General features: G+C 69.9%; 99 protein-coding genes and 1 riboswitch (2 of these 100 only partly in view). Of the genes, 39 read left to right on the forward strand and 60 right to left on the reverse strand.

All coding sequences use genetic code 11. From position 1 onward, the window contains the following. The 3 genes in view from AC57B8_RS19195 to AC57B8_RS19205 are tightly spaced (at most 29 nt apart) and all read right to left on the reverse strand, a layout consistent with a single transcriptional unit that may run on beyond the window. A protein-coding gene (locus AC57B8_RS19195; RefSeq protein WP_095746846.1) for an acyl-CoA thioesterase crosses the window boundary here: on the reverse strand, positions 1-145 show its beginning. 683 nt of this gene lie to the left of the window's left edge; only the first 145 of its 828 coding nucleotides appear in the window; its start codon is at positions 143-145; its stop codon lies off the left edge, out of view. Beyond that, entirely contained in the window at positions 142-1,554 is a 1,413-nt protein-coding gene (locus AC57B8_RS19200; RefSeq protein ID WP_496480441.1) for an enoyl-CoA hydratase-related protein, read from the reverse strand. The genes AC57B8_RS19195 and AC57B8_RS19200 overlap by 4 nt, the downstream gene beginning before the upstream one ends. A 29-nt stretch (positions 1,555-1,583) precedes the next feature. Further along, positions 1,584-2,792 carry an acetyl-CoA C-acetyltransferase gene (locus tag AC57B8_RS19205; protein WP_496480442.1) on the reverse strand — a complete coding sequence of 403 codons (1,209 nt, stop codon included), beginning with the start codon at positions 2,790-2,792 and terminating at the stop codon, positions 1,584-1,586. Between the two features lie 138 nt (positions 2,793-2,930). Here AC57B8_RS19205 and AC57B8_RS19210 point away from each other — a divergent pair, with 138 nt between their 5' ends. Further along, a complete protein-coding gene (locus tag AC57B8_RS19210) occupies positions 2,931-5,669 on the forward strand; it encodes a winged helix-turn-helix domain-containing protein (protein ID WP_496480443.1) in 2,739 nt (912 codons plus the stop codon). Between the two features lie 60 nt (positions 5,670-5,729). Here AC57B8_RS19210 and AC57B8_RS19215 read toward each other — a convergent pair whose 3' ends face one another. The 13 genes from AC57B8_RS19215 to AC57B8_RS19275 all read right to left on the reverse strand — a co-directional run bounded on the left by AC57B8_RS19215 (position 5,730) and on the right by AC57B8_RS19275 (position 23,669). Beyond that, the gene (locus tag AC57B8_RS19215) at positions 5,730-9,569 is read right to left on the reverse strand and encodes an autotransporter domain-containing protein (protein WP_496480444.1); all 3,840 of its coding nucleotides are present in this window, start codon (positions 9,567-9,569) and stop codon (positions 5,730-5,732) included. 202 nt (positions 9,570-9,771) lie between these two features. Continuing rightward, entirely contained in the window at positions 9,772-10,665 is an 894-nt protein-coding gene (locus tag AC57B8_RS19220; RefSeq protein WP_496480445.1) for an SDR family oxidoreductase, read from the reverse strand. 41 nt (positions 10,666-10,706) lie between these two features. Continuing rightward, positions 10,707-11,498: an enoyl-CoA hydratase/isomerase family protein gene (locus AC57B8_RS19225; protein ID WP_496480446.1), complete on the reverse strand. Its 792-nt coding sequence runs from the start codon at positions 11,496-11,498 to the stop codon at positions 10,707-10,709. A 5-nt stretch (positions 11,499-11,503) separates the two neighbouring features. Beyond that, positions 11,504-12,655: an acyl-CoA dehydrogenase family protein gene (locus AC57B8_RS19230; RefSeq protein ID WP_095947975.1), complete on the reverse strand. Its 1,152-nt coding sequence runs from the start codon at positions 12,653-12,655 to the stop codon at positions 11,504-11,506. 39 nt (positions 12,656-12,694) lie between these two features. Next, positions 12,695-14,254 carry a long-chain-fatty-acid--CoA ligase gene (locus AC57B8_RS19235; protein WP_496480447.1) on the reverse strand — a complete coding sequence of 520 codons (1,560 nt, stop codon included), beginning with the start codon at positions 14,252-14,254 and terminating at the stop codon, positions 12,695-12,697. 27 nt (positions 14,255-14,281) lie between these two features. Continuing rightward, positions 14,282-15,859, reverse strand: coding sequence for an acyl-CoA synthetase (locus AC57B8_RS19240; protein ID WP_496480448.1), 1,578 nt, complete (start codon positions 15,857-15,859; stop codon positions 14,282-14,284). 74 nt (positions 15,860-15,933) lie between these two features. Then, entirely contained in the window at positions 15,934-17,037 is a 1,104-nt protein-coding gene (locus AC57B8_RS19245) for a CaiB/BaiF CoA transferase family protein (protein ID WP_095947973.1), read from the reverse strand. A gap of 106 nt (positions 17,038-17,143) precedes the next feature. Continuing rightward, positions 17,144-17,971: an enoyl-CoA hydratase/isomerase family protein gene (locus tag AC57B8_RS19250; RefSeq protein ID WP_496480449.1), complete on the reverse strand. Its 828-nt coding sequence runs from the start codon at positions 17,969-17,971 to the stop codon at positions 17,144-17,146. Positions 17,972-17,988: 17 nt separating this feature from the next. Then, on the reverse strand, positions 17,989-18,768 hold the full coding sequence (locus AC57B8_RS19255) for an enoyl-CoA hydratase-related protein (protein WP_496480450.1): 780 nt from the start codon (positions 18,766-18,768) through the stop codon (positions 17,989-17,991). Continuing rightward, positions 18,765-20,279, reverse strand: coding sequence for an acetyl-CoA acetyltransferase (locus AC57B8_RS19260; RefSeq protein ID WP_496480451.1), 1,515 nt, complete (start codon positions 20,277-20,279; stop codon positions 18,765-18,767). Before AC57B8_RS19260 ends, AC57B8_RS19255 begins: the two co-directional genes overlap by 4 nt. A gap of 4 nt (positions 20,280-20,283) precedes the next feature. After that, on the reverse strand, positions 20,284-21,435 hold the full coding sequence (locus tag AC57B8_RS19265; protein ID WP_496480452.1) for an acyl-CoA dehydrogenase family protein: 1,152 nt from the start codon (positions 21,433-21,435) through the stop codon (positions 20,284-20,286). A 12-nt stretch (positions 21,436-21,447) separates the two neighbouring features. Next, the gene (locus AC57B8_RS19270; protein ID WP_496480453.1) at positions 21,448-22,650 is read right to left on the reverse strand and encodes an acyl-CoA dehydrogenase family protein; all 1,203 of its coding nucleotides are present in this window, start codon (positions 22,648-22,650) and stop codon (positions 21,448-21,450) included. 149 nt (positions 22,651-22,799) lie between these two features. Further along, positions 22,800-23,669, reverse strand: coding sequence for a UDP-2,3-diacylglucosamine diphosphatase (locus AC57B8_RS19275; RefSeq protein WP_070062854.1), 870 nt, complete (start codon positions 23,667-23,669; stop codon positions 22,800-22,802). 94 nt (positions 23,670-23,763) lie between these two features. Here AC57B8_RS19275 and AC57B8_RS19280 point away from each other — a divergent pair, with 94 nt between their 5' ends. Then, positions 23,764-25,515, forward strand: a complete 1,752-nt coding sequence (locus AC57B8_RS19280) for a lysoplasmalogenase family protein (RefSeq protein WP_496480454.1) — start codon at positions 23,764-23,766, stop codon at positions 25,513-25,515. Positions 25,516-25,530: 15 nt separating this feature from the next. On the opposite strand, the gene AC57B8_RS19285 is transcribed toward AC57B8_RS19280, so the two are convergent. From AC57B8_RS19285 to ruvB, 3 genes are all read right to left on the reverse strand, one after another. Next, positions 25,531-26,598 (reverse strand): hypothetical protein, encoded by a 1,068-nt coding sequence (locus AC57B8_RS19285; protein WP_492737662.1) that lies wholly within the window; start codon positions 26,596-26,598, stop codon positions 25,531-25,533. Positions 26,599-26,717: 119 nt separating this feature from the next. Next, positions 26,718-27,695, reverse strand: coding sequence for a CDF family Co(II)/Ni(II) efflux transporter DmeF (gene dmeF, locus AC57B8_RS19290; protein WP_496480455.1), 978 nt, complete (start codon positions 27,693-27,695; stop codon positions 26,718-26,720). 10 nt (positions 27,696-27,705) lie between these two features. After that, complete coding sequence (gene ruvB, locus AC57B8_RS19295) at positions 27,706-28,770, reverse strand: Holliday junction branch migration DNA helicase RuvB (RefSeq protein WP_496480456.1); 1,065 nt, start codon at positions 28,768-28,770, stop codon at positions 27,706-27,708. 86 nt (positions 28,771-28,856) lie between these two features. Here ruvB and AC57B8_RS19300 point away from each other — a divergent pair, with 86 nt between their 5' ends. The 7 genes from AC57B8_RS19300 to AC57B8_RS19330 all read left to right on the forward strand — a co-directional run bounded on the left by AC57B8_RS19300 (position 28,857) and on the right by AC57B8_RS19330 (position 35,350). Beyond that, positions 28,857-29,471, forward strand: coding sequence for a CDP-alcohol phosphatidyltransferase family protein (locus AC57B8_RS19300; protein WP_492730744.1), 615 nt, complete (start codon positions 28,857-28,859; stop codon positions 29,469-29,471). Between the two features lie 38 nt (positions 29,472-29,509). After that, complete coding sequence (locus AC57B8_RS19305) at positions 29,510-31,276, forward strand: bifunctional alpha/beta hydrolase/class I SAM-dependent methyltransferase (RefSeq protein ID WP_496480457.1); 1,767 nt, start codon at positions 29,510-29,512, stop codon at positions 31,274-31,276. Next, positions 31,273-32,613, forward strand: a complete 1,341-nt coding sequence (locus AC57B8_RS19310; protein ID WP_496480458.1) for a phosphatase PAP2/dual specificity phosphatase family protein — start codon at positions 31,273-31,275, stop codon at positions 32,611-32,613. Before AC57B8_RS19305 ends, AC57B8_RS19310 begins: the two co-directional genes overlap by 4 nt. Continuing rightward, the gene (locus tag AC57B8_RS19315; protein ID WP_062482724.1) at positions 32,606-33,046 is read left to right on the forward strand and encodes a hypothetical protein; all 441 of its coding nucleotides are present in this window, start codon (positions 32,606-32,608) and stop codon (positions 33,044-33,046) included. Before AC57B8_RS19310 ends, AC57B8_RS19315 begins: the two co-directional genes overlap by 8 nt. A gap of 74 nt (positions 33,047-33,120) precedes the next feature. Beyond that, positions 33,121-33,786: a lysophospholipid acyltransferase family protein gene (locus tag AC57B8_RS19320; protein ID WP_062482726.1), complete on the forward strand. Its 666-nt coding sequence runs from the start codon at positions 33,121-33,123 to the stop codon at positions 33,784-33,786. Positions 33,787-33,791: 5 nt separating this feature from the next. After that, positions 33,792-34,739: a phosphatidate cytidylyltransferase gene (locus tag AC57B8_RS19325; protein ID WP_172438312.1), complete on the forward strand. Its 948-nt coding sequence runs from the start codon at positions 33,792-33,794 to the stop codon at positions 34,737-34,739. Next, positions 34,736-35,350 (forward strand): YdeI/OmpD-associated family protein, encoded by a 615-nt coding sequence (locus AC57B8_RS19330; RefSeq protein ID WP_496480459.1) that lies wholly within the window; start codon positions 34,736-34,738, stop codon positions 35,348-35,350. The genes AC57B8_RS19325 and AC57B8_RS19330 overlap by 4 nt, the downstream gene beginning before the upstream one ends. A gap of 25 nt (positions 35,351-35,375) precedes the next feature. On the opposite strand, the gene AC57B8_RS19335 is transcribed toward AC57B8_RS19330, so the two are convergent. Further along, positions 35,376-35,999, reverse strand: coding sequence for a Crp/Fnr family transcriptional regulator (locus tag AC57B8_RS19335; protein WP_223301435.1), 624 nt, complete (start codon positions 35,997-35,999; stop codon positions 35,376-35,378). Positions 36,000-36,261: 262 nt separating this feature from the next. Here AC57B8_RS19335 and AC57B8_RS19340 point away from each other — a divergent pair, with 262 nt between their 5' ends. The 10 genes from AC57B8_RS19340 to AC57B8_RS19385 all read left to right on the forward strand — a co-directional run bounded on the left by AC57B8_RS19340 (position 36,262) and on the right by AC57B8_RS19385 (position 50,173). Then, positions 36,262-37,323 carry a porin gene (locus AC57B8_RS19340; protein ID WP_496480460.1) on the forward strand — a complete coding sequence of 354 codons (1,062 nt, stop codon included), beginning with the start codon at positions 36,262-36,264 and terminating at the stop codon, positions 37,321-37,323. A gap of 23 nt (positions 37,324-37,346) precedes the next feature. After that, entirely contained in the window at positions 37,347-39,458 is a 2,112-nt protein-coding gene (locus tag AC57B8_RS19345) for an acetate--CoA ligase family protein (RefSeq protein ID WP_496480461.1), read from the forward strand. 29 nt (positions 39,459-39,487) lie between these two features. Continuing rightward, on the forward strand, positions 39,488-40,486 hold the full coding sequence (locus AC57B8_RS19350) for a Bug family tripartite tricarboxylate transporter substrate binding protein (RefSeq protein WP_496480462.1): 999 nt from the start codon (positions 39,488-39,490) through the stop codon (positions 40,484-40,486). A gap of 44 nt (positions 40,487-40,530) precedes the next feature. After that, positions 40,531-41,922, forward strand: a complete 1,392-nt coding sequence (locus tag AC57B8_RS19355; RefSeq protein ID WP_496480463.1) for a DUF1254 domain-containing protein — start codon at positions 40,531-40,533, stop codon at positions 41,920-41,922. A 5-nt stretch (positions 41,923-41,927) separates the two neighbouring features. Continuing rightward, positions 41,928-43,265 carry a DUF1254 domain-containing protein gene (locus AC57B8_RS19360; RefSeq protein ID WP_496480464.1) on the forward strand — a complete coding sequence of 446 codons (1,338 nt, stop codon included), beginning with the start codon at positions 41,928-41,930 and terminating at the stop codon, positions 43,263-43,265. After that, positions 43,262-44,536, forward strand: a complete 1,275-nt coding sequence (locus AC57B8_RS19365; protein ID WP_496480465.1) for an alkyl sulfatase dimerization domain-containing protein — start codon at positions 43,262-43,264, stop codon at positions 44,534-44,536. Before AC57B8_RS19360 ends, AC57B8_RS19365 begins: the two co-directional genes overlap by 4 nt. A gap of 25 nt (positions 44,537-44,561) precedes the next feature. After that, positions 44,562-45,557 carry a Bug family tripartite tricarboxylate transporter substrate binding protein gene (locus tag AC57B8_RS19370; RefSeq protein ID WP_496480466.1) on the forward strand — a complete coding sequence of 332 codons (996 nt, stop codon included), beginning with the start codon at positions 44,562-44,564 and terminating at the stop codon, positions 45,555-45,557. A 126-nt stretch (positions 45,558-45,683) separates the two neighbouring features. After that, positions 45,684-46,646, forward strand: coding sequence for a helix-turn-helix domain-containing protein (locus AC57B8_RS19375; RefSeq protein WP_095746874.1), 963 nt, complete (start codon positions 45,684-45,686; stop codon positions 46,644-46,646). A 69-nt stretch (positions 46,647-46,715) separates the two neighbouring features. After that, positions 46,716-49,025: a primary-amine oxidase gene (gene tynA, locus AC57B8_RS19380; RefSeq protein ID WP_496480467.1), complete on the forward strand. Its 2,310-nt coding sequence runs from the start codon at positions 46,716-46,718 to the stop codon at positions 49,023-49,025. Then, positions 49,022-50,173, forward strand: coding sequence for a serine hydrolase domain-containing protein (locus tag AC57B8_RS19385; protein ID WP_496480468.1), 1,152 nt, complete (start codon positions 49,022-49,024; stop codon positions 50,171-50,173). The genes tynA and AC57B8_RS19385 overlap by 4 nt, the downstream gene beginning before the upstream one ends. Positions 50,174-50,207: 34 nt before the next feature. Here the strand turns inward: AC57B8_RS19385 and AC57B8_RS19390 are convergent, their stop codons facing one another. The 4 genes from AC57B8_RS19390 to ruvA form a co-directional block, all read right to left on the reverse strand. Beyond that, entirely contained in the window at positions 50,208-51,614 is a 1,407-nt protein-coding gene (locus AC57B8_RS19390) for an aldehyde dehydrogenase family protein (protein ID WP_216360064.1), read from the reverse strand. 127 nt (positions 51,615-51,741) lie between these two features. Next, positions 51,742-52,734 carry a helix-turn-helix domain-containing protein gene (locus AC57B8_RS19395; protein WP_496480469.1) on the reverse strand — a complete coding sequence of 331 codons (993 nt, stop codon included), beginning with the start codon at positions 52,732-52,734 and terminating at the stop codon, positions 51,742-51,744. Positions 52,735-52,769: 35 nt separating this feature from the next. Next, on the reverse strand, positions 52,770-53,666 hold the full coding sequence (locus AC57B8_RS19400; RefSeq protein ID WP_496480470.1) for a hypothetical protein: 897 nt from the start codon (positions 53,664-53,666) through the stop codon (positions 52,770-52,772). Continuing rightward, positions 53,663-54,235, reverse strand: coding sequence for a Holliday junction branch migration protein RuvA (gene ruvA, locus AC57B8_RS19405; protein ID WP_056577514.1), 573 nt, complete (start codon positions 54,233-54,235; stop codon positions 53,663-53,665). The genes AC57B8_RS19400 and ruvA overlap by 4 nt, the downstream gene beginning before the upstream one ends. Before the next feature lie 20 nt (positions 54,236-54,255). Here ruvA and AC57B8_RS19410 point away from each other — a divergent pair, with 20 nt between their 5' ends. From AC57B8_RS19410 to AC57B8_RS19420, 3 genes are read left to right on the forward strand one after another with little or no spacing between them, the layout of a single operon-like run. Next, complete coding sequence (locus tag AC57B8_RS19410; protein WP_172438305.1) at positions 54,256-55,206, forward strand: PhoH family protein; 951 nt, start codon at positions 54,256-54,258, stop codon at positions 55,204-55,206. 1 nt (position 55,207) lies between these two features. Next, on the forward strand, positions 55,208-55,675 hold the full coding sequence (gene ybeY / locus AC57B8_RS19415; RefSeq protein ID WP_062479245.1) for an rRNA maturation RNase YbeY: 468 nt from the start codon (positions 55,208-55,210) through the stop codon (positions 55,673-55,675). 15 nt (positions 55,676-55,690) lie between these two features. Continuing rightward, positions 55,691-56,314 (forward strand): class I SAM-dependent methyltransferase, encoded by a 624-nt coding sequence (locus AC57B8_RS19420; protein WP_496480471.1) that lies wholly within the window; start codon positions 55,691-55,693, stop codon positions 56,312-56,314. Here the strand turns inward: AC57B8_RS19420 and dtd are convergent. Beyond that, on the reverse strand, positions 56,286-56,729 hold the full coding sequence (gene dtd, locus AC57B8_RS19425; protein WP_062479238.1) for a D-aminoacyl-tRNA deacylase: 444 nt from the start codon (positions 56,727-56,729) through the stop codon (positions 56,286-56,288). The genes AC57B8_RS19420 and dtd overlap by 29 nt on opposite strands. Beyond that, positions 56,726-57,640 carry a cation diffusion facilitator family transporter gene (locus AC57B8_RS19430; protein WP_492737634.1) on the reverse strand — a complete coding sequence of 305 codons (915 nt, stop codon included), beginning with the start codon at positions 57,638-57,640 and terminating at the stop codon, positions 56,726-56,728. The genes dtd and AC57B8_RS19430 overlap by 4 nt, the downstream gene beginning before the upstream one ends. A gap of 151 nt (positions 57,641-57,791) precedes the next feature. Between AC57B8_RS19430 and AC57B8_RS19435 the strand changes: the two genes are divergently transcribed. Together AC57B8_RS19435 and AC57B8_RS19440 are read left to right on the forward strand one after the other, a co-directional pair. Next, entirely contained in the window at positions 57,792-58,271 is a 480-nt protein-coding gene (locus AC57B8_RS19435; RefSeq protein WP_487850265.1) for a FecR family protein, read from the forward strand. A gap of 4 nt (positions 58,272-58,275) precedes the next feature. Next, positions 58,276-58,890, forward strand: coding sequence for an OmpA family protein (locus AC57B8_RS19440; protein WP_095746883.1), 615 nt, complete (start codon positions 58,276-58,278; stop codon positions 58,888-58,890). A gap of 52 nt (positions 58,891-58,942) precedes the next feature. On the opposite strand, the gene tyrS is transcribed toward AC57B8_RS19440, so the two are convergent. Continuing rightward, positions 58,943-60,175 (reverse strand): tyrosine--tRNA ligase, encoded by a 1,233-nt coding sequence (tyrS, locus tag AC57B8_RS19445; protein ID WP_496480472.1) that lies wholly within the window; start codon positions 60,173-60,175, stop codon positions 58,943-58,945. A gap of 161 nt (positions 60,176-60,336) precedes the next feature. Here tyrS and AC57B8_RS19450 point away from each other — a divergent pair, with 161 nt between their 5' ends. Continuing rightward, positions 60,337-61,683, forward strand: a complete 1,347-nt coding sequence (locus tag AC57B8_RS19450) for a peptidoglycan DD-metalloendopeptidase family protein (protein ID WP_496480473.1) — start codon at positions 60,337-60,339, stop codon at positions 61,681-61,683. 17 nt (positions 61,684-61,700) lie between these two features. Then, positions 61,701-62,849: an anhydro-N-acetylmuramic acid kinase gene (locus AC57B8_RS19455; RefSeq protein WP_496480474.1), complete on the forward strand. Its 1,149-nt coding sequence runs from the start codon at positions 61,701-61,703 to the stop codon at positions 62,847-62,849. 6 nt (positions 62,850-62,855) lie between these two features. Here the strand turns inward: AC57B8_RS19455 and mdtD are convergent, their stop codons facing one another. The 6 genes from mdtD to AC57B8_RS19485 all read right to left on the reverse strand — a co-directional run bounded on the left by mdtD (position 62,856) and on the right by AC57B8_RS19485 (position 67,855). Beyond that, positions 62,856-64,289: a multidrug transporter subunit MdtD gene (gene mdtD, locus AC57B8_RS19460; protein WP_496480475.1), complete on the reverse strand. Its 1,434-nt coding sequence runs from the start codon at positions 64,287-64,289 to the stop codon at positions 62,856-62,858. Between the two features lie 90 nt (positions 64,290-64,379). Further along, on the reverse strand, positions 64,380-64,745 hold the full coding sequence (erpA, locus tag AC57B8_RS19465; protein ID WP_056577477.1) for an iron-sulfur cluster insertion protein ErpA: 366 nt from the start codon (positions 64,743-64,745) through the stop codon (positions 64,380-64,382). 197 nt (positions 64,746-64,942) lie between these two features. Next, positions 64,943-65,335: a 30S ribosomal protein S9 gene (gene rpsI, locus AC57B8_RS19470; RefSeq protein ID WP_062479216.1), complete on the reverse strand. Its 393-nt coding sequence runs from the start codon at positions 65,333-65,335 to the stop codon at positions 64,943-64,945. Positions 65,336-65,347: 12 nt separating this feature from the next. Then, positions 65,348-65,779, reverse strand: a complete 432-nt coding sequence (rplM, locus tag AC57B8_RS19475) for a 50S ribosomal protein L13 (RefSeq protein WP_062479213.1) — start codon at positions 65,777-65,779, stop codon at positions 65,348-65,350. A gap of 205 nt (positions 65,780-65,984) precedes the next feature. Then, positions 65,985-67,253: a S1C family serine protease gene (locus AC57B8_RS19480; protein ID WP_496480546.1), complete on the reverse strand. Its 1,269-nt coding sequence runs from the start codon at positions 67,251-67,253 to the stop codon at positions 65,985-65,987. Between the two features lie 5 nt (positions 67,254-67,258). Continuing rightward, positions 67,259-67,855, reverse strand: coding sequence for a hypothetical protein (locus AC57B8_RS19485; protein ID WP_496480476.1), 597 nt, complete (start codon positions 67,853-67,855; stop codon positions 67,259-67,261). 162 nt (positions 67,856-68,017) lie between these two features. Between AC57B8_RS19485 and AC57B8_RS19490 the strand changes: the two genes are divergently transcribed. Next, positions 68,018-68,977 carry a 23S rRNA (adenine(2030)-N(6))-methyltransferase RlmJ gene (locus AC57B8_RS19490; protein ID WP_496480477.1) on the forward strand — a complete coding sequence of 320 codons (960 nt, stop codon included), beginning with the start codon at positions 68,018-68,020 and terminating at the stop codon, positions 68,975-68,977. 10 nt (positions 68,978-68,987) lie between these two features. Here the strand turns inward: AC57B8_RS19490 and AC57B8_RS19495 are convergent, their stop codons facing one another. The 4 genes from AC57B8_RS19495 to ahcY are packed head-to-tail and all read right to left on the reverse strand — an operon-like array spanning position 68,988 to position 72,799. Next, complete coding sequence (locus tag AC57B8_RS19495; protein WP_495305695.1) at positions 68,988-69,626, reverse strand: septal ring lytic transglycosylase RlpA family protein; 639 nt, start codon at positions 69,624-69,626, stop codon at positions 68,988-68,990. 53 nt (positions 69,627-69,679) lie between these two features. Continuing rightward, the gene (metF, locus tag AC57B8_RS19500) at positions 69,680-70,504 is read right to left on the reverse strand and encodes a methylenetetrahydrofolate reductase [NAD(P)H] (RefSeq protein ID WP_062482359.1); all 825 of its coding nucleotides are present in this window, start codon (positions 70,502-70,504) and stop codon (positions 69,680-69,682) included. 10 nt (positions 70,505-70,514) lie between these two features. Beyond that, positions 70,515-71,354 carry a TlyA family RNA methyltransferase gene (locus AC57B8_RS19505; protein ID WP_496480478.1) on the reverse strand — a complete coding sequence of 280 codons (840 nt, stop codon included), beginning with the start codon at positions 71,352-71,354 and terminating at the stop codon, positions 70,515-70,517. Positions 71,355-71,359: 5 nt separating this feature from the next. Next, complete coding sequence (gene ahcY, locus AC57B8_RS19510; protein ID WP_070062885.1) at positions 71,360-72,799, reverse strand: adenosylhomocysteinase; 1,440 nt, start codon at positions 72,797-72,799, stop codon at positions 71,360-71,362. Between the two features lie 65 nt (positions 72,800-72,864). Next, positions 72,865-72,933, reverse strand: a riboswitch (S-adenosyl-L-homocysteine riboswitch). Between the two features lie 251 nt (positions 72,934-73,184). Here ahcY and phaP point away from each other — a divergent pair. The 6 genes from phaP to AC57B8_RS19540 all read left to right on the forward strand — a co-directional run bounded on the left by phaP (position 73,185) and on the right by AC57B8_RS19540 (position 78,508). Further along, positions 73,185-73,682 carry a TIGR01841 family phasin gene (gene phaP / locus AC57B8_RS19515; RefSeq protein ID WP_062482351.1) on the forward strand — a complete coding sequence of 166 codons (498 nt, stop codon included), beginning with the start codon at positions 73,185-73,187 and terminating at the stop codon, positions 73,680-73,682. Between the two features lie 22 nt (positions 73,683-73,704). Beyond that, positions 73,705-74,634, forward strand: a complete 930-nt coding sequence (locus AC57B8_RS19520) for an alpha/beta fold hydrolase (protein WP_095947938.1) — start codon at positions 73,705-73,707, stop codon at positions 74,632-74,634. Between the two features lie 46 nt (positions 74,635-74,680). Beyond that, positions 74,681-75,124, forward strand: coding sequence for a hypothetical protein (locus tag AC57B8_RS19525; RefSeq protein ID WP_496480479.1), 444 nt, complete (start codon positions 74,681-74,683; stop codon positions 75,122-75,124). Then, positions 75,121-76,194 (forward strand): alpha/beta fold hydrolase, encoded by a 1,074-nt coding sequence (locus AC57B8_RS19530; protein WP_496480480.1) that lies wholly within the window; start codon positions 75,121-75,123, stop codon positions 76,192-76,194. Before AC57B8_RS19525 ends, AC57B8_RS19530 begins: the two co-directional genes overlap by 4 nt. Before the next feature lie 25 nt (positions 76,195-76,219). After that, the gene (locus tag AC57B8_RS19535) at positions 76,220-76,813 is read left to right on the forward strand and encodes a GNAT family N-acetyltransferase (protein ID WP_496480481.1); all 594 of its coding nucleotides are present in this window, start codon (positions 76,220-76,222) and stop codon (positions 76,811-76,813) included. A gap of 66 nt (positions 76,814-76,879) precedes the next feature. Next, the gene (locus AC57B8_RS19540) at positions 76,880-78,508 is read left to right on the forward strand and encodes a peptide chain release factor 3 (RefSeq protein ID WP_062482912.1); all 1,629 of its coding nucleotides are present in this window, start codon (positions 76,880-76,882) and stop codon (positions 78,506-78,508) included. A 28-nt stretch (positions 78,509-78,536) separates the two neighbouring features. Here the strand turns inward: AC57B8_RS19540 and AC57B8_RS19545 are convergent, their stop codons facing one another. From AC57B8_RS19545 to AC57B8_RS19565, 5 genes are all read right to left on the reverse strand, one after another. Continuing rightward, positions 78,537-79,340 (reverse strand): ABC transporter permease, encoded by an 804-nt coding sequence (locus AC57B8_RS19545; RefSeq protein WP_496480482.1) that lies wholly within the window; start codon positions 79,338-79,340, stop codon positions 78,537-78,539. Positions 79,341-79,536: 196 nt separating this feature from the next. Continuing rightward, a complete protein-coding gene (locus AC57B8_RS19550) occupies positions 79,537-80,577 on the reverse strand; it encodes a DNA methyltransferase (protein WP_496480483.1) in 1,041 nt (346 codons plus the stop codon). Continuing rightward, on the reverse strand, positions 80,574-81,764 hold the full coding sequence (locus AC57B8_RS19555; protein ID WP_496480484.1) for a hypothetical protein: 1,191 nt from the start codon (positions 81,762-81,764) through the stop codon (positions 80,574-80,576). Before AC57B8_RS19555 ends, AC57B8_RS19550 begins: the two co-directional genes overlap by 4 nt. 85 nt (positions 81,765-81,849) lie before the next feature. Continuing rightward, the gene (locus AC57B8_RS19560; protein WP_496480547.1) at positions 81,850-82,692 is read right to left on the reverse strand and encodes an ABC transporter permease; all 843 of its coding nucleotides are present in this window, start codon (positions 82,690-82,692) and stop codon (positions 81,850-81,852) included. 8 nt (positions 82,693-82,700) lie between these two features. Then, positions 82,701-83,696 (reverse strand): ABC transporter ATP-binding protein, encoded by a 996-nt coding sequence (locus AC57B8_RS19565; RefSeq protein ID WP_496480485.1) that lies wholly within the window; start codon positions 83,694-83,696, stop codon positions 82,701-82,703. A gap of 95 nt (positions 83,697-83,791) precedes the next feature. Here AC57B8_RS19565 and AC57B8_RS19570 point away from each other — a divergent pair, with 95 nt between their 5' ends. Then, complete coding sequence (locus tag AC57B8_RS19570) at positions 83,792-84,616, forward strand: HAD-IIB family hydrolase (RefSeq protein WP_496480486.1); 825 nt, start codon at positions 83,792-83,794, stop codon at positions 84,614-84,616. Positions 84,617-84,753: 137 nt separating this feature from the next. On the opposite strand, the gene AC57B8_RS19575 is transcribed toward AC57B8_RS19570, so the two are convergent. The 5 genes from AC57B8_RS19575 to uvrA all read right to left on the reverse strand — a co-directional run bounded on the left by AC57B8_RS19575 (position 84,754) and on the right by uvrA (position 95,250). Continuing rightward, positions 84,754-85,950, reverse strand: a complete 1,197-nt coding sequence (locus AC57B8_RS19575; RefSeq protein WP_496480487.1) for a porin — start codon at positions 85,948-85,950, stop codon at positions 84,754-84,756. Positions 85,951-86,176: 226 nt separating this feature from the next. Beyond that, on the reverse strand, positions 86,177-87,145 hold the full coding sequence (locus AC57B8_RS19580) for a Bug family tripartite tricarboxylate transporter substrate binding protein (protein ID WP_496480488.1): 969 nt from the start codon (positions 87,143-87,145) through the stop codon (positions 86,177-86,179). Between the two features lie 106 nt (positions 87,146-87,251). After that, entirely contained in the window at positions 87,252-88,298 is a 1,047-nt protein-coding gene (locus AC57B8_RS19585; RefSeq protein WP_496480489.1) for a histone deacetylase family protein, read from the reverse strand. Positions 88,299-88,332: 34 nt separating this feature from the next. Continuing rightward, positions 88,333-89,382 carry an ornithine cyclodeaminase gene (ocd, locus tag AC57B8_RS19590; protein WP_496480490.1) on the reverse strand — a complete coding sequence of 350 codons (1,050 nt, stop codon included), beginning with the start codon at positions 89,380-89,382 and terminating at the stop codon, positions 88,333-88,335. A 117-nt stretch (positions 89,383-89,499) separates the two neighbouring features. Then, positions 89,500-95,250: an excinuclease ABC subunit UvrA gene (gene uvrA / locus AC57B8_RS19595; RefSeq protein WP_493195625.1), complete on the reverse strand. Its 5,751-nt coding sequence runs from the start codon at positions 95,248-95,250 to the stop codon at positions 89,500-89,502. Positions 95,251-95,435: 185 nt separating this feature from the next. Here uvrA and AC57B8_RS19600 point away from each other — a divergent pair, with 185 nt between their 5' ends. Then, positions 95,436-96,566, forward strand: a complete 1,131-nt coding sequence (locus tag AC57B8_RS19600; protein ID WP_062477357.1) for an ABC transporter substrate-binding protein — start codon at positions 95,436-95,438, stop codon at positions 96,564-96,566. A 16-nt stretch (positions 96,567-96,582) separates the two neighbouring features. Here AC57B8_RS19600 and AC57B8_RS19605 read toward each other — a convergent pair whose 3' ends face one another. The 5 genes from AC57B8_RS19605 to AC57B8_RS19625 all read right to left on the reverse strand — a co-directional run bounded on the left by AC57B8_RS19605 (position 96,583) and on the right by AC57B8_RS19625 (position 100,200). After that, positions 96,583-96,771: a hypothetical protein gene (locus AC57B8_RS19605; RefSeq protein ID WP_056577413.1), complete on the reverse strand. Its 189-nt coding sequence runs from the start codon at positions 96,769-96,771 to the stop codon at positions 96,583-96,585. Positions 96,772-96,902: 131 nt separating this feature from the next. Then, complete coding sequence (locus AC57B8_RS19610) at positions 96,903-98,597, reverse strand: MFS transporter (protein ID WP_062477354.1); 1,695 nt, start codon at positions 98,595-98,597, stop codon at positions 96,903-96,905. Between the two features lie 213 nt (positions 98,598-98,810). After that, positions 98,811-99,449: a 2-hydroxychromene-2-carboxylate isomerase gene (locus tag AC57B8_RS19615; RefSeq protein WP_496480491.1), complete on the reverse strand. Its 639-nt coding sequence runs from the start codon at positions 99,447-99,449 to the stop codon at positions 98,811-98,813. Continuing rightward, positions 99,446-99,715: a DUF1289 domain-containing protein gene (locus tag AC57B8_RS19620; RefSeq protein WP_082818188.1), complete on the reverse strand. Its 270-nt coding sequence runs from the start codon at positions 99,713-99,715 to the stop codon at positions 99,446-99,448. The genes AC57B8_RS19615 and AC57B8_RS19620 overlap by 4 nt, the downstream gene beginning before the upstream one ends. Beyond that, entirely contained in the window at positions 99,712-100,200 is a 489-nt protein-coding gene (locus AC57B8_RS19625) for a YbaK/EbsC family protein (protein WP_062477348.1), read from the reverse strand. Before AC57B8_RS19625 ends, AC57B8_RS19620 begins: the two co-directional genes overlap by 4 nt. Positions 100,201-100,649: 449 nt before the next feature. On the opposite strand from AC57B8_RS19625, the gene nirB reads away from it, so the two are divergent. Genes nirB through AC57B8_RS19645 form a run of 4 tightly spaced genes read left to right on the forward strand, consistent with a single transcriptional unit; the run spans position 100,650 to position 106,172 of the window. Further along, positions 100,650-103,169, forward strand: a complete 2,520-nt coding sequence (nirB, locus tag AC57B8_RS19630) for a nitrite reductase large subunit NirB (RefSeq protein ID WP_496480492.1) — start codon at positions 100,650-100,652, stop codon at positions 103,167-103,169. A 26-nt stretch (positions 103,170-103,195) separates the two neighbouring features. Next, positions 103,196-103,537, forward strand: coding sequence for a nitrite reductase small subunit NirD (gene nirD / locus AC57B8_RS19635; protein WP_070062899.1), 342 nt, complete (start codon positions 103,196-103,198; stop codon positions 103,535-103,537). A 50-nt stretch (positions 103,538-103,587) separates the two neighbouring features. Then, a complete protein-coding gene (locus AC57B8_RS19640; protein ID WP_369630246.1) occupies positions 103,588-104,400 on the forward strand; it encodes a formate/nitrite transporter family protein in 813 nt (270 codons plus the stop codon). 20 nt (positions 104,401-104,420) lie between these two features. After that, the gene (locus AC57B8_RS19645) at positions 104,421-106,172 is read left to right on the forward strand and encodes a bifunctional protein-serine/threonine kinase/phosphatase (RefSeq protein WP_496480493.1); all 1,752 of its coding nucleotides are present in this window, start codon (positions 104,421-104,423) and stop codon (positions 106,170-106,172) included. 16 nt (positions 106,173-106,188) lie between these two features. On the opposite strand, the gene AC57B8_RS19650 is transcribed toward AC57B8_RS19645, so the two are convergent. The 8 genes from AC57B8_RS19650 to AC57B8_RS19685 form a co-directional block, all read right to left on the reverse strand. Beyond that, on the reverse strand, positions 106,189-107,109 hold the full coding sequence (locus tag AC57B8_RS19650; RefSeq protein ID WP_496480494.1) for a hydroxymethylglutaryl-CoA lyase: 921 nt from the start codon (positions 107,107-107,109) through the stop codon (positions 106,189-106,191). Between the two features lie 164 nt (positions 107,110-107,273). Beyond that, positions 107,274-107,570, reverse strand: a complete 297-nt coding sequence (locus AC57B8_RS19655) for an acylphosphatase (RefSeq protein WP_496480495.1) — start codon at positions 107,568-107,570, stop codon at positions 107,274-107,276. 10 nt (positions 107,571-107,580) lie between these two features. Beyond that, complete coding sequence (locus tag AC57B8_RS19660) at positions 107,581-108,750, reverse strand: acyl-CoA dehydrogenase family protein (protein WP_496480496.1); 1,170 nt, start codon at positions 108,748-108,750, stop codon at positions 107,581-107,583. Further along, positions 108,747-109,976 carry a CaiB/BaiF CoA transferase family protein gene (locus tag AC57B8_RS19665; RefSeq protein WP_496480497.1) on the reverse strand — a complete coding sequence of 410 codons (1,230 nt, stop codon included), beginning with the start codon at positions 109,974-109,976 and terminating at the stop codon, positions 108,747-108,749. The genes AC57B8_RS19660 and AC57B8_RS19665 overlap by 4 nt, the downstream gene beginning before the upstream one ends. Continuing rightward, positions 109,973-110,986: a Bug family tripartite tricarboxylate transporter substrate binding protein gene (locus AC57B8_RS19670; protein WP_062477323.1), complete on the reverse strand. Its 1,014-nt coding sequence runs from the start codon at positions 110,984-110,986 to the stop codon at positions 109,973-109,975. The genes AC57B8_RS19665 and AC57B8_RS19670 overlap by 4 nt, the downstream gene beginning before the upstream one ends. Before the next feature lie 24 nt (positions 110,987-111,010). After that, complete coding sequence (locus tag AC57B8_RS19675; RefSeq protein WP_095746917.1) at positions 111,011-111,400, reverse strand: cupin domain-containing protein; 390 nt, start codon at positions 111,398-111,400, stop codon at positions 111,011-111,013. After that, the gene (locus AC57B8_RS19680; protein ID WP_489062497.1) at positions 111,397-112,146 is read right to left on the reverse strand and encodes an IclR family transcriptional regulator; all 750 of its coding nucleotides are present in this window, start codon (positions 112,144-112,146) and stop codon (positions 111,397-111,399) included. Before AC57B8_RS19680 ends, AC57B8_RS19675 begins: the two co-directional genes overlap by 4 nt. A gap of 93 nt (positions 112,147-112,239) precedes the next feature. After that, positions 112,240-112,293, reverse strand: the 3' portion of a protein-coding gene (locus tag AC57B8_RS19685; RefSeq protein WP_496480498.1) for a 2-hydroxyacid dehydrogenase. Its footprint extends 867 nt past the window's final position; only the last 54 of its 921 coding nucleotides appear in the window; the start codon falls outside the window, past its right edge — the gene reads right to left on this strand; the stop codon is at positions 112,240-112,242.

A 112,293-nucleotide genomic window follows, 5' to 3' on the forward strand; every position in this document is an offset into this window, starting at 1 on the left:
TCAGCGCCTGCCCGAGCACCTGGCCGCCGAAGACGGCGGGCGCGCCGATGTCGGTGCTGGTGCCGCGAAACAGGTTCTTCTCGAGCTGTTCGAGCTGCAGCTGGGCGACCAGCGACTGCAGCGCTTGCGCGCGGCCTGGGCTCACGCGGCGTGCTCCACGGGATAGAACAGCGTGTTCGATTGCGCGCGTTGGCGCAACGCAGCCGTGGGCTTGAAGCGCTCGCCGTGGCGCTGCGCGAGTGCATCGCAGCGCGCGACGAAGGCCGCGAGGCCGACGGTCTCGATGTACGAGAGCGTGCCGCCGGTCCAGTCGGGATAGCCCAATGCAAGCACCGCGCCGAGGTCGGCTTCGACCGGCTGCTTCAGCACGCCTTCTTCGAGGCAACGTGCGGCTTCGAGCGCGAGCAGCGACAGCAGGCGTTCGCCGACGGCGCGTGCGTCGGGCTGCGATGTGGTGGCCTGTGTCGCGGGAGCATCGGCAGCCAGCGGACTCTCTCCCAACCCGGCCTGCCGCGCGGCGTTCGCAATCAATGCAGGCGACACGCCTTCCGACAACAGCGCCGCGCCTTCACTTCGGTACAGCTGCCGCAGCCGTTCGACATACGCAGCATTGACCGTACTCAAGTCGCCCTTGCGCCGCAGCGCCGCGCCCCGGTTCACGAACAGCGTGCGCATCAGGTTGCGCGCCACCGGGCCGGCCAGCAAGGGACCGAAGCACTGCGCCTCGACCGCCAGGCCCGCGTCCATCGGCAGCTGCGTGCCTTCGTACACCGCCGACAGGATGGCCAGCGGCGCGGGCAGCTGGTCGTGCGTGTCGCGCCGCACCTGCGCCAACGTGGCGCCGAAGCTCGCGCCCGCGTGCGGTGCGAGCGCGCCCGCGCCACCGGGCACCTGAAAACCCTTCACGTCCCACGGCTGCTGGCCGGCGTCGGGGTGGTCGAGCACCCAGCGACGGGCCACGGCCACGAGCTGGTCGGCCGGCGCGAGCGCATCGACCATGCCCAGCGCCAGCGCCTCGGCCGGCGCCACATGCCGGCCCGACAGCAGCAGCGGCAGCGCGCGCGCAATGCCGATCAGGCGCGGCAGCCGCTGCGTGCCACCGCCCACGGGCAGCAGGCCGACCGTGACTTCGGGCAGCCCGACCACCGCGCGCGGCTCGTCGAGCAGCACGCGGTGGTGGCAGGCCAGCGCCAGCTCGAAGCCGCCGCCCAGCGCCACGCCGTTGATGGCCGCCGCCACGGGCTTGCCGCAGCGCTCCAGTTCGCGCAGCGCGCGGCCGCCGGGTGCGATCGCCTCGATGGCCTCGGCCGCGCCGCCGCCCGTGGCATGAAAGCCCACGAGGTCCTTCAGGTCGGCCCCGGCCATGAAGCCGCTGGCCTTGCCCGAGGTGATGACCGCGCCGCGCACGTCGGCGCGCTGCGCGATCTGCGCCACGGCCTCGCGCAGTTCGGCCGTGAAGCCGGGCGTGAACACGTTCATCGGCCGCTCAGGCACGTCGAGGGTGAGGAGCCCGACGCCGTCGGCATCGACCTCGAATCGGATGTGGGAAGGCATAGAGAAAAATGGAAGAGAAGACGTGCTGCTCAGACGCGCTCGATCACCAGCGCGGTCGACTGCCCCGCCGCGGCGCACAGCGTGACCAGGCCCAGGCGGGCGTCGCGCCGCTCCAGCTCGTCGAGCAGCGTGCCCGTGAGGATCGCGCCGGTGGCGCCCAGCGGGTGGCCCAGCGCGATGGCGCCGCCGTTCACGTTGATGCGCGCGGGGTCGATGTCGAAGTGGCGCGCATAGCGCATCGGCACCACCGAGAAGGCTTCGTTCACTTCGAACAGGTCGATGTCGCCGATGCCCAGGCCGCAGCGCGCCAGCAGACGCTCGGTGGCGGGCATCGGGCCGCCCAGGCTCAGCAGCGGCTCGTCGGCGCACGAGGCGCTGCCGACGATGCGCGCGCGCGGCTTCAATCCGTTGCGCGTGCCGTAGTCGCGGTTGCCCAGCAGCACCGCGCAGGCGCCGTCGACGATGCCGCTCGAGTTGCCGCCGGTGTGGATCGGCGCGATGTGCGAGAGCTGCGGGTAGCGCTGCAGCAGGATCGCTTCGTAGCCCTGCGCGGCCACGCCGGCAAACGCCGGCTTGAGCTTGGCGAGGTCGGCCATCGTGGTGCCGGGGCGGTTGGCCTCGTCTTTCGCGAGCACGGTGCGGCCGAGCCGGTCGCGCACGGGCACGAGCGAGCGGTCGAAGCGGCCCTCGGCCTGCGCCACGGCGGCACGGCGCTGGCTTTCCACGGCGTAGGCATCGACCGCCTCGCGGTCCACGCCGTCGAGCATGGCCATGAGGTCGGCCGCCACGCCGTTGGGGATGTAGGGGTAGCGCTGGCCCACGGCCGGGTCGGTGTAGACCGCGCCGCCGTCGCTGCCGATGGTCACGCGCGACATCGACTCCACGCCGCCGCCGATCACCGCGTCGGCCTGGCCCGAGGCCACGAGGCCGAAGCCCATCTTCAGCGTGTCGAGCGCCGAGGTGCAGAAGCGGTTGAGCTGGAAGCCCACCACGCTGTCGCCGTAGCCGGCCGACAGCAGCGCGACGCGCGCGATGTCGGCGCCCTGCTCGCCCACCGGCATCACCACGCCCAGGCCCACGTCCTCGATCTGCGTGGGGTCGAGCGCATGGCGTTCGCGCAGCGCCTGCAGCACCTGCGTGGCCAGCTGCACCGGCGTGATGGGGTGCAGCGCACCGTCGGCGCGCCCCTTGCCGCGCGGCGTGCGCACGTGGTCGTAGATGAAAACGTCGTCGGTCATGGGCAGGGCGCCGCCCGGGTGCGCAAGGCCACCGGATGCAGGGGAATTCAGTTTGTCTGCGGCCAGTTTAGGAAGCAGAATCGGTTGCCGGAATCGTCGGAAGCGACGGAATTTCCAGGCAATCACTCCCCCTTCGCGATGCCTGCACCAGCCCCCGTTCCCCCTTCCTCGCTCCGGATTCTCGAGACCAAGCTGAACCCGCCCGCCTTCGTGGCCACGCAGGTGCCGCGCACCGCCATCAGCGAAGAGATCGCCGCCGCCACCGTCAAGCTCGTGCTGGTGCGCGCGCCCGCCGGCTTCGGCAAGACCACCGCCATGGCGCAGATCCGCGAGCGCATGGACGCGCAGGGCATCGCCACCGCCTGGCTCACGCTCGACCGCGCCGACAACGACGTGTCGCGCTTTCTCAACTGCCTGGCCGAGGCCGTGCAGCGCATCGGCGTGGACGAGCCCGCAAGCCACGCGCCCTTCGACGCCGTGGCCGCGCTGGCCGCGCACGACTCGCCTTTCACGCTCTTCCTGGACGACTTCGAAGTGGTGCAGGAGCCCGCCGTGCTCGGCCTCGTGCGCGAGCTGGTGGAGCACCTGCCGCGGCGCGGGCAGATCGTGATCGGCTCGCGCAGCCTGCCCGACCTCGGGCTGGGCCGGCTGCGCGCGCGCGGCCAGCTCATCGAGATCGACACCGACCGCCTGCGCTTCTCGCTGGAAGAAACCAGCGCCTTCATCGGCCTGCGCCAGGCGCATGCGCCGCACGCCGCCGCGCAGCCGCCGCAGGCGCTGCCGGCCGACCTGCTCTCGCAGCTGCATCGCAAGACCGAAGGCTGGGTGGCGGCCATCTGGCTGGCGTCGATGGCGCTGGAGCGGCACGGCATCGAGACCGGCTTCATCGAGCGCTTCTCGGGCTCCGACCGTGCCGTGGCCGACTACCTGGCCGAAGACGTGCTCGCGCACCAGCCGCCCGAGATCCACGACTTTCTGCTGCGCACCAGCATCCTGCGCCAGCTCGACGCCTCGGTGTGCCAGGCGCTCAACCCGCGCGGCGACAGCGCCGTCATCCTGGAGCAACTGGCCGCCGCCAACCTGTTCCTCACGCCCGTGAGCAGCGATGCCGGCGGCGAGGTGCGCGCGTGGCGCTACCACAGCCTCTTTGCCGATTTCCTGCGTGCGCAGCTGGCGCGCGAGCGGCCCGGCGAACTCGCGCGGCTGCACCTCGCGGCCTCGGGCTGGTACGAGTCGCACGGCCGACCCGTGCCCGCCATCGACCACGCCATCGAGGGCGGCGACCATCCGCACGCGCTCACGCTGCTCGACAGCTACGCCGAGCAGTTCCTCGAGCAGGGCCGCATGCGCATGCTGGCGCGCTGGTTCTCGGCCATTCCTGAACATCAGTTGCGCGAGCACCCGTTTTTGCAGCTCATCGCGCTGTGGGCCACCTGCTTCACGCACGGCCCGTGGGACGCGATGCGGCTGCTCGAACAGTCGGGCTGCCTCGACAGCCCCATTCCCGAGGTGCGCGCCAACGCCCACACGCTCATTCCGCTGCTGCTGGCCATGGAAGACCAGCACGACGCCGCCTACGAGGCCGGCCGCGAAAGCCTCGCGCGCCTGCCCACCGGGCTGGCCTTTGCCGAGGGCGTGCTGCTCAACGCGATGGCCCACATCCTCGCGGTGCGCGGCGACCAGCGCGAGGCGCAGCGCCTGCTCGAGGCCGCGCGGCGCGAGCAGGGCAACAGCACCTTCAACCGCATGTACACCGAGTCGCTGGCGGGCCTGTTCGACCTCACCGAAGGCCGGCTGCGCCAGGCCACCGCACGGCTGCGCATGGCGGTCGATTCCACGCATGCCGTGTCGTACAACCACAGCCACGGCAACGCCTGGGCCGGCGTGCTGTATGCGGGCGCCGTGTACGAGACCAACCAGCTGGTGCAGGCCGAGCACCTGCTGAACGTGTACCTGCCGCTGGCGCGCGACGTGGGCCTGCCCGACCACATGATCCTGAGCCACGTCATGCGCTCGCGCATCGCCTTCCACGCGGGCGACATCGACGCCGCGTTCCAGGCGCTGACCGAACTCGAATACCTGGGCCACCACCGCCAGCTGCCGCGCGTGGTCGCGGGCGCCAAGCTGGAGCGCGCCCACATGCTGCTGCTGCAGGGCAACGGCCCCGCCTCGCGCGACGAGCTGCAGCGCGCCGACGACCCCGAGCTGTGGGAGCGCGAGCGCCGCCAGCGCCTGCCCGCGCACGACCTCGACTACCTCGCGCTCGCGCGGGCGCGCTGGGACATCGCCTTCGGCGACGCGCGCGCGGCCCTCACCGTGCTCGACGCCGAACTGCACGCCGCCGTGGCCGCCAACCGCAACCGACGCGCGCTCAAGCTGCGCGTGCTGCGCGCACTGGCGCTGCAGCGCGCGGGCGACCTCGCCACCGCCATCGAAGAAATCGGCGCCGTGCTGCAGGCCGCGAGCCAGGAAGGCTTCGTGCGGCTGATCCTCGACGAGGGGCCGGCCGTGGGCACGCTGGTGCACCGCTATGCCGCCGCCATGCAGCAGGAAGCGGGTACCGTGGCGCCCGTGCTGCGCAGCGACCCGATCCTGGCCGACTACCTGCAGCGGCTGCTGCAGGTGCTGGGCCCGCCGCCCTCGCCGATCGACGCCGAGGCGCCCTCGGGCGACGCCACCAAGGAGCCGCTCACGCGCAAGGAGATCCGCGTGCTGCAGCTCCTGGCCGAGGGCTACTCGAACAACGCCATGGGCGAGAAGCTGTTCGTGTCGGAGAGCACGGTGCGCACGCACCTGCGCAACATCCACATGAAGCTGGGCGCAAAGCGGCGCACGGAGGCGGTGGCGATTGCGCGCAAGCTGGGCGTGATCCGCTAGCCCAAAAAAAAGGGCCCGCCCGCCGATACACGGCAGACGGGCCCCAACCCTCGCCTTTCGTCAGAACGACACGTTCAGATTCGCCTTCACCGACTGGTCGCGCGCCTTGCCGCCGAACTGCCCGCCATACGACACGCCGAAGGTCGCGCGCGGCGAGAACGCGAAGTCCAGGCCGAGTTGCAGCACGGCCGCGTTCTTCGCCACAGCGACGCCCGCGATGTCCGAGAAGCCGGTGGCGCCCGGCAATGCGACGCTGCTGAACGGCGTCAGGTCCCCGTAGGCGCGGCGCCAGCCGACCATGCCCTTGAGCGTGGCGTCGACACTGCCCAGGCGCACCGCGGTCGATGCGCGCAGGCCCAGCGTCGACAGGCCGACGTTCGCACTGCCGCTGCGCGCCTGCAGCGCCGCCCACGTCCCGCGCTCCGAGAACGCGTCGGTGTGCAGCGTGACGTGCGCGAGGTTGGCGAAAGGCTCCAGCGCCACGTCGCCGGCGGCCAGGCTGTAGCCCACTTCGCCGAAGACCTGCGTGGTCGATGCGTCGTGGTTGCTCTTGAGCGAATCCGCCAGGCCCGCCACGCGCGCCTGGCGCGTGGTGTCCACGTCGTGCCGCGCATAAGCTGCGCCGGCGCGCAGGGCCCACGGGCCGAGCGTGGTGCCGCCATACAGGCCCAGGTGGTAGCTGGTGGCATCGCCCGAGGACGAACGCGCGTCCACGTCGACCTTGCTGCGGCTGTAGCCGCCGGTCACGCCCAGGCGCACGTTGTCGCCCACGCGGGTGTCGCCGCCCATCAGCAGGCCGTCGACCGAACGATCGAGCCGTGCGGCGTTGCCGTCGCCGCGCGCACGGCCGGTCGAGTGCAGGGCCTGGCTCCAGAAGACGGCCTCGCCCGTGGTCGGTGCGGCCATGTGCGACTGGCCGGCGCGGTCGTTGATCTTGACCGGCGCCGTGGACGCGCCCGCCGTGCCGGCCGAGGCGCGCAGGCGCTCCAGCGCCGCCTCGCGCACGAAGCGGCTGTCCTCGATGAGCGCGGTCTTCGCGGAGGCATGCACTTCGCCCGACAGGCTGTCGAAGGCCGCGCGCGCGGCCGGCACGCTCTCCAGCTGCAGCGCGGCGGCCAGCGCCGGGCTCCATGCGGCCGCGCCATCGAGGTTCGCCCCCATCGCGCGCTGGTTGCCCGACTGCGCGACCGCCGCGAACGACACGCTGTTGCGCATGGCTTCCGTGTAGACCTGTGTCGCGGTGTAGCCCAGCTTCGGCGAGAGGAAGAGGTAGTCCTTGGCCACGCTGAAGTCAGCGAAGGTGCCGCTCACGCCGCCCTCGGCGTTCAGCAGCGTGTAGCGCGCGCCCAGAACGTAGCCGCCGAGCACGCGCACCGTGCCGCCCTCGAGCGTGGCCCGGCCGCTGACGTCGAGCCGGTCGGCCTGCGCGTCGGTGCCGCTCAGTTCGGCCTCGAAAGTCGAGCCCGGCGCGAAGCGTGCATTGCCGGCCACGTGCAGCGTGCCGATGGAGTTGCCCGGCGCCACGACACCGCCGGTGGCGATGGTGGTGCTGCCGACCGTGCCGGTGCCCTGCAAGCGCCCGCCCGACAACACGGCCATATCGCCGCCCAGCGTGCCGTTGACCGACAGCATGCCCTGCGCCACCGAGGTCCTGCCCGTGAAGGCGCCAGAGTCGCCGGTGAGCTCGAAGCGGCCCGCGCCCGCCTTGACGAGGCCGCCGCTGCCGCTGAAGCGGCCCGCGAACTGCGTCGAACGGTCGTTTCCGCCGGTGGTCAGCGTGCCGGTGCCCACGGCGACGTCGCCTACGCCGGCCAGCGAGCCGATGGTGGCGTCGAAGCCGTTGAGGTCGAGCCTGGCCTTGCCGGCCACCGTGAACGCGCTGGCGCTCGACAGGCCGGTGGCCGAGCCCGCACGCAGCGTGCCGCCCTGCACCCAGGTCGCGCCTGCGTAGCTGTTAACGCCGCTCAGTGTGGTGACGCCTTCGCCGGTCGTGCCGCCCGTGGTGCGCAGGTCGCCCGCGCCGGTGATGTTGTAGGTGAAGTCGTAGGCATCGCTTCGGTCGATGGCGAAGCTGGCGCCCGCGTCGATGGCCACGTGGCTGGTGATGGAGCCGGTGGTGCCGCCCTCGCCCAGCGCGAGCTCACCCGCCTGGACGTGCGTGTCGCCCGAGTAGGTGTTGGTGCCGGTGAGCACCAGCCGCCCGGCACCGGCCTTCACGAGGCTGCCGCGGTAGTCCTCGTCGGTCTTGCTGCGCAGGTGGGTCAGGCGCTCCCATTCGACGTTGATCGCCGCTGCCTTGGCTTCGACGGCGGCGGCGATATCGTCTTCAGGGATCGTCAAGTTCGCTCCAAGCAGGGGCCAATAGGGAGTTCCCGGCCCAAAGATCTGGCGCAGTCTTTCGAAAAACTCGGCGGTGCCCGTCGCCAGCGGATTGGCCTTTGCGGCGGCCAGCGCCTGGGCGTAGTCGCCGCCCGACAGCATGGCTTCGCGCAATGCCTTGAGCAGCACGACGGCCTCATCACCCAGGGGCTTGAAGGTGTCCAGGGCCACCGGCGCCTTCACGAGCGCGCCCAGGCGCGCGATCTCGGCGGCTTCTTCCTGCTTGCGCTGGATCAGCCCCGTCTCCGAGATGTCGTTGCGCCACGTGTCGGCCGTGCCGCCGGGCATGTCGATGACCGTGCGCTTGAGCAGCTGGCCGGGCCCCTTCATCGCGTTCTCGAGGTTGACGAGGCCCCAGCCGATCACCTCGTCGGGCGCCGCCTGGCGCGTGCCGTCGAGCTTGGTGGCCGTGGTGAGCAGCACCTGCAGCGCCTGCTCGTTGGTCATGTACGGAAAGCGCTCCATGATGACGCCCAGGGCCCCCGTGGCATGAGGCGCCGCCATCGACGTGCCGCCGTAGGCCGCATAGGCTCCGTCGAACACCGTGCTCATGATGTCGCTCCCCGGGGTTGCCACGCACCAGTACTTGGCGATGCCGCACTTGTTGAGGGAGCCGCTCTGCTGGTAGCCCTTCTTGTCCCAGGTTTGCATCGCGCCCGTCACTGTCAGCCAATGCCCCTCCACGTCGGGCCGGAAATACGGCAGCGCCCCGCGCGCCGCCGGATTGGCCTGGCCCTGGTTGTCGGCGGCGAACACCTGGATGACCCCCTCCTTGCCATCGGCCTGGGGCTTCGTGGCGTCGATCGCGGCGTCGAGCCATGACGGCCCGCGCAGGTACTGCACGTAGTCGGCGGTGACCGCCTGCGTGGTGCTGAAATTCGAACGCTGGGGGTTGCCCCAGCTGTTGTTGATGACCCGCACGCCGGCGTCGCGCATGCCCTGGTAGAGATTGCGGAAGTTCTCGGTGGTGGCGTGGCGGTAGCTGTCCGGACTCAACCCGGCACTCGACTTCAGCGCGTCGGGCGCATTGGTGTTGCCCACGAACACGTTGGCATTGAATGCCACGCCGTGCATGTTGTTCTTGATGTCCTGCCCGTCGCGGCTGGCGCCCACGGTGCCGGACACGTGGGTGCCGTGGAAACCGTAACCCACGTCCTTGCCGTTGAGCACGGACCCATCCGCCGCGAACTCGCTGTACGCCCCGTTGGACGTCGCCGTCACCAGCGCCGTGAAGCGCGTGAGCGGCAGCTCGCGCGTGTGGCGCACGTCGAAGCCCGAGTCGATCACGCCCAGCTTCACGCCCTTGCCGGTGAAGCCCGCCGCGTAGGCGTACTCGGTCTTCATCGCCCCAAGCCCCCAGTCGGCCAGGAACTCCTTCGTGCGCCAGCTGGCCGGGTTGCCGATCATGCCGGGGTCGCCCGGATAGGCCTGTGCGCCGGCCGCGGTGGCCAGCATCGAACCCCACACGCACACGGCGGCGCGGGCCACGGCCCTGCGCTTGAACTTCGGTGATCTCGTCATGACGGAACGAACCCTCTCTGTCTTGGAATGGAATGAAAAGACCGTCGCCCTGCCGGTGAAGCCATGTCGGGGAGACATCGCGCACGGGCCGGTTAACGGTCGTTAAATTCTGGAAAGAGGGGTCGTTCTTTGTGATCTCGTCGGTGCTTGTTCCGATACTTTGGAATCCGGTCGCTGGAGTTTTTCCCTAGGTTGCAGCGCTTCAGGCCGCCAGCCGCTGCCGCTTGTCCTGCGCGTCGCGCCCCGCGATGTGCGCGCGCGCGCGTTTCCAGTCTTCATCCTTCCACTGCGACATGCGCGAGAAATTCCCGCCCGTGGCCTGGAACTGCGCGCCGTCGATGGCGATGGTCTGGCCGTTGACGTACTCCGAGCCCGGGCCGAGCAGGTAGGCCGCGAGGTTGGCCAGCTCGGGCATGCGGCCGTTGCGTTCCATCGGGTTGCGCTCGGCCTTGTGCTCGCCGCCGCCGGGGTTCAGGCGCGCGCTCATGCCCTCGGTGGGGAACAGGCCCGGCGCGATGGCGTTGAAGCGGATGCCGCGGCCGGCCCACTCGACGGCGAGCGACTGCGTCATGGCATGCAGGCCGGCTTTCGACATGGCCGAGGGCACGGTGAAGGGCGAGCCGTTCCACACCCAGGTCGTCAGGATCGACAACACCGACGCGGCCTTGCCTTCCGCCAACCAGCGCTTGCCGCATTCGAGCGTCATGCAGAAGCTGCCGCGGAAGACGATGCTCGAGATGGCGTCGAAGGCGCGCGGCGACAGGTCTTCGGTGCGGCTCACGAAGTTGCCCGCGGCGTTGTTGACCAGGCCGTCGAGCGCGCCGCCGTCGGCCCAGATTTCATCGAGCATCTCGGTGATCTGCGTGTCGTGGCGGATGTCGCAGGTCTTGGGCGTCACGCGCCCGCCGTGCAGGTGCATCAGCTCGGCGGCCGTTTCTTCGAGCACAGGCGCGCGGCGCCCGCAGATGTAGACGTGGGCGCCGAGCAGCAGCAGCGCCTCGCTCATCACGCGGCCCAGGCCGCTGCCGCCACCGGTCACGAGGTAGCGGCGGCCGGCCAGCAGGCCGGGCTTGAACATCAGGTCGTCGAGGGTCATGGGAATCCTTGTGTGCGGTCCGTTGGAATTCGGAATGAAGCTCAGCGCCCCGTGTAGACGGGCGCGCGCTTCTCGAGGAAGGCGTTCATGCCTTCGCGGAAATCGCGGGTCTGGGTGCACAGCACCTGGTTGCGGTCTTCCATGGCAATCACCGCTTCCATGCTGCCGGCGTCCACGGCGATGCCGAGCGCCTCCTTGGTCAGGCGCAGCGCCACGGGCGTGGCGTTGAGCATGTCGTCGGCCAGCGCCTGCGCCTCGGCCTGCAGCGCAGGCAGCGCGTCGACGCGGCTCACGAGGCCCAGCGCGTAGGCACGCTGCGCGTCCATGAAGCGGCCGGTGAGCATGTACTCGGCCGCCACCGAGCTGCCGACCATGCGCGGCAGGAAGTAGCTCACGCCCACGTCGCAGGCCGACAGGCCGATGCGGATGAAGGCGGCGTTCATGCGCGCGTCGGGCGTGGCCAGGCGCACGTCGGACGCCAGCGCGAGCGCAAAGCCGCCGCCGCTGGCCGCGCCCTGCACCACGCTGACGATGGGCTGCGGGCAGCGCCGCATGGCCAGCATGATGTCGCGGATGCCCTTCTGCTGTTCGAGCATGTCGGCCACGCCGAGGTCTTCGCCGCCCACCTGTTCCTTCAGGTCGAGCCCGGCGCAGAAGGCGCGGCCCGCGCCCTGCAGCACGACCACGCGCTCGGGGCTGCGCGCGCTGAGGCCCTCGAAGTAGTCGCGCAGCGCGCGCACCAGCACCGGGTCGAGCGCGTTCAGGCGCTCGGGGCGGTTCAGCGTGAGCCAGGCGACCTCGCCGCGCCGCTCGACCTGCAGCACCTCGTTCATCGCCGTCACAGCGCGCGCGAGATCACTTCTTTCATGATCTCGTTGGTGCCGCCGTAGATGCGCTGCACGCGCCCGTCGGCGTACATGCGCGCGACCATGTACTCGGTCATGAAGCCGTAGCCGCCAAAGAGCTGCAGGCATTCGTCGACCACGCGGCCCTGCGTCTCGGAGGCCCAGAGCTTGGCCATGGAGGCGGTGGCGGTGTCGAGTCGGCCGGCCACGAGGTCTTCCACGCAGCGGTCGATGAAGGCGCGGCCGACCTTGATCTGCGTGGCGATCTCGGCCAGCTTGAACTTGGTGTTCTGGAACTCGGCGATCGGCTTGCCGAAGGCCTTGCGGTCGCGCACGTAGTCGAGCGTGGCCTGGTAGGCGCCTTCCATGGTGGCCAGCGCGTTCACGCCGATGATGGTGCGCTCGTACGGCAGGTCGCTCATGAGCTGGAAGAAGCCCTGTCCTTCCTGGCCGCCGAGCAGCGCATCGGCCGGCACGTGCACGTCGTCGAAGAAGAGTTCGGAGGTGTCCTGCGCCTTCATGCCGATCTTGTCGAGCACGCGGCCCACGCGGTAGCCCTCGCAGCCCTCGGTCTCCACGATGAGGATCGAGGTGCCCTTGGCGCCCTGCGTCGGGTCGGTCTTGGCCACGACCAGCACCACGCCCGCAAGGAAGCCGTTGGTGATGAAGGTCTTGGAGCCGCGGATGCGGTAGCTGCCGTCGGGCTGCTTCTCGGCGCGCGTGCGCACGCCCTGCAGGTCGGAGCCGGCGCCGGGCTCGGTCATGGCGATGGCGCCGACCAGCTCGCCACGCGCCATGCGCGGCAGGTAGCGTTGCTTCTGTTCCTCGGTGCCGTGGTTCAGGAAGTAATGCGCCACGATGGTGTGCACCGAGCTGGCCATGCCGCTGAGCGCGCGGCGCGCCTTCTCTTCGTAGAACACGGCCTCGTGGCGGAAGTCGCCGCCCGCGCCGCCGTAGGCCTCGGGAATGTCGGAGCACAGCAGGCCGAGCGCGCCGGCCTTGCGCCACACCTCGTGGCCGACATGGCCGCGCTTGCGCGCCTCTTCGTCGTGCGGCACGACTTCGGTCTCGACGAAACGCACCACGTTGTCGCGGTACAGCTCCAGTTCTTCGTCGCTCCACGAGCGGCGGAAATCGATGGGCATGGGGTGTCCTTCAGTGTCTTGGAATGAGGGGAATGGGGTTCAGCCGACGCGGCGTTCCTTGCCGGCCCAGAAAGGCTCTCGCAGCTGGAATTTCTGCAGCTTGCCGGCGGCCGAGAGCGGCAGCGCATCGCGGAACTCCACGCTGCGCGGGCACTTGTAGTTGGCGATCTGGTCGCGGCAATGCGCGATGACGTCGTCGGCCGTGAGCGGCATGCCTTCGCGCAGCACGATCACGGCATGCACGCGCTCGCCCCACTTTTCGTCGGGCACGCCGATGACGGCGGACATCAGCACCTGCGGCATCTGGGCGATGGCGTTCTCGACCTCGGCCGAGTACACGTTCTCGCCGCCGCTCACGATCATGTCCTTCATGCGGTCGACCACGAACAGCAGGCCGTGCTCGTCCATGTAGCCACCGTCGCCGGTGTGCATCCAGCCACCGCGCAGCGCGGCCTCGGTCTCGGCGGGCTTGTTCCAGTAGCCCTTCATGACCATCGGGCCGCGCGCGACGATCTCGCCGACCTGGCCGGGGGGCAGCTCGTTGTCGTCGCCGTCGACGATGCGGATCTCGGCCACGGGCACCGGCGTGCCGGCCGCGCGCAGCAGGCGGTTGCGGTCGGGCCCGGGCAGGTGGAAGTGCGGCATCAGCACGGCCACGGTGGGCGACAGCTCGGTCATGCCGTAGGCCTGCGAGAAGCTGGTGGCCGGCAGCGCGGCCATGGCCTGCTCGAGCAGCGCGACGTCGATGGGCGCGGCGCCGTACAGCAGCATCTGCAGGCTCGACAGGTCGAACTCGGCAAAGCGCGGGTGCTCGATCACGCGCTTGATCATGGTGGGCACCAGGAACATCTCGGTGGCGCGCGCGGCCTGGATGGCCTGCAGGATCGCCACCTCGTCGAACATCGGCACCACGTGCTGCGGCACCAGCCGCAGGATGCTCTGCAGCGACAGCCCGCAGCCGGCCACGTGGAACATGGGCACGGCGATGACCACGGCGGCGTTGCGCGTCTCGCGCGGCACCGCGGCCACCGAGCTCAGCGCGTTGATGTAGAGGCTGCCGTGCGTGAGCATCACGCCCTTGGGCCGGCCGGTGGTGCCGCCGGTGTACATGATGGCGGCCAGCTCGTCGGCGCTGTGCGGGGCGTCGTCGATGGGCTGCGCGTCGGCCAGCAGCGCCTCGTAGCCGACCATGCCTTCGGGCACGGGGCCGTCGCCGCAGTACACCACGGTGCGCAGCGACGTCGAAAGCTTGCGCAGCTCGCCGGCCATGGGCGCGAACAGGTCATCGACCAGCAGGATGCGCGTGTCGCAGTCGTCCAGCGAGTAGGCGACCTCCTTCGGGTTCCAGCGGATGTTCACCGGGTTGATGACGCCGCCGCCCCACCAGGTGCCGAAGAAGAACTCGACGAAGCGGTGCGAGTTCAGGCTCATCATGCCGACGCGGTCGCCCCGCGCCATGCCGAGCTGCTGCAGCACGGCGCCCAGGCGCGCCACGCGGTCGGTGAGGGTCGCGAAGTCCAGGCGCTGGCCGCCGCAGACCACGGCGGTCTCGCGGGCCTTCTCGCGGCGGCCCTTGTGCAGGGGCTGGGTGAGGAACATGGTGTCGTCTCCTTGGTGGTTTTTTTGTCAGGCAACCCGGCGTGCGTGGCCGGCCCAGTGCGGTTCGCGCAGGCGGTACTTCATGACCTTGCCGGCGCCCGAGATCGGCAGCGCGTCGACGAACGCGACGCTGCGCGGGCACTTGTAGCCGGCGATCAAATCGCGGCAGTGGGCGATGAGCGCCTCGGCATCCGCGTCGGTGCCGGGCTTGCGCACCACCACCGCATGCACGGCCTCGCCCCAGCGCTCGTCGGGCACGCCGATGACGGCGGCGGCGGCCACGGCGGGGTGGCGCGCGAGGGCGCCCTCGACCTCGGCGCAGTAGATGTTCTCGCCGCCGCTCACGATCATGTCCTTGTAGCGGTCGACGATGAAGACGAACCCATCGTCGTCCATGCGGGCGGCGTCGCCGGTGTGCATCCAGCCGCCCTGCAACGCGGCGGCCGTCTGCTCGGGCAGGTTCCAGTAGCCCTGCATCACGCACGGGCTGCGCACCGTGAGTTCGCCCACGGTGCCGCGCGGCACCTCGCGGCCGTCACCGTCGCACACGCGCAGGTCGATGCCCGAGAGCGCCTGGCCGGCCGAGGCCAGCTTGCCGAGCTTGCGGCCTTCGGGCGAGTGGTAGTGGCGCGTGAGGTAGCTCACGCCGGCCGACAGCTCGGTCATGCCGTAGCCCTGCGCGAACTCGGCCTGCGGGAAGGTGGCGAAGGCGCGCTCCAGCAGCGCCTCGGTGATGGGCGAGGCGCCGTAGCCCACGAAGCGCACGCTCGACAGGTCGGCCTGCGCGGTGCGCGGGTCGTCCACCAGCATCTGCAGCATCGCGGGCACGGCCATGAGGTTGGTGGCGCGGTCGCGCTCGATGGCGGCGAGCATGCCGTCCACCGAGAAGCCCGGCAGGATGATCTGCGCACAGCCCATGAGCACGCCGCGCAGCAAAAACGACAGCCCCGCCAGGTGAAAGAGCGGCGCCACCTGCAGCAGCCGCGCGCTGTCGTCGAAGAAGGCGCCGAGCATCGAGACCTGCGCGTTGATCACCAGCGCCGCGTGGCTGAGCATCACGCCCTTGGGCCGGCCGGTGGTGCCGCCGGTGTAGAACACGCCGGCCAGGTCGTCGCCGCCGCGCAGCGCGTCGGGGACGGGCTCGCTCTCGCGGACCAGCGCCTCGTAATCGGTCATGCCCGTGGGCGCCTGGCGCTCGCCCATGTAGACCCAGGTGGTGACGGCGCGCGCGGCGGCGCGCAATTCGTCCGCCGTCGCCAGGAACTGGTCGTCCACGAACAGGATGTGCGTCGCGCAGTCGTCGAGCGAGTGCGCCATCTCGGCCACGCTCCAGCGTGTGTTGACCGGGTTGACCACGCCGCCGGCCCACCACACGGCCAGGTAGTACTCCAGCGTGCGGTCGGCGTTGAGCGCGAGCACGCCCACGCGGTCGCCGGGCTGCACGCCCAGGCGGCGCAGCCCGCCCGCCAGGCGCGCGACGCGCTCGCCGAGTTCGCCGTACGTGCGCGTGCGGCTCTGGAACACGGTGGCGACGGCGCGCGGGCTGCACTGCATGGCGCGGTGCAGGGCCTGCGTGAGGTACAGCGGCGGTGGCGTGGTGGGCATGGACAAGGCTCCTGTCGGTGCGGTGCGGAAATGCCATGCATGCGCGAACGCGCATGCCCGGAAAACGAGGGACGTCAGCGGGCTTCGGCCACGGGCGCTGCCGCGCCCCAGCGCTTGAGCAGCGCGGGCCCGTCGTCGGGCGACACGGCCGGCGGCACGACCGGCGCGGTGCGGCTGAAGCGCGGCGCGGGCGCGGGCTGCACCACGCCGCCCACGGTAGCGAAGGTGCCGCGCGCCACGTTGTGCGGGTGCTGCGGGGCCTCGTCCCAGTCGAGCACGGGGGCGAAGCAGGCGTCGCTGCCTTCGAGCAGCACGCACCACTCGTCGCGCGTGCGGGTGCGGAACACGTCGGCCAGGCGCAGCTTGAGCAGCGGCCAGCGGTCGGCGTCCATCTGGGCGTCGAAGGCGGGGTCGTCGACCAGGCCGCAGCGCTCGCGCAGCAGCGCGTAGAACTGCGGCTCGATGGAACCGATGGCCACGTACTTGCCGTCAGCGCAGGCGTAGGTGTCGTAGAAGTGGGCGCCGCCGTCGAGCAGGTTCTCGCCGCGCTGGTTGCTCCACTGGCCGGCCGACTTGAAGCCGTACATCATGGCCGACAGCAGGGCGGCGCCGTCGGTCATGGCGGCGTCGACCACCTGGCCCTGGCCCGAGGCCTTGACCTCGTGCAGCGCGGCCAGCAAGCCGAAAGCCAGCAGCATGGCGCCGCCGCCGAAGTCGCCCACGTAGTTCAGCGGCGGCACGGGCGCCTCGCCCGAGCGGCCGATGGCGTGCAGCGCGCCGCTGATGGCGATGTAGTTGATGTCGTGGCCGGCCGCGTGCGCCAGCGGGCCGTGCTGGCCCCAGCCGGTCATGCGGCCGTAGACCAGGCGCGGGTTGCGCGCGTGGCATTCGGCCGGGCCCAGGCCCAGGCGCTCCATCACGCCGGGGCGGAAGCCCTCGATGAGGATGTCGGCGCGCGCGATGGCGTCGAGCACCGGCGCGGCGGCGTCGGGGGCGCGCAGGTCGACCTCCCAGGTGCTGCGCCCGCGCGCCAGGATGTCGTGGGGGTCGCGCCGCGTGCCGGGGCGGGCGATGCGCAGCACCTCCGCGCCCATGTCGGCGAACAGCATCGCGCAAAAGGGGCCGGGGCCGATGCCGGCCATCTCGACGACCCGAAGTCCTTTCAGGGGTCCTGCCATGTGTGTCTCCTCTGGCGCGCACCCGGCGGCCTGTTGTGTGAAGGCATCTTGGCGCGCGGGCGCCGGCGTCGCATCGTCGGAAGCGACGAAAGCGCGGAAAGACGTTTCAACGCCCCGTGAAGACGGGCGCGCGCTTGGCCGCGAAGGCGGCGGCGGCCTCGCGGAAATCCTCGGTTTTCAGCGCCAGCACCTGGGCGCGGTTCTCGACCTCGAGCGCGGCGTCGAGGCTCGGCGCCTCGAGGTTGGCCCACATGAGCTGCTTGGTGTGGCGCGTGGCGTAGGGGCTGTTGCGCAGCACGTCGGCGGCCAGGGCGAGCGCGCGCGGCAGCAGCGCCTCGTCGTCGACCAGCGCGGCGACCAGGCCGATGCGCTCGGCCTCGTCGGCCGGCACGGGGCGGCCCGTGAGCATGAGTTCGAAGGCGCGCGAGGCGCCCACCAGCCGCGGCAGGTGGTAGCTGATGCCGCACTCGCCGGCCGTGAGGCCGATGCGCACCGCGCCCACATGGAACGACGCGGAGCGCGCAGCCACGCGGATGTCGGCGCCCAGCGTGAGCGCAAAGCCCGCGCCCACGGCCACGCCGTTGACGGCGGCGATCACCACCTTGTCGAGCGCGCGCAGCCGCCGCACCATGCCGGCGAACAGCTCCTGCCCCGCCATCAGGTCGGCCACCGAGGGCTCGCCGTCGAGCGGCTGGTCGTCGCGGCGCGTGAGCGGCGTCGTGAGGTCCCAGCCGGCGCAGAAGCCGCGACCCGCGCCGGTGAGCACCAGCACGCGCACGCTGTCGTCCTGCGCCAGTGCGTCGAGCGTGGCGCACAGGCGCCGCACGGTGGGCTGGCTCAGCGCGTTGAGGCGCGCGGGGCGGTTCAGCGTGAGCAGTGCGATGCCTGCGCGGCTGCGGTCGATGAGGATGTCGTCTGCTTCGCTGTCGGGCATGGCTGTCTCTTTCTTGTTCAGCGCCCGGTCCAGCGCGGCGCGCGTTTCTCGATGAAGGCGCGCGGCCCTTCCTTGAAGTCTTCGCTCGCGGCCACGCGCTCGAAGGCGTCGCGCGTGAGGGCGCGCAGCGCGGCCTCGTCGAGCCCGCTGTTCGCTTCGCGCGCCACGCGCAGGCTCTGGCGCACCGCCACGGGGCCGTTGCGCGCGATCTCGGCGGCCAGCGCCAGCGCGGCCTCGCGCAACCCATCGACGTCGGGCACGAGGCGGTTGACCAGGCCGAAGCCATGCGCGCGCTCGGCATCGAGCTGGCCCGCCGTGAGGATCAGTTCGAGCGCGATGTTGGGCGGAATGGCGCGCGGCAGCCGGTACAGCCCGCCCGCCGCGGCGATCAGCCCGCGCAGCACCTCGGGCAGGCCGAAGGCGGCCTGCCGCACGGCCACAACGAGGTCGCAGGCCAGCACGAGCTCGGTGCCGCCGGCCAGCGCCTTGCCGTTGACGGCGGCGATCCACGGCTTGCTGCGCTCGCGGTACACGAAGCCCGCGAAGCCGCCGCGCTCGGTGCGCAGCGCGCTGCCGCGGCCGGCCGACACTTCCTTCAGGTCGGCGCCCGCGCAGAAGGCCTCGCGGCCCGCGCCGGTGAGCACCACGGCGCGGATGTCGTCGTCGGCCTCGGTGGCATCGACGGCGGCTTCGAGCCCCGACGCCACGTCGCCGTTGACGGCGTTGCGCGCCTCGGGACGGTCGATGGTGACGAGGGCGACGTGGCCCGGCAGGCGTTCGACAGTCACTGCGCTCATGACACGCTCCAGTTCAAGAGTTCATCCGCACCGGCCGTCACCGTGCCGCTGCACCCGACGGGGCTGCGGTCGAGGTCGGTCAGCACCTTCAGCGAAGCCGCATCCGTGGCCTCGACGCGCGCCATGAGCCGTTCGCCGGCCGGCGTGCGCGCGATCACGATGCCCTGCGAGGGCTGGCCGTCGCGGCCGTAGACCACGGTGAAGGTCTCCAGCGTGGCGGCGCCCGCGTACTGCAGCACCAGCGGCGGCACCGGGCCGCGCCGCGCATCGGCGGCGGCCTGCACGTCGTAGTCGGGCTTCGGAAGCCCTTGCGGCGGCGGGCTGGAGCCCAGCACCAGCGCGTGGTGCTTGGTGACGTACTCGCCCTGTCCGTAGAGCAGCGCCGCCTTGCCCTTCGGCGCGGCGCGCAGTGCGCGCACCAGGCCAGCGGCGGCGTGCGTCATGTAGTCGTTGAGCGGCGCGCCGAAGAAGCTCAGGCCGCCGGTGGAGGTCATGCGCGCCTCGGGGGCGAGGCCCAGCGTGCGGCGCGCCATCTTGGGCACGATGGGGAAGCAGCTGTACAGCTCCAGCATTTCGAAGGCCGAGGCGTCGCCGCCGACCTGCGCGAGCACGGTTTCCATCACCAGGTCCTGCGCGTGCGAGCGGTGGTACTGGTCGCGCTGCAGGTAGTCGCGCGGCTCGCGTGCGGCGGCGCCGTCCCACACGTAGACCCAGCGGTCTTCGGGAATGCCGAGTTCGCGCGCATGGCCCACGCTGGTGAGCAGCACGGCCGCGCCCATGTTGACCAGCGGGTTGGCCACCATGTGCTTGGTGTAGGGCCAGGCGATGAGGCGGTTGGCCGCGTCGACGCGGGCGATGTCTTCGGGCGTGAAGGGCTTGCGCAGCCAGGCGTAGGGGTTGGCGGCGGCCACTTCGGAATAGCGCGCCCACAGGCGCGACGACTCGTCCTGCGCCTGGCGCGGCGTCTGGCCCCAGTGCGCGAGCGCGGCGTTCTCGTAGAAGGGGTAGATGGTGGTCGGCATGGCCGCGCCGAGCTGGATCGCCACGGGGTGGCAGATGTCGGTGCCGCGCACCAGCTTCACGCTGTCGTCGCGCGGGGTCCAGTCGAGCGGAATGCCGAGCTTGGCGGCGGCGTCGACCGTGTAGCGCGCCTCGGCGCCGGTGATGGCGGCCACTTTGCTCTCGCCGCGCGCGATGCGCAGCGCGGCTTCGTGGATATAGCGCACCGGCGCTTCGCCACCGGTAACGCCGTAGACACTGCGCGCCGGGTTGCAGCCCAGGCGCACGTTGAGCAGCGCGGGCGCGTCGGTGTAGGGCCACGAGTACTCGCAGACGACGTCGAGCGAGTCGAGGCCGGCCAGCAGCGCGGCGGCGCCGCTGTCCTGTGCGGCGGCGCGCATGGCGCGCGCCATCAGCTCGATGGGTTCGAGGCCTTCGGCGGCCTCCTTGGTGCGGTGCGTGATCTCGCCGACGCCGACGATGACCGGCGTGCGGTCGTCCAGTGCTGTCATGGGGTTAGTGCTGTGAGAGGGGTTGTTGTTGCTGCAGCTGTGCCACGCGGCGCAGGTGCCACGCGGGCGGGCCGAACTGGCCTTCGATGAGGGTGGCGCGGCGCACGTAATGGCCGACGGCGAGTTCCTCGGTCATGCCCATGCCGCCATGCAGCTGCACCGCGCCCTGCCCCACGGCGCGGCAGGCCTTGGCGACCGCGACCTTGGCGGACGACACGGCGCGTGCGCGCGACGCCGCGTCGGCGCCCGCGGCCAGCGCCTCGCCCACGCTGGCGGTGAGCGCATCGGCCTGTTCGAGCGCCATATGCATGTCGGCGAGCCGGTGCTGCAGCACCTGGAAGCTGGAGATCGCCACGCCGAACTGCTTGCGCTGGCGCACGTAGTCGAGCGTGTCGCGCATCAGCCGGCGCAGGATGCCGATGGACTCGGCGCAGACGGCGAGCGTGGCCTCGTCGAGCGCCTGTTCGATCTGCGGCAGCGCTGCGCCTTCCTCGCCGAGCAGTGCGTCGGCGTTCAGGCGCACCGCCTCGAAGGCGATGTCGGCCGCGCGGCCGCCGTCGCGCGTGCGGTAGGCGCGCAGCTGCACGCCGGGCGCGTTCTTGGGCACGACCAGCAACGACAGGCCCTTGTCGCTGCGCGCCGTGACGATGACATGGCTGGCCCACGGCGCGGCCTGCACCACGGCCTTGCGGCCGTCGAGCTTCAACCGGCCGTCCGCCTCGCGCACGAGCGTCGTGCGCACGTCGTCGCGTGCATGGCGGCTGTGCGGCTCGTCGTGCGCGAAGGCCAGCACGGCTTGCCCGGCGACGACGCGCGCGAGCAGCGCATCGGCCATCGCGCCCGGGTGGCGCTGCAGCAGGCCGGCGCCGATCACCAGCGTGGAAAGATACGGCTCGGCCGCGAGCGCGCCCCCCAGCGTGGGCAGCAGCGCGAGGTGCGCGGCCAGGCCGAGGCCCAGCCCGCCCTGCGCTTCGGGCAGGGCCGCGCCCAGCAGCCCGAGGTCACTTGCCAGGCCTTGCCAGAACGGTGGCGGTGCATCGTCGGCGGTGGCCAGCGCATGAAGCCGCTGCTCGAAGCCGTGCTGGTCGTCGAGGTAGCGCGCGAGGCTGTCGCGCAGCATCGCGAGGGTGTCGTCTTGGTCGGTGAGGGTGGTCATGACAAGCGGGCCTCAGCGGGATTGCAGCAACTGGGCCGCGATGATGTTGCGCTGCACTTCGTTGGAGCCCGCGTAGATCGACGCGGCGCGGTCGTTGAGGTAGGCCGACATCGAGAACACCGCCTCCTCGGGCACGGCCAGCGCGCCCTGCAGGCTGTCGTCCAACGGCAGGTCGGCCGCCGCGTAGTGGGCGGCGATCTCCACGCCGAGTTCGGTCAGGCGCTGGCGCAGCTCGGAGCCCATCACCTTGCCCATCGAGGGCCGGATGCCGTGCGGCTCGCCGCGCGCCTGGGCGCGCAGCGACTGCAGCTCGGTGGCCTCGACCGCATCGATGGCGCAGTCCATCTCGGCCAGGCGCAGCGCCATCTCGCGCGCCTCGTCGGCAGCGGACTCGCCTGCAGCCGCGAAGGCGCTGTCGGCCGCGGCGCGCAGCCGGCGCAGGCGCGCGCGCAGCATCGGCGCCCAGGCCCCGCCGCGCTCGTGCTGCAGCAGGTACTTGGCCACCGTCCAGCCCTGGTTCTCCTCGCCGATGAGGCCGCTGGCGGGCACGCGCACGTCGTCGAAGAACACCTGGTTGAGCTCGTGGTCGCCCGAGATGCTGATGATCGGACGGATCGTCAGGCCGGCCTGGGGGATGTCGAAGCACAGGAAGCTGATGCCTTGCTGCGCCTTGCCGCCTGAAGCCGTGCGCACGAGGCAGAACATGCGGTTGGCGTACTGCGCGTGGGTGGTCCAGATCTTGGTGCCGTTGATGACGTAGTCGTCGCCGTCCCGCACCGCCTTGCACTGCAGCGAAGCCAGGTCGGAGCCCGACTGCGGCTCGGAATAGCCCTGGCACCAGTAGTCCTCGCCCGAGCGGATGCCCGGCAGCCAGGCCTGCTTCTGCACCTCGGTGCCGAAGGCGATGATCACCGGCGCGACCATGCCGGGGCCCATGGGCGCGCGCGGCGGCGCGTCGGCCGCGGCCAGTTCGCTCGCGAAGAGGTAGTGCTGCATCGGCGTCCAGCCGGTGCCGCCGTGTTCCACCGGCCAGTGCGGCACGCTCCAGCCCCGTTGGGCCAGCACGCGGTGCCAGCGGTTGCCGTCGGCGTAGTCAGTGAAGATGCCGGAGCAGCGACGCCCTGCGGCGCGCAGCTCAGGCGTCAGCTCGCGCGCAAGAAAGTCGCGAACCTCGTCGCGAAACGCGGTCTCCGCCGCGCTGAGGGTCCAGGCCATGGTGTTGTCTCACAGGGTTCACACCCGGCAAGTGTGCGGCGCGCGCGCCGGCGCGGCATCGTCGGATCGGACGAACGTGGGCGCCCCACCGCGGCGGTGAGCGCTTTTTTCTTCAGTTCTTGCGTCGGGGCCCGCGCAGGGCCGAACGCTCAGGCCGCGACCGCTTCGCGTGCCGGCACCGCTTGCGTCCCGACGGGCATGTGCTGCGCCCAGTCGATGATCTCGAGCGTCCCATCGGCATGCTCGGCCAGCGCGGTGAGGCTTTCCACCCAGTCGCCGTCGTTGCAGTACAGGATGCCGTCGATGTCGCGCATCTCGGCGTGGTGGATGTGGCCGCACACCACGCCCTGCGCGCCGCGGTTGCGGGCCTCGCGGGCCACGGCGTTCTCGAAGTCGCCGACGTAGCTCACGGCGCGCTTGACCTTGCCCTTGAGGTACTTCGAGAGCGACCAGTACGGCAGCCCCATGCGCGCGCGCAGCGAGTTGAGATGCCGGTTGAGCTTGAGCGTGAACTCGTAGAGCGAGTCGCCCACGTAGGCGAGCCACTTGGCGCACTGGATCACGCCGTCGAACAGGTCGCCGTGGATGATCCACAGCTTGCGGCCGTCGGCCGTCTCATGAATCCACTCATCGGCCACGTCGATGCCGCCGAAGTTGTGGTGCAGGTACTTGCGGGCGAACTCGTCGTGGTTGCCTGGGATGAAGATCACGCGCGTGCCCTTGCGCGCCTTGCGCAACAGCTTCTGGATCACGTCGTTGTGCGCCTGCGGCCAGTACCAGTGGCGCTTGAGCTGCCAGCCGTCGATGATGTCGCCGACCAGGAACAGGGTCTCGCACTCGGTGTGCTTGAGGAAGTCGAGCAGCGCCCGGGCCTGGCAGCCGGGCGTGCCCAGGTGCAGGTCGGAGATCCAGAGGGTGCGATAGCGCAGCGCCGGACGCGCCGCATCGTCGTCCTCCGGCTCGGGAGGCTGGATCGCGGTGTCGCGCCAGGCGCGAAGGAAAGCATCGTCGCGTTGCATGGTCCGGCAGGTTCGCAGCCGCGCGTGACCGCGCGATGGCGACTCCGTGACATCCCGGTGACGCGTGGCACCGGGGCAACGCCACAATCGGACGATGCGCTCTGGCCAGATCATCGTTCTCGTGTCCCCCGTGTTCTTTTTGCTGATCGCGATCGAGTTCGCGGTTGGCCGCGCACGCGCCCGCCGCGGCACCGGGCAGGACACCTACCGCCTGGCCGACGCCGTGAACAGCATCGGGCTGGGCATGCTGAGCCAGATCAGCGCGGTGCTCACGGGGCTTCTGCGCATCGGCATCTACACGGCCGTGTATTCGGCGGTGGCGCTCTTTCCGCAAGAGGCGGCGCGCGAGTTCTGGACCACCTGGTACGGCTGGCTGCTGGCGCTGGTGTTCTACGACTTCTGCTACTACTGGCTGCACCGCATGGGCCACGAGTCGGCCGTGCTGTGGGCCGCGCACGTGGTGCACCACCAGAGCCAGCACTACAACCTGTCGACCGCGCTGCGCCAGACCTCCAGCGGCGCGTTGCTGGGCTGGCTCTTCTACCTGCCGATGGCCGTGGCCGGCGTGCCGCCGCTGGTGTTCGTCGTGGTGGCGCTCATCGACCTGCTCTACCAGTTCTGGGTGCATACCGAACAGGTCGGCAAGCTGGGCTGGTTCGACCGCTGGTTCTGCTCGCCCTCGAACCACCGCGTGCACCACGCGGTGAACGACACGTATCTGGACCGCAACTACGGCGGCGTGCTGATCGTGTGGGACCGCCTCTTCGGCACCTTCCGTGAGGAGGACGAGCGCTGCGTGTACGGCACGCGCGGCGAGCTGAAAAGCTGGGACCCGCTGTGGGCCAACGCCGAGGTCTACTGGGCGCTCGCCAGGGATTCATGGCATGCGCGCCGCTGGTCCGACAAGCTGCGCGTGTGGTTCAAGCCGCCCGGCTGGCGCCCGGCCGACGTGGCGGCGCGCTACCCCAAGCCGGCCTTCGACATCGCGAGGGTGGTGCGCTACGAGCCCGTGGTGAGCCGCGGCGTGCAGTGGTTCGCGGGCCTGCAGTTCCTCGCGCTGCTGGCCGCCGTGACGGTGTTCCTCTGGTACTCCGACGCCGTGCCGCTGCCGCAGGCCGCCGTCTGGCTGGCCGCGCTGACGGCCGGGCTGTGGGCCGTGGGCGCGGTGCTGCAGGGGCGGCTGTCGGTCACCGAGGTGCTGCTGGTCGAGGCCGCCGCGCTGGCCACGGCGAGCGCGGCCTTGGGCATCGGCTGGCTGCACCTTGTCTTCAAGCCATTGGCCCTGGCCATCGCCATTGCCTTCGCGGCCCGCCGCGCGCAACGCCAGCCCGGCGGCATCGCGCGCTTCGATGCGCTGCTGCTGACCGGCCTGGTCTTCTCGCTCGCGGGCGACGTGCTGCTGATGGGGCCGGCCAACCTCTTCGTGCCCGGGCTCGTGTGCTTCCTGCTCGCGCACCTGGCGTACATCGCGCTGTTCCGCATCGGCGTCGGGCTGTTCCCGCGGCCCCGCGCGCTGGCAGCCACCTTGCTGATCGGCGCGGGCATGTACGCCTTCCTGTGGCAGGGCGGCCTGCCGGTGGCGCTGCGCATTCCGGTCGGCTTCTACGTGGTGGTGATCGCCTGCATGGCGGCGCAGGCCATCGGGCGGGCGGCAGTGCTGCGTTCAAGCGACCCGGCCGCGCTGTGGGTGGCTGTGGGCGCCTGCTTCTTCATGCTGAGCGACGCGCTGCTGGCGATCAACCGCTTCGTGTCGCCGCTGCCGCTGGCGTCGCTGTGGGTGCTGGCGACGTACTACACGGCGCAGATGCTGATCGTGCGGCATGCGAAATCTCCTCGAAGTGGGTAGATTTCGCTCGCCCTATCAGAAGCGACCATCTGTTGCATTGCGGCGCAAGGGAAGCCGATGTGCGTTTTTTCCGGCGTTCGGATCGCAGTCCAGAATCGACTCCACGGCGGCGACTGGCCCCGTCGTCGAGGTCTCGCGCAAGTCGAGTGGCCGCTCGAGCTGACGCTTGCGGCAAGCGTCCTCAGCCTCTTTCTCTCGGCGCCGCTTCTCCACCAGTTCCGCCACTTTTTCGTGGTCGATATCGACGACCCAGCGACCTTCCTTCGTGCGACGCCAGCTGGCAAAGGTGTTGAACCACGGCGTCCAGGCATCGTTGAGGGGAGATGCATCGTCGTAGAGCAGTGGATCCAACTTGGTGAACGGCATCGTTTCACCGTCTTTGTCGACGACGGTGAGAGCGCCTTTTTTCTCCCCTGATGAGAACAGATAGGAGAACCAAGCTGCCGTGCTGTTGTCAGGCGACACCGAAACGATTTCGTCCAGATCGAAATCCACCCCGGGAATCGATTGAAGCGGCAGCAACTGAATCTGGAGCGAGCGCTCATCGAGAATTCGCCCCGTGTATGGCGGCGCTCTTCCATTCGTCAGCTCATGCGTTCTGGCGTCGTGAACAAACCAACGGCCCGCATCGAGTCGGGTGGTGGCAATTCCGTTGGCGATCCATGCGTTCGGTATCGCCCTTGCCGTGGTCGGAAGCGGAGTGACCGCAACCGAACCATCCGATGCTTCCTTGAGGAAATAGAAGTTGGAAGCACTGCTCACAAGCCATGTTGGATGGGGGCCCGCCAAACGTGCTTCGATCGCGATGAACCGACCTGTCTCATCAGGCGCCTTCACCTCCTTCGGGAAAAGGCGGCCATGGCGGACGATGAGGTACGAGGGATCGGCCGGACGCAAGTAGCCGGTGAAATCCACGTACTGGAACTGGAAATTGCCGATGCGCTCTTCAGGCGAATCCTTGCGGACGCTGCAGCCCGAAAGGCTGAAAAGAAACATGGCGCCGAGAACGACCCAGGTGCTGTTTCGTGACTTGCGCGCTTTTCCGATGCCTGTCCTGGCGCAAGAAGCATCAAGGAAGCTCATGCAGCGCCGCCGATTTGCGTTCGCTCACGGCAAACGGGTCCACGTGAATTTCTGAAGCAGGCCGGAGCCATCGTTCTCATGGATAGACAGGAGATGGCTGCAACAGCGGAACCCTTCCTCTACTCAGCGCAGCGCTGGATCTCCACCGTCGAGTGCCGGATCTCCTCGTGCATCGAGAAGCACGCCCGCACCTGGTCGGCCGTGAGCGTGGCCGAATGCGTCACCACCGTGAGCGCGCAGGCGTACGCATCGCGGCCGACGCGCCAGACGTGCAGGTCGGCCACGCGGGTTTCGGAATCGGCCAGCATCGTCTCGACGCCTTCGCGGATTTCGGCGGTGACGGGGTGGTCCATCTCGCGGTCGAGCAGGACCTTGCCGGTTTCCTTCAGCAGGCCCTTGGCCCAGACGGCGACGAGCACGGCGCCGACGATGCCCATGGCCGGGTCGAGCCAGGACCAGCCGTAGAACCAGCCGCCCAGCAGCGCCGCGATGGCGAGCACCGAGGTGGCGGCGTCGGCCACCACGTGCAGGTAGGCGGAGCGCAGGTTGAGGTCGTGGCCGTGTGCGTGGTCGTGGCCGTGTGCGTGGTCGTGGCCGTGGTGGTGGTCATGCGCGTGCCCGTGGTCATGGCCGTGATGGTCGTGCGAATGCCCCAGCAGCCGCGCGCAGACCAGGTTCACCACCAGGCCCAGCACCGCGATCGAGATGGCTTCGGGGTAGTGGATGGCCACGGGCGACCACAGCCGCTCCAGCGAGCCGACCACCATGAGCGCGGCGACGCCGAGCAGCAGCAGCGCGCTCGCGAAGCCGCCGAGCACCTCGATCTTCCAGGTGCCGAAGGCAAAGCGCGGGTCGCGGGCGTAGCGCCGCGCGGCGGCGTAGGCGAAGGCGCTCAGGCCGATGGCCAGCGCGTGCGAACTCATGTGCCAGCCGTCGGCCAAAAGCGCCATGGAGTTGAACCACCAGCCGGCGCCGATCTCGACCACCATCATGGCGGCGGTGATCCACATCACGAGGCGGGTGCTGCGTTCGGCGGCGGCATTGCCGGCGCCGAAATGGTGGTCGTGCTGCCAGGCGCTCAGGTCATGGGTGTGCATGGAATTCTCTTCAGGCGCCGAACAGGTCCGGGCCCTCGGCGCGGCCCGAGGGCGGCACCACGCCCAGGTGGCGGTAGGCCGCGAGCGTGGCGATGCGCCCGCGCGGCGTGCGTTGCAGGTAGCCCTGCTGGATGAGGTAGGGCTCGATCACGTCCTCGATGGTGTCGCGCTCCTCGCCGATGCTGGCGGCCACGTTGTCCAGGCCGACCGGGCCGCCGTCGAAGCGGTGGATGACGGCCTCGAGCAGCTTGCGGTCCATGAGGTCGAAGCCCTGCGGGTCGACGTCGAGCATGGCCAGCGCCTTGTGCGCGATGTCCTCGGTGATGCGGCCATTGCCCTTGACCTCGGCGTAGTCGCGCACGCGGCGCAGCAGCCGGTTGGCGATGCGGGGCGTGCCGCGCGAACGGCGCGCGATCTCGAAGCCGCCTGCGGCGTCGGTCTCGACCTTGAGCAGGCCCGCGCTGCGGCGCACGATGAGCGCCAGTTCCTCGGGTGTGTAGAACTCCAGCCGCGCCACGATGCCGAAGCGGTCGCGCAGCGGGTTGGTCAGCATGCCGGCGCGGGTGGTGGCACCCACCAGCGTGAAGGGCTGCAGGTCGAGCTTGATGCTGCGCGCCGCGGGGCCCTCGCCGATCATGATGTCGATCTGGTAGTCCTCCAGCGCGGGGTACAAAATTTCCTCGACGACCGGGCTCAGGCGGTGGATCTCGTCGATGAAGAGCACGTCGTTGGGCTCGAGGTTGGTCAAGAGCGCCGCCAGGTCCTTGGGCTTTTCGAGCACGGGGCCCGAGGTCTGGCGCAGATTGACGCCCAGTTCGGCCGCGATGATGTGCGACAGCGTGGTCTTGCCCAGGCCCGGCGGGCCGAACAGCAGCACGTGGTCGAGCGCCTCTTTGCGCTTGCGCGCCGCGCCGATGAAGATCTCGAGCTGCTCGCGCACCTTGGCCTGGCCGACGTACTCGTCGAGCAGCTTGGGCCGCAGCGCCCGCTCGATCGCCTCCTCGTTGGGCGAGGCCGGGGCGGCGGACACCACGCGTTGCGGGGCGGGGGCGAAATCGTCGGTCTGGATGGTCATTGGGGGTGGGTCTTCGGGGGCAAGTTTAGTCCCTGGCCACACTGGCAGAATGCCTGCAGAACATAACAAGAGAGGGAAGTCAGAACGTGTCCATCTACGAACTGAAACCGCGTTTCCAGGCCTTGCTGCGACCGCTCGTGGTCCGGCTGCATGCGATGGGCGTGACGGCCAACCAGGTGACGCTGGCGGCCTGCGCGGTGTCGGTCGGGCTCGGGCTCTGGCTGTTCTTCGCCGCGCCCTCGCTGGCGGCCTTCGGCCTGATCCCCGCCTGGATGTTCCTGCGCATGGCCTTCAACGCCATCGACGGCATGCTGGCGCGCGAGCACCACCAGCAAAGCCGGCTGGGCGCCTTCCTCAACGAACTCACCGACGTGGTCTCCGACGCCGCGCTCTACCTGCCCTTCGCGCTGGTGGCGCCGTTCGCGCCGTTCTGGGTCGGCACGGTCATCGTGCTGGCCGGGCTGAGCGAATTCGCCGGCGCGCTGGGCCCGACGGTGGGCGCCTCGCGCCGCTACGACGGGCCGATGGGCAAGAGCGACCGGGCCTTCGTGTTCGGCGCGCTCGGGTTGTATGTCGCCCTCGGCGGGCCGCTGCCGGGCTGGACCGCCCTCCTGATGCCGCTTGTGGCCGCGCTGGTGGCCTGGACGGTCGTCAACCGCATCCGTCGCGCCCTGGCCGAGGCTGAAGCGCCTGCCGCCTGAAACACCCCCATACAAATAAATAAAGAAGACCCTTCTTCATGACCCTTTCCACACCCCGCGTCGCCGCCGAACACCACTTCCGCACGCACGACGGCGAATCGCTGTTCTACCGCCACTGGCCGGCCACGGGCGCCGCGCGGCGCGGCGCCGTGCTGCTGTTCCACCGCGGCCACGAGCACGGCGCGCGCATGGCGCACCTGGTGGACGAGCTGGACCTGCCCGACTTCGACTTCTTCGCCTGGGACGCGCGCGGCCACGGCCTGTCGCCGGGCCAGCGCGGCTACAGCCCCAGCTTCGGCACCTCGGTGCGCGACGTGCAGACCTTCGTGCAGCACATCGCCGCCGCCCACGGCGTGCCCGAGCACGACATCCACGTGGTGGCGCAGAGCGTGGGCGCGGTGCTGATCGCCACCTGGGCGCACGACTACGCACCCAAGGTGCGCGGCCTCACGCTGGCCTCGCCGGCCTTCAAGGTCAAGCTCTACGTGCCGTTCGCGCGGCCAGGGCTGGCGCTCATGCACAAGCTGCGCGGGCTGTTCTTCGTGAACAGCTACGTGAAGCCGAAGTTCCTCACGCACGACCCCGAACGCATCGAGAGCTACAAGAACGACCCGCTGATCTCGCGCCCGATCGCCGTCAACATCCTGCTGGGCCTGTACGAGGCGGCCGACCGCGTGGTGGCCGACGCCAACGCGATCACGCTGCCGGTGCAGTTGCTCATCTCGGGCGCCGACTGGGTGGTGCACCACAAGCCGCAGCACCAGTTCTTCGAGCGGCTGGGCAGCGCCGTGAAGACGAAGACGGTGCTGCCGGGCTTCTTCCACGACACGCTGGGCGAGAAGGACCGGGCACCCGCGGTGGCGTCGATCCGCGAATTCATCCTGCAGCGCTTCGACGAGCCGGCCGTGCCGGTCGACCTGCGCGAGGCGCACCTGCGCGGCAACACGGCCGACGAGTCGCGCGCGCTGGCCGAACCGCTCTCGCCGCTGTCGCCGCGCGGCGCCTACTGGGCGATCACGCGCGGCGGGCTGCGCGTGGGCGGCACGCTGTCCAGCGGCATCGCGCTGGGCCACGCCACGGGCTTCGACTCGGGCAGCACGCTCGACTACGTCTACCGCAACCAGCCGCAGGGCAAGGGCGCGCTGGGCCGCTCGGTCGACCGCACCTACCTGGACTCCATCGGCTGGCGCGGCATCCGCCAGCGCAAGGTCCACGTCGAGGAGCTGCTGCGCATCGCGATGGAGCGGCTGGTCGAGATGCACCGCGAGGTGCGCCTCATGGACATCGCGGCCGGCCACGGCCGCTACGTGCTCGACGCGGTGCTGGCCAGCCCCGTCAAGGCCAGCTCGATCCTGCTGCGCGACTACAGCGACATCAACGTGCGCGACGGCACGGCCCTGATCGCCGAAAAGGGCCTGGAAGACGTCGCCCAGTTCGTGCAGGCCGACGCCTTCGACCGCATCAGCCTGGCGAGCGTGACGCCGCGGCCCACGCTGGCCGTGGTGTCGGGCCTGTACGAGCTGTTCCCCGACAACGAGATGGTGCGCCGCTCGCTGGCGGGCGTGGGCGACGCGGTGGAAGACCGGGGCTACCTGGTCTACACCGGCCAGCCCTGGCACCCGCAGCTCGAAATGATCGCCCGCGCGCTCACCAGCCACCGCCAGGGCGAAGCCTGGGTGATGCGCCGGCGCACGCAGGCCGAGATGGACCAGCTGGTCGAAGAGGCGGGCTTCCGCAAGATCGACCAGCGGGTGGACGAGTGGGGCATCTTCACGGTGTCGCTGGCGGTGCGCGTCGCGCAATGACCGCCCGGCGCGCGCCCCGGCCGTGGAAACGCGCCGCCGCGTGGCTGGTGCTGCTGGGGCCGCTGTTCTACGCGACCTACGGCTTCGCCAACTGGTGGGCCACCACGCGCGCCAGCGTGCCCTCGATGGCCTTCGACTGGGAGCGGCAGGTGCCTTTCTGGGCCTGGACGATCTTTCCGTACTGGACCATCAACGTCTTCTACGCGCTGTCGCTGTTCCTGGCGCGCGACCGCCACACGCTCGACCGGCATGCGCTGCGGCTGGTGAGCGCCACGCTCATCGCCTGCACCTGCTTCATCCTCTGGCCGCTGCACTTCAGCTTCGGCCAGCCGCCGGTGGAGGGTGCGCCGGCCTTCCTGTTCAACGCGCTGCGCGGCTTCGACCAGCCCTACAACCAGGCGCCCTCGCTGCACATCGCACTGGCCGTGATCCTGTGGGACTGGTACCGGCGCTTCATCCGGCCGCTGTGGGCGCGGCTCGTGCTGCATGTGTGGGCCTTCGCGATCTGCGCCTCGGTGCTCACGACCTGGCAGCACCACTTCATCGACATCCCGACCGGCGCGCTGCTGGGCATCTTCTGCGTGTGGCTGTGGCCGATGGCGCGCCGCGTGTCGATGCTGCGCGCGTGGCGCCTGGCGCGCGATGCGCAGCGGCTGAAGCTCGCGGGCTTCTATGCCGTGGGCGCGGCGCTGTGCCTGTTCGCGGCGCTGGCAACGGGCGGCGTGGCGCTGTGGCTGGCCTGGCCGGCGGCGGCGCTCGCGCTGGTGGCGCTCAACTACCTCGGCTTCGGCGCGCGCGGCTTCCAGATGGACGGCCACGGCCGCATGGGCTGGGCGGCGCGCTGGCTGTTCGCGCCCTACCGCCTGGCCGCGGCCTTCAACGTATGGCTCTGGACGCGCAAGCTGCCGGCCTCGGTCGAGGTGGTGCCCGGCCTGCGCCTGGGCCGCCGCCCCACGCAGGCCGAATGGCTCGCCGCCGGCCAGCCCCGGCTCGTGAGCCTGTGCGCCGAGCTGCAACTGCCGGCCGGCGTGTCGCCCGACCGTGCGCGCTGCGTGCCGCTGCTCGACCTCGTGGTGCCGCCGCCCGTGCGCCTGCGCCGCGCCGCGGCCGTCATCGAAGGCCAGCGCCGCGCGGCGGCGGCCGACGGTTCGGCCGTGTGGGTCTGCTGCGCGCTGGGCTTCTCGCGCAGCGCCGCCGCCGTGATCGCCTGGCTGGGCCGCGACCACGGCCTGGCGCAAGCCGAAGACGCCGTGCGCCGCGCCCGCCCGCAGATCGTGCTGCACGCCGCCTGGCGTACCGCACTCGAACCCCTTGGAACACCTGCCCGCCATGACTGACAACGAACGCGCCACCTGCACCACCCTGGCCGGCCTGCTGCGCGCGGCGGCCATGCTCGCCCTCTGGGGCTTCGCGCTCACCTGCATCGCCGCCCTGGTGCTGGCGCTCACGCTGCGCGGGCTCTCGAACACCGCCATCCTGGCCTTTGCCGCGGTGATGGTGCTGGGCGTGCTCGAACGCTACTTCGCCTTCCGGCTGCGGCTGGACCAGGCGCTGTTCGAGGGCCTGGCCAACGGCCAGATCGCCTCGCTGGGCGCGATGGACAACGCCCTGTCGGTGCTCGGGCTGCGCGACCCGCCGCCGCAGCCCAACGCCCGCGCGCTCGCCGACCGCGTGCAGGGAACCCGCCAACTGATGCAGCGCCACGCCATCGTGATCGCCTGCCAGAACGCGCTCTTCCTGCTCGCCCTCATGACACAGGAACTCGCTTGAACAACGACAACGGCAACAACAAGAACGACAGCAGCAGCAATGGCGACGGCAACGACAGCGCCCGCCCCGGCGCCATCGTGCGCCGCGGGCTCGCGGTGGTGGCGGGCCAGCTCATCATCGGCGCGGCCGGCCTCTTGACCGGCGTGCGCGCCATCTGGTCGGGCACCACGCCCAAGGCCGAGCAGACGCTGTACTTCGCCAACCACACCAGCCACGGCGACTTCGTGCTGCTGTGGGCCACGCTGCCCTCCGACCTGCGCGCGCTCACGCGGCCCGTGGCGGGCCAGGACTACTGGGAGGCCTCGAAGCTGCGCAACTTCATCGGCAAGGACGTGTTCAACGCGCTCATGATCCGCCGCGACGGTTCGGGCCAGGGCGGCAACCCGGTCGACCAGATGAAGGAGGCGCTGGAAGGCGGCGACTCGCTCATCATGTTCCCCGAGGGCACGCGCAACACGGGCGACGACATCCTGCTACCGCTGAAAAGCGGCCTCTTCCACCTGGCGCGCGCCTGCCCCACCGTGCGGCTGGTGCCGGTGTGGATCGAGAACCTCAAGCGCGTGCTGCCCAAGGGCACGCTGGTGCCGATCCCGCTGGCCTGCACGGTGCGCTTCGGCGCGCCGATCCAGCTCGAGGAAGGCGAAGACAAGGTCGCCTTCCTTGCCCGCGCACGCACGGCCATGCTCGACCTGCGCCCGGAGTACGACCGCATCGAACCCAACGGAGGGACCGCCTCGTGATCGAAATGTCCCCCTTCGCCTGGACCACCTTCAAGCTCTTCGGCGGCGTCTTCGGCGTGCTCGTGCTGGCCTCGGCCATCGGTGCGCTGCTCAAGTGGCGCGTGGCGCACGGCCAGCCGCACTCGGTGATCGACAACCTCAACTCGCGCGTCAACGCGTGGTGGGTGATGGTGGCGGTGATCGGCCTGGCCTTTGCCTTCGGCAAGGGCGGCGTGATCGTGCTGTTCTACCTGATCTCGTTCTATGCGCTGCGCGAGTTCATCAGCCTGGCCTACACGCGGCGCGGCGACCACGGCGCGATCGCGCTGGCCTTCTTCGTGGCGCTGCCGGGCCAGTACTTCCTGATCTGGATCGACTGGTACGGGCTGTATTCGATCTACATCCCGGTCTACGCCTTCCTGCTGCTGCCCATCCTGGCGGCCGTGGGCGGCGACACGCAGCGCTTCCTGGAGCGCACCTCGAAGATCCAGTGGGGCCTGATGGTGTGCGTGTTCTGCATCAGCCACGTGCCGGCGCTGCTCACGCTGCAGATCCCGGGCTTCGAGGGCCGCAACCTGCTGCTGATCGCCTTCCTGGTGATCGTGGTGCAGGGCAGCGACGTGCTGCAGTACGTGTGGGGCAAGCTCTTCGGCAAGCGCAAGGTAGCGCCCGAGCTGTCGCCGTCGAAGACCTGGGAAGGCCTGATCGGCGGCGTGGCCAGCGCCACCGCGATGGGCGCGGCGCTGTACTGGGCCACGCCCTTCAACCCGTGGCAAGCAGCGCTCATGGCCTTCATGATCTGCCTCCTGGGCTTCTTCGGCGGGCTCGTGATGTCGGCCATCAAGCGCGACCGCGGCGTGAAGGACTGGGGCTCCATGATCGAAGGCCACGGCGGCATGCTCGACCGGCTCGACTCGGTGATCTTCGCGGCGCCGATCTACTTCCACGCGCTGCGCTACTGGTGGGTGCCATGAGCCCGGCGGCGAAGAAGACCGCGGTCAAGGTGGACCGCATCGTCGACGACACGCCGCTGGAATGCGCCGACGCCGCCGCGCTGCTGCGTTGGTACAAGAAACACCATGCGAGCCACGCCGGCGTCTGGCTGCGCATCGCGAAGAAGGCCAGCGGCATCGCCTCCGTCGACCACCCCGAGGCGCTGGAGATCGCGCTGTGCTTCGGCTGGATCGACGGCCAGCGCAAGAGCCAGGACGCGCAGTTCTTCCTGCAGCGCTTCACGCCGCGCACCGCGCGCAGCATCTGGTCGAAGATCAACCGCGACAAGGCGCTGAAGCTCATCGACCAGGGCCGCATGCAGCCCGGCGGCCTGGCCGAGGTGGAGCGCGCCCGCGCCGACGGCCGCTGGGAGGCGGCCTATGACGCCCCGAGCGTGGCCACCGTGCCGCCCGACCTGCAGGCCGCGCTCGACGCCAACCGCACCGCCAAGGCCTTCTTCGCCACGCTCGACGCGCGCAACCGCTTTGCCGTGCTGTTCCGCACGCAGGGCGCGAAGAAACCCGAGACGCGCGCCCGGCGCATCGCGCAGTTCGTCGAGATGCTCGCCAAGGGCGAGAAGATCCACCCCTGAGCCTGCGCGCTGCGGTGCGCGCCGCTCACTGCGGCCCGGTGCCCGTCGCGATGACCGCGAGCTGGTCGGGGTCCACGATGCGGATGCGCTTGTAGCTCATGTCGATCACGCCTTCCGCGACCAGCCGCCCCAGCTCCTTGTTGATGGTCTGGCGCGACAGCCCCAGCATCGCCGCGAGGTCGTTCTGCGACAGCCGCACCGGCAGGCTCGCCGCCGCCTCCACCTGCATGCCGTAGAAGTGGATCACGCTCATCAGCGTGGCGGCCACGCGCCCGCGCACCGAGTTCAGCATCTGGTTCTGCAGCAGCACCACGCTCAGCCGCTGGCGCTTCAGGCCCAGCCGGGCCACGCCGCGCCACAGCGCGGGCTCGGCGTCGAGCACCGCGATCACGGCGTCGCTGGGCAGGTGGACGATCACCGAGTCTTCGTGCGCGTGGTAGTCGTAGGGCAGCGGCACGTCCTCGAGCAGGCGCACCAGCGGCGCCACCTGGCCGGGGCCGAGCAGCGCGTTGACGTACTTGCGCCCCTGCGGGCTCATGCTGCTGATCTCCAGGCAGCCTGACACCACCGCCAGCAGTTCGCGCTTGTGGCGGTCGCGCGCCAGCACCTGCGTGCGGCGGCGGTAGCGCACCAGCCGCGCCGACTTCATGAGCTCGGCGCGGCGCGCGTCGGGCCATTGGGAAAACAGCTCGTTCCAGCGCAGCGCGCGGTCGAGCAGCTCGGCGCTGTCTTCGGCGTCGGGGGGGGTGGTTGCAGGTGGTCGGGTCAGCGGGTTCTCCCTGCCCTGGTGTTCACGAATCTGTCAAAGCGTTGACAGATTCGGGGGCCCTTCATTTCTATCGTAAGCCCCGGACATCGACAAGCACACAGGCGGCACCGCCTTGCGGCTCGCCACACCGGAGACAACCCAAATGAAGAAGACAGCCACCGCAGCCCTCGCGCTCGCGGCCTGCGCCCTTGCGTCCGCGCAAAGCACCGTGAGCGTCTACGGCACGCTCGACCTGTACGTGGCGCACGCCAGGTCGGGCCCGGCCTCCTCCACGCGGCTGGAGGACGGCGGCCAGACCGCCTCGCGCATCGGCTTTCGCGGCACCGAGGACCTGGGCGGCGGCCTGGGCGCGCACTTCACGCTGGAGAGCGGCTTTGCGCCCGACACCGGCAACGGCACGCTGCCCGGCCCCGCGATGTCGTTCAGCCGGCAGTCCTTCGTCGGCTTCTCGGCGCCGTGGGGGCAGATCGACGCGGGCCGCATGTACACGCCGATGTTCTACGCGCTGTTCAAGGCCGACCCCTACGGCCTGAACTCGGTGTTCTCGCCCATCAACCTGGTGGCGGCCACCGACGCGCAACCGGGCCTCACGCCCTTCGCGGCCCGCGCCAGCAACATGGTGCGCTACCGCACGCCGGCCAGCATGGAGTTCTTCGCCGACCTGGCCTACGCGCCCGGCGAATCGAGCGCGCCGAGCCACCAGAGCGGCAACGTCTACGGCGGCAACATCGGCTGGGCGCGCAAGCCCTACTACATCGCCTACGCCTTCCAGCGCGCGCGCTCGGGCTCGGCGGCGGCGCCCGTGGCCTCGCCCGCCACCACGACCTACCAGGCGCTGACCGGCTCCTACGAGCTGCCCTCCATCGGCCTGCAGCTTTACGCCAGCTACGTGCGCAACGCCTCGAGCCTGCCCGGCGTGCCAACCGCGAAGCTCGTGAACCTGGGCGCCACCTACAACGTGACGCCGGCCTCGAACCTGATCTTCGGCGCCACGCAGCGCAAGGTGACCGAGAGCGAACGCTCGCAGCTGGCCTGGACGCTGGGCTACGACTACTACCTGAGCAAGCGCACCGTGGTCTATGCGCGCTGGCTGCGCCTGCTGAACCGGCACGGCGCCTCGGCCTCGCTCGCGACCATCGCCGTCACGCCGAACAGCGGCAACGACGTGCGCGTGCTCGCCACCGGCATCCGCCACAACTTCTGACTTCCGAACCCTCCGCCATGCCCATGGACTTCTTTTCTTCGCAAGCCGAATCCCTCTCGGCGCTGTTCGCGCCGCGTGCCATCGCGGTGGTCGGCGCCTCGTCCAACGCGCAGAAGATCGGCGGCATTCCCGTCGACTACCAGCGCCGCTTCGGCTTCGAGGGCGCGCTCTACCCGGTCAACCCGAACGCCGACCGCATCCAGGACCTGCCGGCCTACCCCAGCCTGCGCGCCATCGGCCAGCCGGTGGACCTGGCCATCCTCGCGGTGCCGTCGGCGCTGGTCGACGGCGCGCTCGACGACGCCATCGCGGCGGGCGTGAAGGGCGTGGTGCTGTTCTCCTCGGGCTTCGCCGAAGTGGGCGCCGAGGGCGCGGCAGCGCAGGCGCGGCTGGGCGACAAGGCGCGTGCCGCGGGCGTGCGGCTGGTCGGCCCCAACTGCCTGGGCTTCATGAACATCGCGCGCCACGTGTACGCCACCTTCTCGCCGGCGCCCGGCGTGGGCCGCGTGATGCCGGGACGCATCGGGCTGGTGAGCCAGTCGGGCGCGTTCGGCGCCTATGCCTACGCGATGGCGCGGGCGCGCGGCGTCGGCCTGTCGCTGTGGGCCACCACCGGCAACGAGGCCGACGTGCAGGTCGCCGACTGCCTGGCCTGGCTCGCGCAGGACCCCGACACCGACGTGATCATGGCCTACATGGAAGGCTGCCGCGACGGCCCCCGCCTGCGCGCCGCGCTGGCCCTGGCACAGGCCAACGGCAAGCCGGTGGTGATGGTCAAGGTCGGGCGCACCGCGCTGGGCGCCGAGGCCGCGGCCTCGCACACCGCCGCGCTGGCGGGCGACGACGCGGTGTACGACGCCGTGTTCCGCCAGTACGGCGTGCTGCGCGCGCGCAACCTCACGGAGTTCTTCGACCTGGCCCACAGCGCCGCCGTGGCGGGCCGCCCGCGCGACCGCTCGATCGGCCTGTTCACGCTCTCGGGCGGCGTCGGCGCGCTGATGGCCGACGAGGCTTCGGCCCAGGGCCTGGACGCCCGGCCGCTGAGCGAGGCCGCGCAGGACACGCTGCGCCGCTGGGTACCCTTCGCGGCGCCGCGCAACCCGGTCGACATCACGGGCCAGGTCACCAACGACATGACGCTGATCGATCGCACGGCCCGCGTGATGCTGGACGACCAGGGCTTCGCCTCGTGGATGGGCTTCCTGGCCGCTGCGGGCGCGTCGGACGCGTTCTGGCCGGTGCTGCGCTCGTTGGTGAGCTCGCTGCGCGAGGCCTATCCCGACACGCTGCTGGCGGTGAGCACGCTGCTGACGCCACAGCGCCGCGCCGAACTCGAGGCCATGCGCTGCCTGGTGTTCGCCGACCCGTCGGACGGCATCCGCACGATCGCCGCGCTCGCGGGGCTGAAGCCCGCGGCGGCGGTGGCTGAAACGCTCGCATCGACCAAGGCGCCTTTGACGCTCGCGCCCGGCACGATGTCCGAGCCCGACGCGCTCGCGCTGCTGGCCGACGCCGGCGTGCCGGTGGTCGCGCACCGCGTGGTGCGCAGCGCCGACGAGGCCGCGGCCGCCGCCGAGGCGCTCGGCGAGGCGGTGGTGGTGAAGATCGTCAGCGCCGACATCCCGCACAAGTCGGACGTCGGCGGCGTGGCGCTCGGGCTGCGCGGCGCGGCGCAGGCGCGCGCGGCCTTCGAGCGCACACGCGACCTCGCGCTCACCGCGCGGCCCGAGGCGCGGCTCGACGGCGCGCTGGTGGCGCGCATGCTGACGGGCGGCGTCGAATGCATCGCGGGCGTGCACCGCGACCCGGTGTTCGGGCCGGTGCTGATGTTCGGCCTGGGCGGCATCCACGTCGAGACGCTGCGCGACGTGTCGCTGCGCGCATTGCCGATCACGCGCGACGACGCGCTGGCCATGGTGCGCGAGCTGCGCGCCTTCGCGATCCTGAACGGCGCGCGCGGCCGGCCGCCGGTCGACCTCGGTTCGATCGCCGACGCGCTGTGCGCGCTGGCCGACTTCGCGCAGCGCGCGGGCGACTCGCTCGACAGCGCCGAGATCAACCCGCTGATCGCGCGCCCGCAGGCCGAGGGCAGCTGCGTGGCGGTCGACGCGCTGGTCGTCGGCCGCGCACGCTGAAGAACGACAACAACCACCGGAGACATCGCATGACGACATCGAAGAACGGACTCGAGCGCGCACTCGGCGCCGGCGCGGCACTGGTGCTCGCCGCAAGCGCGGCGGCGGCAGCCACGGAGGCGCCCTTTCCCTCCAAGCCCGTGCGCATCATCGTGCAGTACCAGGCGGGCGGCTCGACCGACATCCTCGCGCGGCTCGTGGCCGAGGGGTTGTCGAAGCGGCTGGGCCAGCCGGTGGTGGTCGAGAACCGCAGCGGCGCGGGCGGCATCATCGGCACCGACTACGTCGCCAAGAGCCCGCCCGACGGCCACACGCTGCTGCTCACGGTGCCGGGGCCCGTCACCGCGAACCTCGTGCTCTACAGCAAGCTGCCCTACGACCCGCGCACCGACCTGCGCATGGTGTCGGACATCGCCACCACGCGCACCGTGCTGGCGGTGCACCCTTCGGTGCCGGCCACCGACTTCAAGAGCCTGATCGCCGCCGCCAAGGCCGCGCCCGGCAAGTACTCGATGGGCTCGTGGGGCCCGGGCACGCAGCCGCACCAGGTGCAGGTCTACATGGACAAGGCCTACGGCCTGCAGACCATGCACGTGCCCTACAAGGGCGAGAGCCCGATGGCGATCGACCTGATCGGCGGCGTGATCCAGATGACCGTGGGCTCGGTCACCACGCTGCAGCCGTACATCAAGGCCGGCAAGCTGCGCCCGCTGGCCGTGGTCGGCCCCCGGCGCGCCCGTGCGCTGCCCGACGTGCCCACCTTCGCCGAGCAGGGCTACGCCGACGAGGTCTACGCCATGACCGGCCCGACCTCGCTGATGGCGCCGGCCAGGACGCCCGACGCCATCGTCGAGCGCCTGGGCCGTGAGGTCAGCGCGGTGGTGCGCCAGCCCGAGGTGAGCCGGCGCATCGAGGAGCTCGGCGCCGAGCCCGTGGGCAACCTGCCGCCCGAGGCCGCCGCGGCCTACAAGGCCTTCCTGCCCGTGACGCTGAAGCTCACGCAGGCCACGGGCGTGAAGCTCGACTGAGCCGCCTTCCCCTCTCCCTTTTTCCGAACCCCGAGGTCTTTCCCATGAACGCTCCCGCTCCCGTGCCCGACATCGCCGCCGCCCGCAAGGCGCTCGCCCGTTCCATCGGCCTGGCCGCCTTCGTCTACGGCTATCCGCTCACCGAGACCTACCGCACCTGCGCCATGCAGACCGCGCCGCGCGCCGAACGCCGCAGCGGCGCCTCGGCCGGCTCCGACGTGCGCGCGCCGCTGAACACGCTGCATCACGCGCCGCGCCCGTCCACCCACGAAGACCGCGACGTGGTCACGCCCGCCAACGACCTGCTCTACACCATGGCCTGGCTGCACCTGGCGCACGGGCCGATGCTGCTCACGGTGCCCGCGTCGGCGCGGCACCCGGGGCGCTACTTCGTGCTGCCGCTGTACGACGCCTACACCGAGAACTTCGAGAACCTGGGCCCGCGCAACTGCAACCCCGAGGGCGAGACCGTGGTGCTCGTGGGCCCCGGCGGCACGGTGCCGGAATCGCTCGCCGCCGCCCACCGCGTGGTGCGCTGCCCGACCGACCTGGTCTGGCTCATCGGCCGCATCCTGGTGGGCGACGAGAGCGACTGGCCGGCCGCGCGCGCGCTGCAGGCGGAGATCCAACTGAAGCCCGCACCCGGCACCGTGCTGCAGGGCCGCCCATCCGCCATCGAACAGTGGGCCGGCCCGCACGAAGACGCCATGGCCGCCGCCTTCGAGCACGGCGAGCCCGCTGCAGAAGTGGCGCCGCGCTTCTTCACCAACGTGTGCCACGCGCTGGCCGAAGCGCCGGGCCGCGTGGAAGACCGCGCGCTCGTGGCATGGTTCGGCCAGGGCGGGCTGCTGGCCAACGCTGCGTTCTCGTGGGACGCACTCGAAGCACCGCTGCGCGAAGGCCTGATCGAAGGCTTCGCCGAGGGCGTGCAGCTGGTCGGCGCGGTGGGCCGCAACCGCCGGCCCAAGCCCTGGTCGATGACGCCGGCCACCGGCCGCTACGGCAACGAGTTCCTCGGCCGCGCACGCACCGCCTACCTGGGCCTGGGCGCGCTGGCCACGAGCGAGGCGGTGTACGCCGCCGCGCACCACGACGCGACCCAGGAACCGCTGGACGGCCAGCGCCGCTACACGATGCGCTTCGAGGCCGGCGACCTGCCGCCCGCGGACGCCTTCTGGTCGGTCACGCTCTACGACACCGACCGCTTCCTCTACCCCAACGACATCCGCCGCCACGCCATCGGCGACCGCACGCCCGGGCTGAAGCGCAACGCCGACGGCAGCCTCGAACTGGTGGTGAGCCACGCACGCCCCGCCGACGCCGCCAACTGGCTGCCCGCGCCGGCCGGGCGCTTCTACCTGATCCTGCGCATGTACTACCCGCGTGAGGGCGTGCAGGGCTGGCGCATCCCGGCGCTGCAGGCACAACAGGGCTGAGCACGATGCAGCCGCACACCGACGCCACCCTTCACGCCCTGGCCGAAGAGGCCGTGGTCTACGCCTACCCGCTGTACGAGATGTGCCGCATGCGCGCGGCCACCTCGCCGCAGCGCACCGACGCCGCCGGCGAGGCGCCCAAGCCGCTGCGCTGGTGCAACGTGTTCACGCACGCGCGCCAGCTGCTGGGCGCGGGCAAGAGCCGCGTCGTCACGCCGAACAACGACACGCTCTACACCAACGCCTGGCTCGACCTGGGCGAGGGCCCGCTCGTGATCGACGTGCCCGACACCGCCGGGCGCTACTACGTGCTGGGCCTTCTCGACTTCTTCACCAACCCCTTCGCCCACCTGGGGCAGCGCCTCACGGGCACGGCGGCGCGCTCCTTCGTGGTCACGCCGCCGGGATGGCGCGGCACGCTGCCCGCGGCCTTCGACGCGTCGGGCGCGCGCATCGAGGCACCCACGCGCTGGCTGTGGATCATCGGGCGCCTGCTGGTCGACGGCCCGCAGGACGTGCCGGCCGTCAACGCGCTGCAGGACGGTTTTCTCGTGCGCACGCTGGCCGACTGGGAAGCCGGCCGCCGCTCGGCGCCGCGCGCCTTCGATCCGGCCTGCGACCCGAAGGCGCCGCTCACCGCCGAGCACTTCGCCGCGCAGGTGAACGCGGCGCTGCGCGACAACGCACCGCCGGTCGGCGATGCGGCGCGGCTCGCGCGCTATGCATCGCTCGGCATCGGGCCCGGCGCGGGCCCACTCGACGACAGCCAGCGCGCCGCGCTGCAGGCCGCGCTCGACACCGTGCTGCCGCGGCTGCGCGAGGCGCAGTCGGGCCGCACCACGGCCTCGGGCTGGGTGCAGATGCCGCTGGTGGAAGGTTCCTTCGGCGACGACCACCTGGCGCGCGCGCTGATCGCGCTCAAGTACATCGGCATGCTCGAAAGCCGCGAGGCCACCTACCCGATGGCCTGGCACGACGCCGCAGGCGAACCGCTCACCGGCCAGCGCCGCTACACGCTGCGCTTCGCGCCCGACGCACTGCCGCCGGTCGATGCCTTCTGGTCGCTCACGATGTACGACACGCGCGACTACATGCTGGTCGACAACCCCATCGACCGCTACGCCATCGGCGACCGCACGCCGGGCCTGCGGCGCGACGCGGACGGCGGGCTCACGCTGCACATCCAGCATGCGCGCCCCGACAGCGAGGCCGCGCTCGCGAACTGGCTGCCGGCGCCCGAAGGCAGCTTCTACCTGTGCCTGCGCGCCTACGTGCCGCGCGCCGAACTGCTCGACGGCCGCTACCAGCTGCCGCCCCTCACCGTCACCAAGGATTCCGCATGAGCGCCACCGCTGAAAAACCCCAGGCCACAGAAGAAGAAAAACCCTTCCTCATCGTCGGCACCGGCACCGAGACCGTGGCGCCGGGCCTGCACATCCTGCGCGGGCAGGGCCAATCGTTCGTGGCCGAGACCAACGTGGGGCTGGTCGTGATCGACGCCGGCCCGGGCGGCTCGGTGACGCAGGGCATGATCGACGCGCTGCGCCAACTCAGCGACGCGCCGGTGCATGCGCTGTGCTTCAGCCACGGCCACATAGGCTACAACGCCGGCGTGCCGATGTGGCTGGCCCATGCCGCCGCGCGCGGCGATGCGCCGCCGCGCATCATTGCGCACCGCAACGTGCCGCGCCGCCTGGCGCGCTACCGCGAGACGCTGGCCCTGCAGCACCGCATGGCCGAGATCCAGTTCAACCGCCCCGCCGGCTTCTTCGACCACCGGCTGGTGACGCACCCGCCCACCGAGACCTTCGACGACGTGCTGCAGATCGGCAGCGGCGAACGCCGCATCGAGCTGCGCTGGGCGCCCTCGGAAACCGACGACGCGATCGCGCTGTGGAGCCCGGCGCAGCGCGTGCTGTACGGCGGCGCGGCGCTGATCGACTCCATTCCCAACATCGGCACGCCCTTTCGCACGATGCGCGACACGGTGCGCTGGGCCGACACGCTGGAAGCGCTGGCGGCATTGAAGCCGCGCCAGGCGGTGCGCGAATTCGGCGCCACGCTCGAGGGCGAAGACCAGGTGCAGCACGTGCTCCTGCACACGGCCCGCGCGCTGCGCTGGGTGCGCGCCGAGGTGGTGCGGCTCATGAACGAGGGGCTCAACGAGCGCGACATCCTGGCGCGCATCCGCTTTCCCGACGAGCTGTTCGCGGTCGAGTGGATGAAGCCCACCTACGGCGACCCGGGCTACATCGTGCGCGACATCTACCGCTCGGAGAACGGCTGGTGGGACCGCAACCCGACCTCGCTGCACCCGGCCGCGCCCGAGGCCATCGGCCGCGCGGTGGCCGACGCCATCACCGACAAGCGCGGCGTGATCGACCAGGCACGCGCGCTGGCTGCTGGCAAGCAGTGGCAGCTCGCGCTGCACGTGATCGACCTGCTGGCCACCGCCGAGGGCGAGGCCACCGAGATCGCCGAGGCGCGTTCGCTCAAGGCCGAATGGCTGCGCGAGCGGGCACGCGAAGTGCCCAGTTACGTCTCGCGCAACCTGTATCGCGTGGGCGCGGACATGATCGAACAAGGCACGCAGGCGCGCTTCGGCATCCGCTGAGGCCTTTCCATCGGAGACACGGACCATGACAACCACAACACCATTCCGCTTCGGCCTGCGCACGCTGGTCGCCTGCTCCCTGGCCACGCTGGCCGTTGCCAGCCACGCGCAGGGCGACAGCAGCTACCCCGACAAGCCCGTGACGCTGGTGGTGCCCACCGCGGCGGCCGGCGGCACCGACACCATCGCGCGGATCATCGGCGACGGCCTGGGCAAGATCCTGAAGCAACCCTTCGTGGTCGACAACCGCCCGGGCGCCAACGGCATCCTCGGCAGCGAGGTGGTGGCGCGTTCCACGCCCGACGGCTACCGGCTGCTGTTCACCTACGCCGCGACGATGGTGGTGAACCCCAGCCTCTACAAGAAGCTGCCCTACGACCCGCTGAAGGACTTCATGCCGATCGCCCAGGTCGGGCGCGGCGGCAACCTGCTGCTGGTGCGCAAGGACCTGCCGGTGAAGACCATCCAGGAGTTCGTCGCCTACGCCAAGGCGCGCCCCGACAAGCTCAGCTACTGCTCGTGGGGCAACGGCTCGGGCGGCCACCTGGCCATGGAAAGCCTCAAGAAACAGGCCGGCCTCGTGATGACGCACGTGCCCTACAAGGGCAGCGGCCCCTGCGTGCAGGACCTCGTGGGCGGCCAGGTCGATGCGGCCTTCGCCGACATCTCCTCGACCGTGGAGATCGTGCGCGCCGGGCGCATCCGCGCGCTGGCCAACAGCGGCCCCTCGCGCATCCCGATGCTGCCCGACGTGCCCACCATGACCGAGAGCGGCTACCCCTTCACCACCTACGCCTGGTACGGCCTGCTGGCGCCGGCCAAGACGCCGCCCGCCGTCGTGAAGAAGCTCAACGAGGCCGTGAACCAGGTGCTGCGCGACCCCGCGGTGGTGCGCCGCATGTACGAGCTGAACTTCAACGACCTGCCGCAGAACACGCCCGAGCAGTTCACCGCCACCATCCGCAGCGACCTGCGCGACTGGGGCGCGCTGGTGAAGGACATCGGTCTGACGCTCGAATGAACGCCTGAGCGGCCCTGACCAAGGGTAAGCAACATGGTCGGGCGGCGGCGCTTCCCACACACTGCGCCGTGACAGGCACGGTTTCTGCTCATCGGCTGCGCGATGGCAACTGCGCCAGCGCGCACCATGACCGAGCTTCTTCACTTCAGCCGACAACTCACCGCCGAAGCCCAGGCGCAGGCCTCGGGCGTGGGCGCCTGGGACCAGCACTACGAGCAGCTGTCCAACGGCCGCTTCGAGGGGCTGGCCGAAGACCTGCACCTGGACTTCGTGCAGGTCTTCCACGAGCGCGCCAACCAGACCGTGCTGCAGCGCGGCCGGGGCCGCCCCGGCGCCATCGCCTTCGCGCTCACCGAGACGGCCGCCCCGGGCAGCTGGTACTGCGGCCACGACCTGGGCGGGCGCCAGCTCAGCGCGCTGCCGCCGCGGGGCGAGTTCGAGCTGCTGGCCGGCGCCGGCATGGACCTGATGGCCGTGTGCGTCGACACCGAACCGCTGGCGAAGCTGGCCACCACCCTGTTCGGCCCCGACTTCGAGCTGCGCATGCCGGCGCCCGCGCCGGTGCAGCACCCCGGCTTCGACGAAACCGCCTTCACCCGCCTGCTGGGCGCCGCCCTGTCGCTGGCGCGCGACAACCTCGCGCAGCTGGAGCAGCCGGCCGCGCGCCACATGCTGTCGCTGTCGCTGGCCGACGCGGTGCTGCAGTGCATGGGCTCGAAGGCCTTCGAGGCCCGGCTGCCCGCCAGCACGGCGGCGCGGCGCCACATCGTGGCCAAGGCGCGCGAGTACATGCAGGCGCACGCCGACGAGCCCATCAGCGTGCCCGACCTGTGCGCGGCCACCGGCGTGTCGCGCCGCTCGCTGCAGTACGCCTTCGAGGACGTGCTGCACCTGAGCCCCGTCACCTACCTGCGCGTGATGCGCCTGAACCGCGTGCGCTGCGAGATGCAGGCCTGCCGCGAGGACACCATCGGCGACATCGCCGCGCGCTGGGGCTTCTGGCACCTGTCGCGCTTTGCCATCGACTACGCGCGCCTGTTCGGCGAGCTGCCGTCCGCCACGCGCGCGCGGTGGTTTGCCAAATCTTGATAACGCCCGCGCCGGCGGCGCTCTTACCTTCGCGGTTGTCCACCACAACACGCGAAGAAGGATGCAGCCATGCGCAGCAGCTACCACCGAACGCCCGGCCGCGGCGCCGCACGGCGTCTCCTGGGCACCGCCCTGGCCTCTGCCCTGGCGCTCGCCCTCGGCCCCCTGAGCACTGAGCCGGCCCGGGCCCACGGCGGCGCGGCCCACATGGTGCCGCTGAAGAAGACGGTGGAAGACTTCGGCGGCACGCTGCGCTGGGACAGCTTTGCCAACGTGTTCACCGTGGCGCGCAACGGCACGCTGGTGCGCCTGAAGCCCGGCTCGAAGACGGCGCTGGTCAACGGCCAGCCCATGCAACTCGATGTGCCCGTCGTCATGCGCAAGGGCGCGGCCTACGTGCCGCACGACTTCGTGAACCAGGTGTTCCAGTCCAGCCTGGACAAGACCTTTGTGGTCGAGCGCGTGCCCAACCCGCTGAACCCGCTCACCGAGGCCGAGATCCAGGCCACGCTCGAGGTGCTGAAGGCCTCAGGGCGCCACAAGGCCGGCCTGCGCTTCACCGAGATCAGCGTGAAGCGCCCGCCCAAGGACGAGGTCTGGAACTTCGCGCTCACCGGCCAGCCCGTGCGCGCGCCGCGCCAGGCGGCCTTCGTGGCGCTGGACGGCAAGAAGGTCATCGAGGGCACGGTCGATCTCGCGGCGCGCACGCTCACCGCATGGAAGCCGATCGAAGGCGCGCACGGCATGGTGCTGCTGGACGACTTCGCCACCGTGCAGAGCGCCATCGAGGCCAGCCCCGACTACGCCAAGGCCCTCGCCACGCGCGGCATCGCCGACGTGAAGAAGGTGGTGGCCACGCCGCTCACCGTGGGCTACTTCGACGGCAAGGATTCGCTGCGCCAGGAAGACCGCCTGCTGAAGGTGGTGAGCTACCTGGACGTGGGTGACGGCAACTACTGGGCGCACCCCATCGAGGGCCTGGTGGCGGTGGTCGACCTGGAGCAGAAGAAGGTCATCAAGATCGAGGACGGCGGCCTCGTGCCCGTGCCGCTCAAGCCCACGCCCTACGACGGGCGCGACCGCGCGGCCACACCCGCGCCCAAGCCGCTGGAGATCACCGAGCCCGAAGGCAAGAACTACACGATCACCGGCCACACGATGCACTGGCGCAACTGGGACTTCCATGTGCGGCTCGACTCGCGCGTGGGCCTGGTGCTGTCCACCGTCACGTACAACGACAAGGGCACGAAGCGCAAGGTCATGTACGAAGGCTCGCTGGGCGGCATGATCGTGCCCTACGGCGACCCCGACACCGGCTGGTACTTCAAGGCGTATCTCGACTCGGGCGAGTACGGCATGGGCACGCTCACCTCGCCCATCGAGCCGAACAAGGACGCGCCGCAGAACGCCGTGCTGCTGGACGCCACGCTGGCCGACTACACCGGCGCGCCCACCAAGGTGCCGCGCGCCATCGCCGTCTTCGAGCGCTATGCCGACCCCGAGTTCAAGCACCAGGAGATGGGCAAGCCCAACATCAGCACCGAGCGGCGCGAGCTGGTGGTGCGCTGGATCAGCACGGTGGGCAACTACGACTACCTGTTCGACTGGGTGTTCGCCGAGAACGGCACCATCGGCATCCACGCCGGCGCCACCGGCATCGAAGCCGTGAAGGGCGTGAAGGCACGCACCATGCAGGACCCGACGGCCGCCGAGGACACGCGCTACGGCACGCTGCTGGACCACCACATCGTCGGCACCACGCACCAGCACATCTACAACTTCCGCCTCGACCTCGATGTGGACGGCGAGCAGAACACGCTCACCGAAGTCGACCCCGTGGTGCTGCCCAACACGCGCGGCGGTCCGCGCACCAGCGCCATGCAGACGGTGCAGCGCACGGTGCGCACCGAGCAGCAGGCGGCGCAGAAGTTCGACCCCTCGACCATCCGCCTGCTGAGCAACCCGTCGCGCAACAACAAGGTCGGCAACCCGGTGTCGTACCAACTCGTGCCGTACGCGGGCGGCACGCACCCGATTGCCAAGGGCGCCAACTTCGCGAAGGACGAGTGGATCAACCACCGCCTGAGCTTCATGGACCGCCAGCTCTGGGTGACGCGCTACGACCCCGAGGAGCTGTTCCCCGAAGGCAAGTACCCGAACCGCTCGAACAAGGACACGGGCCTGGGCCAGTTCACGGCCGACAACCAGGAGATCGTGAACACCGACAACGTGGTGTGGCTCACGACCGGCACCACGCACGTCGCGCGCGCCGAGGAGTGGCCGATCATGCCCACCGAGTGGGTGCATGCACTGCTCAAGCCCTGGAACTTCTTCGACGAGACGCCGACGCTGGGGCTGAACCGGCCTGCTGCGAAATGAGCGCGTCCGACGAGGCCATCGGCCGCTACGAAGACCTGATGACGCTGGCGCCCGCGCTGCAGGCACCGACCTACCGCCAGATGGACCGGCTCTACGCGACGCGCGCGATCCGGCGCGGCACGCAGGTGCATCCGCTGCCCGAGGGCACGCCGGTCGATGCGCAGCGCTTCGGCATCGACGGCTTCATGGCGCGCAACCACACGGCCGGTCTGCTGGTGATCAAGGACGGCCATGTCGTGCTCGAGCGCTACGCCATGGGCAACGACGCGGCGACGAAATGGCTGTCGTTCTCGGTCGCGAAGTCGCTGACCTCCACGCTGGTCGGCGCGGCCGTGAAAGATGGCCACATCGCCAGCCTCGACGACCCGGTGGTGCGCTACCTGCCCGCGCTGCGCGGCTCGGCCTACGATGAGGTCTCGGTGAAGCAGGTGCTGCAAATGAGCTCGGGCGTGGCCTGGAACGAGGACTACCTCGACGCCGACTCCGACCGGCGCCAGCTGATGCGCGTGCAGCTCACGCGCGAGAAGGGCGCGGTGCTGAAGTTCATGGCGCAACGCCCGCGCGTGGCGCCGGCGGGCACGCGCTTCAACTACAGCACCGGCGAGACCTGCCTGGTCGGCGAGATCCTGGCCAGCGCGATCCGCCGGCCGATCAGCGACTACCTCTCGCAAAAGATCTGGGCGCCCTTCGGCATGGAGGCCGATGCGTACTGGCAGCTCGATGCGGTCGACGGCCAGGAGTTCACCGGCAGCGGCCTGAACGCCACGCTGCGCGACTTCGGGCGCTTCGGCCTGTTCGTGCTCGGCGGCGGCATGGCCGGCGGCCAGCGGGTGCTGCCCGACGGCTGGGTGGCCGACGCCACGCGCGTCGATGCAACCAGCCACCTCGCGCCCGGCACGCTCGCGGGCTTCGAACCGATGGGGTACGGCTACCAGTGGTGGACCTTCCCGACCGGCGCGAAGGCGTTGCCCGAACTCGACGGTGGCCTGTTCGCCGCGCTCGGCATCTTCGGCCAGCAGATCTACATCCACCCGAAGGAACGGCTCGTGGTCGCGATCCACAGCACGTGGCCGGCGCCGATCCATCCGCCGAGCCTGGTCGAGACCGATGCGCTGCTCGGCGCACTGACCGCCGCGCTGCGCACCTGAACAGAGCGTGGCGCACGCCACGCTCTGCAACGCGTCAGGAGAAGATCACCTGCGCGTCGGTGTACTCCTTCAACCCTTCTTCCGCGAACTCCACGCCGAGCCCCGAGGCCTTCACGCCGCCGAAGGGCGCGTTGGGCTGGATGGCGCCGTGCTTGTTGATCCACACCGAGCCGCACTCCAGGCGCGACGCGATGCGCTTCGCGTGTTCGATGTCCTTGGACCACACGGAACCGCCGAGGCCGTTCTCGCTGTCGTTGGCGGCGCGGATGGCCTCTTCGACATCGGTGTAGCGGATGACGGGCAGCGCGGGCCCGAACTGTTCTTCGTCGACCAGCGCATCGCCGTTCTTCAGGCCCGCGACGATGGTCGCGGGGAAGAACAGGCCCTCGCCCGGTTCGCCGCCCGTGAGCACCTGGCCCTTCTTTTTCGCGTCGGCCACGAGCCGCGCGACCTTGTCGAACTGCATGCGGTTCTGCACCGGGCCGAGCACGTTCTTCTCGTCCATGCCGTCGCCCATCGGCACCTGCCTGGCAAAGGCCGCGAGGTGCTCGCACACCTCGTCGTGGATGCTGGCGTGCACGTACAGCCGCTTCATGGCCGCGCAGGTCTGGCCGTTGTTGAGGAACGCGCCCCAGAACAGGCCTTCGGCGATGGCCTTGGGGTCGGCGTCGGGCAGCACGATGCCGGCGTCGTTGCCGCCGAGCTCGAGCGTGAGCCGCTTCATGGTGCTGGCGGCCGACTGCATCACCTTCTTGCCGGTGGCGCAGGAGCCGGTGAACACGATCTTGCGGATGACGGGGTCGCTCGCCATGTCGGCACCGAGGTTGGAGGTGCGGTCGTCGCAGCTCACGCTGTTGACCACGCCTTCGGGCAGCACTTCGTTGAGCAGCTCCACGAAGCGCAGCGTGGCCAGCGGCGTGTAGGGCGAGGGCTTGATGACGACCGTGTTGCCCGTGCGCAGCGCCGGCAGCACGTGCCACACGGCGATCAGCACGGGGAAGTTCCACGGCGTGATCGAGCCGACCACGCCCACGGGCTTGCGGAAAATCTCGACGTGGCCCTGCGCGTTGTCCTGCAGCACGCGCGGCGGCAGCGACAGCGCCGCGGTGGCGCCGGCCCAGGCCGCGGCGCCGCCCAGCTCCCAGCGCGACCCCAGGCCATTGAGCGGCTTGCCCTGCTCCAGCGTGAGCAGGCGCGCCAGCTCTTCGGCGTGCGCGCCGATCTTCTCGGTCACGGCGCGACAGGCGGCGGCCAGTTCATCGTCGGACTTTCGCGACCAGCTCGTGAAGGCTTTTTGCGCGGCGGCCACGGCGGCGGCGAGGTCGTCGCGCGAACCGTTCGGCGCGGTGCCGATCACCTGGCCGTTGGCGGGGTTGCGCACTTCGAAGGAGGCCGTGCCTGGCACCGCGCGACCGCCGATCGTCATTCTTGTCTCTTGCATTGCTTTGTCCTTGTAGGTTGACGCTGGAACGCGCCGCCGCAGGGCGGGCGCGCCAGGTCAATGTAGGAAAAGCAGGGGCCGGCGTCTTGGAGCCAGGCGTCAGCGAATGGACTCAGGCGTCAGTGCGTCAGTGCGTCAGGGGTCCAAGTGCCAGGCGCCCCGGTGGCATGCCGTAGCGCTTGCGGAACTCGCGGTAGAAGAACGACAGGTCGTTGAAGCCGCAGTCGTACGCGACCACCGCGATGGCCGGCGCGGGGCCGCCCTGCCTGGCCGCCGCATCGAGCGCGGCGCGCGCCGCCGCCAGCCGCGTGTCGAGGATGTGCCGACTCGGCGAAACGCCCAGCGCCTCGAAGGCCCGCTGCAGCAGCCGCGGCGACACGCCCAGGTGCCGCGCCAGTTCGCCCGCGTGAAAGGCCGGGTCGTGGAACTGCAGCGCCACATGGTCCATCGCGCGGCGCAGCACGCCCTCGCCCGCGTTGCGCGACAGCAGCGCCGGCGCCTGCCGCGCGCGCTCGACCAGCACCGAGCCGAACACGCCGAGAAAGGCTTCGACCAGGTGCGCGTCATCGGACTGCCCGCTGTCGAGCAGCCGCGCGAGGATGGCGCGCATCGCGAAGCCCAGCGCGTCGCCGCGCCGCACGCACACGCCGCCCTGCAGCGCGGGGCCGAAGCGCGCGAGCATGTCGGCGCGCGGCAGGTGCACCGACACCTGCTGCGAGCTGGCGCCGTCGTAGACGAACTCCGAGGGCCGCGCCGAATCGATCAGCACGATGTCGCCGGCCTGCACCGCGATCTGCTGCGCGCCCTGGCACATGAGCGCGCCGCCGTGGTCCTGGAACACGAGGAAGAAATGCTCGCGGTCGTCGCGCCGGATGGCCTGCGCGTCGCGGTGCACGCGCTGCAGGTTCTGGCCGATGAGCGCCACGTCGACCCCGCCGGCGCGCCGCACCTCGATGCCGCCCGAGACGGTCTGCTGGCGCGGCATGGGCACGGGGGTGAAGTTGCCGCACACGGCCTGCAGGCGCGGGCCGACGAGCTCGAACGGCATCTCGGCGCGCATCCGCGGCGTGAGGGGGCCGCCGCTCAGGTGCGCGGGCGAATCGAAGAAAGAAGCGCTCACAGAGGGTGTCTCCTTGCAGGGCGCCGGGCCAGCGCTCAGTCCTCGTCCATGACCCGCGAGCGGCCGAACCAGAAGCCGAGCACCAGGCCGACCGTGCCGGCACCGATGCCGCCCCACAGGCTCAGGAAAGTGTAGACGTTGTAGCGGCCCGGATGCTGCGCGAGCGCACTCGCCAGTGCGGGTTCGTTCAATCCGCCGAGCCCGCGCGCAGCGGCGTAGTCGAAGCCCGCGGCGCCCAGGAAATGCGGCGCCACGAGGATCGGCAGCGCCGTGAAGAACGGAAACCACGCGCCGCGCATCCGGCGCCAGCGCATGAAGATCGCCGCGACGAGCAGCACCGCGCCGACCGCGACGGTGCCCAGCGCGAAGGGCTGGCGCGCCAGCGGCAGCAGCCAGGGCCAGATCCACGGCAGCGGGTACAGCGGCCACTCGGCGCGCGGCGCCAACCCACCCGGCCGCGCGACGACCGGCCAGCCCAGCGTGTCGAGGCCGCTGAACACCAGCGCCGACACGCAGGCCACGGCCGCGACAAGCAGGCACACGCTGCGAAACGGGGACGCGCTGCCCTGCAGGAAGCCGGGCGACGGCTCGGGCGGCAACGCCGGCGACCGGGGCCAGCCCGACTGCCAGTGCCGCACGACGATCGACGTCGGCACCGGCGGTGGCGCCAGGTCGCCGCGCACCAGCCAGTCGATGAACAGGATGCCGACCGCGAACGCCATGACCGCCGTGAGCCACGCGCAAACGCCCGGCATGTCGACGAAGCCGGCCGGCGTCAGCATCGGCAGCTGGCCGTAGGCCACGCCCGCGAAGCCGTAGAGCCAGATGATCGGCACCGACAAGGCCATGGCCGTGTGCATCAGCACGGCGTCGGTTTCGGCCGACTCGTGGCGCAGCGCCTGCGCGCGCGACCACGCCTCGCGCCAACTCACTTCGCCAGGGCTTTCAGTGCCATCTTGATGCCGTCGCTCACGCTCGCATCCTTCGGCAGCGCCTTCAGCGCGAGTGCGGCTTCCTTGTCGCTGTAGCCCAGCGCCACCAGCGCCTGCAGGATGTCGGCCTGCGCGTCGGACGCGGCATGCGCCGGCAGGCCGATGTCGGCGCCCAGCTTGCCCTTGAGCTCCAGCAGCAGCCGCTCGGCGGTCTTCTTGCCGATGCCCGGGATCTTCACGAGCCGGCCCAGCTCCTGCGTGGTGATGGCCTGCGCCAGCTCGCCCACGCTCATGCCCGAGAGCAGGCCCAGCGCGGTGCGCGGGCCCACGCCGGTGATCTTGATGAGCTGGCGGAAGGCCGCCCGCTCCTCGGCGGTGCCGAAGCCGTAGAGAATCTGCGCGTCCTCGCGCACGACGAAGTGCGTGAGCAGCGACACCTTCGCGCCGACGTTGGGCAGGTTGTAGAACGTGCTCATCGGCACGTCGACCTCGTAGCCGACGCCGTTGCAGTCCACCACCACCTGCGGGGGGTTGCGCTCTGCGAGCGTGCCGGTCAGTTTGCCTATCATGGGTGCCCTTTTTCCTTGAAATGTCCGGCGTGATTCTGCGACACACCTTTACCCCCCTGAACAATTCGCGCCTCGGCCACCTGTGCGGCCCGCTGGATGCGCACCTGCGCCGCATCGAGGACGCCCTGGGCGTGAAGATCGCGCACCGCCACGAGCAGTTCAAGGTCGACGGCCCCAAGGCCCCGGCGCAGCGGGCCATGGAGGTGCTGCAGGCGCTGTACGAGATCGCCCAGCGCGCCATCGACCCGGCCGTGGTGCAGCTCACGCTGGCCGGCGACGGCTCGATGAGCGACGAGGACGCGGCCATGCTGGTCACGCGCCGCGCCGACCTGCGCGCCCGCACGCCCACGCAGGCGCTGTACCTGGACAACATCGCCAAGCACGACATCACCTTCGGCATCGGCCCGGCCGGCACCGGCAAGACCTACCTGGCCGTGGCCTGCGCGGTCGATGCGCTGGAGCGCGCGGCGGTGCAGCGCATCGTGCTCACGCGCCCGGCCGTGGAAGCGGGCGAGCGCCTGGGCTTCCTGCCGGGCGACCTGACGCAGAAGGTCGACCCCTACCTGCGCCCGCTGTACGACGCGCTGTACGACCTCATGGGCTACGAGAAGGTGCAGAAGGCCTTCGAGCGCAACGTGCTCGAGATTGCGCCGCTGGCCTTCATGCGCGGACGCACGCTGAACAACGCCTTCGTGATCCTCGACGAGGCGCAGAACACCTCGGTGGAGCAGATGAAGATGTTCCTCACGCGCATCGGCTTCGGTGCCAAGGCGGTGGTGACGGGCGACGTGAGCCAGATCGACCTGCCCAAGCAGCAGCTCAGCGGACTGATCGACGCCGAGCGCGTGCTCAAGCGCGTGGCCGGCATCGCGACCACGCACTTCACGAGCGCCGACGTGGTGCGCCACCCGCTGGTGGCGAAGATCGTCGATGCCTACGACGGGCAGCGCAAGCGCTCGGGAGGCCACTGACATGGCGGCCTCCTTGCTTCCGGCCCTGTCGCTGTCGCTGCAGTTCGGGCGCTTCAAGGGCGTGGAGCGCCACCGCGCCGCGCTGCCGCGCCACAGCGTGAACCGCTGGATTCGCCATGCGCTGGACATCGACGGCGAGATCACCGTGCGCATCGTCGATGCCGAGGAGGGCCAGCGCCTGAACCGCGAGTTCCGCGGCAAGGACTACGCCACCAACGTCCTCACCTTCGACTATGCGCAGGGCCCGGTCGTGATGGCCGACCTGGTGCTGTGCGCGCCCGTGGTGGCACGCGAGGCCAAGGAAAACCGCAAGACGCTCGCCGCGCACTACGCGCACCTGCTGGTGCACGGCACGCTGCACGCACAGGGCTGGGACCACGAGACCAGCGAGGCCGACGCGGACGAGATGGAAGCGTACGAAATCGAGATCCTCGCGGGCCTGGGCATTCGCAGCCCGTACGGGCGCTGAGCGGAGGCCGCGGTAGTGTCGGACACCGACCCCTGGTTGCCGCGCTGGCTGCCGCTGCTGCGCGCATGCGCCGGCGACGGACCGGTGCTCGAACTGGGGTGTGCAGCGGGTCGCGACACCGCCACGCTGGTCGAGGCCGGCTTGCCGGTGGTGGCGATCGAGCTGTCGTCCGACGCCCTGGCGCAGGCGCGGCAACGCGTGCCCGCAGGGGCCGAGTTCCATTGCGGCGACTTCCGCGACGCATGGCCGCTGGCGGAGGGCGCCACGGTCGGCGCCGTGCTCGCCAGCCTGTCGCTGCACTACTTCGCATGGGACGAAACGCTGGCACTGGTGCGGCGCATCCACCGCGTGCTGCGGCCCGGCGGCGTGCTGCTGTGCCGCCTCAACTCGGTCAACGACCTGTACCACGGCGCGCGCGGCCCGTCGGCCAGCGGGCGGGACGAAGATTTTTTCTACACGGTGGACGGCATTCCCAAGCGCTTCTTCGACCGCGCCGCGGTCGAGCGGCTGTTTGCCGACGGCTGGCTGCTGCAGCACCTCGAGGAGGTGCGCGTGCTGCGCTACGACGAACCGAAGGTGGCGTGGGAAGCGGTGCTTCGGCCTGCGCCGTTCACGCCGTCATCTGCAGCGGGATCGTGACGGGCCCGTCGTTCAGCAGGTGCACCTGCATGTCGGCGCCGAACTCGCCCGTTGCCACCACCGGGTGCGCGCCGCGCGCCTGCGCCACGAAGTACTCGTAGAGCCGGCGGCCCTCGTCGGGCGGCGCCGCGAGCGTGAAGCTGGGGCGGTTGCCGCCGCTCACGTCGGCGGCCAGCGTGAACTGGCTCACGACCAGCAGGCCGCCGCCGATGTCCTGCACGCTGCGGTTCATCTTGCCGGCCTCGTCCGAGAAGATGCGCAGCTTGAGGATCTTGGCGAGCAGGCGGTCGGCCACGCTGTCGCCGTCGCCGCGTTCGGCGCACAGCAGCACCAGCAGGCCGGCCTCGATGGCGCCGACGGTCTGGCCCGCGATGTCGACGCGGGCGTGGGCGACGCGCTGGAGCACGGCTTTCATGAATGGTGGTCCTCGAGTCGGGTGGCGCGCGCTTCCATGGTGAGCGGCAGCAGTTGAATGGTCACGCGCAGGCCGGGCACGGCGTCCATCAGGGCCTGCTCCAGTTCGTCGCGCAGGTTGGCGGCACGTTGCAGGGTCCAGTCGCCGGGCACGTGCATGTGCAGGTCGGCAAAGCGGCGCTGGCCGGCACCGCGCGTCACCATGTCGTCGAAGCGCAGCCGGTCGCCCTCGGCATGGTTGGCGGCGAAGGCGTCGAGCGTGGCGCGCACGGTGGCGAGCGTCTCGGCATCGAGCGCCTCGTCCATCAGGCCCTGCGAGGAGCGCCACACGAGCTTGAAGCCCTCGCGCACGATGTTGAGCGCCACGCCGATGGCGATCAGCGGATCGAGCCAGAGCCAGCCGCTGAAATGCACGGCCACGATGCCGACCAGCACGCCGACCGAGGTCCACACGTCGGTCATCAGGTGGCGCCCGTCGGCCTCCAGCGCGATGGAGCGGTGCGCGCGCGCCGCGCGGAACAGCACGAACGCCAGCGCCGCGTTGAAGCCCGAGCTGAGCACCGACAGCGCCAGGCCCCAGCCCAGCTGCTCCAGCGGCTGCGGCGACAGCAGCCGCAGCACCGACACCCACAGGATGGCGACGGCGGCGGCCACGATCAGCAGGCCCTCGAAGCCGGACGAGAAGTACTCGGCCTTGTGGTGGCCGTAGGGATGGTCCTCGTCGGCCGGGCGCTCGGCGATGGTCACCATGGCCAGCGCGAACATGGCGCTGGCGAGGTTGACGCACGATTCCATGGCGTCCGAAATCAGGCCCATCGAGTTCGTCAGGTAGCCGGCCCATCCCTTCAGGAGGATGGTGATCAGGGCCACCGCGACAGAGACGCGAAGCAGCGTTTTAGGGGTCAACGTCATGCAGAAAGAACAAGATCAGGTAAAAAGGGCCTGTGCGGGCGGGCATTACGTCGCAGGAATCGGCTGAATTATCAGCCGCGTGACCATATGTAACGCCTTCGCCTTAATATTTGCGCTCATTGCGAAGCAATCAGTCACAGAGAGGCAAATGATGAAGAAGTTTTTGACCGCCGCCCTCGGGCTCGCCATCGTCGGCGCAGCCACCCTGGCCCAAGCGCAGGCACCCGCCGCAGCCGCGGCCGCGCCCCAGCAGGCCGGGTTCGTGAAGACGGTGCGCGGCAACGTCCAGCTGCTCGACAGCGCCGGCGCCACGCGCACGGCGGCCCCCGGCGACGCGCTGGGCGCGGTCGATCGCATCGTGACCGGCCCGGATTCGTCGGCCGCCGTCGTGCTGCGCGACAACACCACGCTGATGGTCGGCCCGTCCTCGCGCATGGACCTGAAGGAATTCCACTTCGACGGCACCACCCGCGACGGCGGCATGCTCGTGTCGCTGCTGCGCGGCTCGATGCGCATGATCACCGGCCTCATCGGCAAGACCAACCCCGACGCCGTGCGCGTCGAAACCCAGACCGCCACCATCGGCATTCGGGGCACGGACTTCATCGTGCAGACCGACGGCCAACCCTGAAAAGATGCAGACACTGTTACGCCGCTCCTCCCTTCTTCTCGCGACCACGGTCGCCCTGTTCCTGGCCGCCTGCTCCTCGCCGGGCACGCGCGTGGTGCTGCTGCCCCAGGCTGACGGCACGCCCTCCGCCGTGGTGGTGCGCGCCAAGGACGGCGAAGAAGTGCTTTCCAAGCCCTACCAGCGCGCCACGGCCGCAGTAGGCGCGAGCGGCGCACCGGTGGTCGACCAGGCCGACGCGGCCAAGGTCCAGGCCGAGAACAAGCCCCTGTTCGACATGCGCCCGCCGCTTCCGCAGCGCTACACGGTGTTCTTCGAAGTGGGCACCACCACGCTGACGGCGGCGTCGCAGCAGATCATGACCGAGGCGCTGGCCGCCGCGCTGGCCCGCAGCGGCGGCGACATCGTGGTGACCGGCCACACCGACACCAAGGGTGCCGGCGAGCAGAACGACCAGCTGTCGCGCCGCCGCGCGCAGGAAGTGGTGCAGCTGTTCGTGGAGCGCCAGTTTCCGGCGAACCGCATCGAGGCCGTGGGCCGCGGCGAACGCGACCTGGCCGTGCCCACCGCCGACGAGGTCGATGAGCCCCGCAACCGGCGCGTGACCATCGAGGTCCGCTGACCCCGCCGCGCTGCTCCCATTGAAAAAGGCCCCGAGGGGCCTTTTTTGTCGATCAGCTCAGGGTCACCCGCGCAAACTTGCGCCTGCCGACCTGCACCACGTAGCTGCCCGCGGGCAACTTCAGGCCCTTGTCGGACACCACGACCGAATCGATGCGCACGCCGCCGCCGTCGATCAGGCGGTTGCCCTCCCCGGACGAAGACGCCAGGTTGGCCTGCTTGAGCAACTGGCCGATGCCCAGCGGGGCGCCGCTCAGCGCCACCTCCGGAATGACGTCGGGCACGCCGCCCTTGCTGCGGTTGATGAAGTCCTGCTCCGCCGCATCGGCCGCCGCCGCGCTGTGGAAGCGCGCAGTGATTTCCTTGGCCAGCGCCACCTTGGCGTCCTTCGGGTTGCGGCCGGCCGCGATCTCGGCCTTCAGCGCCTCGATCTGCGCCACCGACTGGAAGCTCAGCAGCGTGTACCAGCGCCACATCAGCGTGTCCGAGATCGACAGCACCTTGGCGAACATGCTGTTGGCGTCCTCGCTGATGCCAATGTAGTTGCCCTTGCTCTTGGACATCTTCTCGACGCCATCGAGCCCTTCGAGCAGTGGCATAGTAAGTATGCACTGCGGCTCCTGGCCGTATTCCTGCTGGAGGTGACGGCCGACGAGCAGGTTGAATTTCTGATCCGTGCCGCCCAGTTCGAGGTCGCTTTCAAGCGCCACCGAGTCGTAGCCCTGCATCAGCGGGTACAGGAACTCGTGCACCGAGATCGACTGGCCGGCCTTGAAGCGCTTGTTGAAGTCGTCGCGCTCCATCATGCGCGCCACCGTGTACTTGGCCGCCAGCTGGATCATGCCGCGCGCGCCCAGCGGGTCGCTCCACTCGGAGTTGTAGCGAATCTCGGTCTTGGACTCGTCCAGCACCAGCTTGGCCTGGGCGAAGTAGGTCTCGGCGTTGGCCCGGATCTGCTCGGCCGTGAGCGGCGGGCGGGTGCTGTTGCGGCCCGAGGGGTCGCCGATCAGGGAAGTGAAGTCGCCGATCAGGAAGATCACGCGGTGCCCCAGGTCCTGGAGCTGGCGCATCTTGTTGAGCACCACCGTGTGTCCGATATGAATATCCGGTGCGGTCGGGTCCAGGCCCAGCTTGATGCGCAGCGGCTTGCCGCTGGCTTCCGCCTTCTGGAGCTTCTTGACCCACTCGTCCTGCGGCAGCAGCTCGTCAGCGCCGCGGAGGGAGATTTCGAGGGCTTGTCTTACACCATCGGAGAGGCTGGTGGATGTAACAGATTCGGCGTTCATGGGCTTTTTTGGCGGTTTTTCCGGTGGCCGAAGCTATACTCAGCCCGACTTTTCAAGCGCCGGATTCTAAGCGGCGCTTTTTTTCCGCACCGTCTCCTGCCGCCCTGAACGCACTGGGCCTTGCAGCACGGACCTGCAGAACCTGAGTTGGAATCCACAGTTTGATCAACGGCATCCTTGCCGCCGAGGAGCTTCTCGCTTCCCGCGTGGCCTACACATTCCGGACGTACCCCAAGCAGATCACCGCAGCGATCGCTGCGATGCTGCTCAGCGCCGGCACCCTCGCGGTCGCCTCGCTCGGTCCCGACGCGTCCGACCTCCCCATCCAGCAAGTGCTCGAAGCCACCGCGCCGGTGTCTTTCGCCGACCAGTCGGCGTCGCTCGAGAACTTCAGCTTCACGCTGTTCCGCACCGACGTCTCGCGCTCCAGCGACACGGCCGAGGCGCTGATGAAGCGCCTGGGCATTTCCGACCCCGCCGCCACCGCCTTCGTGCGTGGCAACGCCGAGGCGCGCATGGCGCTCTTCGCGCGCGTGGGCCGCACCGTGACGGCCGAAGCCACGCAGGAAAACCAGCTGCAAAAGCTCAGCGCCCGCTGGATTCCCGACGCCGACGGCGGCTTCAAGCGCTTCGTCGTCGAGCGCACGCCCACCGGTTTTGTCGCCCGCACCGAGCGCGACATGCTGACGCCGGGCACGCGCCTGGCCAGCGGCACCATCCGCAGCTCGCTGTTCGCCGCCACCGACGACTCGCGCATTCCCGACGCCGTGGCCAGCCAGCTGGCCGACATCTTCGCGGGCGACGTCGACGTGCGCTCGCTGCGCAAGGGCGACCGCTTCGCCGTGGTCTACGAGACCTTCGAAGCCGACGGCCAGGCGCTGCGCAGCGGCCGCGTGCTCTCGGCCGAGTTCGAGAACAACGGCAAGGTCCACCAGGCCGTCTGGTTCCAGCCGCCGGGCGCGGGCCAGAAGGGCAGCTACTACCGCCCGAACGGCGACAGCCTGCGCAAGGCCTACCTGGCGTCGCCGGTCGAGTTCTCGCGCGTGTCCAGCGGCTTCGCGATGCGCATGCACCCGATTTTGAACAGCTGGCGCCAGCACAACGGCATCGACTACGCGGCGCCCACGGGCACCGCGGTGCGCACGGTCGGTGATGGCACGGTCGATTTCGCCGGCACGCAAAGCGGCTACGGCAACATCGTCATCATCAACCACCGCAACAACCAGCAGACGGCCTACGCCCACCTGAGCCGCATCAACGTGAAGGCCGGCGAGAGCGTGAGCCAGGGCCAGACCATCGGCGCCGTCGGCTCCACCGGCTGGGCCACCGGCCCGCACCTGCACTTCGAATACCGCGTCGGCGGGGCCTACCAGGACCCGACCACGATCGCGCAGGAAGGCGGCGCCCCGATCACCGCCGCCATGCGTCCGGCCTTCGAACGCATCGCCGTGGGCGCGCGCACCGAGCTGGCCGCTGCCTTCTCGGTGATCCAGGCCAGCGCCGACTGAGCCTCGCGCCCCCAGGCATGGCCGCCGCACCGCAGCCGCCGCAGCAACGCTTCATCGGCCTGATGTCGGGCACCTCGCTCGACGGGGTCGACGGCGTCATCGCCGATTTCTCCGACGACGGCCACCTCGCGGTGATCGGCCACGCCAGCGCTGACTTTCCCGCCCCGCTGCGCGCCGAGCTGCTGGCGCTCAACACCCCCGGCGACAACGAACTGCACCGCGCGGCCCTGGCCGGCAACGGCCTGGCGCGGGTGTATGCCGACGTGGTCGCGCAGCTGCTTGCCAGCACCGACACCGCCCCAGACGCCGTCACCGCCATCGGCGCTCACGGCCAAACCGTGCGCCACCGGCCGCTCGAGTTCGACGCCACGGGCTACACGCTGCAGGTCAACAACCCCTCGCTGCTGGCCGAGCTGAGCGGCATCGACGTGGTCGCCGACTTCCGCAGCCGCGACCTCGCGGCCGGCGGCCAGGGCGCCCCGCTGGTGCCGGCCTTTCACCAGGCCCTGTTCGCCAGGCCCGACGCGCCCGTCGCCGTGCTGAACCTCGGCGGCATCTCCAACCTGAGCCTGCTGCCCGCCACGAGCGCGCCGGCGGGCACCGCGCCCCTGCTGGGCTTCGATTGCGGCCCCGCCAACGCGCTGATGGACCACTGGTGCCAGCGCCACCTCGGCCAGCCCTTCGACCGGGGCGGCCACTGGGCGGCCAGCGGGCGCGTGCTGCCCGAGCTGCTCGCCCGGCTACAGGCCGAGCCGTACTTCGCCAAGGCGCCGCCGAAGAGCACGGGGCGCGATTTATTCCATCCGGACTGGCTGGCCGGCCACCTGGTCACGGCCACCTGGGCGCCTGTCGATGTGCAGGCCACGCTGGCCGAACTGACCGCCGGCACCTGCGCGGCAGCACTGCGAAGCTATCAAAAAGAGAGCGCCTTGCTGATCGTCTGCGGCGGCGGTGCGCTCAACGACCACCTCATGGCCCGCCTGCGCGCCCTGCTGCCCGGCGTGCAGGTGCAGGCATCGTCGGAACACGGCCTGCCGCCCCAGCAGGTCGAGGCAGCCGCCTTCGCGTGGCTGGCCCGGCGCACCGTCCGGCGCGAACCCGGCAACCTCGCGAGCGTGACCGGCGCGCGCGGGGCGCGGGTGCTCGGCGCGATCTACCCCACCTGAATTGCGTCAGCCCTGGCCGGAGACCTCCGGCTGCGCAGGCTGCGCCGCCCGCACTTCTGCGGGCAAATGCCAGAAGATCAGCGCCGAAGCCACCGTGATGAGCCCCATGGTCGCAAACGTGGCCTGAAACGCATCGAGCGTCTGCACCGCCGTCGTGGTACCGAAAACGCCGTTGTAGCCCGCCAGCACCGCGCCGGCGGCGGCCACGCCCAGGCTCATCGCGAGCATCTGCACCATCGACAGCAGGCTGTTGCCACTGCTGGCCATGCCGCCGTCGAGGTCCTTCAGGGTGATGGTGTTCATCGCCGTGAACTGCAGCGAGTTGACCGCGCCGAACACCAGCAGCTGCAGCAGGTGCAGCGCCACCGGCTGCCCCGGCGCCGTGAGGCCGAAGCTGGCCATGGTGCAGCCGACCAGCACCGTGTTGGCCACGAGCACGCGGCGGTAGCCGTGGCGCGTGATCAGCGGCGTGGCAAAGCGCTTCATGGCCATGCCGGCCAGCGCGACCGGCAGCATCATCAGCCCGGCGCGCACCGGCGAATAGCCCATCGACACCTGCAGCAGCAGCGGCACCAGGAAGGGCATGCAGCTGCTGCCCAGGCGCGAGAACAGGTTGCCCAGCAGGCCGATGCTCAGCGTCGGGATGCCGAACAGCGCGGGCGAGAACAGCGGCTCGGGCGTGCGCGCCGCGCGCAGCCAGTAGGCGACCACGGCGGCGAAGCCGAAGATCAGCACCGCCATCACCCCGCCCTGGCGCAGCCCGAGCCCTGACACGCCGTCGACCGCCAGCGAGATCGCCACCATGCCGAAGGCCAGCAGCGCGTAGCCCACGCCGTCGAAGCGCTTCTGGAGGGCGCCGCGCAGGTCCGGCATGTAGCGCAGCGTGGCGATGCAGCCGGCCAGCCCCACCGGCACGTTGATGAGGAAGATCCAGTGCCAGGAGGCGTACTGCACCAGCCAGCCGCCCAGCGTGGGCCCCAGCAGCGGCCCGATGAGCCCCGGAATGGCCACGAAGCTCATCGCCTGCAGGAACTCGCCGCGCGGCACCGTGCGCAGCAGCGCCAGGCGGCCCACGGGCAGCAGCAGCGCCCCGCCCAGGCCCTGCACCACCCGCGCCGCCACGAGCTGCCCCAGCCCCTGCGAGAGCGCGCACAGCACCGAGCCGGCGGCGAACAGCACGATGGCGCAGAAGAAGACGCGCCGCGTGCCGAAGCGGTCGGCGATCCAGCCCGAGGCCGGGATCAGCATCGCCATCGTGAGCGCGTAGGCCACCACCACCGACTGCATGCGCAGCGGGCTCTCGCCCAGGCTGGCGGCCATCGCGGGCAGCGCCGTGTTGATGATGGTGGCGTCCAGCGTCTGCATGAAAAAGCCCACGGCCACGAGCCACAGCAGGCTCTTGCGGGCGGGATCGACGGGGACGGGGGTATCGGGACTCATCGGGAAGGCGCGGGTTCGGGAAAACGACGGGCAGCAAAAAGCCGCCCGGAGGCGGCTTTTTCGAGGGGGCTGGTCAGCAGCATCCAGGCATCAGGCCGAGAAGCTGGAACCGCAGCCGCACGTGCTGGTGGCGTTCGGGTTCTTGATGACGAACTGGGCGCCCTGCAGGTCTTCCTTGTAGTCGATCTCGGCGCCGAGCAGGTACTGGTAGCTCATGGCATCGATCAGCAGCGACACACCGTTCTTGGTCATGGTGGTGTCGTCTTCGTTAGTGATCTCGTCGAAGGTGAAACCGTACTGGAAGCCCGAGCACCCGCCACCCTGCACGAACACGCGCAGCTTCAGGTCGGGATTGCCCTCTTCGGCGATCAGGTCGGCGACCTTGGCGGCCGCGCTGTCGGTGAAGACGATCGGCTCGGGCATCTGGGTCTGGATGTTTTCGGCAACAGCGCTCATGGGGTGAAACTCCTTGGGGGGCCGCTTGGGCGGCCAATGGGATGGATGCTACTGCAATGCCGCATTTTCGGCAGGCCGACTGTGGCGAGCACCCATCGCAAGTGGGGTCGGGCGCCGCATCCACCAGGGGCACCTGGGGGACGCGGCCACGAAAAAGCCGCCCGAGGGCGGCTTCTTGTCTCGCAACGCGCAGGGGATCAGCGCTTGCTGAACTGCTTGCGGCGACGGGCGGAGTGCAGACCGACCTTCTTACGCTCGACTTCACGTGCGTCACGCGTCACGAAGCCGGCTTGGCTCAGGACGGGCTTCAGCGAAGCGTCGTAGTCGATCAGGGCACGGGTGATGCCGTGGCGCGTGGCGCCGGCTTGACCCGATTCGCCGCCGCCGTTCACGTTGACCATCACGTCGAAAGCTTCGAGGTTGTTGGTCAGCGCCAGGGGCTGCTTGGCGATCATGATCGAGGTTTCACGGCCGAAGAACGCTTGGATGTCCTTGCCGTTGACCGTGATCTTGCCGGTGCCTTTTTTCAGAAACACGCGGGCGACGCTGGATTTGCGACGGCCGGTGCCATTGTTCCATTCACCAATCATTCTCAAGGCTCCTTACAGTTCCAGCACTTTGGGCTGTTGGGCGGTATGCGGGTGCTCTGCACCACCGTACACCTTGAGTTTCTTGATCATCGCGTAACCAAGCGGGCCCTTGGGCAGCATGCCCTTGACAGCCTTTTCCAGGGCGCGGCCCGGGTGCTTGTTCTGCATGTCGCGGAAGTTCGTCGCCGTGATACCGCCCGGGTAGCCCGAGTGACGGTAGTACACCTTGTCGATCGACTTGGCGCCGGTGACGCGCAGTTGCGCGGCGTTGATGATGACGATGTAGTCACCGGTATCGACGTGAGGCGTGTAAATGGCCTTGTGTTTGCCGCGCAAACGGAGAGCAACTTCGCTGGCTACTCGTCCGAGGACCTTGTCGGTCGCGTCAATCACAAACCACTCGTGCGTCACGTCAGCGGGCTTGGCGCTGAACGTTTTGGTCATGAGTTTTTCTCTTGAAAGAGGGTTTGGCGAGCCCTTTTCCACGGTCGGCGTTCCTCTGATGGGAATCTCTTAGGTGGGTTTTCACGCCTTCCGCCCAATGAAAGGGCGGCTGGCATGCCTTCGCCGCGGGGCTACAAAAACGCTGCGAAGCCCGCGATTATATGAAGAAATGGCCAAACGGCCAATTTTCGGGCTTCCGGGGGCCTCAGCGCTGGATGCGGACCAGCTCCAGGCTCTCGTTGGCCCCCGAGGAGACCCCGCGCTGGTATTCGCCCTCGAAACGGACGACCCGGCCCAGCTCGGGGCTGTACCAGGCGGCGCCCCGAAAGCGCGTGCTGGCGCCGGTCAGCGGCAAGCTGGTGGTGCTGGAGGCGAAGATCCAGCCCTCGTAGCCGATGCGCATCACGTTCAACTCCACCCCGTCCACACGCATCGTCTGCTCGCCGCCCACCGAGGCGGTGAGTTCATGCCGCAGCCGGTCGCCGGTGGTCGTCACGTAGTCGAGCTGCCAGCGCATGCCGGGCTGGATGTCGTCCTTGCGCAATGCCCAGCCGCCCGGCGGCGACGCGGTGTCGAACAGGCCGCCGGCCGGCGACGTGATGGAGACCACCTGCCCGTTGGTCTTCTCGATCCGGCTGCCGGCATTGAACGACACCTCGTCGCCGCTGACCCGGTCCACCCGGTAGATCACCGGCGCCCGGTTGCCCGTCAGCCGGTCCGTGCGCACGTACTCGAGCGCGTCGCCGGCGCGCAGCGGCTCGGTCAGCGGGATGCCCGCCCCACCGGCGTCGGCCACCCGTCGGGCGGCAGCGCCCGCAGGCTCCCGGGCCCGCGCCGCCAGTTGCGCCTGGGCGCGGGCCGGCAGTTCCGCCAGGAACTCGGCCGGCATCGCGAAATTCAGGTTGCCACCGTCGCGGGCAGAGAAGGTGGTGATGCCCAGCAGGCGGCCGTCGCTGTCGAACAGCCCGCCGCCGCTCGACCCGGGGGCGATGGCGGCCGTGGTCTGCAGCAGCCGCGCCTCGCCGTCGCCACCGCGCAGGCCCGACAACAGGCCTTCGCTGAGCGTGTTTTCCAGCCCGCGCGGGTTGCCGATGGCGTACACGCGCTGCCCCACCCGCGCACCGCCGGCGGGCGCCAGGGTCACCGGGGTTGCCGTGAAGTTGGCGACCTTGATCTGGCACAGGTCGCGCCCCGGGTCCGGGTATTCGAGCGTGGCGCCGTAGGTGACGTTGTCGCGCTTGACCACGAAATTGCTGGCCTTGGCGAGCACGTGGCAGTTGGTGACGAGCCGGCCGGGCGCAATCACCACGGCGCTGCCGGCGCGCAGCGGGCGCTCCTGCGCGTCGAAGGTGCGCACGGCCCAGACGCTGCCCGTCAGCTTGGCGAACAGGGCGTCGGGCTCCAGCGCGGCGGCGGGGCCTGCGGCCAGCAGGGCGCCCGCGGCGCACAGCCACGGCGCGGCGTTCTTCCACATCGGCTTCACGGCTTGGCGGGCAGCAGGCCGCGCAGATCGTCCATCGAGACGCGGGCGTCGGGCGCGGCGGGCGGCGCTGCAGGTGCGGGGCGCACCGGAGCGGGCGGCGCGACCGCCACGGGAGGAGGCGGAGGCGCCACCACGGCGGGCGCAGGCGCAGGTGCTGCCACGGCCGTCTTCGGCGCCGGCGCGGCCGCCATCTCGGTCGTGCCGATCTTCATGCCGACCGTCGCCTCGTCGCCAGTCTGCGCGCTGCGGTCGAAACTGCGTACCTCGCCGAAGATCAGCCGGATCCAGCTCGGGTAGTTGAAGCCCGCCCCGGTGCCGGTGTCGATCGCCACGCCGACCAGGCCGCCGATCATCACGTTGCCGACCAGGCCCACGTTGACGCGCGAAATCGCCTGGCCGCGGGCCGGCGGCAGGCCGGACTGGGTGCATTCGATGTTCAGGTTCTCACCCGAGCGCCGCACCGGCAGGGTCAGGCCGGAGCGCACCACCGCATCATTGCGGTCGTTCGAGACCCGGCAGCGGGCGCCGTCGACCACCTTGCCCTCGGGCGACAGGGTCTCGACCTTCACGTTCTGCGTGGTGCCGTGGGTCACGGAGGCGCAGCCCGTCAAAATAGACAAAACACCCGCGCCGACGCACAGGCCCCAAAATCGCCATCCGGCTCCTCGCATTGCTGCCCCTCGTTGTGTTTTGTAAATCAATGTAGCGCCGCGCGAGTCTAGCGCTCCCCTTTCCACTTTTTCAGGCCTCATTCCATGTTCAGTTACCGCCACGCGTTCCATGCCGGCAACCACGCCGACGTGCTCAAGCACACGGTCCTGATTGCCACCCTCGACCACCTGCTTGAAAAAGACGCCGCGCTGACCGTCGTCGACACCCACGCCGGCGCCGGCCTGTACCGGCTCGACGGCGACTACGCCGGCACCAGCGGCGAGGCGGCCGACGGCGTGCTGCGCTTCTTCGCCGAACCGGACAAAGCCCCCACCACGCCCGCCCCGGCCGCCAAGTCGGCGGGCAAGAAGCCCGCAGCCCCCGCCGAGGACAAGCCGGTCGCCGAAGCCATCGCCCGCTACCTGAGCGTGATCCACGACTTCAACCCCAAGGGCGGCGCCCGCGTCTACCCCGGCTCGCCGTTCATCGTGCAGCACCTGCTGCGCGACCACGACAAGCTCAAGCTGTTCGAGCTGCACCCGACCGACGCCCGCACGCTGGACGCCAACATCGCCCAGCTCGAGGCCGGCCGCCGCATCGCCGTGCTGCGCGACGACGGCTTCGGCAGCGCCACCAAGTTCCTGCCGCCGCCCTCGCGCCGCGCGCTGGTGCTGATGGACCCGAGCTACGAAATGAAGACCGACTACGGCCGCGTGCTCGACTTCGCGGCCGAGGCGCTCAAGCGCTTCGCCACGGGCACGTATGCCGTCTGGTACCCGATCATTCCGCGCCCCGAGGCGCACGACCTGCCGCGCCGCCTGAAGACGATGGCGACCAAGGCCGGCAAGCCGTGGCTGCACGCCACGCTGACGGTCAAGTCGAGCAAGATCACGAAGGACGCCGCCTCGGGCGAAACGCAGCGCCCGGGCCTGCCGGCCAGCGGCATGTTTTTGATCAACCCGCCCTACACGCTGAAGGCGCAACTGGCCGAGGCGCTGCCCCAGCTGGCCGAGCGGCTGGCCCAGGACCGCAACGCCGCCTACTCGCTCGAGAGCGGCGGCTGAGGCAGGCCGCTCAGCGGCGCTTGCGCGGCGGCACGATCACCCGCTTGCGCGCAGGTGCCGGCGCGCGAACGCGCGACGTCGGCGCCTCGGGCAACAGCGCGGGCGGCAGATCTTCCGCCGCCACGGCCTGGCCGCCGCAGCGCATGCCTTCGCGGTCGATGACCGACAGCGCCACCTGCTTGATGCCCATGCTCGTGAGACCGATGCGGTCGGCCGCGGCGCGGCTCAGGTCGATGATGCGGCCCGGCGTGAAGGGCCCGCGGTCGTTGACGCGCACCAGCACCTCGCTGCCGTTGACCAGGCTGCGCACGCACACGCGCGTGTTGAAGGGCAGCGTCTTGTGGGCCGCCGTCATGGCGCCCATGTCGAAGCGCTCGCCGTTGGCGGTCTTGCGCTGGTGGAACTGGATGCCGTACCACGACGCGCCACCACGCTCGAAGATCTCGCGCGGCTCATCGCCGGGCACGCCGTCGTCCAGCGATTCGCCGGTGCCCGACACCGCGAGGTCGTAGCGCACCGACGGCACGGCCGAGCGCGGGGCGGCGCCGGGCGGCACGGCCAGGCCGCGTCCCAGCGGCTGCAGCCGCTTGCCGGACGCCGCCGGCGCGGCGGCGGTGTCCGCGTCTTTCTCCTGCGTGGCAGGCGGCATGGTGCACCCTGCGAGCACGCAGGAGACCGCGACGGCGACCGCGCGCAGCCCTCTCAATCCAGGCGCTCCAGAATCGCCAGCGTGGCCGCCGACTGGTTCATCGTGTAGAAGTGGATCGCGGGTGCGCCGCCCGCTTGCAGGCGCGCGCACAGGTCGGTCACCACGTCCAGGCCGAAGGCCTTGATGGAGGCCGTGTCGTCGCCGAAGCCCTGCAGCCGCAGGCGGATCCAGCGCGGGATCTCGGCGCCGCAGGCGTCCGAGAAACGCATGAGCTGCGTCGAGCTCGTGATAGGCATGATGCCCGGCACGATCGGCGTGTCGAGCCCCAGCTTGCGCGCGTCGTCGACGAAGCGGAAGTAGGCCTCGGGGCTGAAGAAATACTGCGTGATGGCCGAGTCGGCCCCCGCCTTCATCTTGGTGGCGAAGGCTTGCAGGTCGGCTTCGGGCGAGCGCGCCTGCGGATGCACTTCGGGGTAGCAGGCCACCTCGATGTGGAAGTCGCGGCCGGTCTCCTCGCGGATGAAGGCGACGAGGTCGCTCGCGTACTGGAACTCGCCGCCGATGCCGTAGCCGCTGGGCAGGTCGCCGCGCAGCGCCACGAGGCGCTTCACGCCCATGGCCTTCAGCTCGGCCAGCTGCTCGCGCACGGTGGCGCGCGTGGCGCCGATGCACGAGAAGTGGCTGGCGGCGTCCACGCCCTCGGCCAGGATCTCCTGCACCGCACCGAAGGTGCCCTGGTGCGTGGAGCCGCCCGCGCCGTAGGTGACGGAGCAGAACTGCGGCTTGCGCGCATACAGCTGCTGGCGCACGGCGCGCAGCTTGACCGCGCCTTCGGGCGTCTTGGTCGGGAAGAATTCGAAACTCAGCGGAAGGCGCACCTGCGTCTCCTTAGGAACCGTCGCCCGCCTTGGCAGCAGCACGAACGGCGTGAATGAAAAACTCGCGGTTGCCGTCGCCCCCGGCGATCGGGCTGTCGAACCAGCGCAGCACCTTCAGCTCGAGCGCCGCGCAGGCGTCGTGCAGGCGCTTCTCGACCACAGCGTACATCGCCTCGTCGCGCACGATGCCGCCCTTGCCGACCTGGCCGGGCTGCAGCTCGAACTGCGGCTTGACCAGCATCAGCAGCTGGCCGTCGTCGGCCAGGAACTGCACCACAGCCGGCAGCACCAGCGTGAGCGAGATGAACGACAGGTCGCCGACGATGAGGTCGAAGCGCGGCTCGGGCGAGGCTTCGACAACTTCGTCGACCTCGCCAACTTCCGCGTCCTCGTCCTCGCCGTCGTCCACCTGCAGATCGGCCGGCGACAACGCCCGCGCATTGACGCCTTCGATGGCGACCACGCGTTCGTCCTCGCGCATGCGCGCATGCAGTTGCCCGTGGCCCACGTCGACGCCCACCACCTTGGCGGCGCCATGCTGCAGCAGGCAGTCGGTGAAGCCACCGGTCGACTGGCCGACGTCCAGGCAGAGCTTGCCGGTCGGGTCCACGCCGCTGGTCTTCAGCGCGCCTTCGAGCTTGAGGCCGCCGCGCGACACGTAGCGCGCTTCGGCGGCGTCGGCGAGCTCGAGCTCGGCCGACTCGGGCACTTCGTCCTTGTTCTTGGCGACGTTGCGCCACGCGTCGCCCGTGCCCGCGTCACGCCAGCGCATGCCGCCGGCGATGAGCCGGACCGCTTGCGAACGCGACGCGGCCAGGCCGCGCTCCACCAACAGTTGATCGGCGCGCACGCGGATCAATAGCGGTAGGTGTCCGGCTTGTAAGGGCCGTTCTTGTCCACGCCGATGTAGGCGGCTTGCGAGTCGGTCAGCTCGGTGAGCATGGCGCCGACCTTCTTCAGGTGCAGGCGCGCGACCTTCTCGTCCAGGTGCTTGGGCAGCACGTAGACCTTGCCGGCCTGGTACGCATCGGGCTTGGTGAACAGCTCGATCTGCGCGATGGTCTGGTTCGCGAACGACGACGACATCACGAAGCTCGGGTGGCCCGTGCCGCAGCCCAGGTTCACGAGGCGGCCCTTGGCCAGCAGGATGATCTTCTTGCCGTCCGGGAAGGTGATGTGGTCCACCTGCGGCTTGATCTCTTCCCACTCGTACTTCTCGATCGACGCGACGTCGATCTCGTTGTCGAAGTGGCCGATGTTGCAGACGATGGCCTGGTCCTTCATGGCGGCCATGTGCTCGTGGCGGATCACGTCGCGGTTGCCGGTGGTGGTCACGAAGATGTCGGCCTTGTCGGCGGCGTACTCCATGGTCACGACCTTGTAGCCTTCCATGGCGGCCTGCAGGGCGTTGATCGGGTCGATTTCGGTGACCCACACCTGCGCCGACAGCGCGCGCAGCGCCTGGGCCGAGCCCTTGCCCACGTCGCCGTAGCCGGCCACGCAGGCCACCTTGCCGGCGATCATCACGTCGGTCGCGCGCTTGATGCCGTCCACCAGCGATTCGCGGCAGCCGTACAGGTTGTCGAACTTGCTCTTGGTGACCGAGTCGTTCACGTTGATGGCGCGGAACAGCAGCGTGCCCTTGGCGCTCATCTCGTTCAGGCGGTGCACGCCGGTGGTGGTCTCTTCGGTCACGCCGATGATCTCGGCCGACTTGCGGGTGTACCAGGTGTCGTCCACGGCCAGCTTGGCCTTGATGGCGGCGTAAAGAATGCGCTCTTCTTCGCTGGTCGGGTTGGCGAGCACGCCCAGGTCTTTTTCGGCGCGCTGGCCCAGGTGCATGAGCAGCGTGGCGTCGCCGCCGTCGTCCAGGATCATGTTCGGGCCTTCGCCCTTCGAGCCCTTGGGGCCGAAGTCGAAGATGGCGTGGGTGTAGTCCCAGTAGTCCTTCAGCGACTCGCCCTTGATGGCGAACACTGGCGTGCCGGCGGCGGCGATGGCGGCGGCGGCGTGGTCCTGCGTCGAGAAGATGTTGCACGAGGCCCAGCGCACTTCGGCGCCCAGGGCTTGCAGCGTCTCGATGAGCACGGCCGTCTGGATGGTCATGTGCAGCGAGCCCGTGATGCGCGCGCCCTTCAGGGCCTGGCCCTTCGAGAACTCTTCACGGATGGCCATCAGGCCGGGCATCTCGGTTTCGGCGATCTTGATTTCCTTGCGGCCCCAGGCGGCAAGGGACAGGTCGGCAATCGCCTGGTCGGCGGTCGAGACGGGGGTGGGCTTGAGTACAGCGCTCATATGAACTCCAAAACTGGTTTGAAAGATGCCACTGCGTACGGGGAAGAAAGACTCACCGCGAGAACAGCGGGTGAGCGTGGTTGCGATGTGGTCCGAGCCTCACGCCTGACGGCGCTGCAACGCTCCTCGGAGCGCCGGATTGTAGTCGCGGCCGCCCGGCCCGCCAATCGACCGGGGCATCCCACATCACGGAAAGCGCCGCCCCCCGCGAGGCCGGGCCGGGCGGCGCGGGCCACCCCGGGAAACTCCGCAGGCAAATCCGCGCTTGGAGCGCCCTGAGCCGCGCCGGCCCGGCGTATCGTGGCGGCGGGCCCCGGCCGCCCGGCCGCTGCCTGCATCCACCCGTTCGATTGTTTTCATCACCCGACACAGGAGATTCCGCACCATGGCCACTGCCAAGAAAGCCGCCGCGAAAAAAACCACCGCCAGCAGCGCCGGCGCGAAGCAGGCGGCGCCGTCCGCCGCGGACATGCTCGATCCGATGAAGAACCTCAAGGGCATGGCCGAGCGCCTGCAGAACCTGAACCTCACCGGCGGCGCCGGCAAGCTGCTCGACAGCGGCCGCAAGGACCTGCAGGCGCTGATGCAGGCCAACGAGAAGTCCTACCAGGGCCTGCAGACCGTGGTGCAGCGACAGACCGAGATGATCAAGACGGCCATCGCCGAATGGCAGACCGCCGCCAAGGCGATGCCGGGCAAGGACCCGAAGGAAAACCTCGCCAAGCTCGACGAGCTGGGCCGCCAGTCGTTCCAGCGCGCCGTCGACGACATCAAGGAGCTGGCCACCCTGGCCGCCAAGTCGCAGGCCGACGCCTTCGACGTGGTGCGCCAGCGCATCCAGGCCAACGTGGACGAGGTCACGAAGCTGCTGCAGCGCAAGTAACAAGAAGCAAAGAAAGGCCCGCATGACCGCCGTCGCGCCCCGCACCGAACGGCGCACCCGCGCCAACGGCATCGAACTGGCCTGGGACAGCTTCGGCGACCCCGAGGCGCCGCCGCTGTTGCTGGTCATGGGCCTCGGCGCCCAGATGGTCGCCTGGGACGACGCGTTCTGCGCCGCCCTGGCGCAGGCCGGCGGCCACCACGTGATCCGCTTCGACAACCGCGACATCGGCCACTCCACCCACCTGCCGCACGCCGGCGTGCCCGACATCCAGGCGCTGATGCTGCAGGCCATGGCCGGGCGCCCGCTGCAGGTGCCCTACACGCTGCGCGACATGGCCGACGACTGCGCCGGCCTGCTCGACGCGCTGGGCATCGCGCGCGCCCACGTCGTGGGCGCGTCGATGGGCGGCGCCATCGGGCAGGAGATGGCCATCCACCATCCGGGCCGAATGCGCTCGCTCACCAGCATCATGTCGAGCACCGGCGACCCGGCCCTGCCGCCGCCCACGCCCGAGGCGCTGGCGGTGCTGTTCGCGCCCGCGCCGACGAGCTTCGAGGCCTACCTGCCGCACCACGCCAAGCTGTGGCGCGTGCTGCGCGGGCCCGACGCCTTTCCGCTCGACGAGGCGCGCGACGCCGAGCGCGCGCAGCTGGCCTTCCTGCGCGGCCTCAACCCGGGCGGCGTGGCGCGGCAGCTGGCGGCCGTGTTCGCATCGGGCAACCGCAAGCCGGCATTGCGCGCGGTGCAGGTGCCCACGCTGGTGATCCACGGCGACGTCGATCCGCTGGTGCCCGTAGCCTGCGGCATCGACGTGGCCGAGGCCATTCCCGGCGCGACGCTGCTGCGCATTCCGCGCATGGGCCACGCGCTGCCGATCGCGATGTGGCCGCAGATCATCGAGGCCATCGCCGCGCACACCGCACGGGCGGCGCGGCGCGACGATCACTGAAAAGAAAAAAGAGACACGACAACGAACCCAGACGGAGGTGTTTTTCATGAGCCAGTTTCCGTCCCTCGATCCCATGGCCCTGTGGCGCGAGCTCACGGCCCAGTGGGAAAAAAGCACCAACGAATTCGCCAACGAAGCCATGGCCTCGGACCCGTTCCGCCAGGGCATGCACGGCGGCATGAACGCCTCGCTCACCGCGCAGAAGGCGGTGGGCGACCTGATGGCGCGCTACCTCACGCTGCTGAACCTGCCGACACGCGGCGACCTGCAGGCGCTGGGCGAGCAGCTGCACCGCATCGACGACCACCTGGCGGGCATCCGCCGCGCGCTGGAAGGCGGGGCAGGACCCGCCACACGGACCGCCGACGCAGCCACCGCCCCGCCCCGACCACGCCGCACCAAGCAGCCGCCCACGGCGGCGGCAGCGCCCGCACCGGCCGCCAAGACCGCCGCCCCCAGGAAACGCCCCGCCGGAAAGCGCCGCCCATGAGCGCGCCGCCCGACACCTTCCAGCTGCCCGGCATCCGCGGCGAGATCGAGCGCACGATCCAGCGCAACATCAAGGGGCTGGACTTCCTGACCTCGACCGCGCCCGCTGTCGGCCTCACGCCCAAGGACGAGATCTACCGGCGCGGCACGCTGAGCCTGTACCACTACCGCCCGATGGTCGACGAGATCTACCGCGTGCCGGTGCTCATGGTGATGGCCACCACCAACCGCGCCTACATCTTCGACCTCGCGCCGGGCCAGAGCATGGTCGAGTACCTGCTGCTCAAGGGCTACGACGTCTACGTGATGGACTGGAACGCGCCGCGCCCCGACGAGAAGCGCCTGCGCATCGAGGACTACGTGCTCGACTTCATTCCCGATTCGATCCGCCGCGTGCAGGAAGACTCGGGCGAGGACGACGTAACCATCGCCGGCTACTGCATGGGCGGCGTGCTCTCCACGCTGTACGCGGCGCTGCACCCGGGCGGGCCGATGAAGAACCTCGCGCTCTTCACCACGCCGATCGACTTCAGCCGCATGAAGCTCTTTCATGCGTGGTCCGACCGGCGTTATTTCGACGTCGACCGCCTGATCGACACCGTGGGCAACGTGCCGCCCGAGATGCTGTTCGCCTCCTTCGACATGCTGCGCCCCGCCGGGCGCGGCGCCGGGCTGGTGCAGCTGTGGGACAACATGGCCAACGACGAGTTCGTCAAGTCGTACCGCATGTTCGACCGCTGGGGCGCCGAGATGCTGCCGCTGGCCGGCGAGTACTTCCGCCAGACCGTGAAGGAGCTCATGTGGGACAACAAGCTGCACAAGGGCGAGCTGGTGCTCGGCGGGCGCCCCGTGCTGCTGAAGAACATCACCGTGCCGGTGCTGCACGCGCTGGCGCAGCACGACCACATCGTGCCCTACGAGGCGGGGCAGCCGCTGATCGCCGGCATCGGCTCCACCGACAAGGAAGAGGTGGTGCTCAAGGGCGGCCACGTGAGCCTGGCGGCCGGCACCAACGCCGTGCGGCGGCTGTGGCCCAAGCTCGACGAGTGGCTGGGCGTGCGCTCCACCTGACGAACACAACCCTCCTCCTACGCTCATGACCGCATCTTCTTCCCGCACCTACCCGCGCACCGTCGCCCACGCGGACGGCGACATCGCCCTGCGCCTGATGACCGGCGCCGACGCCCCCGCCGTGCTGGCCTTCGCGCAGGCGCTGCCGGCGCACGACCTGCTCTTTCTGCCGCGCGACATCACCGAGCCCAAGGTGATGGCCGCCTGGGTCCGCGCCATCGAGCGCGGCGACATCGACAGCGTGCTCGCCGTGCGCGGCGGCGCCGTGCTGGGCTGCGCCGCCGTCATCCGCGACCCGCATTCGTGGTCGGGCCACGTCGCCGAGCTGCGCGTGCTGGTGTCGCCCGCGCTGCGCGGCGGCGGCCTGGGCCAGCAGCTGGCGCAGGAAGGCTGCGCGCTGGCCTTCGCCCACGGGCAGGAAAAGATCGTCGCCCAGATGACCGTCGACCAGCACGGCGCCATCGCCGTCTTCCAGGCCCTGGGCTTCCGGCCCGAGGCCCTGCTCACGCGCCACGTGAAGGACCGCGAGGGCAAGGCGCACGACCTCGTGGTGCTGAGCCAGGACGCGGCGCAGGTCGAGGCGCAGATGCGGGCGTACGGGGTGACGGAGGCGTTTTAGGCCTACAGCCCGGGGTTGGCGGGGCGGCCTCCTAAAATCGGGGGATTCCCCTGCAGATTGCCCACCTTGTCTTTTCTCGCCGAAACCCGCCGCCGTCGCACCTTCGCGATCATTTCCCACCCTGACGCCGGCAAGACCACGCTGACCGAAAAATTGCTGCTGTTCTCGGGCGCGATCCAGATCGCCGGCTCGGTGAAGGCGCGCAAGGCCTCGCGCCACGCCACCTCCGACTGGATGGAAATCGAGAAGCAGCGCGGCATCTCGGTGGCCTCGTCGGTGATGCAGATGGTGTACCGCGAGCACGTCATCAACCTGCTCGACACGCCCGGCCACAAGGACTTCTCGGAAGACACCTACCGCGTGCTCACCGCCGTCGACTCGGCGCTGATGGTGATCGACGCCGCCAACGGCGTGGAAGCGCAGACGCGCCGCCTGATCGAGGTCTGCCGCCAGCGCGACACGCCCATCATCACCTTCGTCAACAAGATGGACCGTGAAGTGCGCGAGCCGCTGGACATCCTGGACGAGGTGGAGCGCGAACTCGGCATGCCCTGCGTGCCCATGACCTGGCCCGTGGGCCAGGGCAAGAGCTTCCGCGGCATCATGAACCTGCGCACGCAGGCGATGACGGTGTTCGAGTCGGGCAGCGAGCGGCTGCCGCACGACTTCGAGACCATCCCGCTGAGCGAGCGCGACACGCTCGTCAAGCGCTTCGGCGCCGACTTCGAGCACGCCATGGAAAGCATGGAACTGGCCACCGGCGCCTCGCCCACCTGGGACCGCGAGGCCTTCCTGGCCGGCAAGCAGACGCCGGTGTTCTTCGGCTCGGGCGTGAACAACTTCGGCGTGATGGAAGTGCTCGACGCGCTGGTCGACCTGGCGCCCTCGCCGCAGTCGCGCACCAGCACCACGCTGGTCAACCGCCAGCCGGTGGTGAAAGAGATCCAGCCCGAGGACAAGGACTTCGCGGGCGTGGTCTTCAAGGTGCAGGCCAACATGGACGCCAACCACCGCGACCGCATCGCCTTCGTGCGCATGGCCTCGGGCAAGTACACGCCGGGCATGAAGCTGAAGGTGCAGCGCACCGCGAAGGAGCTGCGCCCCACCAGCGTCGTGACCTTCATGAGCCAGCGCCGCGAGGCGGTGGAAGAGGCCTACGCCGGCGACATCGTGGGCTTCACCACGCACGGCGGCGTGCAGCTGGGCGACACCATCACCGACGGCGCGAACCTGCAGTTCACCGGGCTGCCCTTCTTCGCGCCCGAGCTGTTCATGACCGTCATCCTGAAGAACCCGCTGCGCACCAAGCAGCTGCAGCAGGGCCTGGCCCAGCTCGGCGAAGAAGGCGCGATCCAGGTCTTCCGCCCCGAAGTCGGCGGCCCGATGCTGCTGGGCGCCGTCGGCCAGCTGCAGTTCGAAGTGGTGCAGCACCGCCTGAAGGCCGAGTACGACGCCGACGTGCGGCTCGAAGGCTGCCAGTACACGGGCGCGCGCTGGATCACGGCCGACACCCCGGCCGAGCTGCGCGAGTTCGTCCACGCCTACCCGGTGCGCATGGCCAAGGACGCGGCCGACACGCTGGCCTTTTTGTGCACGTCTCCGTACGACGTGCGGCTGGCGCAGGAGCGTTTTCCGAAGATCCACTTCCATCCGCTGCGCGAGCACGCGGGCCTGGCGCTGCAGAGCGCGGGCTGATCGATCGATCGGATGACCGTCGGGCGCGTCAGCTGCCCGACGAGGTGTAGTGGCGCAGCCCAAGGCGCCACGCACCGAACGCCGCCGCGAGGAACACGAAGCCCGCGAGCGGCGACACCCACCCCACCCAGGCCGGCGCGCCCAGCGGGTCGGGCTTGCCCAGGATCGCCAGCACCGGGTAGTACGCCACGCAGGCCAGCGGCACGATGAAGGTCAGCACGCGGCGGAACCACTGCGCATAGAGCGCCAGCGGGTACTGCGCCGCCTGCACGCCGCCGTAGGTGAGCACGTTGGCGATCTCCAGGCTTTCGACGGTCCAGAACGACAGCGTGCCCTGCAGCACGAGGATGCCGAGGAACAGCGCGATGCCACCGGCCAGGGCGAACAGCGCGATTGCCACGGCGCTGGGGGTCCATGCGATGTCGGCCTGCACGGTCGCGAAGGCCAGCACGAGCAGGCCCTGCAGCAGGCGGCCCAGGCGGCTGATGCGCACGTCGTGGCCCATGAGCTGCAGCGCGAGCGGGCGCGGGCGCAGCAGCAACCGGTCGAAGGTGCCGGTGCGGAGGAACTCGGTGCCCAGCACGTCGAAGCCGCGGCCCAGTGCGTCGGCGAGGGCGAACATGCAGTTCACGAGGCCATAGAACAGCGCGACCTCGCCGATGCCCCAGCCCTGCACTTCGCCGAAGCGATGGAACAGCGCCCAGACGGCGACCACCTCGATGCCTGTGCCCAGGAACTGGCCGAGGGTCAGCAGCAACGCGGACGCGGGGTACCTGGCCTGGCCGCTGAGGGAGGCGGCCATGAGGCGGAAGAAGAGAGGGAGGGCGCCCATCTTCAGTGGCCCTCTCGTTTTGTTGCGCCGCTGTTCAGGGCGCGTGCACAGGCCACCGGGTACTTCCCTCCGCGAATGTCCCCCGGGCTTCGCCCTCCTCCTTGATTTCGCTGCGGGAAGCACCCAGTGTCCTGCGCACACCGAGCGCGGTCGTGGTGCGGGTCGATCCACCGCTGTGCGGATTGCGTCATGCCGCTCATTGCTCGTAGCAGATGTCGAGCCTGATCAATGCGCCGCGGGCATCGATGCGGTCGGCTCGGAAGTAGAAGCGGTCGCGGTAGCTGTCGAGGCGAAGGGGTCCGGTGACCGGGTCGCCCCAGCTCGTCACCGAGAAGCCCTGCCCGCGCAGCCATCGCAGCAAGGTGTCCATGCGCTGCGGGTCGGCGTCGACGCGGATGTCGGCGTCTGCGGGCGGCGGGCCCTGTGGGTCCTGCTGCCAGCGCGCGAAGCTGCCGAACAGCGTGAAGACGTGTCCTGCGGCGCGCATGGCATCGAGCAGCGCGGCGGTGGGCGACAGGTCGATGCGCTCGCGCTGCTTGCGAAAGACCAGCGCGTGTTCGTGGCGCCGGTCGGTGCGGGCATCGGTGTCGTTGTCTGCCGCGTCGTGCGGATAGACCAACACGCGCTCCTCCTCCATCGTGAAGAGCGAACCCAGGATGCGGGCGAGATCGAAGGCCAGCGGCAGCACGCGATCGCCGACCCGGAGGTTCTCCACCATCGCGATGCAGGCACCGCCCTCGCGCAATCCGGCGCGGACGCGGTGGAAGACGTTGCGCAGGCCGTCGAGGTGCTGCGCGTAGCTCGGGCTGTCGTAGAGCTGGGAGGTTGCCTGCGCACCGGTCCAGCGGCAACCGAAGTAGGGGACGTTCGTCAGGCACAGGTCGAAGGGCGGGAGCGCGGCGTCTTCGAGCGCATCGCACGAGGCGTGCAGGAGCGTCGTGCCGTGGGCGAGGCCGTGGCGTGACAGCCGCTCGCGGACGAGGTCGATGCGGTTGGCATCGACTTCGCAGCCCAAGGCCCGTCGGTCTTCGAGGCGCGCCGCGAGCAGCGTCGTGCCGAAGCCGGCGAAGGGGTCGAACACCGTGTCGCCCGGTTGCGAGAACCGGCGCACGAAGGGCAGCATCTGCTCGACCCATCCGCAATCACGCCCGCCCATCGGGTCCCGCGCGCGCAGGTCGTCCGGCAGCCGGTAGCGCGGCGATTCATGGTCGAGCTTCAGCCAGCTGTGACTGCTCATGGGCAGGCCTTCGCGGTGCGCGTGTCGAGCAGCACGTCGTGCCCCGGCTCCCAGCCGGCGCACAGCTGTCCGTCGGCAAAGTAGACGAGCTTGTAGACGTCGCCGGTCGCGTGGCGCGCGTGCATGGCGCCGTAGTCGGCGCTTTCGAAGACGACCGTCAGGCCGCTGTCGGTGCGCAGGCGCAGGTTCCAGAAGTAGTAGCCCTCGGTGAGGCTTTCGAGGGTCCACCCGCGCGAGATGTCGGGAGCGTCGAGGCAGGCCGTCAGCAGCGCGTCCATCGAGACCCGCTGCGTGCGCAGATAGCGCGCGGTGGCGTTGTCGCGATAGCCGTCGTCGAGCCGCGAGAACTCCCGGAAGACGACGGTGCCGGCGCCGCATTGCCGTGCCCACGCGAGGTACGCGGCCACGTCGGTCGGCTGCGCGACGCCGCCGCGCTGGAGGATGCACACGAGCCGCAGCGCCACCGCATCGGCGAGCTGGCGCGCGGTGCGCTCGAACACGACGGCATCGCCGATGGCCACCTCGGGCCGGAATCGCATGATGGCCTGGTTGACCGCGCCGTCGTGGTGGTGGCGGGACAGCTCCAGCCAGCTCATTCCGAAGCCTTGCAGCGCGCGCCGCAGCACCTTGCCCTGCGGCCCGGCAAAGCCTGCGCCGTTGGTATAGAGCACACGGTCCTCGACCACCGGGCCTTCGCTTTCGCCCGCGGCCAGCGTGTGCAGCAGCCGAAGCATCCAGTCGGCGTCGTCGCTCGTTTCCAGGCCCGAGAGCGACCACGACAGCGGCACGCCGCGCAAGGCCCGCAGCGCGCGGGACAGGCCGTCGAAGTAGTCGGGCGCCGGACGCAGCCGGGACGCCGAGGTTCCGCCCTCGGTCTTGCGCAGGTTTTCCGAGCAGAAGCCGCAACGTGCCGAACAGGGCTTCACGGAGGCGTATGGCGTGAACGTGAGGGGCTGCGCAAGGCGCCGCGCGACGCCGCCGATCGTGTGCGTGTGCCAGCGCGCGGCCTCGTTCGAAGGCGGCGTGCGAAGGGTCACCCCGCGCACGGAGCGGCGAAGGCGTTCGAAGAGCGGGGAACTCGCGCTGCGCGGCAGATCGGCCACGGCGATCTGGTCGATCGCGCAGGTCACGGCCCGCACGGCGAGGGGCGTCGGCGCATCGGCTTCAACGGGAATGACGGGGCGCATGGCAGGGGCGGGGTTGTCGCACCCGCCACCATACGACAGCGCTGCCTCCGAGGGCGGGAGTGGCTCCCTGCGCGCGCCCGTCACCCTAGCCACCTTGCACCTGCAGACTGCGCATCGTGCGCCCCATCGCCACCCGCCCGAACGCGACCAGCGCGACGATCCAGAAGCACTGCAGCCCCAGCGCGCCCAGCGCATGCGCGCCGCTCAGCTGCCCGAAGTACAGCCGCGCCGGAATGTCGAACAGCCCCGCCAACGGCTGCACCAGCAGCGCGGTCTGCCAGGCGTCAGGCAGCAGCGCCAGCGGCAGCAGGTTGCCCGAGAACACGATGACCACGGGCGTCGCCACCGCCTGGATGCCGCGCTCGTTGAGCGCCGCCGTGGTCGCCACGTTGAGCAGCATCACCATCGCGGTCGAAAGCAAGAGGCCCAGCAGCACCGACAGCAGGAACGCCGCGCCGGCCACCGCGTTCGCAGGCAGCTGCCAGGCCCAGTCGCCCAGCCCCACCAGCGGCAGCGCGACCGCCGCGAAGGCGGCCATGAGCGCCACGCGCGGCAGCAGGCGCGCCGCGATCCAGCCTGCGGTGCGCGCGAACCACAGCGCGTAGGCGTCCACCGGGCGCAGCCGGTCGTAGGCGACGGCGCCGGTGCGCGCGGCCTGCGCCACTTCGGGGTCACCGAGCCAGGGCATCAGCACCAGCAGGCCTTGTGCGAGCCAGGTGTAGGTGATGGCCTGGGCCAGCGACATCGACGAGGCCGCGCCCGCGATGGCGCTGCCGCTGTAGAACGCGGCGAACACCATCACCTTGATGCCGCCCCACCAGCACTGCGTGGCAAAGCCCGCGAGCGCCGCGGTGCGGTACTGCAGCATCTGCAGGAAGCGCGAGACGAACGCCGCGACATACGGCCGGGCGAGGTCGCGCGGGCCCATGGCCGGCTTCACGCCTCGGCCGCTCCGTGCATGGCGTAGAAGCGCGCGATCACGGCTTCGATCGCGAGGCCTTCGAGGCGGATGTCTTCCACGGCGTGCGCGCCGGCGATGCGCGCGATGAGCGCGGGCGCGGGGGTCTGCTTGGGGTCGAAGTCGAGCACCAGCGTCTGGCCGTCGCGCGAATGCACGGTGGCGCCGTCGACGTGTGCGGGCAACGCGGCGTCCTGTGCAAAGTCGACCACCAGCCGGCGCTCGGCCATCACCTGGGCGCGCAGCGCCTCGACCGGGCTGTCGGCCAGCACGCGGCCGTGGCCGATGACGATCACGCGCTGGGCCAGGGCCTCGATGTCGTGCATGTCGTGCGTGGTCAGCAGCACGGTGGTGCCGCGCTCGCGGTTGGCGCGGCGCACGAAGTCGCGCACGGCGAGCTTGGAGGGCGCATCGAGGCCGATGGTCGGCTCGTCGAGGAACAGGATGTCGGGCTCGTGCAGCAGCGCCGCCGCGATCTCCGCACGCATGCGCTGGCCCAGCGACAGCTGACGCACCGGCTGGTCGAGCACGCGCTCCAGGTGCAGCAGCGCGACCAGCTCGTCGCGCGTGCGGCGGCAGCGCTGCGGATCGACGCGGTAGATGTCGCGCAGCAGGTCGAAGCCGTCGCCCACGGGCAGGTCCCACCACAGCTGCGTGCGCTGGCCGAAGACCACGCCGATGCGCGCGACGTGGCGCTCGCGGTCGGCGAAGGGGTCGCGCCCGTCGACTTCCACGCGCCCGCCGTCGGGCCGCAGGATGCCCGAGAGGATCTTGATGGTGGTCGACTTGCCCGCGCCGTTCGGCCCGATGAAGCCCAGCAGCTCGCCGCGCTCCAGCGCGAACGACACGCCCGACAGCGCCTCCACCGTGCGGTGACGGCGCTGCAGCAGGCCGCGCAGCGCACCGCGCAGACCGGGGTCGCGCTCGGACACGCGGTAGGTCTTGCGCAGGTGGTCGACGAGGATGTGAGGCATGGTGGAAGGTGCCGCGCCGGCCCGAAAGCGCGGCGGGGGCGGGATGCTACACGAAAGCGCCGGTACGATCACGGGCCCTTTCGAGAATCCTGCTCATGTCTTCGCCTCCCCTGCCCGCCTCGCCCCACCACCTGTTGCCGCTCACGCGCTGGCCCGCCGACGCGCGCGCGGCGCTGGTCGGCGTGTTCACCGACATCGACGACACGCTCACCACCGACGGCGCGATCACGCCCGACGCATCGAAAGCGCTGGCCGACCTGAAGGCCGCCGGCCTCGCGGTGGTCGCGATCACAGGCCGGCCCGTGGGCTGGAGCCTGCCTTTCGTGAACAGCTGGCCGGTCGATGCCATCGTGGCCGAGAACGGCGCGGTGGCGTTGCGGCCCGCGGCCGATGGCGGTGTCGAGAAGCGCTACCAGCAGGATGCGGCCACGCGCGCCACCAACTTCGCGCGCATGCAGGCCGTGCTGGCGCGCATCGAGCGCGAGATTCCGGGCGCCGGCCGCGCCACCGACTCGCCCGGGCGCGAGACCGACATCGCCATCGACCACAGTGAGTTCGTGACGCTGAGCGACGACACCATCGCGCGCGTCGTCGCGCTGATGCGCGGCGAAGGCATGCACGCCACCGTGAGCAGCATCCACATCAACGGCTGGTACGGCGACAACGACAAGCTCGAAGGCGCGCGCTGGATCGTGCGCGAGCTCTGGGGCCGCACGCTCGACGACGAGATGGACCGCTGGGCCTACGTGGGCGACTCCACCAACGACCAGCTGATGTTCCGCAGCTTCGCGCACAGCATCGGCGTGGCGAACGTCGCGCGCTTCGTGCCGCAGCTGGAGCACCTGCCGCGCTACGTGACGCAGGGCGAGCGCGGGGCGGGGTTCGCGCAGGCCGCGCACGCGGTGCTGTCGGCGCGCTAAGCTGCGTCCTCCAGGACGTCGCCGCCGGCCGCGCACGAAAAAAAGGCCCGCGCAGGGCGGGCCGAATGGACCGGTTGAACGACCCTTGGAGAAACTTGCAGGGGTGAGGGTCGCGCGATGCGCGACCCTTCAGGACATCAGAACGTGTGGCGGATGCCGAACTCGTAGCCCATCGAGCTCTTGGCCTGCAGCGCGGTGCGGTTGAACGTGGTGGCGTACGACGGGCCTGCACCCACCGTGAGCCCCGCGCCGTTCTTGTTGCTGACGCGCGCGACCGTGCCGTACAGCGCGGTGCGCTTGGACAGGTTGTGCACGTAGCCCAGCGCGAGCTTGCTGGCCTTCGGATCGGCGTTGTTCACGCCGAACACGGGCACGCGGTTGAAGTCGTACTTGACCTGCGAATACGACGCGCGGATCACGCCCGGGCCGACCGGCACGGTCACGCCCAGCAGGTAGCCGGTGAGGTCCACGTCCTGGCCGGGCGTGAAGATGTTCAGCGCGTTGCGCTCGTCCTTCGAACGCGAGATTTCGCCGAACAGCTTGGCCACGCCGAAGTCGTAGGTCGCGCCGAGGTTGAAGGTCTTGACCTTGCCCGGACGTGCCACGGCGGCGGCGCCGCTGCCGGTCGTGAAGCTGGTGTCGTTCTGCGCGTAGCTGGCAGCGATGTCGAACGGACCCGTCGTGTAGCCCAGGCGACCGCCGATGTGGCGGCCGGTGTTGGTGCTGGCGGCGGTGTCGGGCGACAGGCGCGTCTGCTCGGCCAGGCCGTAGGCCACGTTGCCGTAGAAGCCGCCCAGGCGCGGCAGGAAGTACTGCACCATGTTGCTGGCGCGCTTGTAGGTGCCGTTGCTTCCGTAGCCGCTGCCCGGCACGCTGGCTTCGTTGGCGTCGATGATCAGCGAGCCGCCGATGCCGGTGTCGCCGAACGGGTCGAACTGTTCTTCGTTCATCACCGTCGCGGTCTTGTCGCGGCCCAGGCGCAGTTCGCCGAAGCTGCCTGCCAGGCTCACGGTCGAGCGGCGGGTGAAGTTCGACACGCCGGTGGCGCCGTCGTCATTCGTGATCGGGGCTTCGAGCCAGAAGCTGGCCGACAGGCCGCCGCCCAGGTCTTCCACGCCGCGAAAGCCGAGGCGGCTCGAGCTCAGGCCCGAATTCGCCAGCTCGCTGCGGCTGGCCTTCACGCTGTAGGCGGGGCCGAAGGGGGTGGTCGAAACGCTCTTGTTCGCTACGTTGCGGTAGGCGGCATCGACCACGCCGAACAGGGTCACGGTCGATTGCGCCGACGCGGCGCCGCAGGCTGCGATGGCAGCCAGAACAAGCAGGGATTTTTTCATTGGTGTCACTCCAGGAGGGGGATGCCGCTGCGCCGAGACCGGGCGCGACTTTGGGACGTCCGGGCCTTGTTGCCGCGAGACTGGGTCCGAGTTTTCCTGCGCTGGAAGACAAAGGGATTACATAGGGTTAACGCCTAGATTACGGAGGGATATAGGGGGTGAGTTCAGGACAACGGTCACGGATCGGGGTAGGCGCCGCGCACGCCACCCCTTTTCCGGCGGGCGCTTACTTCTCCTTCGCCAACCCCAGCTTGTCGATGATCACCTTCTCGCGCACCACCGTGTCCTGCGCGAACTTGGTGTACGTGGCCGAGCTCATGTAGTTGGGCAGCATGTCGTAGCGGCCGAGCGAGGCCACGTAGCTGGGTTCTTCCATCGCCTGCTTGAAGGCGTCGTGCAGCTTCTTCACGACCTCGGGCGGGGTGCCCTTGGGGGCGCCGATGCCGAAGGGCGAGTTCTGCACCACGTCATAGCCCAGCTCTTTCAGCGTCGGCGCGTCGGGGAACTTGGCCAGGCGCTTCTCGCCCCAGGTGTTGAGCACGCGCAGCTTGCCGGCCTCGACCTGCGGCGCGAAGCCGGTGCTGTCGGCCGCCGCCATGAGCTGGCCGCTGACCACGGCCAGCATCAGGTCGGCGCTGCCCTTGTAGGGCACGTGCTGCAACGTGATGCCGGCCTTCTGCGCCACGATCTCGGTCGTGAGGTGCGGGCTGGTCAGGTTGCCGGTCGAGCCGTAGGTGAGCTTGCCGGGGTTGGCCTTGGCGTAGGCGACGAAGTCGGCCCAGGTCTTGAAGGGGCTGTCGGCCGGCACGACGATGCCGAAGGCATAGCCGGTGACGTTCAGCACGTAGCTGATGTCCTTGAGCGGGTCCCAGTTGATCTTGGTGGTGTAGCCCAGGCGGAACACACCCAGCGGAATCTGCGCGACGGTGTAGCCGTCGGGCTGCGCGGTCTGCAGCGCCTGCGCGGGCAGCGTGCCACCGGCGCCGGGCTTGTTGTCGATGATCACGGGCTGGCCCAGGATCTTGCTGGCGTTGTCGGCCAGCTGGCGCATGGTGATGTCGGTCGGGCCGCCCGCGGGAAAGGCGATCACGAGCTTGATGGGCTTCGCGGGAAAGGCCTGTGCAAACACCGCCAGCGGCGCAGCGAGGCCGCAGGCGGCCAGCGTGGCGGCACGGAGAAGGGAACGGCGAAACATGACGGAAGGCTCCTGAAGCGTGGATCGAGCCGCGCATTGGGCCCTGCCCCGCCCGGTGCAGCAATCGGGGCTCACCCGACTGCTGTCGCCAGGGCTACTCGCCCCCTCAGCCCGCGGCTTGCGCGAAGCCTTCGAGAACGTTGACCGCGTTCACACCCACCTCGGCCACCGCATAGCCGCCCTCGAACACGAACACGGTGGGCAGGCCCGCGCGCGCGAGGTCTTCGCCCATGCGCAGGTAGTCGTCGCTCTTCAACCTGAAGCCCGAGATCGGGTCGCCCTCGAAGGTGTCGACGCCCAGCGAGACCACGAGCGCGCCGGCCTTGACCTTCGCGATGCCGTCGAGCGCCGTGCGCAGCGCCGCGCGCCAGGCCGTGAAGTCGGTGCCGCGCGGCAGCGGCAGGTTGTGGTTGAAGCCCTCGCCCGCGCCCGCGCCGCGCTCGTCGGCGTGGCCCAGGTAGTACGGGTAGTCGGTCAGCGGGTCGCCGTGCAGGCTGGCGAAATGCACGTCGCTGCGTTCGTAGAAGATGGCCTGCGTGCCGTTGCCGTGGTGGTAGTCGACATCGAGCACGGCCACGCGTTCGACGCCTGCATCGCGCAGCGCCTGCGCGGCCACGGCGGCGTTGTTGATGAAGCAGTAGCCGCCGAAGAAGTCGGCGCCCGCGTGGTGGCCCGGCGGGCGCGTGAGGGCGAAGGCGCTGCGCTCGCCGCCGAGGACGCGCTGCGCCGCGGTCCACGCGCAGGCGGCGCCGTGGCGCGCGGCGGCCCAGCTGCCGGCCATCAGCGGCGTCCCGGCGTCGAACGAAAAAAGGCCCAGGCGCGCGGGAAAGCTCTTCGGCAGCACGTCGGTGCGCATGCCGCGCGTGGGCCAGTACGAGGGCAGCGCGTCGCGCGTGGCATTGGCGGCATCGAGCGCCACCCACTCGTCCCAGGCATGGGCGATGAAATCGAGGTAACGCGGCGCATGCACCTTCGCCAGCAGCGTGTCGTCGAATGCGTCGGGCGCCTGCAGCGGGCCGAGGCCGCGCCGCTCCAGTTCATGCCTCACATGGTCGACGCGGGCGGGCACCTCGAAGCAGGGCACCAGCTCGCCCCGGAACATTTCGACTTGGCCTTGGTGCAGGGCGTGCTGGTCGTTGTAGATGGTGAGCATGAAGCGGCGAAGGGCGTGACGACAGGGCCTGCCATCATGCCGCACGCCGCAGCACCGCCCGGCGCCGCCCCGAGGCGGTGAGGCCGAACAGGTCCTTCGGATCGTCGAGCTCGGGCACCAGCGCGATCTGCCGGCCCACGCCGCGCTCCAGCGCCAGCTGCTGGATGCAGCGCAGCGCCGTGTAGTCCTCCAGCGCGAAGCCGACCGAGTCGAACACCGTCACCTGCTCCGGCCGCTCGCGGCCGGGCACTTCGCCCAGCAGCACGCGCCACAGCTCGTGCACCGGGAAGTCGGGCGCCAGCTGCTGGATCTCGCCCTCGATGCGCGTCTGCGGCTCGTACTCGACGAACACGCGCGCGCCGCGCAGCACGTCGGGGTGCAGTTCGGTCTTGCCGGGCGAATCGCCGCCCACGGCGTTGATGTGCATGCCGGGTTCGATCATGTCGGGCGTGAGCACGGTCGCGTGGCCCTGGTAGGCGGTGATGGTGGTCACGATGTCGGCGCCGCGCACCGCCTCGGCGGTGGAGTCGGCGCGCACGATCTCCATCGGCGTGCAGGCCGCGAGGTGGCGCACCAGCTTGTCGATGGCGCGCGGGTCGATGTCGAACACGCGCACCTGCTCGATGCCCAGCAGCGCATGGAAGGCCAGCGCCTGGAACTCGCTCTGCGAGCCGTTGCCGATGAGCGCCAGGCTGCGCGCATCGGGCCGCGCCAGCGCCTTGGCGGCCATGGCCGAGGTGGCGGCCGTGCGCAGCGCGGTGGTGAGCGTGAGCTCGGACAGCAGCACCGGGTAGCCCGTGTCGACCTCGGCCAGCACGCCGAAGGCCATGACCGTGGGCAGCCCGACCTGCGTGTTGTGCGGGTGGCCGTTGACGTACTTGAAGGCATAGGCGCCGTCGTCGGCCACGGGCATGAGCTCGATCACGCCCAGGTGCGAATGGCTGGCCACGCGCGCCTTCTTGTCGAACTCGCGCCATCGCAGGAAGTCGTCGCGCAGCGCGTCGGCCAGCGTGACGAGGAATTCCGGGACGCCGGTCTCATCCACCAGGCGAACCAGGCTGTGAACATCGATGAAGCGGGTCATGGCGCGGCTCCTTGCGTAGCCCCCGGCACGGCGCTTCATCCGTTCACACGGTCTCCACCATGGCTGATTCAGGATGCGCCTGCGCCAAGGGTTCGAGCCATTGTGCGCCTGTGCGCGTCAACGTGCCAACACGGCCTTAAGAGCTACGCCAGTGTGCGTACCCAATCGCACCACCTCCTCCGGCGGCGCCGCCGCCACGATGCGTCCGCCGGCGTTGCCGCCTTCGGGCCCGAGGTCGAGAATCCAGTCGGCTTCGGCGATCAGGTCGAGGTCGTGCTCGATCACCACCACGCTGTGGCCGCCGTTCACCAGCCGGTGCAGCACGTGGATCAGCTTCTCGACGTCGGCCATGTGCAGGCCCACGGTCGGCTCGTCGAGCACGTACAGCGTGTGCGGCGCCTTCTGGCCGCGGCGGGTGATGTCGTCGCGCACCTTGCTCAGTTCGGTCACCAGCTTGATGCGCTGCGCCTCACCGCCCGACAACGTGGGCGACGGCTGCCCCAGCGTGAGGTAGCCCAGGCCCACGTCCTTCAGCAACTGCAGCGGATGCGCGATGTTGGGCATGCTGGCAAAGAACTCCACCGCCTCGTCGACCTCCATCTTCAGCACGTCGCCGATGCTCTTGCCGCGCCAGCTCACGGCCAGCGTCTCGGGGTTGAAGCGCGCGCCGTGGCACACCTCGCAGGGCACCTTCACGTCGGGCAGGAAGCTCATCTCGATGGTGCGCACGCCCGCGCCTTCGCAGCCCGGGCAACGGCCTTCGCCGGTGTTGAAGCTGAAGCGCGCCGGGCCGTAGCCGCGCGCCTTGGCTTCGAGGGTGTCGGCAAAGAGCTTGCGGATGGTGTCCCAGAAACCGATGTAGGTGGCGGGGCAGCTGCGCGGCGTCTTGCCGATGGGCGTCTGGTCGACCTCGAGCACGCGGTCGATGACCTCGTAGCCGTCGACGCCGCGGCAGCCGACCCAGGCCGGGCGCTTGCCCGCGGCATCGGCGTCGCGGCCGGCCTTGGTCATGCGCTGCACCACGATGCCCTGCACGCTGGCCAGCAGCACGTCGCGCGCCAGCGTCGACTTGCCCGAGCCGCTCACGCCCGTGACCACCACGAGGCGGTGCAGCGGCAGCGTGGCGGTCACGTCCTGCAGGTTGTGCAGGTCGGCGCCGTGCACGGTGAGCCAGTTGCCGCTGTCCTCGGCCTTCGGGTCGGGCGAGGGAATGAGGCGGCGCGCCTGCAGCGGATGCTTGATGGCATCGCGCAGGTAGCGGCCGGTCTGCGAATCGCCGGCCTTCTGGATGTCGGCCACCGTGCCCTCGGCCACGAGGCGGCCGCCGCGCTTGCCGGCGCTGGGGCCGATGTCGATGATGTGGTCGGCGCGGCGGATGGTGTCTTCGTCGTGCTCCACCACCACCAGCGTGTTGCCCTTCTCTCCGAGCTTGTGCAGCGCGTTCAGCAAGATCTGGTTGTCGCGCGCGTGCAGGCCGATGGTCGGCTCGTCGAGCACGTAGCACACGCCCTGCAGGTTGCTGCCCAGCTGGGCCGCCAGGCGGATGCGCTGCGCCTCGCCGCCCGAGAGCGTGGGCGCGCCACGGTCGAGCGTGAGATAGCCCAGGCCCACCTCTTCGAGGAATTCGAGGCGGCTCTTGATCTCGGGCACGAGGTCGCGTGCGATCTCGGCTTCGCGGCCGTTGAGCACCAGCCCTTCGAACCACTGGCGAACCTCAGTGACGCTCATGCGTGCCAGCTGCGTGATGCCGATGCCGCCCGAGCCGTCGGCCGCAGTGCCGAAGCCCACGGCGCGCGCGGTGGCGTTCAGGCGCGTGCCTTCGCAGGTCGGGCACGCCACGTCGGCGAGGTCTTCCACCTCGGGCTCGGCGAAAGTCTGTTCGCGGCCCTTGCTGTCGTCGTCGCGGATCGAATCGTCGAAGACCTTGCGCTGGTCCTTGCTGAGCTTCACGCCCGTGCCCACGCAGTCGGGGCACCAGCCGTGCTTGCTGTTGTAGCTGAACAGGCGCGGATCGAGCTCGGCATAGCTGGTGCTGCACACCGGGCAGGCGCGCAGCGTGGAGAACACCTGCACGCGGCCGATGCCCACGGCGGACACGCCGGCCATCATCGCGGCGCGCAGGCCGTCGAGTTCGCTCAGCACATGCACCACGCCCTTGCCGTGCTCGAGCGCCTTGGTGAGCGCCGCGCGCAGTTCGTTCTCCTGCGAAGGCAGCACGTCGAGGCTGGCCACGGGCAGCTCGATGCTGTGTTCCTTGAAGCGGTCGATGCGTGGAAAGCCCGTGGTCGGCAGGAAGTCGCCGTCCACGCGCAGGTGCGTGAAGCCGCGCGGGCGCGCCCAGTCGGCCAGCTCGGTGTACACGCCCTTGCGGTTGCTCACCAGCGGCGCGAGCAGGCCGATGTGCTGGCCCTTGAAGTTGCGCATCAGCTGCGCGGCGATGCTGTCGGGCGTCTGCGGCTGCACGGCGGCGCCGTCGTGCACGCAGTGCTGGATGCCCAGCTTCACGTACAACAGGCGCAGGAAATGCCACACCTCGGTGGTGGTGCCCACCGTGCTCTTGCGGCCGCCGCGCGACAGGCGCTGCTCGATGGCCACCGTGGGCGGAATGCCGTACACCGCGTCCACCTCGGGCCGGCCCGCGGGCTGCACGATGCTGCGCGCATAGGCGTTGAGCGATTCGAGGTAGCGGCGCTGGCCTTCGTTGAACAGGATGTCGAAGGCCAGCGTCGACTTGCCCGAGCCGCTCACGCCCGTCACCACGCTGAACTTGCCGCGCGGAATGTCCACGCTGAGGTTCTTCAGGTTGTGCTCGCGCGCGTTGACGATCTCGATGGCGTTGCCGCCGGGCGCCGTCTTCGCGTTGGCGATGTAGCGCCGCGCGGCGCGCTCGGCCACCTTGTAGGCGCCCGGACCGACGGCGAGTTCGTAATCGGCCAGCGCAGCGCCAGTGAGCGAGGCGCGGTTCTCGCGCAGCTGCTCGGGCGTGCCTTCGGCCACCACCTGGCCGCCGGCGTCGCCGCCCTCGGGACCGAGGTCGATGAGCCAGTCGCTGGCGCGGATCACGTCGAGGTTGTGCTCGATGACGATGAGCGAATGGCCCGCGTCGAGCAGCTTGCGCAGCGCGCGCATGAGCCGCGCGATGTCGTCGAAGTGCAGGCCGGTGGTCGGCTCGTCGAACAGGAACAGCGTGCCCTTGCGCGCCACCATCTGGCGGCTCGCGGTCGCGCTCTTGGCGGCCTCGGCCAGGAAGCCCGCGAGCTTCAGGCGCTGCGCCTCGCCGCCCGAGAGCGTGGGCACGGGCTGGCCGAGCTTCACGTAGTCCAGGCCCACGTCGACGATGGGCTGCAGCACGCGCAGCACGTCGCGGTCGGTGTCGAACAATGCCGCGGCCTCGGCCACGGTGAGCTCCAGGATGTCGGCCACGTTGTAGCCGCGGCCCTTGCGCTCGATCTTCACTTCGAGGATCTCGGGCCGGTAGCGCTTGCCGTCGCAATCGGGGCAGCGCAGGTACACGTCCGACAGGAACTGCATCTCGACGTGCTCGAAGCCCGAGCCGCCGCAGGTCGGGCAGCGCCCGTCGCCGGAATTGAAGCTGAACTTGCTCGCCGTGTAGCCGCGCTGGCGCGACAGCGCCGCGGTGGCGAAGATCTCGCGGATGGCGTCCCACGCGCCCACGTAGCTCGCGGGGTTGGAGCGCGCGGTCTTGCCGATGGGCGACTGGTCGACGAAGACCACGTCGCCCAGGTGATCGGCGCCGAGCATGCGGTCGTGCGCGCCCGGCGTCTCGGTGGCCTTGCCGAAGTGGCGCATGAGCGCGGGCGCCAGCACGTCCTGGATGAGCGTCGATTTGCCCGAGCCGCTCACGCCGGTCACGCACACGAGGCGCGCGAGCGGAAAGTCGACCGTGATGTTCTTCAGGTTGTGCTCGCGCACGCCTTCGAGGATGAGCCGGTGCGTGTTCTCGCTCACGAGCCGCTTGAAGCCCATGCCGATCTTCTTGCGCCCGCCCAGGTACTGGCCGGTGAGCGTGTCGGCGTCGCGCAGCTGGTCGGTGCCGCCGTCGAACACGATCTGTCCGCCGCGCGCGCCGGGGCCGGGGCCCATGTCGATCACGCGGTCGGCCGCGAGCATCACGGCGGGGTCGTGCTCGACCACCACCAGCGTGTTGCCCGCATCGCGCAGGCGCAGCATGGCCTCGGTGATGCGGTTCATGTCGCGCGGGTGCAGGCCGATGCTGGGCTCGTCGAGCACGAACAGCGTGTTGACCAGCGAGGTGCCCAGCGCCGTCGTGAGATTGATGCGCTGCACCTCGCCGCCGCTGAGCGTGCGGCTCTGGCGGTCGAGCGTGAGGTAGCCGATGCCCACGTCGTGCAGGTAGCGCAGGCGCGTGGTGATCTCTTCGAACAGCAGCTTCAGCGCCTGCGCCTCGCCTTCGCTCGCGGGGCTGCCGTTGCCGTGGTGTTCCACGCGGTCGAAGAACTTGCGCAGCCGCTCGATGGGCAGCAGCATCAGGTCGTGCAGGCACAGGCCGGGCAGTGCCTCGAGCTGCGCGCGGCTCCATTTCGCGCCGGTGGGCAGGAAGCGCTTTTCAGGCGGCAGCACCGCGTCGGCGTCGTCCTTGCTGCCGATGCGCCACAGCAGCGGGTCGAGCTTCAGGCGCGCGCCGCTGCACACCGGGCACGGCGTGTAGCTGCGGTACTTCGACAAGAGCACGCGGATGTGCATCTTGTAGGCCTTGCTCTCCAGGTAGCCGAAGAAGCGGCGCACGCCGTACCACTGCTTGTTCCAGTTGCCGTCCTTGTAATTGGGCGTGCCCTCGATCACCCAGTGCTTCTGCTCCTCGGTGAGCTTGTTCCACGGCGTGTCGCGCGGAATGCCGGCGGCCTCGGCATGGCGCATGAGGTCGTCCTGCGCCTCTTTCCACGCGGGCGTCTGGATGGTCTTGATGGCGCCGGCGCGCAGCGTGAGCTTGTCGTTCGGGATCACGAGCCCCAGGTCGACGCCGATCACGCGGCCGAAGCCGCGGCAGGTGTCGCAGGCGCCCACCGCCGAGTTGAACGAGAACATCGACGGGATGGGGTCGGTGTAGCGGATGTCGCTTTCCGGGCAATGCAGGCCGGTGGAGAACTTCCAGACGTCGGTCGGTGCGTTTTCCTCGGCGCCGGTCGCATGCACGGTGACGCGCCCGCTGCCGCGCTTGAGCGCCACCTCGATCGCCTCGACCACGCGCGCGCGCTCCGCGCTCGAGATGCGGAAGCGGTCGGCCACCACGTCGAGCACCTTGCGCGGGCCGGTGGGCGTGGCCACCTCGCGCTCGGCCTGCACGCGCGTGAAGCCGCTGGCCGACAGCCACTGCGTCACTTCATCCGCCGTGGTGCCGGCCGGCAGCTCGACCGGGAAGGTGATGACGATGCGCGGGTCGCCCGCGGCGGCCGCGCGCTCGGCGATCTGCGCATAGATGCTGTCGGGCGAGTCGTGGCGCACCGGCAGCGCGGTCTCGCGGTCGAACAGCTGGGCTGCGCGCGCGTAGAGCAGCTTCAGGTGATCGTTCAGCTCGGTCATCGTGCCGACCGTGGAGCGCGAGGAGCGCACCGGGTTGGTCTGGTCGATGGCGATGGCGGGCGGCACGCCCTCCACCTTGTCGACGGCGGGCTTGTCCATGCGGTCCAGGAACTGGCGCGCGTAGGCGGAAAAGGTCTCCACGTAGCGGCGCTGGCCTTCGGCGTAGAGGGTGTCGAACACGAGGCTCGACTTGCCCGAGCCGCTGGGCCCGGTGACCACGGTCATCTCGCCGGTGCGGATGTCGAGGTCGAGGTTCTGGAGGTTGTGCTGGCGCGCGCCGCGAATCCGGATGGAGCCCTGTGTCATGAGTGCCTTGGGGGGTGGGGCAAACATTCTAGGGAGTGCTTCGTGACGCTTCGGCCCACGCCGGCGCATGGGCGGCGCCCGCGCAGGGGTTTGTCTGGATGCGTCCAAAGACACTTTATGAAACAAATGCGACATTTGTTTTCACAATTGTTCAGCGAGTCTCCCGAAGGCTCCGAAAGGCTTTCATGACGAAGAAGAAAGTGGCAGGTTCACGGCACGCGCTCGGCGTGGCCGCCCTGCTGGCGCTGTGCGCGATGGGCGCCTCGGCCCAGATCGTGATCGGCCAGACCGCGGGCATGACCGGCTCGGTGGCCGCCAGCGTGAACGAGACCATCGGCGGCGCGCAGCTGGTGATCGACGCGGCCAACGCCCAGGGCGGCATCCACGGCGAGAAGATCGAGGTGATCCGCATGGACGACGCCTTCGACGTCAAGCGCGCCGGCGATAACGCGCGCGTGCTGATCGAGGACAAGAAGGTGCTCGCGCTCTTCATGAGCCGCGGCACGCCGCACTCGCAGGCCATCATCCCCTACCTGGACAAGAACGAGGTGGCGCTCATCGGCCCCTCGACCGGCGCGATGGTGCTGCACAAGCCACTGCAAAAGCACGTGTTCAACGTGCGCGCCACCTACCAGCGCGAGGCCGAGAAGGCGGTGCAGCACCTGCTGACCATCGGCCTGACGCGCATCGCCGTGGTCCACGTGACCGACTCGTTCGGCGCCGACGCGCTGCAGGGCGCGATGAACGGCTTCACCAAGGGCAAGGCCCAGCCGATCGCGACCGTTCCGGCCGACCGCGAGAAGCCCGACTACAAGACCATCGTGCCCGCCATCATGAAGGCCGACGCGCAGGCGGTGGTGTGGATCGGCTCGGGCGTGGCGGTGGTCGACGGCATCAAGGCGCTGCGCGCCGCGGGCTCGGCGGCGCAGGTGGTCACGCTGTCGAACAACGCCTCGTCGGGCTTCATCAAGCAGCTGGGCGACGCCAGCCGCGGCGTGATCGTGACGCAGGTGTTCCCCAGCGAACGCTCGATGGGCCAGCCGATGGTGAAGGAGGCGCTGACGCTCGCGCGCGCCAAGGGCCAGGGCGAGCTGTCACCGGCCGCGCTCGAAGGCTTCGCCTCGGCCAAGGTGCTGGTGGAGGCATTGCGCCGCGCGGGCCCCAAGCCCACGCGCGCCAAGGTGCTGGCGGCGCTCGAAAGCCTCAAGGGCTACGACCTGGGCGGCGGACTCGAGGTGAGCTACTCGCCGCAGGACCACAGCGGCATCGACTTCGCGGACCTCGCGATCATCAGCGAAGGCCGCTTCAAGCGCTGACGCGCGCCCCGTTGCGTTACTTCGCGGCGGAGGCCGCGGCGGCCGGTGCCGACGCGCCAGGCGCCGGCGTGGCCGCCGGTGCGGGGGCGTGCGTCGTGTCGCCGCCGTGCTTCTCGCCGGACATGTCGATCTTGTCGCCGCCCATCGAAATCACATACAGGGCAATGGCGGCGAAGATGACGAAGCCGACAACGATTTTCCACATGGGTACTGTCTCCTGAAAAGGTGAGGAAGAGGCAAGAAAGGGTTCAAGAAAAAGGCCTCATGCCGCGGGGCATGAAGCCTCTTTGTTGAACGGAGGGCAGCCGCCGCGCGGCCCCCTCCAGATGCCGCCGATCAGTCGTTGGCGTAGATGTCCACGTCCTTGGTCTCGCGGATGAACAGCGTGCCGATCACCAGCGTGATGCCCGCGATGATGATCGGGTACCACAGGCCGTTGTACATGTTGCCGGTCGAGGCCACGATGGCGAAGGCGGTGGTCGGCAGCAGGCCGCCGAACCAGCCGTTGCCGATGTGGTACGGCAGGCTCATCGAGGTGTAGCGGATGCGCGTGGGGAACATCTCGACCAGCATCGCGGCGATCGGGCCGTAGACCATGGTCACCAGCAGCACCAGCCAGAACAGCAGCACGATGGTCAGCACCTTGTTGATCTTGGCGGGATCGGCCTTGGACGGGTAGCCGGCGACCTTCAGGTCTTCGGCCACGCCCTTCTTGAAGGCGGCGATGGCCTTGACGCTGGTCTCGTCGAACTTGGAGTTCGCGACCACGCCGGTGGGCGCCTCGACGGTCTTGTCGCCGATCTTCACGACGGCCGCGGAGCCGGGCGCGCCGGCCACGTTCTCGTAGCTCACCGAGTTCTGCACGAGGTAGCGCTTGGCGATGTCGCACGAGCTCTTGAAGTCGATCTCGCGGGCCACCGGGTTGCCCTGGAACGAGCAGGTCTTCGGGTCGGCCGTCACGGTGACGCCGGCCGTGGCTTGTGCGCGGGCCAGGTCGGGGTTGGCGGCTTCGGTCAGCATCTTGAAGACCGGGAAGTAGGTGACCACGGCCAGCAGGCAGCCGGCCATGATGATCGGCTTGCGGCCGATCTTGTCGGACAGCGTGCCGAACACCACGAAGAAGGGCGTGCCCAGCAGCAGCGCGGCGGCGATCATCAGGTTGGCGGTGGTCGCATCGACCTTGAGCTGCTGCGTCAGGAAGAACAGCGCATAGAACTGGCCCGAGTACCAGACCACAGCCTGGCCGGCCGTGAGGCCGATCAGCGCCAGGATCACGATCTTCAGGTTCTTCCACTGGCCGAAGGATTCGGCGAGCGGTGCCTTCGAGGTCTTGCCCTCGGCCTTCATCTTCTGGAAGGCCGGCGACTCCGACAGCGTCAGGCGGATCCACACCGAGATGGCCAAGAGCAGGATGGAGACCAGGAACGGAATGCGCCAGCCCCACTCGCCGAAGGCCTGCTCACCGAGCCAGGTGCGCACGCCCAGGATCACGATCAGGCTCAGGAACAGGCCGAGCGTGGCCGTGGTCTGGATCCACGAGGTGTAGGCGCCGCGCTTGCCGTGCGGTGAGTGCTCGGCCACGTAGGTGGCAGCACCGCCGTACTCGCCGCCGAGCGCCAGGCCCTGCAGCATGCGCAGCGCGATCAGGATCACCGGCGCCGCGACGCCGATGGTCGCGTAGCTGGGCAAGAGGCCGACGATGAAGGTCGACAGGCCCATGATCAGGATGGTCACCAGGAAGGTGTACTTGCGACCGATCATGTCGCCCAGGCGGCCGAACACGATGGCGCCGAACGGACGCACCAGGAAGCCGGCGGCAAACGCCAGCAGTGCGAAGATGAAGGCCGCGCCCGCATCCAGGCCGCTGAAGAACTGCTTCGCGATGATCGCGGCGAGCGAACCGTACAGATAGAAGTCGTACCACTCGAACACGGTGCCGAGCGAGGAGGCGAAGATGACCTTCTTCTCCTCCGCGGACATGGGCCGGGGGGCCGGATGCGGCACTCCCCTTGAATCTAGCGTGGCTGCCATCGTCGTCTCCTGGTGTGTATGTATGCGTCCATCGGTTCCCGGCATTCGGGACCGTGGGGCATTCTTGGAGGCGCGACTGACCCGAGGCTTTCGCGAAACTGAACGGGCGCTTACGGTTTAGGGTGAAACCCGCGCTGCTCGTTTCAGCTTGTAAGAAACAAGGACCCTGCGCGGGTTTGTCCTCAGTCCTTGCTGCGAAGCAGCAAAAAAGCCTCAGCTCTTGCGCAGCAACGAGGGCCGCTGGTCGGCGCCGGTCCATTGCGGACCGTCGAACCAGGCATCGCCCTGCAGGTAGGCGCGCAGCATCGCCAGGCCGTCGAAGCCCCAGAACAGGCGCCCGTCGACCACGTAGCAGGGCACGCCGAACACGCCCTGCGCCACGGCCTCGTCGGTGTTGCGCTTGAGCAGGGCCTTGTTCTCGTCGCCGTTCAAGTCGCGCTTCGGCTGCAGCTGCGCCGTGAGCGCGGCCAGCCGCGTGGCGTCGCCCGCTTCTTCTCCGCCGCGCCACACGTGGCGAAAGAGGGTCTCGGCCGCCAGGCGGCTGATGCTGCCGTCGTCGCCCGTGGCCACCGCCAGGCGCAGGTGCGGCAGCGGGTTGTAGGGGTGCGAGGCCGGCATCTCGATGGGGATGCCGTGCGCCTGGCCCAGCCACAGCACGTGGCGGTAGGTCCAGCTGCGCTTCGAAGGAATCTCGGCCGGACCGAGCTGGCCGTGGTGCTTGAGCAGCGCGCCCAACAGCACCGGCTTGTAGGCCACGCTCACGCTCAGGCCTTCGAGCGCCTCGGGCAGGTGCTCGAACGCCAGGTGCGCGTAGGGCGAGATGAAATCGAGATAGAAGTCGATGTGCTTCATGCGTCGTGGTCTCCTGTGGTGGGTTCGGGCACGCGCCAGATGCCGGCCTGGGCCCGCAGTTCGATCGCGCGCCACACCTGGCGGCGGCTGTCGTCTTCCATCTTGCTCCAGCCGGCGATCTCGGGAATGGTGCGGAGGCACCCTTCGCAGAAGCCGCTCAGGCGGTCCATGCGGCACACCGACGAGCACGGCGAGGGCACCTCGCCGTCCATGCGCTGCACGGTCCCGGCGCGCTCGGCGAGTGCATGCGCTTCGTCGAAGTTCACACCACGTCGGCCACCGGCGCGCCGGTGAGCTTCTCTAAATCGGTCGGGTGCAGCTGGAACACGGCGTGCGGATGGCCCGCGGCGGCCCAGATCTCCTCGAAGCGGAACAGCTCGCGGTCGATGAGCACCACGGGCTTGGTCACATGGCCCACCGGCGACACGCCGCCGATGGTGAAGCCGGTGCGCGCCTTCACGAAGTCGGCGTCGGCGCGGCCGGTCTTGCCGACGATGGCATCGACCTTCTTCTCGTCGACGCGCTTGTCGCCCGAGGTGATGACCAGCACCGCCGCCTCGTCGCTCTTGCGGCGGAAGATGATGCTCTTGGCGATCTGCCCGACCGAGATGCCGAGCGCGTCGGCGGCCTGCTGCGCGGTGCGGCAGGCGTCGTCGAGCATGCGGGGCGCATGGGGATGGCCGGCGTCCTGCAGCACGCGGGAGACGCGCTGGACACCTTCAGGAAGGGAATGGAGTTCGGAGCCGCACATGGCAAGTTCTTCGGGGTTCGTGGGGGCGTTCGCCCTGCGTTGCAAGGCCCCGAGCATACGGAAAAGCCCCGCGCACCGACGCCACCGCCCGCATCCGCCCCTCCACCCCAGCGCACCAATGCGGAGAGCGCCGGCGCACGACGCCCGTGCGCGGCGTGCCAGCCCCGGTCCGCTTTCGGTGCGCCACCGGCCGATGAGCCCCGCCACACGGGCTTTTGAGCGCGGCACGCTTATTGCTGAACACGGTGGCGACCCACCGGCCTCTGCGGCGGGTTCGCAATGCCTCCGCTAACGACGGCGGGGTTCAAGCGCACCGATGGCCGCCCGCCGCCGGTTCGTCTGCTCCAACCCATTTCGCATCCGTTCCGTCGCGGGGGCCCCAACGACGCTGTCTGTTCGACAGCGGCTGCGGGGGCGCCTTCCAGGGCCGGTTGCGTGCAGGACCCCCAATGAAGATCGCAGTCATCGGCCACGGCATGGTCGGCCACAAGTTCCTCGAGCAACTCCACACGCTCGGCATTCCCGACGCACAGGTCACCGTGCTGTGCGAAGAGCCGCGCCCGGCCTACGACCGGGTGCACCTGTCCGAGTACTTCTCCGGCAAGACAGCCGACGACCTGTCGCTGGTCGAGCCCGGCTTCTTCGAGCGCAGCGGCTTCACGCTGCGCCTGGCCGCGCGGGCCGTGACCGTCGAACGGCGCAACAACACCGTCACCACCGCCGACGGCGAGGTGATCGCCTACGACAAGCTGGTGCTGGCCACCGGTTCCAACCCCTTCGTGCCGGCCGTGCCGGGCCGCGACCGGCCGAACTGCTTTGTCTACCGCACCATCGAGGACCTGGACGCCATGAAGGCCTGCGGCGCGAAGTCGCGCAGCGGCGTGGTGGTGGGCGGCGGCCTGCTGGGCCTGGAATGCGCCAAGGCGCTGCGCGACATGGGCCTGGAAACGCACGTGGTCGAGTTCGCGCCGCGCCTCATGGCGGTGCAGGTCGACGAAGGCGGCGGCCGTGCATTGCGCGGCAGCATCGAGGCACTGGGCCTGCACGTGCACACCGGCCGCAACACGGTGGAGATCGTCGACGGCGCGAGCGCGCGGCACCGCATGGTGTTCGCCGACGGCACGCACCTGGAGACCGACATGATCGTGTTCTCCGCCGGCATCCGCCCGCGCGACGAACTGGCGCGCCAGAGCCTGCTGGCCGTGGGCCCACGCGGCGGCGTGGCGATCGACAGCCACTGCCGCACCAGCGACCGCAACGTCTACGCCATCGGCGAATGCGCGGCGTGGAACGAACAGACCTTCGGCCTCGTCGCACCGGGCTACGACATGGCCCGCGTGGCCGCGCGCCACATCGCCGGCCAGGACGACGCCGCCTTCACCGGCGCCGACCTGAGCACCAAGCTCAAGCTGATGGGCGTCGACGTGGCCAGCATCGGCGACGCGCATGGCAAGACGCCGAAGTCGCGCGCTTACCAGTACATCGACGAGCGCAAGCAGGTCTACAAGAAGATCGTGGTCAGCGAAGACGGCAAGCAGCTCTTGGGCGCGGTGCTGGTCGGCGACGCCAGCGAGTACGGCACGCTGCTGCAGCTGGCGCTCAACGGCATCGCGCTGCCCGACGAGCCCGAGTTCCTGATCCTGCCGTCCAGCGACGGCAAGGCCAAGCCGGGCCTGGGCGTCGAGGCCCTGCCCGACACCGCACAGATCTGCTCGTGCAACAGCGTCACCAAGGGCCAGATCTGCGAAGCCGTGGGCCAGGGCGTGTGCACGCCCGCCGAGATGAAGGCCTGCACCCAGGCCGGCGCCACCTGCGGCGGCTGCGTGCCGCTGGTCACGCAGGTCATGAAGATGGAAATGGCCAAGCGCGGCATGGCCGTGAACAACCACCTGTGCGAGCACTTCCCCTACTCGCGCCAGGAGCTGTACCACCTCATCCGCGTGGGCGAGATCCGCAGCTTCGCCGACCTGCTCGCGAAGCATGGAAAGGGCCTGGGCTGCGACATCTGCAAGCCGACCGCCGCGAGCATCTTCGCCTCGTGCTGGAACGAGTTCGTGCTCAAGAAAGACCTGGCCGGCCTGCAGGACAGCAACGACTACTTCCTGGGCAACATCCAGAAGGACGGCACCTACTCCGTGGTGCCGCGCATGCCCGGTGGCGAGGTCACGCCCGAGGGGCTGATCGCCGTGGGCCAGGTCGCGAAGAAGTACGGCCTGTACACCAAGATCACCGGCGGGGCACGCGTGGACATGTTCGGTGCGCGCGTCGAGCAGCTGCCGTCCATCTGGGAAGAACTCATCGCCGCCGGCTTCGAGTCGGGCCATGCCTACGGCAAGTCGCTGCGCACGGTGAAGAGCTGCGTGGGCTCGACCTGGTGCCGCTACGGCGTGGACGACAGCGTCGGCCTGGCCGTGGAACTGGAGAACCGCTACAAGGGCCTGCGCGCGCCGCACAAGATCAAGTTCGGCGTCTCGGGCTGCACCCGCGAATGCGCCGAGGCGCAGGGCAAGGACGTCGGCATCATCGCCACCGACAAGGGCTGGAACCTCTATGTGTGCGGCAACGGCGGCATGAAGCCGCGCCACGCCGAGCTGCTGGCGAGCGACCTGAGCAAGGCCGACCTCATCCGCATGATCGACCGCTTCCTGATGTTCTACGTGCGCACGGCCGACCGCCTGCAGCGCACCAGCACCTGGCGCGAGAACCTCGAGGGCGGCCTCGACTACCTCAAGGGCGTGCTGCTGCAGGACACGCTGGGCCTGGGCGCCGAGCTCGAGGCGCAGATGCAGCACGTGGTCGACACCTACCAGTGCGAATGGAAGACCGCGGTGAACGACCCCGCCACGCGCCAGCGCTTCCGCTCCTTCGTGAACAGCGAGAAGCCCGACGAGCACATCGTCTTCGTGCAGGAGCGCGGCCAGCACCGCCCCGCGCGCCCCGAAGAACGCCGCGAGACCAGCGCCGCCTGAGCCAACGACAAGGAAGAAAGCCCACCATGACCACAGACACCCAGACCTGGACCGCCGTGTGCGCCGCCGGCGACATCCTCCCCGACACCGGCGTGTGCGCGCTGGTCGACGGCGTGCATGTCGCGATCTTCCGCGTCGGCCAGGAGCCGTCGCTCTTCGCCATCGACAACGTCGACCCGAAGGCTGGCGCCAGCGTGCTCTCGCGCGGGCTGGTCGGCAGCCTGGGCGAGCGCATCGTCGTGGCCTCGCCGCTCTACAAGAACCACTTCGACCTGCGCAGCGGCGAATGCCTGGAGGCGCCCGAGCACTCGGTGCGCGCGCATGCGGTGCGCGTCGAGGACGGCCGCGTGCTCGTCGCGCTCGCCTGACGCCGCTTCGCCCTCTTCCGTTTTTTTCAGCCTCTCTCCAAGGACCCCGAATGGCCTACCTCGCTCCTGCCGAATTCGTGACCAAGATGGTCGACGCCGGTGAATCCAAGCTGCTGATGTCCACGCGCGACACGCTGATCCGCTCGTACATGGCCGGCGCCATCCTCGCGCTGGCCGCGGCCTTCGCCGTGAGCATCACCGTGAACACCGGCAACGCGCTGGTGGGCGCGATGCTGTTCCCGGTCGGCTTCATCATGCTGTACCTGCTGGGCTTCGACCTGCTCACGGGCGTGTTCACGCTGGCGCCGCTGGCCGTGCTCGACAAGCGCCCCGGCGCCACCTGGGGCGGCGTGATGCGCAACTGGAGCCTGGTGTTCGTGGGCAACTTCGCCGGCGCACTCACGGTCGCGGTGTTCATGGCGATCATCTTCACCTTCGGCTTCAGCGAGGCGCCCAACGCCATCGGCGAGAAGCTCGGCCACATCGGCGAAGGCCGCACCGTCGGCTATGCGGCGCACGGCGCGGCCGGCATGCTCACGCTGTTCATCCGCGGCGTGATGTGCAACTGGATGGTCTCGACCGGCGTGGTCGCGGCCATGATGTCGACCACCGTGTCGGGCAAGGCCATCGGCATGTGGATGCCCGTGATGGTCTTCTTCTACATGGGCTTCGAGCACTCCATCGTCAACATGTTCCTGTTCCCCGCCGGCCTGATGCTGGGCGGCAAGTTCACCTTCATGGACTACCTGATCTGGAACGAACTGCCCACGGTGATCGGCAACCTCGTCGGCGGCCTGACCTTCGTGGGCCTCACGCTGTACGCCACGCACTACAAGACGGCGGCCAAGCGCGTCGCCAGCTGAACCGCAGCCCCACGGTTCGCATGCCCGCGCCGCCGCGCAAGCAGCTGCGCGTGACGCTCGGCCAGCATTCGCTGGCGGGGCTTCACGCGCCGGTCAACCAGGACTTCCACGGCGCCATGCTGCCCGAGGGCGCGCTGCTTCTTTCCAAGGGCATCGCCGTGGCGCTGGCCGACGGCATCGGCTCCAGCCACGTGAGCCAGGTGGCGAGCGCGGCGGCCGTGCGCGGCTTTCTCGACGACTACTACGCCACCTCCGACACCTGGTCGGTGCAGCGCGCGGCGCAGCGCGTGCTGGGCGCCACCAACGCCTGGCTGCATGCGCAGACGATGCGCAGCGACGCGCGCTTCGACAAGGACAGCGGCTACGTCTGCACCTTCAGCGCGCTGATCCTCAAGGGCCGCGACGCGCACCTGCTGCACGTGGGCGATGCGCGCATCCACCGGCTGCATGCCGGCGCGCTCGAACAGCTCACCGAGGACCACCGCGTGCGCGTGTCGTCGGTCGAGTCGTACCTCGGGCGCGCGCTGGGCGCGGGCGCCCATGTGGAGATCGACCACCGCTGCTGGCAAGCCGAGGTGGGCGAGGTCTACCTGCTGGCCACCGATGGCGCCTACACGCACCTGGACGCCGCCGCCGTGCACGAGGCGCTGGCGCTGCATGCCGACGACTTCGACGAAGCAGCGCGCTGGCTCGCGGAAACCGCGCGCACCCGGGGCAGCACCGACGACATCACGGTGCAGCTGCTGCGCATCGACGAACTGCCCGACGCCGCCGCGCCGCCCGCGCAGCTGCAGCGCGAAGGCCTGGCGATGCCGCCGGCGCTGGCGCCGCGGGCCCGCTTCGAAGGCTTCAGCCTCGTGCGCGAGCTGCACATGAGCGCGCGCAGCCACGTCTACCTGGCCACCGACGACGCCACCGGCCAGCCGGTCGTGCTGAAGCTGCCGTCGGTCGACCTGCGCGACGACCCCGGCTACCTCGACCGCTTCGTGCTCGAGGAGTGGGTGGCGCGGCGCATCGACAGCCCGCACGTGCTCAAGGCCAGCGCCGTCGAGCGCCCGCGCGCGCACCTGTACGTGGCCATGGAGTACGTCGACGGCCACACGCTCGCGCAATGGATGGTCGACCACCCCCGGCCCGACCTGGACAGCGTGCGCGGCATCGTCGCGCAGTTGGCGCGCGGGCTGCAGGCGCTGCACGGCAAGGAGATGCTGCACCAGGACCTGCGCCCCGAGAACGTGATGATCGACCGCGCCGGCACCGTGAAGATCATCGACCTGGCCGCGACCCACGTGGCCGGCCTGGCCGACGGCAGCGGCGAGGCGCGCGCGCTCGCCATCGAAGGCACGCTGCAGTACACCGCGCCCGAGTACTTCACCGGCCACGGCGGCAGTGCGCGCTCCGACCTGTTCTCGCTGGCCGCGATCGTCTACCAGATGCTGTGCGGCCAGCTGCCCTACGGCCTGCAGGTGTCGCGCATCCGCACGCAAGCCGATGTGGGGCGCCTGCGCTATGTGCCGGTGCGCCACCTGCGGCCCGAGCTGCCCGCGTGGGTCGATGCCGTGCTGCAGAAGGCGCTGCACCCGCAGGCCGCGAAGCGGCAGCAGGCGGTGTCGGAGTTCGCGCACGACCTGCGCGCGCCGGGCCCGGAGTTCTGGAGTGCGCGGATGCCGCCGCTGATCGAGCGCCGCCCGGTGCTGTTCTGGCAGTGCACCACCGTGCTGCTGGCCGCGGCGGTGGTGGTGCTGCTCGGGCTGCGCGCCTTCGGGCGCTGAGAAAAAGAAAAAAGGCTCAGCCCGCGCGCTTGGTGCGGATGGCCTTCGAGGCACGCGAGTTCGGTTCGCGGCCCAGCGCTTCGCTGATGTACACGCCCGCGTCGATGAGCTTGTCCAGGTCGATGCCGGTGGCGATGCCCATGCCGTGCAGCATGTAGACCACGTCCTCGGTCGCGACGTTGCCCGTCGCGCCCTTGGCGTAGGGGCAGCCACCCAGGCCGGCCGAGGACGACTGGAAGTTCCACACACCCAGCTCGAGCGCCGCCAGCGTGTTGACCAGCGCCTGCCCGTAGGTGTCGTGGAAGTGGCCGGAGATGGCGTCGACATCGAAGTGCGCCAGCGTGGCCTCCATGGCCGCCTGCACCTTGCGCGGCGTGCCCACGCCGATGGTGTCGGCCACGTCCACGCGCTGCACGCCGATGCCCTTCATCAGTTGCGCGAGGTAGCCGACCTTGGACGGATCGATCCCGCCTTCGTAGGGGCAGCCCACGGTGCACGACATGGCGCCGCGCACGGCGATGCCCTTGGCGCGCGCCGCCTCGACCACGGGCGCGAAGCGCTCGATGCTCTCGGCGATCGAGCAGTTGATGTTCTTCTGGCTGAAGGCCTCGCTCGCGGCGCCGAACACCACGATCTCGTCGGGCCACTCTTCGCGCGGCGCGGCGATGGCGGCCTCGAAACCCTTCATGTTGGGCGTGAGCACCGAGTAGAGAACGCCCGGCTTGCGCACGATGCCGTGCATCACTTCGGCGTTGTCGGCCATCTGCGGCACCCACTTGGGCGAGACGAAGCTGGTGACCTCGATCTCTTTCAGGCCGGCGTCCTGCAGGCGGTGCACGAGGCCGATCTTGACCTCGGCGGAGACGGGTTGCTTTTCGTTCTGGAGGCCGTCGCGCGGACCGACGTCGACGAGCTTGACCTGGGTGGGGAGTTTCATGGGATGTCTCTGGTGTCGCTGTCGCGGGAGGGTGATGAAAAACCGGCTTCGATTGTCCGACACATGGCCGCGCGCTGCTTGGTACACAAGTCGCGGAAGGTAGCAATGCGCGCCTGTGGGGTTGCAAATGGTGCCAACCGGTCGGCCCCGCAGGAAAACAGCCGCTAGACGGTTTCGCGCTGCGCGAAGCCGTCGGGCAGATTGCTCGCGGCTTCGGCCTCGCTCACATCGACCGCCGCCACGCGCGCACCGGCCGGCCCCTGGCGCGCCCAGTGCACCAGCGCCTCGACCGCATCGGCCTCGCCGGCCACGAGCGCTTCGACCTTGCCGTCGCGCCGGTTGCGCACCCAGCCGCGCACGCCGAGCCGCTGCGCGGCCTGCACCATCGACCAGCGGTAGCCCACGCCCTGCACGAGGCCGTGGACGACGAGATGGCGGGTGATGGTGGCGTGAGCGTTCATGGAAAGTGGGTCAGTACGACTTCGGCAGCCCCAGTGCTTTTTCGGCGATGAAGTTCAGGATCATCTGCGGGCTGACCGGCGCGATGCGCGGGATGTAGCTCTCGCGCAGCAGGCGCTCGACATGGTATTCCTTCGCGTAGCCCATGCCACCCAGTGTGAGCACGGCGTTCTGGCAGGCGTCGTGCGCCGCCTCGGCCGCGAGGTACTTGGCGGCGTTGGCCTCGATGCCGCAGGGCTCGCCCGCGTCGTACAGCGTGGCGGCCTTGAGCATCATCAGGTCGGCCGCCTCCAGGTTGGCCCAGGCGCGCGCGAGCGGATGCGCCACGCCCTGGTTCTGGCCGATGGGCCGGCCGAAGACGACACGCTCCTGCGCGTACTGCGAAGCGATGCGCAGCGCGGCGCGGCCGATGCCGATGGCTTCCGCCGCGATCAGGATGCGCTCGGGGTTCAGGCCGTGCAGGATGTATTCGAAGCCCCGGCCTTCCTCGCCGATGCGGTCTTCTTCGGGCACCTCGAGGCCGTCGATGAAGAGCATGTTGGAGTCGACCGCCGCGCGGCCCAGCTTGTGGATCTCGCGCACCTCGACCTTGCTTCGGTCCAGCGCCGTGTAGAACAGCGTGAGGCCTTGCGTGGGCTTCTTCACCTGATCGAGCGGCGTGGTGCGCGTGAGGATCAGCATGCGGTCGGCCACCTGCGCGGTCGAGATCCAGATCTTGCGGCCGTGCAGCACATAGCTGCCGTTCGGCTGGCGCACCGCCTGCGTCTTGAGGCTTGTGGTGTCGAGCCCCGCGTCGGGCTCGGTCACGGCGAAGCAGGCTTTCTCGGTGCCTGCGATCAGCGGCGGCAGGAAGCGCTGGCGCTGTTCCTCCGTGCCGAACACCACCACCGGGTTGAGGCCGAAGATGTTCATGTGCACCGACGACGCGCCCGACATGCCCGCGCCCGACGCGCTGATGGCACGCATCATCAGCGCCGCCTCGGTGATGCCCAGCCCCGCGCCGCCCTGCGCCTCGGGCATGGCGATGCCGAGCCAGCCGCTCTCGGCGACGGCGCGATGGAATTCGTGCGGGAACACGGCGCGGTCGTCGTGGTCGCGCCAGTAGTCAATGGGGAAGTCTTCGCACAGGCGCTCGATGGCCGCGACGAGCGAGCGCTGGTCTTCGTTCAGGGAGAAATTCATTCGCTGTTGTCTTTCATGGGGTCCGGCTGCAGCGTGACGCCGCGCGCGAGCAGGCGGTCGATGGCGTCGTCCGCGTAGCCCGCTTCACGCAGCAACTCGACGCTCTGCTCGCCGATGCGCGGCGCAGGCCGGCGGATGGCCGCGGGCGTGGCGCTATAGCGGCCGACAGGCGCGAGCGTGCGGATGCGGCCTTCGCTCGGGTGGTCGAACTCGGGGAAGAAATCGACGGCGCGCAGGTGCGGGTCGTCGAGCAGGCTCTCGGTGGTGTGCAGGCGCGCGACGGGGATGTCGGCGGCTTCGAGCAGCGCCATCCATTCGTCGCTGCCGCGCGTGGCCATCACCTCGGCGACGAATGCGTAGACCGCGCCGATGTTCGCGGCGCGCGCCGTGTGCGTGCCGAACATCGGCGAGCTGCGCAGCTCGGGCCGGCCGATCACGTCGAAGAAGGCCTGCCAGTGCTTGTCGTTGTAGATGAGCACGCCGAGGTAACCATCGGCCGTGGCGTAGGGCTTGCGGTGCTCCGCGAGCAGGCGCGCGTAGCCGGTGGGCCCGAGCGGCGGCTCGAAGCTGTGGCCGCCGAGGTGGTCGCCCATCACGAACTGAGAGAGCGCCTCGAACATCGGCACTTCCACCGCCTGGCCTTTGCCGGTGCGCTGCGAGCTGAGCACGGCGGCGAGCAGCGCGATGGCGGCCTGCAGGCCCACGGCGCGGTCGGCCAGCGTGACGGGCGCGTAGCGCGGCGCGCCGCCGCTTTGCTGCGCGAAGAGCGAGGCGACGCCGGCCGCGCCCTGGATCAGGTCGTCGTACGCGGGCTTGCCGGCGTAGGGGCCTTCTTCGCCGTAGCCGAAGGCGCCGAGGTACACGATCTTCGGATTGACCGCGGCCACGGCCTCGTAGCCGAGCCCCAGCCGTGCCATCGCCTGCGGGCGCGTGTTGTAGATGAGCGCATCGCAGCCCGCCGCGAGCCGCAGGCAGGCCTCGCGGCCTTCGGGCTGCTTGAGGTCGAGCACGATGGAGCGCTTGTTGCGGTTCAGGTGCATCGCCATCGCGCCCATGCCCGCATGGCGCATCGGGCCGACGGCGCGCAGGTTGTCGCCCGACGGCGGCTCGACCTTGATGACGTCGGCGCCGAGGTCGCCAAGCGTCTGCGTGGCGTACGGGCCCATCACCACGGCCGTGAGGTCGAGGATGCGGATGCCTTCGAGGGGTCCGGTCGCGTCGCTCATTCCGGTTGAATGCCCGCGGCCTGGATCAGCTTCTTCCACTTCGCCAGCTCGGACACGGTGAAGGCCCCGAGTTCTTCCGGCGTGCTGCCGAACGCATCGAAGCCCAGCTTCGTCACGCGCTCGCGGAAGGCAGCGCCGTTCGCCATCTCCGACAGCGCCTTGTTGAGCTTGAGCACGACATCGCGCGGCGTGCCGGCCGGCGCGAACACGCCGTTCCACGAGGTGATGTCGAAGCCCTTGAGCTCGGGCGTGTCGGCCAGCGGCGGCAGTTCGGGAAAGAGCTTGGTGCGCTCCTGCGTGGTGACCGCAATGGCGCGCATCTTGCCGGCCTTGACCGTGGCGAGCCCCGCGGCGAGGTCGACCACCATCATCGACACCTGTCCGCCGATGAGGTCGGCGATGGCCGGCGGCGTGCTCTTGTAGGGCACGTGCAGCATCGGGATGCCGCTCATGCGCGACAGCGTGGCGCCGCTCACGATGCCGGTGCTGTTGCCGCTGGCGTAGGTCAGCTTGCCGGGATGCGCGCGGCCCCAGGCCAGCAGCTCGGCCACGCTCTTCACGGGCAGGTCGTTGTTCACCACCAGCATGAACGGCAGGTTGCCCATGCGGCTGACGGGCGCGAAGTCTTTCACCGGGTCGTAGGGCAGCGACTTCATCAGGCTCGGGTTGGCCGAGTGCGTGGTGTTGGTCGTCATGAAGAGCGTGTAGCCGTCGGGCGGCGCCTTGGCCACCAGCTCGGCCGCGATCACGCCGCTGGCGCCGGCCCGGTTGTCGACGATCACCGAGGCCTTGAGCGCCTCGCCCAGCATCTGCGCGGTGATGCGCGCCACCGCGTCGGTGCCGCTGCCGGCCGCGAAAGGCACGATGAGCTTGATCGGCTGCTTCGGATAGCCGCCGTCCTGCGCGAAGGCCCAGGGCGCGGCGCCCACGAGGCCTGCCGCAGCGCCGATGGAAATGAAACGGCGGCGGCTTTCCACCGCGACTGTTTCTGTCGCGTTCTTCGTCTGCATGGTTGTGTCTCCGGGGGTTGTCGTTCAGGGCCGGATCACGCGCTCCGGCGATTCCTCGTACGGCGGGCTGTAGATCACCAGCACGCGCACCGGCTCGTCGCTCACCACCGTGAAGGTGTGCATCGCGTCGGCCGGAAAAAAGCAGCTGTCGCCAGGGTGCAGCTCCTGCCGCTGGCCGCCCACCTCGGCGACCGCGCGGCCTTCGAGCATGTAGCAGACCTGCTCGATGCCCGGGTGCGCATGCGGCAGCGCGCCCTTGCCCTTCTGGATGTGGCCCACCAGCACCTCGAGCTGCTTGGCGCCCACGGTCTCGGGGCCAATGAGCCGCTTGTTCAGCGTGCCGGTGTGGTTGGCCGGGTGGTAGCCGGTGATCTCGTCCTCGCGGACGAAGTAGCGCGCAGCAGTTGCGGTCATCGGGGACTTTCTGTCTTGGGTTCGATCGCGAGGCAGGCCGAGCGAAGCATCGCGGCGATGTCGTCGATGCGCGCTTCCATGCGGTAGCGCGGGCCGGCCACCGAGATCGCGTAGGCCTCGCCGCCGATGCGCAGCGGCCAGGCCAGGCCGATCAGGTCGGGAATGCTTTCGCCGAGGTTGCCGTACCAGCCGCGCGCGGCGCCGCGCTGCAGCTCGGCCTCGATGGCATCGGCGGTGGTGAGCGTGGCGTCGGTGAGCGGCGCGAGCGTCATGCCCTCGAGCAGCTTGCGGCGCGCTTCGGGCGCGAGCGTGGACAGCAGCGCGCGGCCCAGCGAGTTGGCGTACGCGGGGCGCGTTTCGCCCGACTCGGCCGTGTAGCGGATGCGCTGCGGTGCGCTCAGCACGTCAAGATAGACGACGTTTTCCGCATCACGAAACTTGCCGAACACCACCGTTTCGCAGGCAGCGTCGCGCAGTTCCTCGAGCGTGGCCTTCACCCGGTCGAGCACCGGGTCGTGCGCGGCGATGACCTGCGCCATGGCCAGCAGCCGGCCCGTGGGGTAGTAGCCCTGGCGGCGGCCGGTCTCGTACATGTAGCCCTGCTCTTCGAGCGTGCGGATCAGGCCCAGACAGCTGGACACCGGCATGTCGAGCAGCCGCGCCATCTCGGACAGGGCCAGCGGCTGCTTCTCCCGGGCAAAGAGCTCGACGATCTCGATCACGCGGAACGCTGTTTTCACAACCATGAAGAAATTTTCTCGTATGTGAAAAACAAAAGCGTCGGGGTTTTCCCCCGCCGGCCGCATGTCAGCCGGACCGTCGTCGTCGGCGCAGGGCCGTCAGTAGCCGCGGACGGGATCGACGATGCCGGCGATCGGCAGGCCCTGCTCCAT

This window comes from Variovorax sp. BGA-UO-ETr-C22, assembly GCF_059567965.1.

Excerpts from the sequence above, each read along its gene's own strand:
- AC57B8_RS19255 (WP_496480450.1), bottom strand. The coding sequence starts at position 18,768 with ATGAGCGCAGTGACTGTCGAACGCCTGCCGGGCCACGTCGCCCTCGTC.
- AC57B8_RS19275 (WP_070062854.1), bottom strand. The coding sequence starts at position 23,669 with ATGCAACGCGACGATGCTTTCCTTCGCGCCTGGCGCGACACCGCGATC.
- AC57B8_RS19675 (WP_095746917.1), bottom strand. The coding sequence starts at position 111,400 with ATGACCGCAACTGCTGCGCGCTACTTCGTCCGCGAGGACGAGATCACC.
- AC57B8_RS19490 (WP_496480477.1), top strand. The coding sequence starts at position 68,018 with ATGTTCAGTTACCGCCACGCGTTCCATGCCGGCAACCACGCCGACGTG.
- AC57B8_RS19680 (WP_489062497.1), bottom strand. The coding sequence starts at position 112,146 with ATGGTTGTGAAAACAGCGTTCCGCGTGATCGAGATCGTCGAGCTCTTT.
- AC57B8_RS19605 (WP_056577413.1), bottom strand. The coding sequence starts at position 96,771 with ATGTGGAAAATCGTTGTCGGCTTCGTCATCTTCGCCGCCATTGCCCTG.
- AC57B8_RS19655 (WP_496480495.1), bottom strand. The coding sequence starts at position 107,570 with ATGAACGCTCACGCCACCATCACCCGCCATCTCGTCGTCCACGGCCTC.
- AC57B8_RS19545 (WP_496480482.1), bottom strand. The coding sequence starts at position 79,340 with ATGGGCGCCCTCCCTCTCTTCTTCCGCCTCATGGCCGCCTCCCTCAGC.
- AC57B8_RS19305 (WP_496480457.1), top strand. The coding sequence starts at position 29,510 with ATGACCCTTTCCACACCCCGCGTCGCCGCCGAACACCACTTCCGCACG.
- AC57B8_RS19360 (WP_496480464.1), top strand. The coding sequence starts at position 41,928 with ATGCAGCCGCACACCGACGCCACCCTTCACGCCCTGGCCGAAGAGGCC.
- uvrA (WP_493195625.1), bottom strand. The coding sequence starts at position 95,250 with ATGACACAGGGCTCCATCCGGATTCGCGGCGCGCGCCAGCACAACCTC.
- AC57B8_RS19435 (WP_487850265.1), top strand. The coding sequence starts at position 57,792 with ATGAAGAAGTTTTTGACCGCCGCCCTCGGGCTCGCCATCGTCGGCGCA.
- AC57B8_RS19570 (WP_496480486.1), top strand. The coding sequence starts at position 83,792 with ATGTCTTCGCCTCCCCTGCCCGCCTCGCCCCACCACCTGTTGCCGCTC.
- rpsI (WP_062479216.1), bottom strand. The coding sequence starts at position 65,335 with ATGATTGGTGAATGGAACAATGGCACCGGCCGTCGCAAATCCAGCGTC.
- AC57B8_RS19260 (WP_496480451.1), bottom strand. The coding sequence starts at position 20,279 with ATGACAGCACTGGACGACCGCACGCCGGTCATCGTCGGCGTCGGCGAG.
- AC57B8_RS19640 (WP_369630246.1), top strand. The coding sequence starts at position 103,588 with ATGGCCTACCTCGCTCCTGCCGAATTCGTGACCAAGATGGTCGACGCC.
- nirB (WP_496480492.1), top strand. The coding sequence starts at position 100,650 with ATGAAGATCGCAGTCATCGGCCACGGCATGGTCGGCCACAAGTTCCTC.
- AC57B8_RS19340 (WP_496480460.1), top strand. The coding sequence starts at position 36,262 with ATGAAGAAGACAGCCACCGCAGCCCTCGCGCTCGCGGCCTGCGCCCTT.
- AC57B8_RS19530 (WP_496480480.1), top strand. The coding sequence starts at position 75,121 with ATGAGCGCGCCGCCCGACACCTTCCAGCTGCCCGGCATCCGCGGCGAG.
- AC57B8_RS19215 (WP_496480444.1), bottom strand. The coding sequence starts at position 9,569 with ATGACGAGATCACCGAAGTTCAAGCGCAGGGCCGTGGCCCGCGCCGCC.
- AC57B8_RS19350 (WP_496480462.1), top strand. The coding sequence starts at position 39,488 with ATGACGACATCGAAGAACGGACTCGAGCGCGCACTCGGCGCCGGCGCG.
- AC57B8_RS19375 (WP_095746874.1), top strand. The coding sequence starts at position 45,684 with ATGACCGAGCTTCTTCACTTCAGCCGACAACTCACCGCCGAAGCCCAG.
- AC57B8_RS19315 (WP_062482724.1), top strand. The coding sequence starts at position 32,606 with ATGACTGACAACGAACGCGCCACCTGCACCACCCTGGCCGGCCTGCTG.
- AC57B8_RS19585 (WP_496480489.1), bottom strand. The coding sequence starts at position 88,298 with ATGCTCACCATCTACAACGACCAGCACGCCCTGCACCAAGGCCAAGTC.
- AC57B8_RS19665 (WP_496480497.1), bottom strand. The coding sequence starts at position 109,976 with ATGAGCGACGCGACCGGACCCCTCGAAGGCATCCGCATCCTCGACCTC.
- AC57B8_RS19365 (WP_496480465.1), top strand. The coding sequence starts at position 43,262 with ATGAGCGCCACCGCTGAAAAACCCCAGGCCACAGAAGAAGAAAAACCC.
- mdtD (WP_496480475.1), bottom strand. The coding sequence starts at position 64,289 with ATGAGTCCCGATACCCCCGTCCCCGTCGATCCCGCCCGCAAGAGCCTG.
- AC57B8_RS19235 (WP_496480447.1), bottom strand. The coding sequence starts at position 14,254 with ATGTTCCTCACCCAGCCCCTGCACAAGGGCCGCCGCGAGAAGGCCCGC.
- AC57B8_RS19670 (WP_062477323.1), bottom strand. The coding sequence starts at position 110,986 with ATGCAGACGAAGAACGCGACAGAAACAGTCGCGGTGGAAAGCCGCCGC.
- dmeF (WP_496480455.1), bottom strand. The coding sequence starts at position 27,695 with ATGCACACCCATGACCTGAGCGCCTGGCAGCACGACCACCATTTCGGC.
- AC57B8_RS19285 (WP_492737662.1), bottom strand. The coding sequence starts at position 26,598 with ATGAGCTTCCTTGATGCTTCTTGCGCCAGGACAGGCATCGGAAAAGCG.
- erpA (WP_056577477.1), bottom strand. The coding sequence starts at position 64,745 with ATGAGCGCTGTTGCCGAAAACATCCAGACCCAGATGCCCGAGCCGATC.
- AC57B8_RS19480 (WP_496480546.1), bottom strand. The coding sequence starts at position 67,253 with ATGTGGAAGAACGCCGCGCCGTGGCTGTGCGCCGCGGGCGCCCTGCTG.
- ocd (WP_496480490.1), bottom strand. The coding sequence starts at position 89,382 with ATGACCCGCTTCATCGATGTTCACAGCCTGGTTCGCCTGGTGGATGAG.
- AC57B8_RS19330 (WP_496480459.1), top strand. The coding sequence starts at position 34,736 with ATGAGCCCGGCGGCGAAGAAGACCGCGGTCAAGGTGGACCGCATCGTC.
- dtd (WP_062479238.1), bottom strand. The coding sequence starts at position 56,729 with ATGAAAGCCGTGCTCCAGCGCGTCGCCCACGCCCGCGTCGACATCGCG.
- AC57B8_RS19575 (WP_496480487.1), bottom strand. The coding sequence starts at position 85,950 with ATGAAAAAATCCCTGCTTGTTCTGGCTGCCATCGCAGCCTGCGGCGCC.
- AC57B8_RS19660 (WP_496480496.1), bottom strand. The coding sequence starts at position 108,750 with ATGAATTTCTCCCTGAACGAAGACCAGCGCTCGCTCGTCGCGGCCATC.
- AC57B8_RS19370 (WP_496480466.1), top strand. The coding sequence starts at position 44,562 with ATGACAACCACAACACCATTCCGCTTCGGCCTGCGCACGCTGGTCGCC.
- AC57B8_RS19520 (WP_095947938.1), top strand. The coding sequence starts at position 73,705 with ATGACCGCCGTCGCGCCCCGCACCGAACGGCGCACCCGCGCCAACGGC.
- AC57B8_RS19550 (WP_496480483.1), bottom strand. The coding sequence starts at position 80,577 with ATGAGCAGTCACAGCTGGCTGAAGCTCGACCATGAATCGCCGCGCTAC.
- AC57B8_RS19240 (WP_496480448.1), bottom strand. The coding sequence starts at position 15,859 with ATGCCCACCACGCCACCGCCGCTGTACCTCACGCAGGCCCTGCACCGC.
- AC57B8_RS19625 (WP_062477348.1), bottom strand. The coding sequence starts at position 100,200 with ATGTGCGGCTCCGAACTCCATTCCCTTCCTGAAGGTGTCCAGCGCGTC.
- AC57B8_RS19205 (WP_496480442.1), bottom strand. The coding sequence starts at position 2,792 with ATGACCGACGACGTTTTCATCTACGACCACGTGCGCACGCCGCGCGGC.
- AC57B8_RS19555 (WP_496480484.1), bottom strand. The coding sequence starts at position 81,764 with ATGCGCCCCGTCATTCCCGTTGAAGCCGATGCGCCGACGCCCCTCGCC.
- AC57B8_RS19335 (WP_223301435.1), bottom strand. The coding sequence starts at position 35,999 with ATGAAGTCGGCGCGGCTGGTGCGCTACCGCCGCCGCACGCAGGTGCTG.
- AC57B8_RS19220 (WP_496480445.1), bottom strand. The coding sequence starts at position 10,665 with ATGACCCTCGACGACCTGATGTTCAAGCCCGGCCTGCTGGCCGGCCGC.
- AC57B8_RS19410 (WP_172438305.1), top strand. The coding sequence starts at position 54,256 with ATGTCCGGCGTGATTCTGCGACACACCTTTACCCCCCTGAACAATTCG.
- ruvB (WP_496480456.1), bottom strand. The coding sequence starts at position 28,770 with ATGACCATCCAGACCGACGATTTCGCCCCCGCCCCGCAACGCGTGGTG.
- AC57B8_RS19580 (WP_496480488.1), bottom strand. The coding sequence starts at position 87,145 with ATGTTTCGCCGTTCCCTTCTCCGTGCCGCCACGCTGGCCGCCTGCGGC.
- AC57B8_RS19615 (WP_496480491.1), bottom strand. The coding sequence starts at position 99,449 with ATGAAGCACATCGACTTCTATCTCGATTTCATCTCGCCCTACGCGCAC.
- AC57B8_RS19565 (WP_496480485.1), bottom strand. The coding sequence starts at position 83,696 with ATGCCTCACATCCTCGTCGACCACCTGCGCAAGACCTACCGCGTGTCC.
- AC57B8_RS19440 (WP_095746883.1), top strand. The coding sequence starts at position 58,276 with ATGCAGACACTGTTACGCCGCTCCTCCCTTCTTCTCGCGACCACGGTC.
- AC57B8_RS19560 (WP_496480547.1), bottom strand. The coding sequence starts at position 82,692 with ATGGGCCCGCGCGACCTCGCCCGGCCGTATGTCGCGGCGTTCGTCTCG.
- AC57B8_RS19355 (WP_496480463.1), top strand. The coding sequence starts at position 40,531 with ATGAACGCTCCCGCTCCCGTGCCCGACATCGCCGCCGCCCGCAAGGCG.
- AC57B8_RS19280 (WP_496480454.1), top strand. The coding sequence starts at position 23,764 with ATGCGCTCTGGCCAGATCATCGTTCTCGTGTCCCCCGTGTTCTTTTTG.
- AC57B8_RS19225 (WP_496480446.1), bottom strand. The coding sequence starts at position 11,498 with ATGAACGAGGTGCTGCAGGTCGAGCGGCGCGGCGAGGTCGCCTGGCTC.
- AC57B8_RS19645 (WP_496480493.1), top strand. The coding sequence starts at position 104,421 with ATGCCCGCGCCGCCGCGCAAGCAGCTGCGCGTGACGCTCGGCCAGCAT.
- AC57B8_RS19210 (WP_496480443.1), top strand. The coding sequence starts at position 2,931 with ATGCCTGCACCAGCCCCCGTTCCCCCTTCCTCGCTCCGGATTCTCGAG.
- rplM (WP_062479213.1), bottom strand. The coding sequence starts at position 65,779 with ATGACCAAAACGTTCAGCGCCAAGCCCGCTGACGTGACGCACGAGTGG.
- AC57B8_RS19245 (WP_095947973.1), bottom strand. The coding sequence starts at position 17,037 with ATGGCAGGACCCCTGAAAGGACTTCGGGTCGTCGAGATGGCCGGCATC.
- AC57B8_RS19455 (WP_496480474.1), top strand. The coding sequence starts at position 61,701 with ATGGCCGCCGCACCGCAGCCGCCGCAGCAACGCTTCATCGGCCTGATG.
- AC57B8_RS19600 (WP_062477357.1), top strand. The coding sequence starts at position 95,436 with ATGACGAAGAAGAAAGTGGCAGGTTCACGGCACGCGCTCGGCGTGGCC.
- AC57B8_RS19325 (WP_172438312.1), top strand. The coding sequence starts at position 33,792 with ATGTCCCCCTTCGCCTGGACCACCTTCAAGCTCTTCGGCGGCGTCTTC.
- nirD (WP_070062899.1), top strand. The coding sequence starts at position 103,196 with ATGACCACAGACACCCAGACCTGGACCGCCGTGTGCGCCGCCGGCGAC.
- tynA (WP_496480467.1), top strand. The coding sequence starts at position 46,716 with ATGCGCAGCAGCTACCACCGAACGCCCGGCCGCGGCGCCGCACGGCGT.
- ahcY (WP_070062885.1), bottom strand. The coding sequence starts at position 72,799 with ATGAGCGCTGTACTCAAGCCCACCCCCGTCTCGACCGCCGACCAGGCG.
- ruvA (WP_056577514.1), bottom strand. The coding sequence starts at position 54,235 with ATGATAGGCAAACTGACCGGCACGCTCGCAGAGCGCAACCCCCCGCAG.
- AC57B8_RS19265 (WP_496480452.1), bottom strand. The coding sequence starts at position 21,435 with ATGACCACCCTCACCGACCAAGACGACACCCTCGCGATGCTGCGCGAC.
- phaP (WP_062482351.1), top strand. The coding sequence starts at position 73,185 with ATGGCCACTGCCAAGAAAGCCGCCGCGAAAAAAACCACCGCCAGCAGC.
- AC57B8_RS19535 (WP_496480481.1), top strand. The coding sequence starts at position 76,220 with ATGACCGCATCTTCTTCCCGCACCTACCCGCGCACCGTCGCCCACGCG.
- AC57B8_RS19345 (WP_496480461.1), top strand. The coding sequence starts at position 37,347 with ATGGACTTCTTTTCTTCGCAAGCCGAATCCCTCTCGGCGCTGTTCGCG.
- AC57B8_RS19250 (WP_496480449.1), bottom strand. The coding sequence starts at position 17,971 with ATGCCCGACAGCGAAGCAGACGACATCCTCATCGACCGCAGCCGCGCA.
- AC57B8_RS19495 (WP_495305695.1), bottom strand. The coding sequence starts at position 69,626 with ATGCCGCCTGCCACGCAGGAGAAAGACGCGGACACCGCCGCCGCGCCG.
- AC57B8_RS19230 (WP_095947975.1), bottom strand. The coding sequence starts at position 12,655 with ATGCCCATCGATTTCCGCCGCTCGTGGAGCGACGAAGAACTGGAGCTG.
- AC57B8_RS19385 (WP_496480468.1), top strand. The coding sequence starts at position 49,022 with ATGAGCGCGTCCGACGAGGCCATCGGCCGCTACGAAGACCTGATGACG.
- AC57B8_RS19200 (WP_496480441.1), bottom strand. The coding sequence starts at position 1,554 with ATGCCTTCCCACATCCGATTCGAGGTCGATGCCGACGGCGTCGGGCTC.
- AC57B8_RS19310 (WP_496480458.1), top strand. The coding sequence starts at position 31,273 with ATGACCGCCCGGCGCGCGCCCCGGCCGTGGAAACGCGCCGCCGCGTGG.
- ybeY (WP_062479245.1), top strand. The coding sequence starts at position 55,208 with ATGGCGGCCTCCTTGCTTCCGGCCCTGTCGCTGTCGCTGCAGTTCGGG.
- AC57B8_RS19650 (WP_496480494.1), bottom strand. The coding sequence starts at position 107,109 with ATGAAACTCCCCACCCAGGTCAAGCTCGTCGACGTCGGTCCGCGCGAC.
- AC57B8_RS19525 (WP_496480479.1), top strand. The coding sequence starts at position 74,681 with ATGAGCCAGTTTCCGTCCCTCGATCCCATGGCCCTGTGGCGCGAGCTC.
- AC57B8_RS19430 (WP_492737634.1), bottom strand. The coding sequence starts at position 57,640 with ATGACGTTGACCCCTAAAACGCTGCTTCGCGTCTCTGTCGCGGTGGCC.
- AC57B8_RS19390 (WP_216360064.1), bottom strand. The coding sequence starts at position 51,614 with ATGCAAGAGACAAGAATGACGATCGGCGGTCGCGCGGTGCCAGGCACG.
- tyrS (WP_496480472.1), bottom strand. The coding sequence starts at position 60,175 with ATGAACGCCGAATCTGTTACATCCACCAGCCTCTCCGATGGTGTAAGA.
- AC57B8_RS19610 (WP_062477354.1), bottom strand. The coding sequence starts at position 98,597 with ATGGCAGCCACGCTAGATTCAAGGGGAGTGCCGCATCCGGCCCCCCGG.
- AC57B8_RS19270 (WP_496480453.1), bottom strand. The coding sequence starts at position 22,650 with ATGGCCTGGACCCTCAGCGCGGCGGAGACCGCGTTTCGCGACGAGGTT.